This window comes from Dyadobacter sp. UC 10 (genome assembly GCF_008369915.1).
Taxonomy (GTDB): Bacteria; Bacteroidota; Bacteroidia; order Cytophagales; family Spirosomataceae; genus Dyadobacter.
In genome coordinates this window covers 3,008,529-3,123,871 of the sequence record NZ_VSRN01000001.1, presented here as the reverse complement: position 1 = coordinate 3,123,871, position 115,343 = coordinate 3,008,529, and the positions used below count along the sequence as shown (strand labels likewise).

The window sequence follows — 115,343 nt, the reverse complement described above, 5'->3', positions numbered from 1 at the left end:
AAAACGGGAACTACTGGAAAATCGACAATGTGACATTGGGTTATACCCTGCCTCAGAACCTGATAAAAGGTATGAAAAATGCGCGCGTATTTGTTTCGGGACTCAATCTGGCCACGATTACAGGTTACACCGGCATAGATCCCGAAGGTATGACGATGACCGGCTTTTTTCCAGGAAGCGATCAGCGCGATAAATATCCCACAACCCGCACATTCACTGCCGGACTTAGCGTAACATTCTGATCCACAACAAACTTTCAAAAAAATGAAAAACCGAAACGCCAAATATATATTGCTCACGTCGGTACTGAGTGCTGCCTCCCTGTACTCCTGCACGGACCTGAAAGAACAGGTTTATTCCGAGGTACTCGCCAGCAGCTACCAACCGACCGAGAAGGATTTGCCTGCGATCGTAGCCCCCGTTTACTCTTCATTGAGAAGCCTTATGGCAGGCTGGCAAGGCTATTTCGACTTGCAGGAAGAAGCCGCCGACGCCATCATTACGCCCTCCCGCCCAAATGGCTGGGATGATGCTGGTACCTATAAACGAATGCATTACCACACCTGGACGTCGTTGCAGGATCAGCCGGCAAATACCTGGTTCAGCTCATTCAGCAGCATTACGACTGCCAACCGTGTAATTTCTCAGATTGAAAGCGGGGAGATTCCTATTACGACCGGGAAAGAAAATACGATTGCCGAATTGAAAGCGGTGCGCGCGCTGGCCTATTATCTGCTGCTCGATAATCACGGAAATGTGCCTATCGTTACGGATTTTAAAGATATCAGTCTGCCGAAGCAAAGTACGCGCAAAGAAGTATACGACTTCATTATCAAAGAATTGGGCGATGCAATACCCAATCTGAGCGAGAATGCTGCCACTACTTATGGCCAGCTGAACAGATGGGGAGCAAAAGCCTTGCTCGCGAAAATTTACCTCAATGCGGAAGTTTACACCGGTACACCGCAGTGGGCAAAGGCTATCGAGCAGGCTGATGAAGTGATCAAAAGTGGCAAATATGTGCTGGACGCCAATTATTCCGACATATTCACCTGGACGAATTTCAATTCCAAAGAGATCATTTTTGCTATTCCTTACGACGAAATCTATGGAGTTGGTAACATAATCCACATGAAAACGCTCGACCCACTAAGCCGGACAGTTTACCCGATGAATGCCGGTCCGTGGGGTGGAAACTGCGCCGTTCCGCAATTTATCGAGACCTATGACGCTGACGACAGCCGCCTGGCAGATACCTGGATCATGGGCCCGCAGAAAAACGCGTCTACCGGGGCTGTGGTGATCACGTATGGCAAAGCAGTGCCGACAATGGAGAAAACGGCTTCCTCGGACGGGTATCGTATCGGCAAATACAAGATCAAGCCGAATGTGACCAACAGCATGGACAACGACTTTCCTTTTCTACGCTATGCGGATGTGCTGATGATCAAAGCGGAGGCACTTTTACGGACTGGAAAAGCAGAAGAAGCTGCTGCGATCGTGACAGAAGTACGCAAACGCGCATTTAAAAACAACCCGGCGAAGGCGACCGTTACCGGCGCAGATCTGGCGAAGGGCAGCAAATACAATTATGGTTACCAGGCGGTCGATGGGACGATTACCGAGCGCCAGGGTGGCGACGATGTGAAGTTTGGCCGCTTTTTCGACGAGCTTGGGTGGGAGTTTGCTGCGGAGGCACACCGTCGCCAGGATATGATCCGGTTTGGAGTTTTTGGTACGAAAAAATGGTTCAACCACCGTCCACAGGCTGCGCAACGTGCATTGTTTCCGATACCGCAAAGCGAGCTGGACAAAAATACCAACCTGAAACAAAATCCGGGTTACTAATATTTACATTCTGATTAGGTTAGTAGTTTTAATCTTGCTCGAAAACAGTCGATGTTTAAGAGCAAGATTTTTTTCATTTACATAGAAACTTAAATTTGCAAATCGCGCATTACCGGAATGCGACTGCATTAAACACCACAAGCCATGTTCTCCAAAGAAACCTACATTCAAAGACGCACACAACTGAAAACGAAAGTCGGAGGCGGGTTGGTCCTGTTCCTCGGCAATGAAGATTCGGGCATGAACTACCGGGATAATGTATACCCATTTCGGCAGGACAGCTCTTTTCTTTACTATTTCGGCCTGGATATTCCTTCCATTCACGCGGTGATTGACATTGATAATGACCAGGAAATCGTATTCGGCAATGAGCTGACCATCGATGATATTGTGTGGACCGGCCCGAAAGAGCCGCTGGTTGACAAAGCTGCGAAAGTGGGCGTGTCTCAGGTAATGCCGCTCGCTGCTATCGATGGTTTTTTAAAAAATGTTTTGGGCAGAAAACAGCAGGTACATTTCCTGCCTCCCTACCGGGCTGAACATACTTTAAAATTGCAGGAATGGTTGCAGGTATCGCCAGCTGAGGCTTCGCAAAAAGCTTCTGTGACGCTGATTAAAGCGATTGTTTCCATGCGCAATTATAAAACTGCGGAGGAAATCGCTGAAATGGAAAAAGCGGTGAATACCTCGGTGGATATGCACCTCGATTTTATGCGCAATACGCGTCCTGGTATGACGGAAAAAGAAGTGGCCGGAAAACTGCAAAGTATTGCGATAGGTGCCGGTGGCGACATTTCTTATCCAATTATCCTGACGGTAAATGGAGAAATCCTGCACACCCACACCCGCGACCTGGTGATGCGCGAAGGACAGATGGGCTTATGCGACGCGGGTGCCGAAACTGCCATGCGCTACTGCGGAGATCTGACACGGACTATCCCGATGGGAAAACAGTTTTCGCCGCTGCAAAAGGATATGTACCAGATCGTGCTGAATGCACAAAATGCGGCTATCGAAGCTTGCAAGCCTGGCATTTTGTTTAAAGATGTGCACAAACTCGCCGCGACTAAATTGCTGGAAGGGCTCAAATCATTGGGCGTTGTCAAGGGCGATCCCGAAGAAGCGGTTGCAAATGATGTGCACACCCTATTCTTCCAATGTGGCCTCGGCCACATGATCGGGCTGGACGTACACGATATGGAAAATCTTGGCGAGCAATATGTCGGTTATACCGAAGACCTGGTGAAAGGAACCACATTCGGCTGGAAATCCCTCCGCCTCGGCCGCGCGCTGGAACCTGGATTTGTAGTAACCGTTGAACCCGGCCTGTACCTGATCCCTACACTGATAGACCGCTGGAAAGCAGAGAATAAACTGGCTGATTTTGTAGACTACAGTAAGCTGGAAATGCTGCGCGATTTTACAGGAATTCGTATTGAGGATAATGTTTTGATAACAGAACGGGGTAATAGGATTTTAGGGAAGCATTTGCCGAAGGAAGTGACGGAAGTGGAGGCGCTGCGGTGATTTGGCGTAATGCAAACAATGCCGGGTTTGTGTATCTTTTTCAGGTTTGAGTACGACAGATCTAACATTCACCACTTCAATTCGGTGTCCTCGCATTCAGTATCATCAGTTTGAAAAACGTAAAAGGCGTCGGAGTCATTTTCTGTGAATAGCTCCGACGCAATCGCTTGTTTAGACGTTATCCGTAGTAATATCTTTCTTCCCGATAAAGTAATAAACCGGAATGCCGAGCAGTACAATGATTAATCCAGGCCAGGTATATTCAGGTTTATAGATGATCAGTAACACGCAGAATGCAACACCCATAATGATGTAAATAATAGGCAGAAAGGGATAACCGAATGCTTTATACGGACGAGGCACATCAGGCATTTTCTTTCTTAATATAAAAATCCCGATGATGGTCAGCATATAAAATACCACGACCACAAAAGAAATCATATCCAGGAGGTTGCCGTATTTTCCACTCAGACTCCACAAACAGGCGATCACACATTGGATCCACAGCCCAAATTCAGGTACGGAGTTCTTATTCAGCGTTCCTACTTTCTTGAAAAACATACCGTCTTTGGCCATCGAATAATACACCCGCGCACCGGACATGATTAGCCCGTTGTTACAACCAAAGGTCGAAATCATGATCATCACCGCGATAATGATCGTTCCGGCATTTCCGAAAATCACATTGGAAGCCGTAACAGCTACGCGGTCTTTATCCGAAGAAGCAATTTCCTGCAGGGACAAAACACCCGTATACATCACATTGGTGAGCACATAAATGACCGTGACGATGATAGTACCTAATGCCAGACTGAGCCCGATATTTCGCTGCGGATTCTTTATCTCCCCCGCTATAAAAGTTACATTATTCCACGAATCACTGCTGAAAATAGAACCTACCATTGAGGCGGCAATTGCGCCGAAAGCGGCTATGGTGGTATAAGATTCGATACTTCCGTCGATATTCAGTTTGTGCAGGTCCCACATCGTCGCTGAATCCCAGTTTGCTGCCCAAATCTCCGGTTTCATAAAAAGCAAGCCGAAAACGATCAGGCCTAGCAGGCTTAATAATTTCGTCAATGTAAATGTAGTCTGGATGATTTTACCGCCATTTACACCACGTGTATTAATAAACGTCAGTAAAACAATGAGCACCAGGGACAGTAACTGCGCCGGTGAAATCTTGATAAAACCCAGATCTATCGCCACCAGATCTTCGCTGAACATCGGCAGCAGGTAAGCCGTGAATTTGGCAAACGCCACTGCAACTGCTGCAATCGTGGCAGTTTGGATGACCGTAAAAAAGCTCCATCCGTACAGAAAGCCGATTAATGAATTATATGCTTCTTTTAAATAAACATATTGCCCACCCGCCTTGGGAAACATGGCGCTCAGCTCGCCGTAGCTTAATGCGGCAGTCAATGTCATGAAGCCCGTAATCAGCCACACAAACATCAGCCATCCCACACTGCCGGTATTCCTGGTAATATCTGCACTCACAATAAAAATACCCGACCCGATCATGCTCCCTGCGACCAGCATTGTCGCGTCCATGAGTCCTAGTGAAGGTTTGAATGATTTTTTTTCCTCAGCAGATTCGACAGTGCTTTTCAAAGACATAAGGTTTAGGTTTTGCGGGCTTTTTTGAAGAATGTAAGCTACGATATTATTTGAAACTATAAAACTTCCACTGGGTTTTGAAGTCCCGCTTGATCGGCTGGTTAGTCAGCGTTGCCCTGACCATTTCGATCGGCATATTATTCTCCTTCATAATGGCATCGTGAAACTGCTGATAGGTCATTTTACCACTTTCGACGAGTTCATTTTTAAGACTCAGAATCTGCAAACCACCGATCAGATACGCGACCTGGTACAGCGGGCTGTAATTTCCCTGAAAAGAGCGGCGTACTTCGCCCTCGGCATTGGCCCGCTCGTGGCCTACCCTGTCAACCAGAAAATCAATACATTCCTGCGGCGTCCATTTGCCTAAATGATAGTTTAATGAGAAAGTTATCCGTGCGCAGCGGTGCATGCGCCAGAAAAGCATACCGATCCGCTCTTCGGGGGTTTTGGCAAAGCCTTTGTCATAAAGCAGCAACTCCCAATAAAGCGCCCAGCCTTCGGTCCAGAATGGGGTACCAAACTCGCGGCGGTAAGGCTTGTACCGGCTGCGCATATAATGCTGCAAATGGTGGCCGGGAACCAGCTCGTGGTGAACCGTGGCACGGGAGAAATAGGGATTGTTCCCTCTCATACTCATCAGCTTATCCTCCTGGTTCATGGTATTGGTAGGATAGGAAATGATAATATCCCTGCCTCCCAAAAAGAACGGATTGATCAGCTGGCGCTCGGGTGACATCATTTGCATTCCCCAGGTTTCGTCGGCAATTTCGGGGTATTCGTAAAGCTTATTTCTGGTGATAAATTCCTTCGCGTCGTTGTAAAGCTTCATGATCAGGGCAGGCTGTTCGCCTTCCGGCACAAAGCTGTTTTTCACTTTTTCCTGCGCCTTTTTCCAGTCATTTCCGAAACCCATTTCCTGTGAAGCTTTAAGCAGCTCCTTGTCGCACCAGGCGAATTCCTTATTGGCAAGCTCAATCAGTTCGTCCGGTGTATAACTGATCATTTCCACCCGTAATTGCCGGATCAGCTCGTCCCGACCGATCGGTACACCTTTGATCCCGCTTTTGTCTTCTTTTTGAGTGGTGTTAAGTTTGCCTTTCCCTTTTAAAACCTTCGCATAGGCATTAAGGGCGCTGTCGAGAGACTGATAAGGTTTGGGCACCCACCAGGTAAACATCGGATCGTAACCGTTATAAAATTCATACACACCTTTCAAACGTTCATCCAAACCTTTTAAAGCTTCTTCCGCGCGGTTTGCAAGCGGCATATCTATCTCTTCCAGCTTTTTGACAGACTCGGAAGATGCCTTTAATTCATTTAAAACATCATTCAAATCCGCTGCCACCTGCTGCCCTTTCAAAGTATTCCCTCTCCGTCGCTGCTTTTCCAGTGCGTAAATTTTTTCGGCGAAAGGAATGTATTTGGAGATCGAGTTATATTCTTTCTCTTCCTGCTCCAAACCCAGCAAATGGTCGTCGATATTTCTTTTCAGCAAGGTATAGTCGACTTTACCGTAAATGCTCATTGCATCAAAATCCATCTTAGCTAACTGCTCAAGATAATCTCTATCGACTTCTTTCAATCTTTTCCGCTGTTCCGGAGAGTTCAGCACATAAGAAGGAGCTGCGAAACCGCGTCCCCGCACCAGCATAGGTGAATAGAAAGAACGAACTGCCTGGATATCCTCGTTGTATCGCATGACCAGCCCGGCTGTTTCGCTGGTTTGCTCGTAGAGGTTGTATTTGGAATTTTGGCTTTGTGCGTGCGATCGTGCAGCTATCAGCAGAAACAGGAAGACACAAAGTCGCGAGAGGAAACGCTGCTGCATAGAATTGATATGTTTTAAGAGTTTAGTATTGAGTTCGGTTCCGCCACTGATCCGCCATCGTTGGTGTTGTCACCAACGAATGCACCAAAGCTACCGGCCCGGCTTCTCGCCTGATGTCGGCGACAACACCGACATGGGCAGTCACCAGCATCGGCGATCACCAGCATCGGCAATCAGTTCCGCCATCGTTGGTGTTGTCACCAACGAATGCACCAAAGCTACCGGCCTGGCTTCTCGCCTGATGTCGGTGACAACACCGACATGGGCAGTCACCAACATTGGCGATCACCAACATCGGCAATCAGTTCCGCCATCGTTGGTGTTGTCACCAACGAATGCACCAAAGCTACCGGCCTGGCTTCTCGCCTGATGTCGGTGACAACACCGACATGGGCAGTCACCAACATTGGCGATCACCAACATCGGCAATCAGTTCCGCCATCGTTGGTGTTGTCACCAACGAATGCACCAAAGCTACCGGCCTGGCTTCTCGCCTGATGTCGGTGACAACACCGACATGGGCAATCAGTTATATCTCTCCGGATCGTACAAAACGGTATTCAAAGAGGTAGCATTTCGATTCGCCAGCTCGGCTACAACCTTCCCGGTTGCCGGACCAAGACTGATCCCCATCATTCCGTGACCACCCGCTACGATCAGGTTTTTAAGCTTTTTGCTATATCCAAGGTAAGGCAAACCGTCGGGCGAGCACGGGCGGAAACCATACCAGATGTTTTCCCTGGGCGGAATAGCCACATTCAATTCCGGGTAATATTGCGGGATCGCGTTCACAATTCCTTCTACCCGGTTCATATTAATCTTGTCGTTGACTGCTGCAAGTTCCATCGTTCCTCCGAAGCGAACCTGTCCGTTCATCGGCGTCACCGCCACGCGGGCCTCTATCAGCAATGCAGGATGCACGATCGGATGGATTGTATTAGGCTGCATGAATGAATACCCCTTCCCCGGCATCACCGGAATCGAGAGTCCGGCCAGCTTCGCGAGCTGCGGCAGCCAGGTACCGCCCGTCATCACAACAATATCCGATTCGTATTTACCCTGCAAAGTATTGACGGCTTTCACTTCACCGTTTGCAATCTCATAACCAGTCACCTCTGCATTTGAGACAACCCTCGCCCCTTTTTCCCTGATATTCTTCAAAAGCTGGTTAAACAGCGCAGTCGGGTACAGATGTGCGTCGCAATGGTAATGTACCGCCCCGGCCACATCCAGTTTTAACCCAGGCTCAATGGCTTGTACCTGCTCTCTGGAGAGCATTTCCACGTCAAGCTCCAGCTTCTGCGCATCTTTCCCTACATGGATTTCCTCTTCTCCTGCTTTTTCGGATTTATAAAGCATGAGAATACCCTTTTTTTCAAGACCAAAATTCAGCCCTTCTTCTGCGGCAATATCCTCATACAATTGCTTACTGAGTAAATGGTAGTCCCTCAAAAAGGGCGCGGCACGTTCTACATTGGCGGGCGTCGCGGCTTTCATGAATTTCAGTCCCCATGAAATCAGCGAAAAATCGAGAGAAGGTTTTACATAAAACGGGCTGCGGCTATCGAACATCCACTTGATTCCTTTCGCCACCATTCCGGGTGCTGCCAGCGGGATAAAGTGGCTCGGAACGATCATACCTGCATTGCCGTGAGAACAATTATCGCTCAGATCGCCCTTATCCAGCAACGTCACTTCCCACCCGCTTTTCAGCAGATAATAAGCCGAAGCCAATCCCATAATGCCACCGCCAATGATCAACGCGGTTCCTTTGCTATTTGTCATTTGCTATTAGCTGTTAGCGATTAGCTTTTAGCTTTGGTTTATGAATTAATAGACTTGTTTAAAATGAATCCAACAGCCTAACAGCCAATAGCCAAAGGCTAAAAGCTAAAAGCTTCATCAAATAACCTGAAACCCATACGCGTACGGGTCTTCTTCGTCATCGATGAAAATATTGTTGTAACCTGTCACTACGGCCCAGCCTTCGATTCCCGGGATGATAGCTGGTTTGTCGCCTATTGTCACTTCGTCCTCAACGGTTCCGATGAATTTAGAGCCGATGATGCTTTCGTGAATGAATTTATCTCCTTTTTTGAGCTTTCCTTTGGCGTGCCACTGGGCCATCCTGGCGGAGGTACCTGTGCCGCATGGAGAACGGTCGATTGCTTTGTCTCCATAAAATACCGCATTTCTGGCAGTAGATGTTGAGTCAATTACTGCACCAGACCAAAGTATGTGGCTCAGGCCGTTGATGTGCTCGCTTTCAGGATGAACAAATTTGTATTGTTCATTCAGGCGCTTGCGCAGTACGCGTGACCAGCTGATCAGTTGATCGGCAGTATAGTTTTCAAGTCCGCTGAAATTTTCCTGTGGATCGACGATCGCATAAAAGTTGCCTCCGTAAGAAACATCCACAGTCAATGTACCCAGATCCGGGCACTCAACCGTCAGGTTTTCAGCTGCCAAAAAAGATTTAATATTAACCAGCTTGACAGAAGTTACCCTTTTGCCCTCTTGCTTATATTCGACCAAAACCAGCCCCGCAGGCGTTTCCAGGCGTAGCTTCCCTGGTACTTTCGGGGTTACCAAACCTTCCTGGATCGCGATAGTAACGGTACCGATCGTCCCGTGTCCGCACATCGGCAGACAGCCACTGGTTTCAATATATAACACACCAATATCATTCGCTGGATCAACAGGCGGGTACAGAATGCTCCCGCTCATCATATCGTGGCCACGCGGTTCGAACATCAGTCCCTTTCGGATCCAGTCAAATTCTTGCAGGAAATGAAGCCTGCGCTCCATCATGCTATTACCTTCCAGCAAAGGACCTCCCCCAGCCACCACCCGAACCGGGTTTCCACAAGTGTGGGCATCGATACAAAAAAAAGTTTTACGCATTTTTTGGCTGTTAGCTTTTAGCCGTTAGCTATTGGCTATTCGTAATTATGTTTTGTCTTGAAAATCGGCGATTGACAACTAAGAAACCTTCCTCCATCCACCCAAAAGCCAAAGGATAAAAGCAAAAAGCTAACAGCTAACAGCTAATAGCTAATAGCAAAAAGCCAATAGCTAATACCCAACAGCCCCATTACCCACCTCATTATCCACCGTTCTCCAAATCCCCAGCGGATTGGCATTCTGCAGTTCTTCCGGCAAAAATTCGTCGGGCCAGTTCTGGAAACTGAGTGGGCGGGTGAAGCGTTTGATTGCGTCGGGGCCTACTGAGGTGTATTGCGCGTTGCTCGAAGATGGGAAGGGGCCGCCATGGTGCATTGATTTGCAAACTTCCACGCCAGTAGGGAAATTATTGAAAATGATCCTTCCGCATTTGTTCTGTATCAATGCAACCAGCTCTGCATTTGCTGCCAGGTCGTCGCCAGTTGCCAGCAATGTAGCAGTCAGCTGGCCGTGCAGTTTTTCGGTTACTGCAAACACTTCGTTCGCATCTTTACATTTCACAATCAACGCAAACGGACCGAAAACTTCGGTCTGAAGATCGTCGTTGATCAGAAAATCTACGCCTGAAACAGTGGCTACCGTGGCAGCGCCCTGTCCCTCCGCAGCCTCTGTCGTCGCGGCAGACAATACCTGTACGCCAGCCAATCCGATTACCTTCTCGCGATTGCTTGTATAGCCTTTCGCGATACCCGCATTCAGCATGGGTGCAGGCAATGCTTTTAATATATCTTCATTTAAACTCTCGGTAAACTGATCAAGTCCTGCTCCCTGCTCCGCGATCACTAAGCCGGGATTGGTACAAAACTGTCCCACGCCTAATGTCAGGGAGCCTGCGTATTGTTTGGCCAGTTCCGCTGCGGCAGTCTGCAATTTCCCCGAGAACAGAAAAACCGGATTAATACTGCCCATTTCAGCAAAAACAGGAATAGGCTCGGGACGTTTGTTGGCGATTTCCACCAAAGCCAATCCACCCCGGTTTGAACCCGTAAAACCGACCGCCTTGATCACAGGATGACTGATCAGCGCCTGCGCCTCCTCGTTGGTTTCACAAAAGACATGCGAGAAAGTACCTGCTGGAAATCCGCTCTTCTCCACACCACGACTGATCGCGTCGGCCATGATCTGGGACGTTTTGGGATGTCCCGGGTGTGCCTTTACGACAACCGGGCAACCTGCTGCGATCGCACTGGCGGTATCTCCGCCGGCAGTCGAAAATGCAAAAGGAAAATTACTCGCGCCGAAAACGGCTACCGGGCCCAATGCAACATTGGTTTTACGAATATCCGGTTTTGGCGGTGTCCTGTCGGGATTGGCTGTATCGATACTCGCATCCAGGCTGTAACCCTTTTCCACTGCATCGGCATAGCTTCTCCACTGAAAAATGGTTCGTCCCTTTTCGCCGGTAAGCCGGGCTTCGGGCAGGTTGGATTCTGCGCGGGCAGTTTCTATCAGTTCCGGTCCGAGGGCTTCGATCTCATTGGCAATGGTACGCATCAGTGCAACCCGTTTTGAAACAGGATAAGTATTGATGGTTACAAATGCGTTCTGCACGTTTTGCAGCAGGGTATCCAGTTCTCCTTTTGAAATGTTCATTGTCAATATCGGTCAAGATGATTTGGCTGTAAATCCGGTTTCAGCTTTTACGCAACTGAAACATCGGCAGTCAAATTTAGGTAATCCGGCAATACGGGCTGCGTTTCGATCGCTTTATCGATAATCGCGAGTACCCTTTCTCTTTCGGCACCTTTCAATACCAACCGCGGAGCGCGCACATATTCTGAACCGATTCCCGCCCTTTCTGCAGCGAGTTTGATATTCTGAACCAGCTTTGGATGAATATCGAGTTCCAGAAGCGGCAGGTACCAGCGGTAGATCGCCAGCGCTTCCTTATAATTTCCGGCCTTTACCAGATTAAAAATCGCAACAGTTTCTTTTGGGAAAGCATCAACCAATCCGCCCACAACCCCGTCAGCACCAAGCATGACCTCTTCCATGATCAGCGTATCGACACCACAGAAAATGCGGAAACGGTCGCCAAATCGGTTGAACAAACGGGTAACATTGCTGACATCTCTGGTCGATTCCTTGATCGCAACGATATTGGGCACTTTGGCAAGTTCTTCGAACATTTCAAGCGTTACCTCGATCTTGTAATCCACGGGATTGTTGTAAACCATCATCGGCAGGCTGGTACTTTGTGCGATCGTGGTGAAGTAAGCCACAGTCTCATCATCGTCGGCTTTGTAACGCATCGGAGGCAGTACCATTAATCCGTCCGCACCCGCTGATTCCGCTTCTTTGGCAAAGCTAACTGCTTCTGCGGTCGACTGTTCTGCAATACACAAAACGATCGGCATTCCCTCAGGAGCCACTTTTTTAGCATATTTTACCAGTTCCATTTTTTCAGCTCTGGTCAGCGTGCTGGCTTCTCCCAGCGAACCCGACACGATGGCACCTGTAATGCCCGCTTCTATCTGAACTTCGAGATTTTTACCAAAAAGGTCAAAATCAATGGTGTCATCTGCTTTGAAAGGAGTTACCAGCGCAGGGAAAATGCCATACCAGGATTCTTTGTTCATATCTTTAACAAGGTTGAAATTCGAACGATTAATTTATTCAAAGGTACAGGAACAGCATGACTAGACTTTGGCATCTTTTAGTAAATTATTTACCGATTTTAACCTAGATGAAATAAGACCGCCCGCTTTTCCTGCAAATGCTATCAACGCACGCAGCAAACGTTATCGCAGGATCACACAGTAATCCTTTGGATAAATGAAACAGGTATCCAGGCGGGATTTTCTTGTACTGATAAACACCGGTCCGGCAAAAACAGATTTTAATAGCTATTTTTGGCACAGAATCCAGGTATACGTTGTTGACCTGATGTACTATTTCTATATTCCTTCTAACCCGAAGACTTAACATTACTATTTACTATGTCATCTTTTGAAAACAAGAACCCAATCCGCGTACTCGTTGTCGGTTGCGGAAATATGGGCGCCTCGCATGCATTTGCTTATCAGCTGCTGGACGGATTCGAGATCTGCGGTATAGTTTCGACCGGAAAAAGCAAAGAAGTATTGAATGAAAAGCTGGGCGGCGGTTACAGCCTTTTCAGCGATTACGAAGCGGCACTTGCGGAAACAAAACCCGATGCCGTTTGTATCTCGACCTACCCGGATACCCACGAGGATTTTGCGATCAAAGCACTCCATGCCGGAGCGCACGTATTTATCGAAAAACCACTTGCAGATAGCGTTGACGGTGCAAAGCGGGTTGTGGAAGCAGCCAAAGCTGCCGGTAAAAAAGTAGTAGTAGGTTACATTCTCCGCGTACACCCGTCATGGGAACGGTTTGTGACCGAGGCTCAGAACCTGGGCAAGCCACTGGTGATGCGCATGAACCTGAACCAGCAAAGCCACGGCTATATGTGGGGCGTACACCGCAACCTGATGAAAAGCCTGAGCCCGATCGTGGATTGCGGCGTACATTATATTGATGTAATGTGCCAGATGACACGCTCCACCCCGCTACGCGTGAATGCGATTGGCGCGAGAATGACGGAAGATATTCCGGCTGGAAACTACAATTACGGTCAGCTTCAGATCTGGTTTGAAGATGGTTCCGTGGGCTGGTATGAAGCTGGCTGGGGACCGATGATCAGCGAAACTGCATTTTTCGTAAAAGATGTGATTGGCCCAAAGGGTTCGGCTTCTATTGTGGCCAAGGATGCAGGAGGAAGCGGAAAGTCGTCTTCTGTGGAGGCGCATACCAAAACAGAATCGATCCGCATTCACCATGCAGAGCTGAACGATAAGGATGAATTCGCAAAAGAAGATACCTGGATTAACCTGGAAGACGAGCCTGATCACCAGGAGCTCTGCAACCGCGAGCAACGCTATTTCCTGAAAGCTATTACGGAAGATTTGGATCTGACTGATCATCTGGAAGACGCTGTAAGAAGCTTGCAAATCGCATTTGCATGCGATGAATCGGTACGGACAGGACGCACGGTAGACCTGGTATAATCACTTTCGGCTAAGCGCAGTCAAGGAAAATCCGAGCACTTTCATGAAGACCGGATTACATTTAAAAGGCCACTTCGCTCATGTAGCGAAGTGGCCTTTTTCTGCTTATCGGTCACATAAATGACTGAAAGAAAGCATATTGGCGCAATCAGCAGACTAGAATTATGCAAACGTTTGCACAAATATTTATGTTTTAAAAGCCTCTTTTCTAGGAAGTTTATTCTGAAATATTATAATATTGCAACGCATTTTTAAGACTTTATAAAAATACCCTTCTGGCACCACAAACTCTCGGAACGACTAAGCGGAAGATTTTTAGTATCCCATCGTTCACCATCCTCAGTAAATACAAGTACGGTACCGCGTAACATCAATGGTCCAGGCGCGGCAGTCAATTAATCAGAACAGATTTAAAGTTAATGGCTTTATAAACCTTTCCTCAAAAAATATAACAAAATGAATATTACATATGACTATTATTTCAACATTATCTTCTGTTAACCTAACCAGCCCTGTATGATTAAAGCTGAATGCAAACTACTAGCACTTACTTATGACGAACGTTTAACTAACCTTTAAATGAAAAATACCGATACAAACCAATGGATGCTCCGTATGCGGGGCTTTCGAAATTCATTAGTACTCCTGCCCGCGCTTTCATGTTCTGTGGCAGCCTTTGCAGGAGTAGCTGCTGACGCCGGGGCGTCTACGATGATCAGAATTGATAAAACCATCAAAGGAAAGATAACCGATAAAGAAAATGGCGAAGGTCTTCCAGGTGTGAACGTAGTGGTAAAAGGTACCAGCACGGGTACCACAACCGACGGAACCGGAAACTTCACCCTTCAGGTGCCTGATAATGGCGGTACGCTGGTCTTCAGCTTTGTAGGATATGTTGGTCAGGAAGTCGAGATAGGCAACCGCACAACCATCGACCTGGCGATGGAATCAGATTCAAAAGCTTTGAGCGAGGTAGTCGTGATCGGGTACGGTACCGCCAAGAAGTCTGATTTGACGGGCTCTGTGGGTTCCGTTAAAGAAGAGCAGCTGAAAGAAAGACCTGCTCCTTCATTGAACCAGGCTTTACAGGGGAAGATCTCCGGTGTACAGGTGAATGTTAACTCGGGTCGCCCAGGTGGTCGTTCCAATGTCCGTATCCGGGGTTTCAGCTCTATTAACTCTTCCAACAACCCATTATATGTGGTGGATGGAGTAATGCTGCCGCAAGGTAACCAGAATCAGCAAAGCCAGGCGATCGACTTCATTAACCCGAATGACATCGTATCTGTTGAGGTTCTTAAGGATGCATCTTCTACCGCGATTTATGGAGCGAGAGGTGCAAACGGGGTTATTATGATCACCACCAGAAAAGGTAAGTCCGGCGAAGGTGTTATCACTTACGGCCTGGATCTGAGTGTGCCTACTAACGGGCCAAAAAGAGCGAAGGTACTGAACGCCAGAGAATACATGGCGGTTGAAGACCTGTCCTACAAAAACATGGAGAAGTTTGACCCGGCAGGTTGGGCGGCAGGAAAATACAAAACGCACAATCCGAAAGTACGCCGTGCACAGCTGCACGCGGCTCACCCGGACATTTTCCAAATGAGCGCGGATAGTATTTTTACCCCTAATTATGATACTGACTGGTTCGAGGAAGCGACACAACACCGTGTTTCTCAAAACCACCAGCTTGGTTTCAGCGGCGGTAACAATAAAACTACCTACTCCCTGTCGCTTAACTACCGCGACGACCAGGGCCTTATCAAAACTTCTTACCTGAAACGTTATGCAACCCGTTTCAGCATTGATGACCAGGTTAAAAAATGGTTACGTATCGGTGGTACTTTGAGCTACAACAACCAGGCCGAAAACCTTGTCGATATCAACGATGCAGTTCCCCGCCAGATGGTAGAGGATTTTCCTTTCCTTCCTGTGAAATATCCTGACGGAACCTATGCCAACAACCGTGACTATCCCGGTGCAGAAGGCGCTTTTAGCTCAGTACACCGTTTATACGGACGTAAATTCAACCTCAATACCCAGACTACGCTCGGTAGCCTTTATGGAAACGTGACTCTGGCAAAAGGCCTTGAATTCCGCTCTGTACTCGGTATTAATATCATTGGGCAGGAAGTGAACCAGTCTCAAACCCGCTCATTGACTCCCAACGAGCTTGGAACAGCCAGAAAAGAAACAAGAAAAGAGACTTTCTGGTCGTGGGAAAATTTGCTTACTTATAACAAAACGTTTGGAATACATTCCCTTAACGTACTTGCCGGTATTTCATGGCAGGAAACTAACGTCGCAACTACAGGCGTAGGAGCGCAAAATTTCTCGACTGACTACTTTGGCTTTGATAACATCGGGGCAGGTTCTACACTACCATCGAACAGCCCTTACGTTTCAGGTGCGCAACGTTTTGCATTTAACTCTTATTTCGGTCGTGTGAATTATACCTTGCTGGAAAAATATCTTTTCACAGTAACAGGTCGTGCTGATGGTTCTTCCAAGTTCGGGGATAACCACAAATTCGCATTCTTCCCCTCGGCTGCATTTGCATGGAAAGTATCTGACGAAGAATTCCTGAAAGGCAATACATTGATTTCCAGTCTGAAACTGCGTACTAGCTATGGTCTGACAGGTAACTCTGAAATTCCTCCATACTCCTCGCTGCCATTGCTGAGATCCAACTATGCCACTGTTTACAGCGACACACGTATCAGCGGAACGGGTATCAACAGGTTGGCTAACAAAGATTTGAGATGGGAAAAAACCGCGCAAACTGACGCTGGTCTGGAAATCAGCTTCCTGAAAGGAAGAATCTCGTTTGAAGCTGACTACTACTACCGCAAAACAACCGATATGCTTCTGGATGCACCCGTTCCACGTACAAGTGGTTACGCTACGATCAGAAAGAACATCGGCTCGATGGAGAACAAAGGATTTGAGTTTGCTTTGAATACAGTGAACATTGAGAACGCAAACTTCTCATGGAACACCAACTTCAATATCTCTTTCAACAGAAACAAAGTATTGTCGCTGGCAACACCATCGGATATTTTCGGAGTGGGCGGTCCTTCTATTACCAACCAAACCAGCATTATCCGTATCGGAGAGCCTGTGGGCGCATTCTGGGGACTCAAACGCCTTGGAACATGGAGCGAAGCTGAAAGAGATGAGGCTGCGAAATTCACCAGCTACCGTGCAAACCTGAAAATGCTTCCTGGCGACGTGAAGTACCTGGACGTGAATGGTGACAATGCGATCACCGACGCAGACCGTATGATCATCGGGAACGGTAGCCCAAAAGGCTGGGGAACACTTTCGAACTCGGTTCGTTTCGGAAACTTCGATATGACGCTGGACCTGCAATTCTCGTACGGGAACGACCTGATGGACATGAACCTGCACGCCAGCGAAGACCGTCAATCGCTTGCTAACAGTTATGCAACTGTATTGGACGCATGGACGCCGGAAAATCAGAATACAATGGTGGCCCAGATCCGTGATACCAAAGCAGGTTATGTTACAAACGTAGATACCCGCTGGATCTTCGACGGTTCATTCCTGCGTGGCCGCAACCTGTTGTTCGGTTACAACTTCCCGTCTGAAATCGCCAGCAAGATGAAGATGAGCAGACTGAGAGTATACGTTTCGGCTCAGAACTTCTTCCTGCTAAGCAAATACCCGCATGGTGACCCTGAGCAGACACCTATCCGCGGAGGCGATGCCGACAACGTATTTTCGCAAGGTATGATCTGGCACAGCTATCCTCGGCCAACCACTTACATGGGCGGTATACAGGTATCATTCTAACAACCGGATTATTGGTATTATAAAAAATGACATTCAGTATGAAACTATATAATCAAACCATTTCCAAGCTTTTGCTCTGTGGGGCAATTCTCCTGGGCCCGACCAGCTGCTCCGACTTTCTCGACGAGCAGGACCCATCAAACCTTCAACCGGATGTATTCTATACACTTCCCGATCACGCGGAAGCTGCGGTTGCTGCTACTTATGCAGAAATGCGTTTCTACGGTGAAAGCGCGGGTATTTTCTCGGCTAACTGGCAGATGCTGGAAGCAGTTACAGGAACGGCTACTACCGAAACAGGCCAGAATTCAGATTTGAACAACTTGTACTCGCTGATTTACGATGGTAATACAGGTCACATCGCCAACTTCTGGAACGGGCTTTTCCGCGTAATCGCAAATGCCAACCTGGCTATCGACAAGATCCCCGGCATTACTTTTCCTGCTGCCAACGAAGCGCAGAAAACAAAGCTGATCGGAGAAGCCAGATTCCTTCGCGCCTGGGCTTACTTTTATGTGGTAAGACTTTGGGGCGATGCACCGCTGATCACCAAGGCGCAAACGGTTGAGTCGGAAGATTTCTTCCCTTCGAGAGCACCTCAGGAGGAGATCTACAACCTGATCGTGGAAGACCTCACAGCTGCTGAAGCGGCCGGCTTTGCTGATTTCAATACAAGCGGACGGGCTTCTAAAATGGCGGTTAAGTCGCTTTTGTCGAAAGTGTACCTTACTATGGCGGGCTTCCCGTTGAGCAAAGGCGCTTCTCACTACAAGCTGGCTGCGGACAAGGCCCTTGAAGTGATCAACTTCTCGAAAGCAAACCCTTCTACCCTGAACCTGTTTCCTACTTACAGGGAATTGCATCAGGAAAATTTAAAAAACAGGGTTGAGCACATTTTTCAGATCCAGTACAACACAGTAGTTGCCGGTTTCCCGTTGAACGATTTCTTCCCGAACTTCAAAGCCGTAACCTATGCTGGCCCAAGCGGAACCGGAAGTACCGTACCTACGCGTTCGTTCTACGATTCTTACGAAACAGGCGACCTTCGCACAAAAGACCAGGAAGGATGGTTTTATACGACCTACTTTACCAATGGAACAGGTGCGAAATTTGACCTTGGACAACCTTATGTTTTCAAATACTTCAACATTGCAGCACTGGGTGGCCCGGGTATTACACCAACAAGGCTTAATAACCTGAATGTAAACCTGATCCGTTACGCAGAAGTATTGCTAACCTACGCAGAAGCACAAAATGAACTAAGCGGCCCGAATTTGGAAGCTTACGAAGCTTACAAACGTATCCGCGACCGTGCACAGCTGAAAACGCCTGCTATGGGAACATTCACAAAAGCTTCTTTCAAAGAAGCAGTTTGGCGTGAGCGCTGGTATGAATTCGCTTACGAGGGAATTACCTGGTTTGATATGGTACGTCTGCGCAAAGTGTTCAACGAAGAAACTAAGGGTTTTGATAACTTCGTAGGTCACCGTAACCTGAATGTAAGTGGTGGTGCTCCTTTGTTGGAAAAGCACTTGTTATTCCCTATACCCATTCAGGAAATGAGAAATAGCCCTAACCTGAAACCTCAGAATCCGGGTTACAATTAAGATTTGGGTTTTTGAAATCAGGAGCCGGCCCATGTATGGGCCGGCTCTTTTTGTTTTAGTTATATTGGCAGGATCAATTTTAAACTAAGTCTGAACGTTATACGGATTTGGGCAAGAAGATCATTGTATGAAAAATTGGAAGTTTACGGTCTGGCTTTTTCTTTTCCTCGCATTTCATGCTTCTCATGCCCAATTGCGCATTTTTTCGCCAGTCAACAACCAGGTAATGCAGCGCGACCCGGCTGGCTTCGCGCATATTCCGGTTACTGCCTATACTTATTTTCCATATGCCAATATCAAAGCAATACTGACTCCCACGGAAGGGAATATCTACCCTGGCAATGAAATTAACATATCGCAGGACCAGGTTGCTCAGGGATTCCTACATTTTAATTTTCAGGCTGAAAGCGGCTGGTACCAGCTCAAACTGATCGGTGAGACAGAGGCAGGGCTCGTCGATTCCACTATTGTCCCTCGGATTGGTGTGGGTGAAGTTTTTATGGTAGCCGGGAACTCCAACGCAATGGGCCTGCCCGGTCTGGGCGCAAAGGATGCCTCTCAAAATGTGATCTCTTTTAACCGAATCAACAAAGTTCTCAATACCGAAAATATCACGGTCGCTCCCGATCAGCCCACACCCGCTCCTGCATTCGACGTACTTCTAAAAGATAACTTTGTATTTCCCACTGGCGAAACTTCATGGTACTGGGGAGAATTGGGTGACATGCTCGCGACCAGGTGGAATTGCCCGGTCCTGTTTTTCAATGCAGCCTGGGCGGCCGCAAATTCTGAAAATTACCGCGATGCGGCGACGGGAAAAGATGCCTATAATCTGTATGTAGGTAAATTCTGGCCAAACCGCCAGCCTTACAGCAACATCGTCAATACACTTAAATACCTGACCGCTTTAACCGGTGTCAGGGCTGTACTCTGGTCGCATGGAGAGAATGATGCGCAGCTGGGTTTTACTGAAACTAACTATTTTAATCATATCCAAACCCTGATCAGGAATAGCCGGATTGACGCCGGATATAATGTTCCCTGGGTTTTGGCGCGGAATTCGGTCAGTAATCTCCTTCCAAATCCCTATTTACCAGTGCTCAATGCACAAAACAGATTGACTGAAATTGTAAGCTTTAACGTATTTAAAGGCCCCTATCTGGATACTGTTCAAATTCCCCGGCCTTTTTCCGGGCACTTTGAAAGTTTGCCCGGAGGTATAGCCGGACTAACCCACGCCGCCGAAGCCTGGAACCGCAGTCTGGCCGATTCGCTGGTGCAACAGCTTGCCCCGGTACTTCCGAAATATAGCATTCATACCGGCGTCGTTCCTTCGATCGCATTTCCCGGCGCTGCGTTCACTGTGGCATATGCGTTTGACGAAAATGTTGCTCCAAACCAAACTATACAGGCCGAACTGCTGGACAATGCCGGAAATTTTATAGATACCTTGGTAAAAGATAACAGCAACCCGGCTGCGGTTAAGCTGCCAGTCAATCTCCAAAACGGCTATTATCGCATCAGATTGACAGGAACCGGCCCTACTCTGCCAGGAAGTGTTTCCGATTCCTTTTATGTAGATAAGAGTTATCAGAAGGTCGATTTTGTAAATAAACTCTCAGTCCGGCCTGTCGGTAGTGAGCTATACATTTCCTGGCTGCTGGCACCCGATCCGCAGCTCGGCAAGCTCGTTTTACAAAAAACCACTGACGGCATACATTACAGTGATTTGCAGACCTACGAAGCTGCCTCTAACCAGTCGCAGGTTTTCGGATACCGGGACATTGATCAGAGTTCCGAAGCCAATTTTTATCGGTTAAAAATGCTTCATCAAAATGGGACAGAAGCATTTTCGCGCGTGGTAACTTATTTTCGAAACGGCGGCCCGCCCGATTTTACTGTGTTTCCAAATCCAGTGAGCGGCCGTGAGTTTTATCTGAAAACGGATGAAAATGCCGGGACTTACAGCTTGTTCGACCTGGCAGGCAAGGAGCATCCAATTCATTCGTCGGACAGGGAAGTGATTGGTTTGATAACCGTTAAACCAGTATATAAACTTCCAGCCGGCATCTACATTTTGAAGGTCACTTCCGCAAATGGGATAGATTCCCGCAGGGTTTTAGTGAAATAAAAAAAGGCAGGAACTATATCCCTGCCTTCCTCTTATTCATACATGAATTTTGCCCTATTCAAACAGGTTTCCTAGTCCGCCTATGACAGAGCCGCTTTCTTTTCTTGCGTTTGGTCCTGCAGTGGATAGCCTTTGAATCAGCTTCGAAATCGGCATGGACTGGATCCAGCAGCGGCCGGTTCCTCTCAAAGTAGCCAGAAACATTCCTTCACCGCCAAATACCATCGATTTTAACCCGCCCGAACGCTGTATATCAAAGCTCAGTGACTGCTCAAATGCCACTACGCAGCCCGTATCTACACGCAAGGTTTCATTGTTCAGTTGACGCTCCATTACCACGCCCCCCGCGTGAACGAATGCCATTCCGTCTCCTTTTACTTTTTGCAGTATAAAACCCTCCCCTCCAAACAGGCCAGATCCGAAACGCTGGTTGAAGTGGATTTTCATACTTGTACCCATGGCTGCGCAAAGAAACCCGTCTTTTTGCACGATCAGCTCATTCCCGTAGATCTTGGAAAGGTCGATTGGCATGACGGTGCCTGGATACGGCGCAGCAAAAGCTACTTTTTTCTTCCCTACCCCGCGGTTGGTAAAGTGCGTCATAAACAGTGATTCGCCAGTCAGCAAACGGGTTCCGGCCTGGAATATCTTGCCCATAATGCTCTGATTAGCTTCTGAACCGTCGCCCATTTTGGTTTCGAACTGAATACCGTCTTCCATAAAAAGCATCGCGCCTGCTTCCGCAATCACGGTTTCATTCGGGTCCAGCTCGATTTCAACGACCTGGATATCATCGCCGATGATTTTGTAGTCAATTTCGTGTGAGATCATTTTTCGTAAAGGTTATCTGGTAAATTTCAGTCAAATAGTAAAATCCCTTTCTCCCTCCTCCCTTCATCCCTACTCCTCCTCTTCTTCCTCCTCTTCGGACGTTTTCTTTTTGGATTTGCGTGTTTTCCTTCCGGGAATATCTTCGCGGTCACGCAGTTTTTTGTCATCCACATTTTTGTTCAGGAACTCATTGATCTTGTCCATGTCAAAGCTGGTGGTGATCTCTCCGAAGGAATTGATCTGAATATCAAAACCGTCCAGGTCTTTGTGTACCCGCGGTTTTTCAGAAACCGGTTTGGAAGGGTCGCTTTGTTTCTTTTTAGCCATTTTGTTTAAAAAGTAACAGATACTCGCGTAATCTGGATTTCAATTTTTACGAAAATAATACCTATCAACACACTATCTATACAAATTGATTGTACGGCGATATAACTTCTATGCCAGCCTGATTTGCGCTGACAAGCGGTTCAAAGCATCGTCGAGGCGTTTTATCACTTCATTTTTTCCCAAAATTTCCATGATGATCATCAGGTCGGGGCCGGCTCCTGCGCCGGTCACTGCGAGGCGCAATGCCTGCATTACCTTACCCATTTTAATTCCCATAGATTCCATGGTCGCCGCAATCACTTCTTTGATTTCGTGGGCAGTGAAATCACCGGGATATTCAGCCAATGCAGTTTTCAATCCTGAAATTGCATTAACTGCTTCCTCATTCCATTTTTTCAAAACAACTTCCGGATCGTAGGCCTCGGGTGCTATGAACAGGAACAGGGATTCACTAACAATCTCTTTCACGAAATGCACGCGGTCTTTCAGCAAAAGCACAATTTGCGAAAGCTGGCTATCTGTCACTGCCAGGCCTTTTGCCAGATATAATGCTCTCAGCTCTGAGATAATGACATCGTCACTTTGTTGTTTCAAATATTGCTGGTTAAACCAGTTCGCTTTCTGAATATCGAACCTGGCTCCCGCCTTGTGCACCCTTTCCAGGCTAAATGACCGGATCAGTTCTTCCATACTGAATATTTCCTGTTCCGTACCCGCATTCCAGCCCAGTAATGCGAGGAAATTTGCAGTTGCGTCGGGCAGATAACCTTCTTCACGGAAACCCTTTGCTTTGTCACCGGTATTCGGGTCCGTCCATTCCAAAGGAAATATCGGGAAGCCGCCCAGGTCGGCGTCGCGTTTTGAAAGCTTTCCGTTTCCGTCGGGTTTGAGTAGGAGCGGCAAATGCGCAAACTGGGGCATCGTGCTTTCCCAACCTAAATATCTGTATAAAAGAACGTGCAACGGAGCTGAAGGAAGCCACTCTTCGCCGCGGATCACGTGGGTAATTCCCATTAAATGATCATCGACGATATTGGCCAAATGGTAAGTCGGCATTCCGTCCGACTTCAACAAAACCTTATCGTCGATCTGCGAAGAATGCACGACCACCCAGCCGCGCACGAGGTCATTGAACCGAATCTCTTCTTTCGGGCTGATCTTCATCCGGATCACATAAGGATCACCGCTTTCGATGCGCGCTTTTGTTTCACCTACTGTCAAAGTGAGTGAATTCGTCATTTCCATGCGGGTAATCGCATTGTATTGCGCCGCGGCTACTTTCGCTGCTTCGAGCCGCTTTCGCATTTCGTCGAGCTGCTCGGGGGTATCGAATGCATAGTAGGCTTTCCCTTCCAGTACCAGCCTTTCAGCATATTCGCGGTATATTTCTTTCCTTTCTGATTGTTTATACGGCGCATGCGGGCCGCCCTGCTGCGGGCCTTCATCTATTTCGATACCCAGCCAGGAAAGTGCCTCCAATATATAGTCCTCGGCTCCTGGCACAAAGCGGTTCTGATCGGTATCTTCAATACGGAGCAACATCTGCCCTCCCTGCTGCCTGGCAAAGAGATAATTATACAAGGCAGTACGGACTCCGCCTGCATGCAGCGGTCCAGTCGGGCTGGGGGCAAATCTTACTCGAACGGGTTGGTTGTTCATTTATTTTTTAACTTGTAATGTATTAAAAAGGGGGTAATGTTTGGTCATTGGTTGTCATTGGGTCATTAGTTGTCTCGTCTGCACAATAAGTGTCTACTAATGACTAACAATGTCTATAAGTGACCATCAATGACTGCAAAGACCCCTTACCCCTCCACCGCAACTACCGAGATCTCAACATTCACATCTTTCGGCAGCCGGGCTACCTGTACGGTTTCGCGGGCGGGTGGTTCTTTGGTGAAAAAACTGCCGTAGATTTCATTCACAGCTGCAAAATCATTCATATCCTTTAGAAATATGCTCGCCTTCACCACATTTTGAAAACCCAGTTTCGCCGCGCCGAGAATATGTCCGATATTTTGCATCACCACGCCCGTTTCTGCCTTAATATCCCCGGACTTAGCCAGTTCAGCGGCGATCTGTCCGGAAACGTAAAGTGTACCATTTATCTTGACTGCCTGACTGTATGGACCAATCGGAGCCGGGGCTTTATCTGAGAATATAATTTCTTTGGGCATAAGTAATAAAGAGTTAATCTTCCAAAATTACCAAATATTGCCAAGTGGCAGCGTTAATCCACCTGAAAAAGCGCTTTGAGCTCGGTTGCGTCCCCAGGCTTCAGTCTGCCTGCCAGTACCAACCGGAGCTGGCGCCGGCGAAGTGCGCTCAGGAACAGCTCTTTCTCCTCGTCCGTTTCCGGTTCCAGGGGAGGTACTTCGATAGGCCGGCCATTTTGGTCCACGGCTACGAACGTATAAAAAGCACGGTTGGTACTTACCCGCTCTCCCGCTGGAATATCCTCCGCCCACACTTCGAGAAACACCTCCATTGAAGAGTTGAATGCACGGGTAACTTTTGCGCGCATTGTCACGATATTGCCCAGGCGAATCGGTTCGGTGAAAGAGACGTTATCGACAGACGCGGTCACTACAATGCGGTTTGAATGCTTTTGAGCTGAAATCGCTGCGCAGATATCCATCCAGTGCAGCAGCCGCCCGCCCATGAGGTTATTTAATGTATTGGTATCATTGGGGAGGACCATTTCGGTCATCGTCACTTCCGATTGGTGCGGTTGCTTAGGTTTCAACATTTCGTTTTGGGTAAATCTAAAATTTAGGACAGCGCGTTTTCTTCCTTTCCCGCGCCTGCATGCGGTTTCCGATCAAATAGCTTGCCTTTACCTGCAGGAACAGATAACTATCCTTACTTTCTGCGCTTCCCCGGCTGAATCCCGGCTGACGGGCCGGTTCCCCTATTTCCGGGGCGCGGTCGGAGAGGCGTCTCGCAAGATCGCCCGGCAGCTGGTCGGGATTCGGGTAAACGGTGCTTACATCGTCCAGGTAATCTGAATTCATAAAATTATTGCAAAGCTCGACGCCCAGGCTCAACTTTTCCGAGGTTTTGAATGAAACGCCAATTCCTGCGGTAAAAACAAGCGGAAGCCGGTTGTATTTGACACCTTCCGTAGTGAGTGGGGCAAGGCTTTGCCACCCTCCGTCAATTTCTGCTTTAGGGTTCAAAAGCGTGAAACCAATACCTCCGATCAGGTATGGGTTTACAGGCGCATGGCGATTGAATGAAAACAGATCGGCTTTGATACCCAGGTTGATATCCGGGTTGAATGTTTTGAATGACAGGTTGTTTTGAAAATTTTTGGAATACTGCTGATCAGCGGAAACCTGGTAAAACCTCAATTCTCCCCTGGCGCTTATATGCTCTGTAAGCCTGTACAATGCCCCTATCGAAACCGACGGGCCCAACCCCAGGTGCTTCATATTGATCCCGTCGGAAAGGTCGCCCATGTAATAGGCTACTCCCGCTCCTGCCGTAATACTTAGAACGCCGAAAGGATCTACATGCCGGCCGCCGAATTTCGATCGGCCTTGTGCCTGGCTATTCTGGACGCCCAAGAGTAACAGAAGTAAAAAAAGTATTAGTTTCCTATGCATACGAACAAACTTACTGACACCTCAGTTAATTCTTGACAAGTTAAGAAACAGGTTTCTTACGAAAAATAAATTTGATCTGTTATCGAAGGAGCTGGCTCGATTTAGCAATACCGTAAACGTTAAATTACCAAGATCGTCCAGACAGTAATAAAACACCATTTTTCTCATGATGAATATTTTGTTTTGTCGAAGTAAATTTTTAATCATCTACTATTCAAATGAATTCATTGTTATGAGAAAAACAATTTCATTATTATCCGTATCTCTGGCGTCTATGTGCTTCGTCTCCGCAGTTGTTATGACTGGTTGCTCGAAGGAGAATCAAATTGAGCCGATTGAGGGAAGAGGCCAGTCGAAAACTGGTGAAAATCTGACGGACAATCCAAATTTGCGAATTGACCCGCCCATTTTCGACCCAATTATTGGTCAGCCTGGAATCGGTAGCAAGCCCGACAAATGGCTTGCAGTTGCCCCCGGTAACTCCATCTATGCTGTCTCTACTCTGAAACATTTGGGCGGTGACGCTTCGAAAGCTTGGGTCAAAGCTCTGCCTGAACCAGCGTCCGGAGCAAATGCAATTCTAACAACTAGCACAGGAATGGGACAAAACTCAAGTGTAATAAGCAGCCACTGTACGAGTATCATTAAAAATTTGGTAGCCGGCAAGAAATACATGATCACTTTTAAAGTTTCCACAACAAGTACCAATTTGTGGTTTGGCAATTCCAGCCCGTATGCAACAGCCGCAAAAATTATTTTAGGATTCGCAAAAAATGACGGCACGGGATTTGGTGATCCTAATGGCTATTACGACATCGAGAAAACTGTTGATTTAACGGGTAAACAGGCAGAATGGGTTACGGTAACAATGACATTCACTGCCACCAAATATGATACTCGTTTTACCTTTCAAAATGCGACTCCGACAACTCAAAGAACTTTCACAAACCTTCACGTCGGTCTAGGAGCAATTAAGCAAATTGATGATCTCCTCATTCCGCAGTAATAGTTTAGTTATTCAAAGAAAAAAAGGGTCGGCACTTACCGACCCTTTTTCTTGTCCGAAGTAAATCTAATCCCCCCGCTTCACCGAGCTCGCACCCGAAGTGCTGGAATGAATATCTTTCGCGCCGCCGGAATAGCGAAACGAACCTAACAATAAACGGTTTTCAATTTACGCTTTACGCTGACTTCTTTTGATCGCGAATAAATTTTTCGCTTATCTATTATTCACAATTTACAAAATCGTTTTTTATGAAAAACAGTAAGTCATGGCTGTCAACTACGCTTGTTTCTGCCTGCTTTGCGTCGGCATTGGTATTGAGTAGTTGCTCAAAAGAACAAAGTGTTGAACCTGTAACTGAGAAGGTGCAATCGCCGGTTGGCGAACCTACGTTGAGGGTTGATCCTCCCAAGTATTCTCCCACCAATGGGCAACCAGGCATTGGAGCCAATATAGGGCAATGGTGGACAGGTATAAAGCCTGGTAATTCTATTTTTGCAGTGTCCACAACCAACCATCTGGGCGGCGACCCTTCGAAAAGTTGGATCACGCCATTACCAGCACCCGCGCCCGGAGTGACCACGTTTTTAACCACTAGTACCGGATTAGGTGAATATTCCCAGGGAGTAAGCAGCTATTACTCAGGTATGATTTCAAATTTAATAGATGGGAAAAAGTACAAAATCACCTTCAAAGTTGCATCGAGTAGCGTGGATGTTCCGGTTATTAATGGTGCCCAGTTTGCTAAATCTGCAAAAATCATTCTTGAAATGACAAAAAATGATTGCCAAGGATTCAGCGACTATGACGGCTTCTACAAAATTGAAAAAGTTGTCGACTTAACGAATAAACCAGGACAATGGGTGACTGAGACCATTACGTTCACCGCCACCAAGCACCCTACATACTTTGTATTCCGCAACAACACTCCCACGACTGCAAAAACTTTCGTCAATCTCCATATCGGAGCGGGAGCGGTTCAGATTGATAATCCCCAAGTTCAGCAGTTATAATACATAATAACAGACAAAAAGCCGGTTTGACCGGCTTTTTGCATTTCATGGTGAATTGTAAATCTACTCCCCCCGCTTCACCGAACTCGCACCCGAGGTACTGGAATGAATATCCTTAGCACCTCCCGAATAACGCACACTACTAGCGCCCGAGGCCTCTGCATGTACAGCATTGCTTGCGTAAACTGCCGCACTGCTCGCACCGGATGCATCTATATTTACTTCCTTAGTTTGAAAATCTCTGCCTTTGAATGACGATGCGCCTGAAACTTCTCCGTCCAGAACATCACAGCTTCCGTTCAAAACGAGGGAAGATGCACCGGACAATTCCATAGTCACTTTCGTCGCCTTCAAATCCATATTCACTTTTGAAGCGCCGCTCACTTCTATTTCCATGGTTTTAACCCCGGAAAAGCCCGCAACATTGGCGGCACATGCTCCTGAAAAATCAACCCCCTGCAAATTGGGCATGGTGATGCTCACATTGACCGTCTTGCGGTTTTTGTTCCAACCGTTGCCTTTATAGCCCAGTTTCAGCTCTCCGCCCGAAACGTGTGCCTCCATGTCGTTAAGATCCTCGCTGCGGCCGGTTGCAGTTACATTAAACCCGCTGCCCTGCTTCACTTCTACCTTGAATGCGCTGCCCATGGCGAGCCTATTGAAATTTGAAACAGCGAATTTTTTAGATTCCTGTGCATGGGCAACTGACATGGCCGTCAGCAAAATCGCCGCGATATGGAAAACAAATACCTTTTTCATAAATCCAGATTTTATGGTTTTTCGAAAGATGCATAGTGATTAATGAAAGTTGCACCTGTGTTGTTTACTCCTGAACATTAATCTTGCTGGCGCCGCTCGCATGCCTGTCGAGATTAGGGATCCGCCCTAATTCCACTTTGGAAGCTCCCGAAGCGTCCACATCCGCATTTTGAATAGACATTTCCGTAGCTGCAATCTTGCAGGCACCGCTGGCATCGAGTGATGCCGATTTGGCTGATCCTCTTAAAGTGATCTTTGAAGCGCCGCTGACCCCTAAGGTTAACTGCTCGGTTTCTACATTCAGCTCCGATTTTGACGCCCCCGAAATATCTACTTCCAGCTTAGGTAAGCCTTTAAAACCCGAAATTAGAGTCTTATTGGCGCCCGACAGGCTCACGCCTTCAATAGTCGGCATTGTAATTACCAACCCGATCCGCTTCCAGTCATTATTAAAGAGCTTAAACTCAGCGGAGCGCTTTACTCTCAAGGTGTTACCTTCCACAAAAATTTTCAGGTCATCAATATCTTCCTGACCCTGCGCATCGGCAGTCACATTAAACTCTGCTCCCTGCCGCACAACGATCGAATAGGCACCGCCAATATCGATTCTATTAAAATCACTGACCGGGAATTGCTTGATATAAGTACCTCTTTCTCCCAGATCGAGATCGCTGTTGTAGTCATTTTCAAAGGAATAATTTGAATTGTCGTTATCCTCCTCACTTTTAATGTATCTGGCAGGAATATTGGTACAAACCAATCCAGAATCACGGTGCATTACCCAAAGCAGATTATCCCATTTCACATCCTGATTGCCCAGATCATACTGCTTCATCATTTGAGTGGTCGATTCCCACTCATTTAAGGAATAGTAAAAATCACGCGTCATGATAAAGGGTTTATTATAAGGCAGGTTAAGTGTCAGGTCAATGCGCTGGTCGCGGAAACGACCATTATTTGCCAGGGTCGGCCCTTCTCTGAATAGAAAGACAGAATCTTTGATATCCACATTGTAAGTCAGCATTTCAGCATTGCGCTGCGCATCCTCGCGCGTTCTGCCACGTGCATGCAACGTTTTGACGATTTCAATACTGTCAGCCGCATTTAGTCCTGCGAGTCTCACATCCACATCCACATTTTCCTCATCATGGGTGTAATTGTAATCGAGCGTCAGCGTACCGGCGGGTACTGAGTAAAATGCTGACTGTACCACTTCCCCGCGTTTCGCAAAATTTCGTTGGTATGACACGCCACCGATCGTACTGCCGATCACGCCGACGATCCAAAGTCCTAACATAGTCAGCCAAACCGTTCCGCTCACGATTCTCTTGTTTGAAATCAGCGTCAGCCCCAGTATTAGAAATGTAACCAGTGGAATGGCGGCGACCAATATCCCCGAGAGTATCAGGATTTCAGGCAGTTCCTGAAAAATAAGAAAAGGGATTGGCAGGTCGTCAAACGGGGCGGCCGTAGTCAGACCCAGCGCCACGCCTCCTCCTATGATCAATGTCAGCAAGCCGATGACCGACATTCCGATCAGGAATGCTCCGATCATGATCCTGAGAATCGGGCCAAGGCCTTTTAATAAGTTCCCCAGCGCCGTGATCAGCAAGGCAATAGCACGAAAAGGGAAAAGCAACAATTTTGTCAGGATATGCTCCTCACCTGTTTTTTCGTCCAGGTTTAGCCCCTGCTTGATATTCGACTCGATATTGGAGAGGGTAATGGGTTCTCCCTGCATTTCCATTTTCTCAGTCAATGTATTCGCTACCGGGGCAATAACCCACAGTACAATATAAATGACCACGCCGGTTCCAAACAGCAAAATAGAAAGCACCCATAGAAATCTTACCACGCCCAGGTCTACCCCGAAATAGGAAGCCACTCCGGCTGCCACGCCGCCTACGACCTTTCTGTCCGGATCACGAAAAAATTTCTTGATTTTAGCATCTTCTTCCAGCGTCGATGAGCCTGGAAACGCAACCCACATTGCAATATAAACCAGAACCATAAAGCCGGAAAGTGGCCCCAGCTCGTCTTCCATATTGAGATTCATCATCCCCGAGCCGGCTGGTAAACCTACTACGGCGAACAGGAATGCAAGTCTTACCCAAATAGGGTCAACCGTAAAGTAATGTCCCAGGCCGGCTGCAACTCCACCCAGGAGCTTCCGGCGAAGATCGCGGTAAAGCTTGCGCGGGCCGGATGGCTTAACGGGTTCGGTTTTAGGAGGAGTATGGGAAGCGGGTTCCTGTTTGGGATTCGCATTTTGCGCGGCGGTTTCCAGCGGATCAGCCAGGATATCCTCAGCTTGCTCGATCGCCTCAAAATCAGCAACAGTTCCCATTGCTGCGATCAGCTCTTCTACATCTGTAAGCGAGATAACCTGCTTATTTTCTGCTTTTTGCTTATTAATAAACCTTTCCGCTATACGGCCCTCTATATCTGAGACGATTTCTTTACTGTCCGCAAACGAGGCGAAGTATTTCTGGATCGAAGCCAGGTAGGCTTTCAGTTTTTCGTACCCGTCTTCCTCGATATGGAAAATGATACCGCCTATATTTATGCTGATTGTCTTTTTCATGATTGGAATAATCGAATGTCTCTAAATGATCAGTTAGGGTCAGGAAGATTGCCGGGATCCGCTTTGCTCAGATCCTCAGTTCGCTGAATCACGGTTTTTACCGAGTCGGCCAATTCAAACCAGGTGGCTTGCATCGCTTCCAGAAATACCTTCCCCTCATCCGTCAAAACATAGTATTTCCTTGGAGGTCCCGAAGACGACTCCACCCATTTATAATCCAGCCAGCCTGAATTTTTCAATCGGGTCAAAAGAGGGTATAGTGTGCCTTCAACCACCATGATGTGAGCAGACGTGAGTTCATCCAGCATATCCGACGCGTATACTTCGCCCCGGGATATGATGTGCAGAATGCAGAATTCCAGTATCCCCTTCCGCATCTGCACTTGGGCATTTTCAATATTCATGTGGTTTCATGTGTTAATTTAAATGAATAAGTTCATGGCTAATAGATAGAATTTCTGTTTCTAACAATACAAAGGTATACACAGGTACTTTGCGATGCAAGGTACCATGTTAAAAAGATCGCGGTGATGTGAGGAATGGTTGTTTTATTTGATGACCGGTAAAATGATGATGATTATGATAGAACAGTCCAATTTAACACGAGCAAATTCGGTGCTACCCCGTCTCTGCATCATTGCCGCGATGAGTGAAAATCGGGTGATAGGAAACCATAACCACCTACCCTGGCATTTACCCGACGAGTGGGAAAACTTTAAAAGGATCACTGCCGGAAAACCATTTATGATGGGAAGAACAAGCTTTGAAGCACCTGACGCATTGCATTCTGACTATCGGAACGTGGTACTAACGTCGCGCGCCGGCAACCCGGAGCCGCAGCGAACAGAGTTTGCCAAAGATATTCCCGCCGCACTGGCGTTACTTTCTGACGAGACGGACGTATTTATACTCGGAGGAGCTGCTGTTTTTGAACAGATGCTCCCGCTTGTTCAAAAGCTCTATCTCACGATCGTTCACGCTGAGCTGGAAGGAGATGCTTATTTTCCGATACTTAACCAAAATGACTGGGAACTCGTTGAATCCGAATATCATGGGACCGACGACGACCATGCATATTCATTTTCGATGAATGTTTACGTGCGGAAAATGGCTGACTGACAGCTCGTTTCCGTATTTCTATGTATAAAGCCACACACATTATTCTGCTGGTATTTTTTTGTCAACCCCCGCTGCATGCCCAGCGGCTATTTGGCAATGAATGGATCAACACGCAACAGCATTACTTCAAGATCCCGATTGTCAAAACCGGATTTTACCAGGTTACGGCTCAAGACTTGTCCGACATAGGAATCCCGGTGCCGGACATTCCAGCCAATGCTTTCCAGATTTTCAGGGATGGCAAAGAGATAGCAATTGAAATTTCAGATTCAGGATTTGTCCCGTTGAATGCAGACGGTTTTCTCCGTTTTTACGGAGAAAAAAATGACGGCAGGCGTGATACGTCACTTTACGTGATGCGGCAAGCGATGCCGCACAGCTATTACAGTCTGTTTTCGGACACAACATTTTATTTCCTTACCTGGCGAAGCGACGGAGGGTCAGGCAAGCGAATTGCACAAGCTGGCGGGGTGCATACAGGTGAAACGCTTTTGTGTCATCGCGAAGAAACACTGCAACTATATACATCTCATTATTTACCCGGCCGGTTTTATCCCGATGGAAGCGGGTTTGAAGACGGCTCTGCATTGTCGGATTATGATACCGGCGAAGGCTGGACCGGGCCGGAGATCAAAGAGAAAACCATTTACGAAATGCCAATGCATGATCTGGCAGATATTCCGGATCAGGAAATAGAAATCGAGATCATGCTCGCCGGATGGACAGCCGGCGCCCATTCATTTGATATATCTATTGAGAAAGATGGTGCCCTACCCAGAAAAATTGCGAATGATCATTTTAATGACTACGGTACCTGGATAGCCACTTTTTTATTAAAAAAAGGAGATCTAAGTGAAAATGGCACATGCAGGATTGCTATTGTTCCAGTAACAGGCAGCCATATCTCAGTTTCCTATTTAAAGCTGAGTTATTTACAGGAAAGCAAATTTGCACCGGAAGAAGACCAGAAGCTATTTCATTTTAAGAACTCACAGCAGACCTGGAAATGCGTTTACGCGCCAAACACTACCTTTTACGACTGCACAAATCCTGATCTGATCAGGAAGCTGATAAGACAAAATAAACTGATATACATAAATGGTGCCCGGCGCGTGATCGGAGTGAGAGAATATTTGCCGGTGGCCAGTATTCGGCCAGCACACTTTCAGGAAATAAATGCATCAAATGCAGATTACCTGATTATTACGCACCCTCTGTTACGTGTTTTGGCAAATGGGACAGACCCAGTAGAAGCCTACGCCAGCTACCGCGCTTCACCACAGGGTGGCGGCTACAAGCCTTTAATTATTAACATAAACACTGTATTTGACCAGTTCAATTTTGGTCAGCGCGGTCCGCAGGGCACTAAAAATCTGATCGCCTGGCTTCGTTCAAGTGGGGCCTTGAAATTTGTTTTACTGATTGGAAAATCCATTGATCCGCAAAAAGCACGAAAGATCCGCAATCCTTCACAAACTGACCTGATCCCAAATGCAGGCTGGCCCGGCTCTGATGTGGCACTTGTCACCGACCCCACACGAGATATTTTATATCCGGTGGTTCCTGTTGGTCGCATTGGCGCCATTACCCCGCAGCAGGTCCTGGATTATCTGACGAAGGTTAAATCACTTGAAGCGCAGCCTTATTCTGCGGAATGGAGAAAGAATATCCTGCACCTGAGTGGCGGCAGGTCCAGGCAGGAGCTGTCTGTTTTCAAAAGTTATGTTCAGGGTTTTGAACAAAAACTAAACGGTTCTATCCTCGGCGCGCGTATTGAAACGGTTTCAAAAGAATCCGACGATCCAGTGGAACACATTCCACTTTACCGGCAAATAAACCGTGGAGCAGCTCTGGTTACGCTATTCGGGCATTCAGCGCCTGATATCACCGATATTGACATCGGTTATGCCAGCAATGAGAAAAACAATTATAACAATCACCCCAATTATCCGGCGGTTATTATCAACGGTTGTGCAGCGGGCAGCATTTTTTATTCAGACAAAACCCTCAGCAGCGACTGGATATTCTCGCCGAAAAATGGTGCTGTACTTTTTCTTGCGCACACATTCAATGGCGTGTCAACCGCATTGAAAAGGTACACGGACATTTTTTACGAAGTTCTTGCTGATCCGCGATTTACGAGTCAGCCGTTCGGCACCATTCAGCAGGAGGCGATCAAGCGGAATATGCAGCGTAAACCGGACATCTATGATAGTACCACAGTTCAGCAAATGACCTTGCATGGCGACCCCGCGATACGCATTTTCCCGGCCCAGCTGCCCGATTATTCATTTGATTCGACCTATTTGAGATTGTCACTTCCGGCAAAGTCCGGTGATCAGGTTATTTTCAAGGTTATTGTTAAAAATAATGGGCGGAATTTGAAACAGACCCCCAAGCTGACTTTCCGAAGATGGGATACTGATAAATTGGTTTACAGGCAGGTAATTGAATGCAAGGCGGTGGCTGTTGCGGATACTATCCAATTTCAAATTCCAGGAAATCCCGCCTTCATGAGTACTGAATCTTTTGAATTTGTTCTGGATGAAGAGAATCTGATTCCGGAAGAAAATGACGCTGATAATCGCATCGTTTACAAGTACTGGAGAATGCGCAATGACCCAGCCGGCTCCGACATAGTCCCGCCGTTACTGACTGTGCATATCGGCGGGCGCCAGTTAACAGACGGTGAGCAAATTAACCGCAATGCATTGCTGCAAATCCGGCTTTTTGATGCAGATGCAGAGAAAATACGAACAGATACTTCGGGCATTTTTATTTGGCTACAACCGCTTTGTCAGGGCTGTCCGGAGAAACGACTCTATCTAGAATCTGCCAAATTTAATAGTGAAGACTTAACTCATTTTTATCTTGAAACGCACTTGCCACAAAGCTTGCCGGCAGGAAAATATCTGCTCACAGCACGCGCGCGGGACGCGGAAGGCAATTATGCGCCTGATTATCAAATCCACTTTTCACTTGGCCATGAACCCGGTATTCACTTTTTCAAAGTATATCCAAACCCCTCTTCCGACACATTTCATTTTAACTTTAAAGTAAATGGAATCAATGTCTCCGGCCTTGTCAACATTTCTATTTATGATATTACCGGAAAAATAGTGAGGTCATTCCACGTAAAGCCGCATATTGGCAATAATGAACTGCTTTGGAAACCAGTAAACCAGCCTGCCGGAATCTATATTTACAGAATTTCTGCTTCGGAAGCAGCAATCCCGGTTTCAATTGAAGGAGCCACGATTGATAACGGGCGATTATTATGGTTTCCTTAAAGATTTCTTTCGACAAAAACTTCTTATTTTTGTCCTTTACATAAATGATTCATTGTCTTGAAAGAATACGGTAGTAACGTACAAAAGCTTGCCGACCACATCGTTAAGATGGAGGATAAGGCGAAACGCAACCTTTACGCGCACATCCTGATCGAACTAATGCGGCAGATACACCCGAACATGCGGGACAATCAGGATTACACCAACAAGTTGTGGGACGATCTGTACATTATCTCCGGCTTCGAACTTGACGTTGACAGCCCTTTCCCCCCGCCTTCCAAAGAAGCGCTCGGCAAAAAACCATTGAAAGTCGGCTACAACCAGCAAAATCTGACCTACCGTCATTACGGCAAGAATATTGAGCTGTTGCTTGAAAAAGCCATTCAAACAGAAAATAAAGAAGACAAGCTCGCATTCGTTTCCTACATCTTCAGGCTGATGCGCTCGTTTTTTAATGCCTGGAATAAAGATAACCCGGAAGACAATGTATTGCTTGGCCAGCTGGAACAACTGAGTAAAGGTGCGCTGAAAGAAGAAATTGACTACATCCGCCAGAATGGCCCGGTCGATGCTGCTCCGAAAGACCGCAATAACAATAGTGGTGGCCAGGAAAGGAACCGTGGTAACCACCAGGGGGGAAGCTTCAAAGCACAAGCCAACCACAATTCTGAGCGGCAGGGGGGGAATAACCAGGGTAACCCCAACCGGAACAGGCCAAACAAATTCTCTGGCCGCAACGGTAACAACCGCAATAACCGCAAGAAATCCGGGATTTAATTTCCGGATCGTAAAATATTCTGCAACCGCACATACCAATCATGGCTTCATTTAAAATAACCGGAGACAAACGTCTCAAGGGAGAGATCGTACCCCAGGGCGCCAAAAACGAAGCGCTTCAGATAATTTGCGCCGTACTTCTGACCAAAGAACCTGTTACCATTCATAATATCCCCAATATCAGGGACGTCAATCAGCTCATCAATCTGCTGGGCGACCTCGGAGTAAGATGTACCAGATTAAGCGAAAGCTCTGTCCGGTTTGAGGCAAGTGAAATTAACCTTGACTACCTCGAATCAGATTCGTTCCGTCAGAAAGCCGCTGCACTTCGTGGTTCGGTGATGCTGCTGGGCCCTATGCTTGCCCGTTTCCGAAAGGGCCGCATTCCCCGCCCCGGTGGAGATAAAATCGGCCGCAGAAGATTGGATACCCACTTTTTGGGTTTTGAAAAATTGGGAGCACAGTTCAGCTACGACGAAGAAGATGGTGGATTTTATAAAGTAGACGCCGCCAATCTCAAAGGCGCTTACATGCTTTTGGATGAAGCTTCGGTAACCGGCACAGCCAATGTTTTAATGGCAGCGGTGATGGCCGAAGGTACTACAACAATTTACAACGCCGCCTGCGAACCCTACCTGCAGCAGCTTTGTAAAATGCTGAACAGGATGGGCGCTAAAATCTCAGGCATTGCCTCGAACTTGCTGGTCGTAGAAGGTGTGAGCGAACTGAGGGGAACGGAACACACGATGCTGCCGGACATGATCGAGATCGGCAGCTTTATCGGTCTGGCTGCCATGACGAAATCGGAAATCACGATCAAAAATTGCCAAATACCTCAATTGGGCATTATTCCTGACGTTTTTCAGCGGCTGGGAATTCAAATGGAATTTCGCGGAGACGATATTTTTATTCCTGCACAGGAAAATTACCGTATTGAAAACTACCTTGACGGCTCTACGCTATCCGTCGCTGATGCGCCCTGGCCAGGTTTCACGCCAGATTTGCTAAGCATTATCCTGGTAACTGCCACACAGGCGCAGGGAACTGTACTTGTTCACCAGAAAATGTTCGAAAGCCGGCTGTTTTTTGTGGATAAACTGATTGAGATGGGCGCGCAGATCATTCTTTGTGATCCGCACAGGGCAACTGTAATCGGTCATAACCGCGAAACGCAACTCAGAGGAATCCGCATGACTTCACCGGACATTCGGGCTGGAGTAGCATTGCTGATCGCTGCTATGTCAGCAAAAGGGGTAAGTATTATCGATAATATAGAGCAGATAGACCGTGGGTATCAGAACATTGATACAAGGTTGAATGCGATTGGGGCGGAGATTGTGCGGTTGTAGGTATTTGGCTGTTTAGCTGTTAGCCATTAGGTTTTAGGTTTTAGCTAACAGCCAATACCTTTGAATAATGACTAGAAAGCCGAAAAATAGTTAAGAAACAAAAGAGGTTGCCATTTACTGGTAACCTCTTTTGTTTTGTTATTTAAATGATGAAAATCAATGACGCTCGGGCACTTCAATCGAAGTAGGTTTTATGTAGTGACAACAATAGTCTTTCTCATTATTCTATTTTCACTATTGAACGCTTGGGCAAGAGAAGAAGGTACTTTGGGAGATAGTGTCTTTTTCAATTCAGTAGCAGACATGTTCTTGATATTGCGCTATCCGGCTTTTCTACTTATAGATTATTTGAGCAGTTATAAGAGCGGCGCTGATCTGGCCTCTGTGCTATTCTTTCCTAGTTTGCTAATCAATGCTATTTTATACGGCTTTTTCCTGGAACTCGCTATAGCTCGCCTGGCATCAATGTTAAGCTAAAAACTACATACGAATTAAAATTTCCCTCCCCAATCCAATTCATGGCTACCAGGATTTTCCGTCATTATAGATTTATCGTTATCACGGTTATCATTTTCCTGATAACTCTCTTCGCACTTTATCAGACTTTGATAAATGATGGACGAACTGAGCACAATCTTCAATTTGCCAATTTACTCAACACAGTTTATTTCGTCCTGCGCTTTCCTTCCCACCCAGTTCTAGGATATGTTTCCAGCTTCATTGATGAAAAGACGGTCAGTTGGTTGTCAGAAGTGTTATTCTTGCCTGGCCTTATTTTCAATTCTATTTTTTACGGATTTTTAATAGAGTACGTCACTAGTAAAATTTCTTCCTCTTTGAAAGCTAAAACCTAATGGCTGTTAGCTAATAGCGACCAGCTAACAGCTACCTACCTCTTCCCATAACTACACTTCCCATTATCCGCTTTCACATAATAGGATTTGTAATTGGTAGCTTTCGGGTCCATGCAACCTATTAATTCAAGTACTTCTACTTTTCTGAACTCGACGGGGTGGCTTTCGCTTTGCAGCGATATTGAACCGTGATCAAGCAATTTCCCTGCTATCATCAGCGACGGATCGTTTCCGCTTACATTTCCTCCTCCAAGCTGCGGTTTGTTGTATTCCAATACCTTCTCACCATTAACGAAATGCTGAATCAGAGAATCGCCCAAAACAAGTACTTCGGCTTTCACCCACTGATCTCCATTGTAAGTTTTTGAAGTAGAATTAACGCAATGCTTCGTAATCAGCTTCCCGTCCATTACTACATTGGTTCCAGGCGTACACAGGTTACAGGTAGTGCGGACCTTGTCATTTCCACCCAACAACTGAACTTCAATTGAAGCCGGAAAATCCTGGTCTTTGCCCATTGTTGCAGCTGGTTGGCCGTGTACCATAATGCCACTGTTCCGCCAGGCCCAGCCCTCTCCTTTCGGCGCCTGCTCGCCTACAAAACGGTATTCAACTGCAATGCGGTAATATGAAAAATCGCCCTTATAGAAAATGTGCCCGTACTTTTGTTTGAAATCATCATATTGATCATACCTGACGATCATTTTTCCATCCTCTACCCGGAATGTATTTTTGTAGTTATCATTCAGCTCATAACCACGGATCTTGATATCCCATCCGTCCAGGTTTTTGCCGTTAAAAAGCTGCTTCCATTCCTGTTTGTCCGCAGGCTTCTGAGCGGACGCTGCAAGGCAGAGCAGGCTGAAAAGGATAGTCAATTGTAGTTTCATGCTGGGTATAAAGGTTATATTTGATGCTTTGGCCGGATTTTTTAATGTATTGTTCCGGCAACATTATGGGGTAAATATAGTTACTTCATATTTATTCGTACGCTGCCCAACCGATTACATTTTCAAGATTTCATGAGCCTGCCAAAAAAAGAGAAAATAGCGATATTCTGGCTGCGCCGCGATCTGCGGCTCGATGACAATGCAGGGCTTTACTATGCATTGAAGTCAGGTTATCCTGTTGTCCCGCTCTTTATTTTTGATAAAAATATCCTCGACGACCTCGAAAATAAGGAAGATCCGCGTGTGACCTTTATCTTTCAGGAGATTGAGAATATTAGAAAAGACCTAAGATTAAGGGATGCCGATTTACTGGTACATTACGGATTTCCTTTGAAAATCTGGAAACAGCTGAGCGATGAATACAATATTGCGGAAGTATATACCAATACCGATTACGAACCCTACGCCACCGAGCGCGACCGGGAAGTTTACAATATTTTAAAAAAGAAAGATACCGTCTTTAAAATCTGCAAGGATCAGGTAATTTTTGAGAAAAAAGAAATTCTCTCAGGTCAAAATTCACCCTACACTGTATTTACACCGTACAGCCGGGCGTGGAAAGAAAAAAGCAACGACTTTTTTCTTTCTTCTTATCCTTCCAGAAAGTACTTAAAAAACCTTCTGAAATGGTACGGCCCCACTATTCCTTCTTTAAAGGAAATGGGTTTTGAGTATTCACATTATGATTTCCCTTCAGCAAAAGTCAGCGAGGAGCTTTTGGGAAATTATGCCGAAGCGCGGGACTTTCCGGCTAAGGAAGCGACCAGCAGAATAGGCATCCATCTTCGTTTTGGCACGGTAAGTATCCGCCAACTAGCGCGCAAGGCTAAGGAACACAGCAATGTTTTTTTGAATGAGCTTATCTGGCGCGACTTTTACCAGCAGATCCTGGCGAACTTTCCCGAAGTTGGAAACGGAAAGGCATTTCGCAGCGCTTATGATCACATCAAATGGCGTTACGATAAAGATGATTTTAAGACCTGGTGCGAAGGAAAAACAGGCTATCCGTTGGTGGATGCAGGTATGCGGCAGCTTAATGCGATCGGCTTTATGCATAACCGGGTGAGAATGGTCACCGCCAGCTTTTTATCCAAACACCTGCTGATAGACTGGCGACTGGGTGAAGCTTATTTTGCAGAAAAATTGCTGGACTACGACCTCGCTGCAAATAACGGAGGCTGGCAATGGGCAGCCGGTTCAGGCACGGACGCCGCACCCTATTTCCGGATTTTCAATCCAACTGCCCAGGCTGAAAGATTTGACCCGAAAGGTGAATATATCAAAAAATGGGTTCCTGAATTCGGGACAGCCGAATACCCGGAACCTATGGTTGACCACAAATTCGCTCGGGAACGCTGCCTGAAAGCTTATAAAGAAGCGCTGGACCAAGCAAATTAACATCTACTTTCCGCCCGCAACCACAATGATCATATCTTCCGGCTTCAAATACAAATTCGCCATTTGCTGAATTTCCTCGCTGGTAACAGCCTGGATCCGATCGATATAATGATTGAAAAAATCGGCAGGTAACCCATCCAAAAGCAGAACTTTCTGACGGTCGGCGACTTCGAATGCGGTATTGAGTGAACCGGCAAATTCGCCCGCCATGAAATTCTTCACCGTAGTAAGCTCTTCTTCCCCCACACGCTCGGTTTGAAGCTTATTGATCTCTTTCTTTATTTCTTCAATTGTCAATTCAGTAAATTCTTTCTTTACATCGGTACCGATCATAAAATAGCCGGCATTACGTAAAGTAGCAACGTGCGACGAAATCCCGTAAGTCAGCCCTTTTTCCTCACGAATATTCTTCATCAACCTCGAACCAAAATACCCTCCCAAGATCTCATTGGCTACCAGCATTTTAAAGTAATCTTCATGATGGCGGTTAAATAAAACCCTTCCCATCCTGATTGACGACTGCACACTATCAGCCTTTTCGATCACAGCCTCCTGCCCCTGATAGGACGATTTGATCAGGAATGCCGGCTTCGCCTGATGCGCTCCTATCTGACTTTTGCCGAATGTCCGATTTACAAGGTTAACGTCCGCTCCTGATATCTGGCCTGCCAGAACCACGGTAAACCTACCATGTTTTATAAATTGATTATAATGTTCCAGGATTGCATCCCGCGACAGTCCTTCAATATGCGCTTCGTCCTGGCTCTGTCCGTAAGGATGATCCGTGCCGAAAAGACGTGCCCTGAACTCCGTTGTGGCAAGGTATGCATTCTTCTCTTTGTTGACTTTAAGGTTTTGGAGCGTAATGTTCCTCAACTCGCTCAGCTCCTTTTCAGGAATTGCGGCCTGTTGAATAAGCTGGCTCACCAGTGGCAATACCTCCGTCAAAAACCTGGAAAGACAATAAACGACGATTCCTATACGATCCGGCGTATGCATCATCTCGGTAAAAGCCCCAAGCCGGTCAAATGCTTCACTTATCTCTGCCGAGCCGAGCCTGCTCGTACCTTCAGAAAGCATTTTTATAGCGAAATAAGACGCTCCGATTTCTTTTTCATACCAATTCCCGGCTTCAAAAATGCATTCAATGCGGATTACAGGCTGATCGCCAATGTTGATCACATGGAGCAGAATACCGTTATCGAGCGTATGTGTCTGAGCATCTGGCAAGTTGATAGAACTGATAACCTTGAAATCTGGGGCGATGGAGCGGTCGAGTAGCATTGCAGCGGGATAAATAAAAAACGAATGACGTTGCAATAACGCCATTCGCTCCGAAAAAATTAAATATAATAATAGCTGGTTAGTTCTCAGTGTCGTTTACGTCAAGCCTCTCTGCTTTATTGAGGCTCATTGAAAGCGTAATGCGGAGTGTATTAGCCAGCGGGCTGGTTTGAGCAACCGGGAAAAGATAAGCAAAGTCGACTGCATATCTGTCCATAAAACGAATACCTGCACCGGCTGTAAAGAATCTGTTTCCGTTTTTGAATTTGTTTTCCCCGTGATAACCAGCTCTCAGGGCGAAGATATTGTTGTACCAGTATTCAGCTCCGGCTGATATTGCCACTTCCTGCATTTCTTCCTTGAATCCGTCCGGTGCATCGGAGAATGATCCAAAAACACCTTTTAATAGTGGCCTCGCATTGTAGTTTGTACCATCCGGTGTCGGTACCATTAATTTGTAAGCGTCAACAATGAAATTGAATTTGTTCCTGCCATCGCCAGAGTACGACAAACCGGCACCGACGCGCAGGTTAGTGGGAATAAAGTTTTCAGTATCTGTCCCTGAGCCATAATTGATTTTACCTCCCAGGTTGGAAAGCACCGCGCCCAACGACCAGGTCAGTTCGCTTCCGGTATCTTCATTTTTAAGCTCTTTGCGGTAGTAAGCACTGATATCGCCAGCTGCAACACGAGCAGGGCTCAATGATATGTTCTTAATTACAGCATCGCCGGCAAGGTTTGACGATATATATTTCAAAGTCAAACCCATTGAGAAGTTTTTGCCTAACTGACGCGAATATGTTCCGTTGATCGCCAGCTCCCTTGAATTGAAATAACCCATCTGCGTACCTACCGCATCCCGGAGATCCAGCTCTCCATTGTTGAAATAGTTAACCGAGAATGCCACTGCCTGGTTGTCTCCCAACTTTTTATAAGCTGACAAGTAGCCCAGCCACATATCACTCACCAAATCTCTGAGCCAGGGCGTGTACGAAGCAGATATCCCGAAATCCTTGGTGTTATAAGGAAGTTTGGCGGCATTCCAGTAAGTCGCGTTAGCGTCCGGACTTGATGCCACTCCGGCTTCTCCCATCGCGGCGCTTCTTGCGTCAGGTGCAAATGTTAAAAAAGTAAGTGGTGAAGCGGGAATCCTTACTGAGTCTTGTTGAGCGGAGACTGTGCTCAGTGTGAGAATAGATAAAAGGGAAAAAGTACCAAAAAAAAGTTTCATAGAAATTGGATTTGCGATAGGAAGTGCTTTGTATCAGCTTCTTTTAAAGGGTCAAAAATACAATGAAAGATAGTTATTACTAAAAAAAGTACTAAGTTTTATTATATTATCGGGAGCGTATCAACCTGCCCGACTTTTGGTCGAAGGTACTATCTTTTAGTGATCGTATCAACAACTGATAAACAAGTGGGATATTCAAGGGAATCCTGCTGCCCAACTGCCTGGGATCAAGCGATTGTGAAATAGTCGCCTCGCTATTATAATATTGCCATTTAAAAGTTCCCAAACGCTGCCCGTTACTCAACAGAATATTTAAAATTAACTCTACGTCTTCATTTGCACGACTATGGTTAAGTTCAAATGACAGATCCGATTGAAAAGGATTAGGAAATAATTTCAGGGCATTGAGTTTGATACCCCGGGGTTCAACCACTTGAAATCCGAACGATATTTCCGAAAAGTTAGTATATGTGTCCCATACTTTTAGGCGAACATTATAGCTACCGGCAGGTAAATTATCCAACGGAAAACGGATTGTCCCTGATTGGTAATCGTCGAGATCGGCTGTGAAGTAATCATTGAGTATTATCGTCAACGTGTCATTGATCGTTAGCGTCATATCATGCCCAATCCCCGCTCTTGACAAGTTAATGCCGCTTTCATCGCCCACCCGGGCATAAAATACCGAGGATGTACTGACATTGTCACCATCTTTGAATGCGTCATTGTTAATATATCCTACCACTTTTGGAGGCGTTTTATCCGCAAATACGGAAGCACTGCCTCCCACGATCACCGGCAGCTGCCCGGAGGCATCGGCAGCACTGTCGGCACTGATCGCGTAAATACTTGCCCTTCCAATACCATATCTGTAATCTATGTCTTTGGGCACCACAAACTGACAAATGAAGCTCCCCTCTTTAACCGTTACGTCCCCGTCAAACAACCTGCTGCGAAATTCAGAATATTTTTCACTATTACCTTCACTTCCAAGCGTTTCGAACGACACAGGCTTGTCGTAAATAATGACCCTGGCTTTTCCCTGAAAATTCTTGTCCACCTCATTATTTCCTTTGTCGAAAATCTGACCTGTTAATGTAACCTTTTGTAAAGCGCGTAGCGTGTCTGCAACCGGAGACCATCGAATGCCTTTCTGTCCGGCCGCCAGCCTCATGGAAGGATCGCCCAGCAAAGTAAAGTTGCGGTTCAAGCTCCCGACAAGTGCTCTGTTTTTAGTTTCTTTAAAAAAATCACCCATTCGTCTTCCGGGATTCTTCTGAATAAGTGCTTCATAAAATGCTTTGCTCAGAGTGAAGTTGGTACTCGAAAAGACAGGCCTCGTGGTACTGATCGCGCCAATTGCAGCGCCTTTTGGGCTAAGTACCATTGTTTCTGCACCAGACACAGCCCCCGGATCGTCATATCTTCCGAAATCGCAGGTAGCAGTAAAAAGTAAAGGCAAATTATTCATCCCCCTGGCGCTGAGCATATCGGTCAGCGTCAGCACCTGTTCCTCTGCCCAGCCGCCCACGCCTCCGTGCCCGGTGTAATTGATTATCAACGTGCCCTCATCAATTCCCTTCCTGATCCTTGCATTCACGGCGGGTGATTTCTGCCCTGCATCGGTTGTTAATTGCGGATATTCATCTATAAAAATACGTTCCGGAAACAGGTCATTCTGAACGAGGCCGGCCAGTTGGTCGGCGTGCCGCTGGTGAATATTCCCGTCGCCATCGTCCGCTATAAATTGCACCCGATTTTTCCAGTTGCCATTCGTACGAAGCGTTTCATATCGGATCAGTTTGTCGACTACTGTTTTCGCCTCGCCAATCGTTTTAACAGGCAGCCGACCGACTCCGATATTCAGTATATGGTCGCCTGCCGCCGACTCCTCCCACTCGCCTTCATCAGCTTCCATAAAACCAAAATAGTCGTCTGAGGAGTAAGTATAGACCGGATTTAGCGACTCCCGGCTTTCGTAAACGGGTATCCAGTTATCCAGCTGAGCGGCAGATTGATTTTTTAAAAGATTTTTATAATCATAAGTAGCATCGCCAAATAGCAGCAGGTATTTAAGTTTCCCCGGCGTTTTTTGATACAAATGCCTGACATAGTTTCGGATTGCAGTAACGTCCGGCTTCCCTCCTGCATATTCATTATATATCTGCCGGGAAGTGACCACTGCGGTTTTCAAACCATTTTTATTGGCCCGCAAGGCGGCCAAGCGCTCTGCCTCCGACTGCCAGGTCGCGGATGTGACTACTAGCAGATCGGGCGTGTCGAGGGAGATTATATCCTGATTTGCTATTTGCTGCCAGCCTGAAGGCTCGATCGCCTGCTCAGGTCTGAAGCTGATATATTTTGCCAATTTTCTCCGTACTTCCCGATTGAACAAAAAATCACCGGAAGTTCCCTGATTGGAGATGGATAAAGGCGCTTCACTATTGCTGATATCCCAGAGTATGCTACCGGCTGGTGAGCCAGCAAATCGATAAGTAGCGATGCCGGCAGCTTGTGAAGCAAAATGGTAGATCTGCTGCCTGTCAAAAAAACGTAACTCGCGCTTGACCTGCAATGCCAGAAAATTCAGATAGCCAGGTGCAGCGCTTTGCCCGTTTTTGTCATGGATAACACCTAGCCTGAAAATTCTAGTTGGCGTCGCCGAAGCGTTAAAAATATGAGTAAAGTCAGACCTTAATGCTTTTACATCGTAAGTTCCGGCACCGACCGTACCGATCGAAGTTTCGCCCAGATTTTCAGCATTCAGTTGCCAGCTAAAACGGGTTCGGACCTGAGCAGCTCCTATCGCCGAGCCTGTGAATATCATACGCGATCCGGGAACTACACTGGAAATCTCAGCCTCTATATTAAGCGCTGTATTTCCTATATATTCGCCCCACCAATCGCGGCCTGATTTGAGCAGATTGCTGAGTTCCTGCTCGTGGTACCAATAATCATCGAACTGGCTGATGACGTTTCCAGAAGCCGAAGCCTGATCAGCATTCTTTATCCTGAGCCCTGCTTTTTGACCGAAAGTGAGGTAATAGTAGCTTGTGTCGGAATAGTAATTCAGCTGATGGTACAGTTTTGAACTGGCTGAGTCGTAGAGAACAACGTGAGGTGACTCCGCATAAAAGTAAATCGCATCGCCAGCATCAAATTTACCATCCTGCTCTCCCTGCACTAAAATGGCGCTCTCAACAAGCCTGCCGCTGTTTTGATCCGCATTTGATTGGGGCAACATCTCGCCACCGGTACCAAAAATCCGAAGCAGAGAGGGATTTACCTGAGCAGTTTCCACGCCCATTTGACGCAAAAGTGCGTGGTCTATTTTGCAGACACCGGTTTGCGTAACAGCAATTTTAAACCAGGTACCTTCTGACAAAATTGATTGGGCGGAGAGAAAAGAAAACGAAGCGCCCAGGTAAAAAAAGACAGGGAGAATCAAACACCTCAAAATGTCAGCACGCTTCCACCAATGCATGGGCTGGTATTGTATAAAGGCGCTGAGACGCCTTATCTGTACAAAGTATCCGCGTTCTTCTCAAAATTCCGCGGGTAAAAGTCCTGTTTTGAAACACGAAATTTGATCCTTCATGCAACTGAGCAAGCAAAACCCTTCCGATATTCGCTGCCTGATCGTCATATTTTCTGAGCGCATTGAACAGCAACTGATCTCCTCCCGTCGAAGCTGTAGGATTTTTTGAATAACGAACTAAGTGTACGAGAATGTCTTTCGGAAAAACACTTTCGGTCAGGACAGGCTGTAAAAGAACACCAAACTCATGCTTCCACTCCTGTCCGTGCGGAGCAACGCGTTTTTTGAGCCTTCCTTTATATTTATAATGAACCACACAATGCGCTACCTCGTGCAGGTAAGTGATGAGGAAACTGTAAGGATTCAGATTGGCGTTGACGGTAATTTTTGGGATTAATCCCGGTTTTACGGTGAAATCTCCCAACCTGGTACGGCGTGGGCGGGACAATAGGAAAACGAACTTGTGATTGCTAAAAAGCCAGTCGCAATATTCACTGGCGGCAGAAGGAACATGCAAGCGGAAAGAGGTACTTTTCATCCCTTAAATAAAAAAAGAAAAGCCCTATTTTCATAGGGCTTTTCAAAATTTCGACTTGTACGTCTGATTACTTGATTGAATCAGCAGCTGCTGTATCAGAAGCCATTGTATCAACCGCAGTAGTATCTACCATCGGAGTTTCAACAGTTACAGCAGTAGTGTCAGCAGATTCGTCAGCTGGCTTGCTAGTACAAGAAGCGAAAGCTACCATCCCGGCAACAAACGCAAATGCAAAGAATTTTTTCATTTCTTGGGTGTAATTAAGGTTCGATGCAAAGGTAATACGATTAAACTGGATATTCCTAAATTTTGACATTGTATTTTTCCAAGAACTTAAAAATTCCTTAGAAAAAACTTAAATCACTTATTTAAATCCAATAAATTCAATCATACATCAAACACTTTCCAGCTTACGGTTATAACTATCGACACATTGTGCGATTTCAGGAAGGAGTTCGGGGTTCTGCTCTATCCCGTTTCCAACGACTATCACGTCAGCACCTGCGCCCAGGGCAATATCCGCCATTTCGAAGGAATTGATTCCGCCGCCGACGATAATCGGCGTATCCACTGCCGCACGGACAGCTGCTATAATTTCACAGGGAACGGGAAACTGCGCACCACTTCCTGCATCAAGGAACATGTGCTTTAAGCCCAGGTATTCGCCGGCCAGTGCAGTACAAGCAACTATGCCAGCCTTATCACGGGGCAGTGGCGTGGTACCGCTTATGTAAGAAACTGTGGTAAGCCTGCCACTTTCAACCAGCATATATCCAGTCGGCAATACTTCAATGCCGCTTCGTTTCAACAAGGGCGCTGCGATTACATGCTGCCCGATCAACAAGTCTGCGTTACGACCTGAAATTAATGATAGTAGTAAAATTGCATCCGCAGACGGGTCAATGTGTAAGCTGCTGCCGGGAAAAAGAATGGCAGGAATATCTGTATGCTCGTGAATTGCGGAGATGAGCTTATCAATGGCGTAGTTGGTAATCAGACTTCCGCCAACGAAAAAGAAGTCAACACCGTGACCTGCCGCATATTCGAGGAATTTCGGAAAAGTAGAAAGATTAACTTTATCTGGGTCTAAGAGAACAGCAAACGATTTCCTTTTCTCTATTTTACGCATCGAAAGGAGGTCTGCGATTTGATGATTCGCTGTTTTCATTCAGTTTTTCGTTCGTCTTCAATGATATGCTTCAGCTTCTGGCGAGCCCAGGCCACAGCCAGTGTCCAGGCCAGACTTTGAACTGCCTGCCCAACCTGCGACTGTCTCTTTTCCTTCTTCAACCTTTCCTCACTTATCAGGTGCAACTGGTTTTCCTGGACGTCTTCATTCCTATTTTTTGCGGCCTCCTTTTCCCGATCTTTTTTCGATTTGGGCAGGAAAGCATTCATCACGACAAAAGTAGTGGCTACTACACCGCCAATTACCAGAGCCTTTTTCCCATATTCAGTGGCGTCGGTTTTCAGTTCGCTCCACTGGTTTTCCAGTTTGTCACGATAAATATCAGCATCCAGTAACAGGTCCTGCTTGTCCTTATCCGTGTCAGATGAAAATGGCTTGGTAATCTTGACCGAAGAATCTATTGGAGTACTCATTTCATTTCTGTTTAATGGTGCCCTAAGGATTCAATAGAACCCAAAAATAGCAAATCGGGCTAATTTATTTCTTAAAATAGACCTGGAAACCTTTATTCCTCCTTATCCTTTAAAAAGCGGACGATAATCGAACGTATCATGCGGATAAAGTTTTCTTTCCATACTATCCAGATAATCAACTTGATAACAAATACTCCAAGCAGGATCAGGTACCCCAGATAGTCACTGTCCAGCCACTTGTTCAGGAAAGTCCCTATTAAAATTACAACTAATATCAGCACTGTCAGGGCAATGCATAACACCAGAGCCCCATAAATTGCCATCACAACGGCGCGCTCGATCTTGTCCCTCGTCTCAATCTTAAATAAGTCGATCCTGGTCTCGAAATATTTAAAAAGCGTGTCTTTAATTTCCTCTATTTGGCTAAGCATAATCAGGTAGTTATCAAATCATGTGTATCCATTTTCGACCCTATTTGCAGGCCTTATACTTAACACTAGTCCAAAAACATACCAAGAATAGCTGAAACAACAGAAACGACCAGGCCGAAGAAAAGGGCAGAAAAGAAGTTACTCACGTAAAATCCATCTACCATAAAGCTGGCCAGGTAAATAATGAAAACATTAACGACAAAATAGAACAGTCCGAGCGTCAAAATCGTAATGGGGAGTGCGAGTATCTGCAGGACCGGCTTAAGAAATGTATTGAGGATCCCCAGAACGATCGCTACAACGATAGCGGTCGTAAAACTTTCAACAGAAACACCTGGAATTAAATGGGCACCTACCAGCACTGCCAAAGTACTGATTACAAGTCGTAGGAGTAATTTCATACCATATGCATTTATTGGTGACGGCTACGAAGTACGTCAATTACCTCATCTAAGTCAATGTTTTTTTCTTCCAAAAGGACCAAAAGGTGGAACAGCAAATCGGACACTTCGTTCTTGAAAAGCTCGGTATCATTATCCTTTGCCTCGATCACAACTTCAACCGCTTCCTCCCCTACCTTTTGCGCTATTTTATTAATTCCTCTCTTGAAAAGGCTACTGGTATAGGACTCCTCGGTAGGATTTAATTTTCTTTCCCTGATCACTTTCTTTTGAAGATAGTTGAGAAAAAACGCCTCCCCGATTCGGGCATCCTGACTATTTTTTTCCCCAAAACAGGTATCCGCACCTGTGTGACAAGTCGGCCCCGCCGGAGTAGCTTTGATCAACAGCGTATCTCCGTCACAGTCGGCGATAATCTCGTTTATAAAAAGAAAATTTCCGGAGGTTTCGCCCTTCGTCCACAACCGCTGCTTGCTCCTGCTGAAAAACGTAACTGTGCCTTCCAGTCTGGTCTTTTCCAGTGCTTCCGCATTCATATAACCGAGCATCAGCACTTTGTCGGTATGAAAATCCTGGATAATTACCGGTACCAGCCCATCGGCCGATTTTTCAAAATCAATCGTAGAAAAGTTATCGCTCATTTCGTCCTGGTTATCTGGTTAATCTGATTGGAAGCTGCTTGCTGTTTAAATAGTCTTTCAGATCGGGTATATCAATTTCCCGAAAATGAAAAATGCTTGCCGCCAGCCCCGCATCAGCCTTTCCTATTGTAAAAACATCGTAAAAATGCCCCATATTTCCTGCACCGCCCGAGGCGATCACCGGGATATTGGCATTACCTGAGACCGTAGCCGTGAGCTCCAGTGCGAAACCGTTCTTTGTACCGTCGGTGTCCATCGAGGTCAGCAACAATTCACCGGCCCCTCGCTCTTCCACTTCCTTTGCCCACGGGATCGTCCGGAGTTCGGTAGCTTTGCGGCCTCCGTGCGTGTGAACGATATGCTCCTTTCCGTTTTCAGTGTCTATATAACGCGTATCGATCGCGACTACAATGCATTGACTGCCAAATTCAAGAGAAAGTTCGTTGATCAGGTCAGGATTGCGGACAGCGGCTGAATTAATAGATACTTTATCAGCTCCTGCATGCAGTAGTGCGGAAACGTCGGCAATCGAGGAAATCCCGCCTCCGACAGTAAAAGGGATGTTGATCGTCTGCGCTACCCTCTTCACGAGCTCAATAAATGTCGAGCGGCCGTCGATCGTGGCCGTAATATCGAGGTAAACAAGTTCATCAGCACCCTGTGCCGCATACAATGCGCCCAGCTCCACGGCATCACCCGCATCCCGCAGATTCACAAAATTGACCCCTTTTACAGTTCGCCCGTCTTTGACGTCCAGGCAGGGGATTATTCTTTTTGTTAGCATAATTTCAGGCTGAAAAACGCATAAGTTCAGGTAGGCTGATCCTGTTTTCATAAATCGCCTTCCCGATAATTACTCCGTAGATATTCATTTCGGCCAATTTCTCCACGTCTTCAATCCCACTGATACCTCCGCTGGCAATAATGTTAAGATCGGGGCATTTGTCCTGTAGATTTTTATAAAGGTCAAATGAAGGTCCCTGTAACAAACCGTCTTTCGCTACGTCGGTGCTGATCGTATATTTCACTCCTTTTTCCACATATTCTTCCACAAAATCATACACCCAGATCGCAGTGCCTTCCTCCCAGCCGCTCACAGCGATCTTTTCATTTTTTGCGTCAGCGCCCAATATGATCTTATCCCCGCCGTAGGTTTGCAGCCAATGATGAAATAGCTCAGGGTTTTTCACGGCAATACTGCCCCCGGTCACCTGCTTCGCGCCGCTTTCAAAAACGACCCGCAAATCATCGTCCGATTGAACGCCGCCGCCAAAATCAATATGCAGCGAAGTTTTGGAAGCAATACTTTCCAATAATTTCCAGTTGACGACCTTTTTGGCCTTTGCCCCGTCCAGATCTACCAAATGCAACCGTTTCAGTCCTGCATCCTCAAATTGCATTGCAACTTCCAGCGGATTCTCATTATATATTTTTTTTTGCCCGTAATCGCCTTGTGTAAGGCGTACACACTTTCCTTCAATCAGATCAATAGCCGGTATTATTTCGATCATTTATGGTCAGGTATTTAGGATTTTAAATTCAAAAAATTCTCGATAATCTGCTGCCCCGCATCGCCGCTGATCTCACAGTGGAATTGTGCTGCATAAAAATTATCCCGGTGCAGCATCGCACTAAACGGAAACGCATAATCGCACGTAGCGACGGTATATTCACAAACTGGCGCCGCGTAACTGTGTACGAAATACATAAACGCACTTTCGGGAATAGCCTCAGTAAGCGGGGTTTTATAGTCAAATATATTATTCCATCCCATGTGCGGCACTTTCATGCCGGAATCGGTCGGAAATATTTTTACATCTACATCGAATATCCCCATGCATTCCGTATCGTTTTCTTCCGAATACCTGCACATCAGCTGCATTCCCACGCATGTACCGAACACTGGTTGTTTTAACACGGGGATTACTTTGTCCAGACCGGTTTTCCGCAGGTAGCTCATCGTTGTGCTCGCCTCACCCACGCCGGGAAAAATGACTTTATCAGCAGATGTAATTTCGGCTACGTCATCCGTGTAAATATACCCCGCGCCCAGTCTGTCGAGCGCGTACATGACCGACTGCACATTACCTGCATTATACTTGATGATTACAGTTTTCATCCAGTTTCGATATTGAGAAAAGAACAAAAAAAGCCCGATTAAAAAACCGGGCTTCTGGGGATACTATGTATTCAACCTTATTACAACACTACTTGCAAAAACATATCACCCAAGACGACCGAAAGCCTCACGGCTATGATGAAAATGATGATATGTTTCAGCGATTATCATGGGACAAATGTAAGCAAAAAATGTAAACACCGGCAGCCGTCAAGTAAAAATTGCATTAAAATTTGCTTAGAGATTTCAGTACCTTGCGGTTGCAAAATGGCTTTTTACCATCATGGAACTATTTTTTTCACGACTATTTTTTTTCCTGATCACATTGGCTACCTCTCAATCCATGGCGCAGTCGGACGATCTGGCCCAAAAGCTTTTCAAAGCACACCCTACGTTCAAAGATGCTGCATTGACACAGCGGCGCTTCAAGCAAAAAGACATTCTTCCATTGATTTCCAGGAGACAGGGAAATCCAATGTATACCATCGAAAAAGTGGGAGAATCGTTCGAAGGGCGCACTATCCAAATGTTGAAAATTGGTACCGGCAAGAAAAAAGTACTGCTCTGGACACAAATGCACGGCGACGAACCGACCGCTACCATGGCCAGCTTTGATATGTTTAATTTCCTGGAAGGAAAAAACGACGGCTTTGATAGTTTCCGCAAAGAGCTGCTCGAAAAAACGACCCTGTATTTCGTCCCAATGCTCAATCCCGACGGCGCAGAACGCTACCAGCGCCGGACCATGCAGGGTATTGACATGAACCGCGACGCCGCAGCCAGACAAACCCCGGAGGCGATGATATTAAAAGGATTGGTAGACAGACTGAAACCGGATTACGGATTCAATCTGCACGATCAGAGCCCGAGGTATTCGGCCGGCCGCAGCCCGAAAGTGGCTACCATTTCATTTTTGGCCACCTCATATGATTACGAATTGTCTATTAATGACGTGCGTCAGCGTTCGATGCAGCTGATCGTGGGAATGAACAGGATCCTGCAAAACTACATTCCCGGACAGGTAGCCAGGTATTCCGACGATCATGAGCCGCGCGGCTTTGGAGATAATGTTCAGAAATGGGGGACAACTTTGGTATTGATCGAATCGGGGGGATATGTAGGCGATCCTGAAAAACAATATATCCGTCAGCTCAATTTTATGGCGATATTGTCTGCGCTAGGTAAGATTGCTGACAACTCTTTGACCAAAGAAAACCGGGAAGATTATTATAAAATACCTGAAAACGGCCGCTGGGTTTACGATTTAGTAGTGAGGAATGCAACAGTAAGGCAGTCAGGTAAATCATTTACCGCCGATCTGGGCATTAACCGGAACGAGGTAAGCTATTCCAACGCGACCAAGTTTTTTTATTATAGTAAAATAGAAGATTTCGGCGACCTGCACCCGCAATACGGAAGCCAGGAGCTCGACGCGAAAGGGTATACGATCGAAAAAGGAAAAGTTTACCCGACGGCTTACAAGAATGTGAGCGAGATCAGTAAACTGAATGCATTGGACCTGCTGCGCCAGGGTTATACTTACGTGCGGCTTGCAGCTGACTCGAATACACGCGCACTCGGGCTTTATTTTACCACGACCCCGTTACATATATTAAGAAGCGGCCAGGCCGCTCCGTCGGGTACGCCGGGGCTTGGCAATACAGCCACTTTTATCCTGAAAAAAGATGGTAAGATTAAATATGCCGTGATCAACGGTTTTGTACACGATCTCGACAATTTTAGCGCCGAAAAGGGACAAGGAATTGTTGAATAGTAAACGGCGGTTTTACATAACAAAAAAGACCGGAGACATACGTTTCCGGCCTTTTTAAATTCTGACACCAATTATATAAGAACTATTATTTCTTCAAAGAGTAATCTGTGTTCTGAGGATCGAAGTTAGCCCATCCCTCAGTCCAGTCAGTTGTGCTGAACGCACCAGCATAAGCAGTTGCATCAAATCCGGCTGGCAAAGTTGCTCCGCCGGTCAACAAAGGAGAACCTGCTTGTGGCAATAATGCTGGCTTTGCAGTGATTGAATTAAATCCGGCTGGCAACAGAAGGCTTGCAACAGCCGCAACGCTGTTCTTGGCACCTGCAGTGAACTGAGCAGCAGTAGGACCTTCCACTGCGCCATTTGATTGTGTTCCTGACAAAGCCACATGAACACCTTCCAGTTTCAGTAAGCCACTTGTGTAGTTTGTCAGGGTACTTGCATCATGAATACGAACACCTGAACGAGGCCATGCACCAGTAAACACGCTGTTATAGATAGAAATAGCAGAGTTACGACGAATCCTTGCGCCAGAAGCAAATTTACCATTCGGTTCTCCGTCAGCCATAGCTACTGTGATGTTTGCGAATTTCCCGGCAGTTTGGGGAGTTGCGGTCGTTCCATCTGAATCGTTATCTGATTCGAATGCATTTGAATCACCGGCCTGGTCAGCAACGCCCGGATCGCGAAGAACCAAACCATATTGTACCAATCCGCTAAATCCGTTATCCGTATCGAAATCGTCATCAAGACCACGGTAAGCGATCAGGTGTTTTGCATTTACAGTTCCACCAAACCACTCGAAAGAATCGTCACCGCCGAATGAGCATTGAACGTACTCGATTTTGGTTCCTGAACCAACACCGCCCATGGTAAGGCTATTGATTTCCTGGTTAGACTGATAAGCGATCCCGGCAAATTCAATACGAACATATTTCAGCTCACCGGAATTGTCGGCAACCTCTGTTCCACCGAATTCAGTTTTGTCTTCACCTTCAACTACGGCCGGAGTCTTGTTCACCGGTGCTTTTCCAAGGATTACCAATCCTCCCCAGTCACCAGCTTTCCTTGAACCTGCTGCTTCGTTGGATGTAAAAACGATCGGCTGCGTTGCCGTCCCAACCGCCATGATCTTAGCACCTCTTTTGATAAAAAGTGCTCCTTTTGAATCCTTATCACCTTTGATGATTGTTCCAGGTTGGATTGTCAGCGTTGCGCCGTCTTCAACATATACAAAACCTGTGATCAGATATTGCTTGTCCGCTGTCCAGGTTGTGTTAGTTGCAATACTACCCTTTACAGTTACCATTTCGGACGGAACTACAATTTCCTCTTCTGGTTCCGGATCGTCCTTACAGGCAGAAAATCCTGTCAACAACAATCCAAGCATCAGGATGTTAAATAGACTACTTAACTTTTTCATAAAACGATTTGTTTGATTTACTTTTTAATTAGTTGCTATGGTGATTAGAATTTATACGAAATACCAACCGTTGTGTAGGATCCGCGGCGGAAGGATTGGTAAGACTCATCGATGTCAGTAATCTCGCCGTCCAGGTTGCTATCCTGCATTAACCTGAATTTTTGATTGAGGATGTCCTGAATACCTGCCTTAAGTTCCAGGTGAGGACCCAGCGCTTTGATAATATTGAGGTCAAGCACGTTGCGGGGAAGCTCGTAAACGGTAGGCTGCACTTCTTTATCGCCTACAAGGAATATCCTCTTCCCAACGACATTATATAGCAAGTTTACCTGCCAGCCTCTGTTTACATCATTATAATAAAGACCTGTATTGATCAGGTAAGGCGATTGTCCCTGCAACTGGCGATTTTCTTCTTGCCCTGCGAAGCCTGTCAGTACATCACTTTTGATCACAGACGCATTCAGTACAAGCGTCAGGTTATCCACCAATGAAGAAGAAGTCAGGTTTTTCAATGATTTTCTTACTTCGACTTCCCCTCCTACTGCATAGGCTTCTTTGGCATTGTCAACCGAGAAAGTAACGTTTGATCCCGAATATCTGACCCTGGTTTCAATCGGGTTTTTAAAATGTTTATAAAAACCTGCAACAGATATAACTTCTCCCTCACTTGGATAAAATTCATATCGAAGGTCCAGATTTTGTATGGTCGGCGTTTTCAAATTTGGGTTACCTACACGAGAGACGTCGAATGTGAAGTCGTAGTAATTAAATGGCGCCAGCTCTCTAAATTCAGGCCTGTTGAGAGACATAGTGTAAGCCAGACGCAATAATGATTTTTCCGTAAAATTGTAGGCAAGGTTGGCTGATGGTAAAAACCGTAAGATCGGATTATTTACATCCACACGGTCGCCAAGTCCACGATATTGACTTTGCAGCTGCTGGCGGTTATGCTCTGCCCGCACACCGAATGAACCATTGAATTTTGTCGTGAAAGGAATATAGGACCCGATATACGCTGCCAGAAGCGTATTTTGAGCATTATATTTATCATCGGTATTGGTTCTTTCTCCATAGTGAAGCCTGCCAGCAGCAATGTTCTCAGCACTGAATAATTGCTCAGCCGGCAATCTCATAATCTCAGCAGGTACCCCGCCCGGATTGTTGACATTAAACCAGCGCGCCGCAAACTTTCTGTCCTTATATTCTCCAAACAAACCGGCGCGCAGTTTGATCTGCATATTTTCCTCTCCCTCATATCCGCTGCGTTCAATACGATGCTCACCGTCCACACGGAAAGAAGATGCAAGTTCTTTAAGAGACGAATAGAAACGCGCACCACGTGTCAAACTCGCGTTGCTTCCTGGCACTACTTCTACCGTGAAAGGATCATTTGTACCTATATTACGACTCGTTACAAATCGTCTGAAATCGGGCTCGTCACGGTTCGTATAACCAAATGCACCGGTCCATTTCAAGGTGGTCGCTTCCGACATTTCGTGCGTACCGCTCAGCTGCCCTGTATAAATGCTTTTTGATTCATAACGGAAAGCATAGTTCTGCACATCGCGTTCGTTATCGCGGCTGAACCCCTGACGGAAAGTTGTTTCCTTGCTGCTCAGCTGGTTGAAAAGATTCCGGAATTCGATTTTATGTTGCGGATTAAAAATCAATGCCCAGTTTGACATCACACCCAACCGCGTATTTTGCCCGTAAAACTGATCATTGTAGCTGGTTTCAATTTGCGATTCCTGTGTGTTTGTATCAAATGCCAGATAACGGAATTGGTTCGTAGGCGTAACCTGGTTTGCATTCGTATAACTGATGTTATTGAATGTTGTCAGACGCATACTTCCCAGATCCATGCTGTTATTATAACCCAGCGACAACCGTATATCCGGCGCTACGGTTTTGGTATACGTATCTACAAACTTCGGCAGGTTACGGAATGCATTGAATGTTGCTTCCGATGGCTGGCTGGCATTAGTTTGTCTGAGAGTTGGGAATGAAGAAGGAAGCTTCCGATCTCCTGCGCCAAAACCGGTCCAGTCCAGTGATGAACCCCTGTAATCCAGCACACTGCTGAAAGTGGTACCGGCCCTGAAACCTGGTGAAATAGCTACTGTAAAACCATTTGCATCAGGGATGGTTTTGGTGTAAATTTTAATGACCCCGCCGGCAAATTCTCCCGGAAGCTCTGGCGCTCCCGATTTATAGATCAGCATTCTGTCGATCGCCGAGCTCGGGATCAGATCAAACGAGAAGGATTTAACGTCCACCTCCGTCGAAGGTGTGATCGCATCATTCAGCATTACGGTATTGTAACGCTCATTTAAGCCACGAATAATAACGAACCGGTCGTCCTGAATAGACACTCCTGGCACGCGGCGGATCACCTGCGAAGCATCTCTGTCCTGTGACCGCTGGATTTGCTGCGCAGAAATACCAACAGCAATCTGCTCCGCTTTTTTGATCTCAGTGATCACCGAAACGTCTGTAAAAGTCTGGCGCTGGCCAACGATTTTCACTTCTGTCAGGTTGGCAACGTCTTCTTCTAGTGTAGAGTTGATTAAAACTGTCTGATTTGGATAAACCGTAACTTCGATTTCCTTGGCTTTGTAAGAAACGTAGGTTACTACCACAGTTTGCTTTCCGGTTGGAATGCCTGGCAATTCGAATTTACCTTCGATGTCGGATGAAGCGCCGACTGGCGGGGTGCTGCCTTTAAGTACTACACTTGCGCCGATTACCGGTTCTTTGGATTGAGCGTCAACGATCGTCCCTTTGATGGAACCCGTTTGTGCAAAGGCCGCGGAGGCCGTGATAAAGAGGAGGATGAATGTTAAAAGTCTTGATGTCATGTTGTGTCAGAATAATTTTCTGGCACAAAACTAGGTCGGCTACATTACTCCCAGATTTCTGTAATGTTATCTAATTGTTAAGTACAAAAAAACGTAACTCAGTGATTATGATCATCATATTTGGTGCAAGGACTGTATCATCGTCAAAATACAAGCTTAAACTACCCGATTCAGAATGATAAATTGGTTTCGTGGTCTGAATGCAATATATTCGAATTCATTTACTTTGTCCTGACAATTACTTTGTCGGGATTTTCAATTTAATCTCAGCTAATGTCCGAGTTTCAGGCGTACCTACAGTTAGGTTTTGAACACATCACAGATTCCAACGGCTATGACCACATTTTATTTATCATGGCGCTTTGTACCATATACACACTGATCGACTGGAAAAAGGTAATAGTCCTGGTGACTGCATTCACCATCGGGCATTCCATTACACTCGCGCTCGCTACGCTCGGACTTGTCACTATTGATCCCGCCTGGATTGAACTGCTGATCCCCATCACGATCGTTATTACAGGCTGCCTTAATTTCTTTTATAAAATACCAAAAGGTTCTTACCCAAAAAAAGACGACACGACCATGTTCAGGTATGGGCTGGCGCTTTTCTTCGGTCTGATCCACGGGCTGGGGTTTTCGAACTACCTGCGGGCACTGCTTGGCAAGGAAGCCGGAATATTCAATCCTTTGCTGGGCTTTAATGTCGGCCTGGAACTTGGTCAGCTTATTATCGTATTTGTGATCCTGTCCATTGCTTTTTTCCTTATCGAAATTTTAAGGGTACAAAGATTAAGCTGGATCCATGTTCTGTCCGGGATTATTGTCGGAATGGCGTTTTCGCTAATTTTAAACAATGAACTCTTTCAAAATCTGACCGGCGGCTCCGCCGTATAGCATCAATTATATTACACAATGAACAATCCACTATGAAAAACCTGCTGCTCCCGTTCCTGCTATTGCTGGTGTCGGTCACATCCTTCGCCCAGCAGCTGCCCGCTTCCGCTACTTATCAGTACAACGACCGTTTCGAACAGCTTGGCCCGGTGCTTCCTACGCCCAATTCCACGCGTGCAGCTTCCGGTGCGCCTGGCCGGGAATACTGGCAACAACGCGCCGATTACGATATTAAAGCCGAGCTCGACGACGACAAGCGCCGCATTATCGGCTCGGAAACGATCACTTTTTTCAATAACTCTCCCGATGAGCTGAAATACCTCTGGATGCAGCTGGATCAGAACCTTTTTAAAAAAGACGGAATAGGTGCAATGTCCCGGACCGGCGCTATCAGTGACAAAGGAATGACTACCGCACAGCTTGCCAGTTTGAACAATGGCAGAGGCTCATCCCTCGACCCGAATGTAGAATACGGCTATAATATCACCGCCGTAAAAGACAAAGCCGGCAAAGCACTTCCTTACAAAATCAATGGTACAATGATGCGCATTGATTTGCCGGTAGCGATGAAGCCAGGCACCAGCATTGTTTTTGGGGTGGAATGGAATTACAATATCACTGAATATTATGGCCGCAGCGGCTATGAATTTTTCCCCAAGGACGGCAACGCAAATTACTTTATCGCGCACTGGTTCCCTCGCCTGGCACCTTACGATGATGTAAATGGCTGGAACCACAAGCAGTTTTTAGGCCAGGGGGAGTTTGCATTGATTTTCGGGAATTACAAAGTGGCTATTACCGTTCCCGCCGATCACGTGGTAGCAGCCAGCGGTGAATGCCAGAATTATGCGCAGGTGCTTACAGCGACTCAAAAACAACGCTTAAAGAAGGCAGAAACGTCAAAAACGCCGGTTTTGATCGTAACGCAGGCAGAAGCTGAAAAAGCAGAAAAGCGCGAAAACAAAAACCCGGCTAAGAAAACTTGGATCTACAAAGCAGATAATGTCCGCGACTTTGCTTTTGCCAGCAGCCGGAAATTCATCTGGGATGCGATGCAGACTGATGTTTACAAAAGCGGTCGCAAGATCTGGTGTATGTCCATTTATCCAAAGGAAGGTAACCCCCTCTGGGAGCAATATTCAACCCGTGCAGTGGCGCATACTTTAAAATCATACGGCGACCGCACTTTTGAATACCCGTATCCGGTCGCAATTTCTTGTCACGGCATAGCTGGCGGCGGAATGGAATATCCGATGATCAGTTTCAATGGTGGCCGGCCGGAGGAAGATGGAACTTACAGTGAGGCTGTGAAATACGGCATGATCGGTGTAATCATTCACGAAGTTGGCCACAACTTTTTCCCGATGATCGTCAATTCCGACGAGCGTCAGTGGGCGTGGATGGACGAAGGTTTGAATACATTCTGCCAATACCTGGCTGAAAAGGAATGGGACTACAACTTTCCGACCCGCCGCGGCGAGCCTAACCAGATCACGGAATATATGTCTTCGGACAAATCGGTCCTGACGCCGATCATGGCTTCCGCTGAGAATGTAATCGGTCTGGGACCCAATGCATATGCAAAACCTGCGACTGCATTGAATATCCTGCGCGAAACCGTCATGGGGCGCGAGCTTTTTGACCATGCATTTAAGGAATACGCAAACCGCTGGCGCTTCAAAAGCCCCACTCCTGCCGACTTCTTCCGTACCATGGAAGACGCTTCCGGCGTAGACCTTGACTGGTTTTGGAAAGGCTGGTTTTATGGAACAGAGGCAGTAGACCAGGACCTGGTGACTGTGGACTGGTTTAGCATTAACACGCAAAACCCGGATATTGAGAAAGAAATTGCAAGAAAGGAATTTGCCAGAAAGCAGAACACCATGAGCAAGATCCAGGATGCAAAAACGAAAGGCGAAACAGTAGTGGCTCAGGATTCTACTATGGCTGATTTTTATAACCGCTATGACCCATTCAAAGTAACCGATGCGGATAAGCAAAAATACGAGCAATACCTGGCCTCACTTTCGGAAACAGAGCGGGAACTGATCCAGCAGAATACTAATTTTTATACGCTATCTGTGAAAAACAAGGGCGGACTTCCAATGCCTGTGATCGTCAAAATGGGTTTTGAAGACGGTACCGATTCCGTGGCGGTATTCCCGGCCGAGATCTGGCGTTTCAATGACCAGCAGATTAATAAGGTAATTTCCACCAGGAAAAAAGTGGTACAATGGACCCTGGATCCTTACCAGCAGATTGCCGACATTGATACAGAGAACAATTCGTTTCCTCGCGTAGCAAAACCAACACGCTTCCAGATCTTCAAACAGCAAACCCAAAAACCTGCAAACCCGATGCAAATGCAGGGAACAGGCGCCGGAAAAGTCAGCACTGATCCGAAAAATTAAAGAGAAGTGTAATATCACAAATCCGCTCCGGCTTCCGGCCAGAGCGGATTTTTTTATGCAATTTCAAAATAGAATCTATGTAATTTCAAAGTTCGATTTATGTAATTTCAAAATAAAACCTATGTAATTTCAAAATAGAAGTTATGCAATTTCAAAATTCAGCTATCTTTGTAGCTGGTATTTTCGTTGATATGAACTTCGTAGACAGGCACATAGAAAAAGTAATTCTGGAACAAAGCAGCAAGTTTCCGGTAATTGCTGTAACCGGCCCAAGGCAGTCGGGAAAGACAACGCTTTTGAAGACACTTTTTAAAGGTTACGCCTATATTTCGCTGGAAGATCCGAACAATCGCGCGTTTGCCGACAATGATCCGGTCGCATTCCTGAAACTTTACTCCGATAAAGTGATACTGGATGAAGTGCAACGCGTTCCCTCACTTTTTTCTTATATCCAGACCATCGTGGATAATTCAGGTAAAATGGGGCAGTTCATACTTTCAGGATCCCAGAATTTTCAGCTTTTAAACAACATAACGCAAAGCCTGGCTGGCCGCGTGGCGCTGTTTAAATTGTTGCCTTTTGACTTTGACGAAATGAAATCAGGAAATCTGCTGGCAGATCATGTAGCGGACGTCTGCATGAACGGTTTCTATCCTGCTATCTATGATCGTTCGATCAAACTGACCATATTTTACTCCAATTACATTCAGACGTATGTAGAAAGGGACGTTACCGAGTTAACCAATATCAGAGATACACGTCAGTTCCGCACATTTGTGAGCTTGTGTGCAGGGCGGGTTGGACAGCTAATGAACCTAAACTCTCTTGCCAACGAATGCGGCATTTCTCAGCCCACTGCCAAATCCTGGCTATCGATTCTTGAAAGCAGTTATATCATTTTTCAACTGCGGCCTTACTATCAAAATTTCAACAAAAGGGTTGTAAAAACGCCAAAGCTTTACTTTTACGATACCGGGCTATTGTGCCACATTCTTGGAATAAGGGATGCGGATACTTTTCATAATAATCCGTTAAAAGGAAATATTTTTGAAAACCTGATTATTGCTGAATATCAAAAGAAGAACGCTCACCAATATATCCATAACGAATATTGGTTCTGGCGCGATTCCAACGGACATGAGATTGATCTTTTAAATCAAAATGGAAATGCATTTGATATTTTTGAAATAAAATCGACCCAAACTATCCTGACGGAGCATTTTAAAGGGATGGATTTTTTTGATGAAGTAAGCGGAGGAAAAGTGGGCACGAAAACGCTGGTCTACGGCGGAAATGAAGACCAGAAAAGGACTAATTACTCAGTTCTCGGCTGGCGGAATATTTGAAACAAAAAACCTCTAAACAATGAAAATCGTAATTCTCGACGGATATACACTAAACCCAGGCGACCTGGACTGGGCTCCCGTTCAACAATTAGGAGACATAGAAATCTATGACAGGTCAAAGCCGGACGAAATCGTGCAGCGCGCTGCCGGGGCGGATGCGGTTCTTGTAAATAAAGTTGTATTGTCGAAAGCTATTCTCGACCAGCTTCCCGGACTGAAATACATTGGCGTCACAGCGACCGGTTTTAACAATATTGATACTGCCGCGGCAAAAAGCAATGGAATAATCGTCACAAATGTGAGGGCTTACAGCTCAGCTTCGGTTGCGCAACAAACTTTTGCATTGCTCCTTTCTCTCATGAATCGTGCCGAAATGCACAGCCAGAGTGTGTTTGCAGGAGAATGGGCTGCCTCGGCCGATTTTTGCTATTGGAAATCGCCACTAACCGAACTTGCAGGCAAAACAATGGGTCTGATCGGATTGGGCGATATTGGTTCCCAGGTTGCGCAAATAGCACTTGCATTCGGAATGAAAGTGATCGCCTACCGCAAACATCCCAAACCGGTAGAGGGTATTGAAATGGTAGGTTTGGACGAAATTTTTCTGAGAAGTGATGTGGTAAGCCTGCATTGTCCGCTGACCGAGGAAACGAAAGAGGTTATCAACAAAACCAATCTAGCAAAAATGAAGCCGAATGCAGTTGTTTTAAACACCGGTCGAGGCCCGCTGATTCAGGAATCTGACTTAGCAGAAGCTTTAAGAAATGGGGTCATCGCCGGCGCAGGATTGGACGTACTTTCGGCAGAACCCCCCAGAGCTGACAATCCGCTTTTAGCTGCGCCTAATTGCGTAATCACGCCGCACGTAGCCTGGGCGACTTTCGAAGCGCGGAAACGGCTAATGCAGCTAGCGGCGGAAAATCTGGAAGCTTTTATAAAAGGAAACCCTGTTAATGAGGTTTCCTGATGTCATTTTTTCTTTTTCTTCTTCTTTTTGCCCCAGTTATTCTTCATCGCCTTGTAAGACTTTTTAGTAACAGTCTTTTTGCTTTTAGGTCTGGTAGTACCCTTCTTTTTCCGGGCATTGATATTATTAAAAAGCGAGTTTTTAACCCCTAGCTTATTCTTTTTCGGACTTGCTTTTTTCTTTTTGGTGTCAGTCTTTTTCTTTGCCTTTGCCATGCTGATGAAGTTTTGGAAGCACGCATCAATTTTCATGCCGGGCATATTTGTATGTAAATCAATAGATTTAATCAGGCTCTCAGCTGCCCCCGGCCATTCTTAGAAAACAGTTGCACGTTTGCACAAAAACCTGCCGGGGCCACTTTTTGTACAATCTGGTTTTCAGGTTAATTTTACCGTTTCACTCTGATCCAAGCTCTGCGTTTTGAATAATCGACTGGCCATTATATTATCAGTACTGTTTCATCCACTGATCCTTACTACCTACCTTTTTGCATTGCTTTGCCTGTGGTTTCCCGATTTGATCGGATTGAGCGCCTTCGAGTGGCCTGCATTAATAAGTCTGCTAACCCTTTTATTCCTGAACACATTTGTCGCTCCGGCAGTAGTGACCTATTATTTTATGAAGATGGGCGTTATCACCAACCTATACGTTGATGACGTGTCCGAGAGGAGGCTTCCTTACCTGGTAACTGCCTTGATATATGGACTTGCCACGTATCTTTTCGGCTGGCAGCTGCAGCCCGTGGGACAAATGGCACCGCAAATATCTTTCATTCTGGCCAGTGTGACCATCTCTCTGGTGATCATTACCTGCATAAGTTTCTTTTGGAAAATTAGTGCACATGCTACGGGGATCGGCGGAGTTGTGGCAATACTCGCCGGGCTACTTATGCGATCCGAGGACTACAACTTACTCAATCCATTACTAATCAGCATTTTAATCGCTGGTTTAATATTAAGTGCTCGCCTGCAATTGAATGCACACAGCCCTGCCCAAATTCTGGTCGGTTTCCTTTGTGGCGTTTTAGTGAGTAGCATGACGGTGTATTTTTACTTCTGAAATCAAAAGGCTTTTTTAACCGCGCATTCCTATGTACGAACACATTCTTTTTAGCAAGACAAACGGAATAGCAAAGATCAGTCTCAATCGCCCGGAAGTGTACCACGCTTTAAGCGCCGGCTTAATGCTGGAAATCGCCGCAGCAATTAATGAAGTAGCGAACGATGAGCATATCAGGGTTTTAATCATAACCGGCGAAGGCGAAAAAGCTTTCTGCTCCGGCGCAGACCTGAAACAAACCCTCGAAGGCGGCGAAAGCGCTGAGCATATGCTCAAAACTTACTACGAGCCCATGATCCGCGGCATTCGCGAGCTTCCCAAACCGGTGATATGCCGGTTAAATGGCCTGGCTGTGGGTGCAGGATGTTCGCTTGCGTTGGCTTGTGATATAATAATCGCCCGTGAAGACGCTTACCTAAGCTTGCTTTTTGTGCAAATAGGACTAATGCCCGATGCCGGGGCTACCTACTTTTTGCCGCGACTGATCGGAATGGCGAGAACGTTCGAACTCGCATCAACCGGCCGAAAAATCTACGCAAAAGAAGCAGAGCAGATAGGACTGATCAACAAGGCTGTCCGCCCCGAAGAATTGGATACCGAAATCAATAAACTGGCTTCTTACTATCAATCTGCACCCACGCTGGCAATAGGTACGATGAAAAAGGTTTTAAACGAATCGTCGCATTCCGATCTGGCCAGAATGCAGGAACTGGAACGGGTAAATCAGCAAATATTGTTTGAAAGCAGCGATTCACACGAAGGAATTTCAGCTTTTTTAGAAAAAAGAAAGCCTGATTTTCAGGGGAAATAGGTTTTGAAACAAATTTTCGCAATTCAGCATTTGTTAAAAACAGTCAGTTTCCTATCTTTGCAGTCCCGTTCGGGAATTGGTTGCGTAGCTCAATTGGATAGAGCACCTGACTACGGATCAGGAGGTTTGGGGTTCGAATCCCTACGTGACCACAAAAGTAAAAAAAGACCTAGCAAATTCTGCTAGGTCTTTTTTGTTTTCGCGGGGGAGCCTGACTACGGATCAGGAGGTTTGGGCCGGGCCGCCGGGCGGTTCGAATCCCTACGTGACCACAAAAACAAAAAGACTTAGCAAATTCTGCTAGGTCTTTTTTTGTTTCCGCGGGGCGCCTGACTACGGATCAGGAGGTTTGGGCCGGGCCGCCGGGCGGTTCGAATCCCTACGTGACCACAAAAGCAAAAAAGACCTAGCAAATTCTGCTAGGTCTTTTTTTGTTTCCGCGGGGCGCCTGACTACGGATCGGGAGGTTTGGGCCGGGCCGCCGGGCGGTTCGAATCCCTACGTGACCACAAAAGCAAAAAAAGACTTAGCAAATTCTGCTAGGTCTTTTTTGTTTCCGCGGGGCGCCTGACTACGGATCAGGAGGTTTGGGCCGGGCCGCCGGGCGGTTCGAATCCCTACGTGACCACAAAAGCAAAAAAGACTTAGCAAATTCTGCTAGGTCTTTTTTTGTTTCCGCGGGGCGCCTGACTACGGATCAGGAGGTTTGGGCCGGGCCGCCGGGCGGTTCGAAGCCCTACGAGACCACAAAAGCAAAAAAAAGACTTAGCAAATTCTGCTAGGTCTTTTTTGTTTCCGCGAGGCGCCTGACTACGGATCAGGAGGTTTGGGCCCAAGCCGATATCATCACTATTCAATGCAGAAGACATTTACGCTTTCATCAACAATCTTTATCTCGACGAAGAAAACGGCTGAACTGAAGCGTTGGTGAAAAATGCACATAATTGGGAAAAGTGTCTGAAATTGTATTAAAAAAACCCGCGAACTAAAAGATCAACGGAATCTATATCAACGACGCTGCGCTCAATCACCTTACGCTGCAATGTGCCGGGAGGCAAAGGGTTCATTATCGTAGTAAAAGAAAATAAATGACAGACTCATCCAGAATTGTTGAAATGAAAAAAAATATCCTTACTACTGTGGCATTTATAATTGCCATGTGTCACTTCGCAGGTGTGAAAGCACAGCGAATCGATATAGGCAACCAGCCTGTTTACGACAAGCAAACATCGCGCAGTAAAACCGACTGGCTTATCACTGGCAATGCACAGAAGTCGGCGGTTTACAAAACGCAGGAAGGTCACATGGTTTTGAGTAATGGGCTGATTTCGAGAACGTTCACTTTGAACCCAAATGGTGCGACGATCGGACTGGACAACCTGATCACCAATGAAGCGCTGGTGAGAGCAGTTTCACCGGAAGCTGTAGTATGGGTGAATGGGCATGAGATCAATGTGGGCGGACTTACCGGCCAGCCGATCGGGAATTACCTGCTGCCCGAGTGGGTTCCCGGTATGAAAGCCGATCCATACAGTCTGAAATTGACCTCTTACACCTCCTCCCCGATCAAAGAACGTTTCGAATGGAACCGCCGTACTGAATGGTCGTCGCAGCAACTGCCCTGGCCGCCCAAAGGAATAGAAGTAGCATTTACGTACAAAGCCGACGAGGACGTGATCAGGAATTTTAAAAACCTGAACGGGCAGGATTCGAAAAGGGAAGTTTTACTGAAAGATGATTTTATCAAATTATCGCCGGACTGGAACATTGTTACTTCCCATACTTTGGCCAATGCATTTAATAATGAAGGTAAGGCCGGAGAAATCCTTGCGCCGGCCAATGCGGTGGTTTTTGGAGAACGGGCGCTGCCGGAACAAACCAAAGTGATCATTTGCAAACTTAATTCAGGAACGGACGAAAGCAGCGGGTACGGTCCGGGGGTTGCATTGCAGTTTGAGGGTGACAAATCTTCTAAATTCCATCTGTCGCCGGCTAACAGGCGTTTCCGTGTATATCACGATGGTAAAAGCCAGGATTTTGAAGGTTTTGATACCGGCAAATCCTATTTTCTGAAAGTACTGCTGGCAGAAAAAAAGATGATCTGCTCGGTTTCAGAGGATGGTAAAACTTATCAGATACTCACTGAATTGCCCACCAGCAGCTTTCCGACGCATATCCGGTTAGGAAAAACTGATCCGCGCGGGGGTAAAGTGAAAGGCAATGGTGACGAAGGTGTGGTGGGAAGAGGCAAAATAGAACAGTTGCTTTTACTGGGTGAAAATAAAGGATCGGATACCGATTTCGATTTCCTCAAAAACCTGAAAGTGACGGTACACTATGAATTATATGACGGACTGCCCATGATCAGCAAATGGGTCAGTGTGGAAAATGAAGGTAAAACAGAATTCATCGTCAACAATATCAAAAGCGAGCACCTGGCCGTGACCGAGGCGGAAAGTGCCGTGGAACACAAACAGCGATGGGAAATGCCACCCATATTTGCGGAAAGCGATTTTGCATTTGGCTCCATGTCGCCCAATGCAGCACAAAATGCCTGTGTGGAATGGAAGGTGGATTCGACTTACACGACGCAGGTGAATTACCTGTTACAAACGCCCTCGCTGCTGGTATGTATGCCAAAAACAGGTATGGGCCAGGAAGTTGCCGCCGGCGCTTCTTTTGATAGCATGCGGCTCTGGGAGCTGATCTATGATAGCTACGACCGGGAGCGGAGGGGCCTGAGTGAAAGGAAAATGTACCGTACCATATCGCCCTGGGTTACCGAAAATCCGGTTATCATGCATGTGAGTAGTGCGAAAGATCAGCCGGTGAAAGCGGCGATCGATCAATGTGCCGAAGTAGGTTTCGAAATGGTGATCATGACATTCGGCAGCGGGTTTGATATCGAGAATACCTCGCCTGAAAACTTGCAGCGCATGAAGGATTTGAAGGATTATGCCAAATCCAAAGGTATCGCCCTCGGTGGCTATTCGCTGCTGGCGAGCCGGGCTATTGATAAAGAAAATGATGTGGTAATGCCGGCCGGGAAAAAACCTGCATTCGGGAATTCTCCCTGTCTGGAAAGTGAATGGGGGAAGGATTATTTTAAAAAACTATACAACTTTTACGAAACAACCGGGCATGACCTGCTGGAACATGATGGTTCCTACCCCGGCGACGTGTGTGCCTCCACCATGCACCCCGGCCACCGCGGGCTGGAAGATTCGCGCTGGAAACAGTTCGGCGAAATTCAGAAGTTTTACCGCTGGTGCAGAAGCAAAGGCATTTATCTGAATGTTCCCGATTGGTATTTTTTGAACGGGAGTACCAAAGTGGCTATGGGTTACCGGGAAACCAACTGGTCGTTGCCGCGCGAATTGCAGGAAATCATAGAGCGTCAGAATATTTATGACGGTACCTGGGAGAAAACGCCGTCGATGGGCTGGATGTTTGTTCCATTGGTACAATACCACGGCGGGGGCGCAGCGGCAACCATAGAACCGCTCAAAGAGCATCTGCCGCATTACGAACAACGACTGGCCAATTTGTTTGGCGCAGGCGTGCAGGCGTGTTATCGCGGCCCGCAATTATATGATGCCCCTCAGACCAAAGCAGTGGTGAAAAAGTGGGTGGGTTTTTACAAAAAACACCGAACGATACTCGACTCAGATATTATCCACATCCGCAGGCCCGACGGCAGGGATTACGACGCTATCATGCACGTGGATCCGCTTGGAAAAGAGAAGGGTTTGCTGATGGTATATAACCCGCTCGACCAGCCTATCACCAGGGAAATTAATGTCGACCTTTATTATACAGGACTGAAAAAGCAGGTGAGTATTTCGGAAAATGGCGGGGCGGCCAGGAAAATGGCATTGAACGGCACCAAAATGACTTTAAAAGTGTCGATCCCGGCCAAGAGCCAGAAATGGTTTTTGCTGACACCTTAGTGCCGTTTGAATTTTGCCCATAATCTTATTCTTAATATGCAATTTCGAACTCTTAGAACCCCTATTTTAAGTATTTTAACTCTAATCATCGCCCCGCATTGCTATGCCCAGCATGATTTCAGTACCGACTATTTTAAAATCCATATCAACAATAAGGGATGGATTACGAGTATGACGAATGTAAACCTTGCACTGGTGCGAATAGGAAACCTTACGATGTACTCAAAGGGATTTGGGTTATCCGAAAAAGGGTTGAAATTTCTTCCAGAGATGTCGAAGGAAGCCTGCAGTTCATCGCTTAATCACCTTCAAATCCTTAAAATAGCCGATCGTACCAATGTCAACCCATAGCCCGATTGCTCCACGAGTCGTTTTTCCTTTCATTTTATCAACCACAAATGTCGAATACTTGGCATCGTTGATGAACATATAGGCTTTGGAGCCGGTGATTTCAATGCGCATTTTGATCCATTCGTTGACATTGACCGGCGCAGTCGTTTCGTATCTCCCTTCTGCTTCCTTTCGCAGTTTATCGAACTTGTAGTCAGGAAAAGCGTAGTACTGGACTGTCCTGTTCCTTGCCAGCTGATTATCTGATCGCCCCACCCTGGGCCGAAGGTAAATAGACTCAAATGCTGAGTCATTTTCATTGATCCGAAAAGCAACCCCGATAAAACCCTGGGCAGATTCAAAGGGTGACGGATCTTGAATGCGGCTCAGCATCATTACTTCGATCGTCCCATTTTCAAAATCAAGGTCCGTTAGTTTTGCATACGTCGGTTCATCGACAGTGGCACCCAGGTTTTTCGCATCAAAAGGCAAGGCTTTCAGGTCCCGCTCGATTTTCAAAACGTTATTCCCATCCAGTTTGGTGACCGAGCCTGTAACGTTTTTGAGTTCAAATGTTTGATTTTGAAACCTTAATGTTTGTGCAAAAGCCGCAACCCCTATTAGGTTGAACAGCATAATGAATGAAGCGTTTTTCATATTTTCTTTTAAGTCAAAACAACAATTTTTCCGGCTCCCTGGTTACTTTCCATAAATTCATGGGCTTCCACAATTTGCTCTAAATGAAATGTTTTGCTGATGGGAAGCATGATTTCACCAGCTTCGACAGAATTGATAAACTCCTGAAAATCCCGTGCAGGACTCGTAATTTGTCCACTATCATAAATCGTGAGGCGAACAGTTGCCGGTATAAATTCCATTGGTGCAAAATCGGGTATCGACCAGCTTTCTGAAAGCATGCCGGTCATACAACCTGTTCCACCGGGCCTGAGACATTCCAATGAATCTTTCAACGTCGATGTCCCGACCAGTTCCAGTGCTTTGTCAATTCCGGCGGGAAATATTTCGTGAACTTTTACCTTCAAATGTCCATCGTCAATCAGTACATGCGACGCGCCATTATCCAATAAGGTTTGTGCTTTCGATGGATTTCGCGTGGTGGCCACTACGGTCAGCCCGGCCCTCTTTGCCAACTGAATGGCGAGCATGCCTACCGATGAAGTTCCGCCTCTTACAAGTAGCGTTTCGCCTTTCCGGATATCCAGGGCCAGATGCAAAGAGCCGTGCGCAGTTTGGAACATTTCCGGAATCGCTCCCAAGACTTGCCATAAAAGATTACTGGTGAATGGTCTCAGCAAATGCTTGGGTAAAACAGTAAACTCGGCATAGCTTCCATCAAAGTCGCGTCCCATTCCGCCCATCAATGCGAGCACCTGCTGCCCTTTTCTGAGTTCCCCGGAAGGATCAGATTCAACTTTACCAACACATTCAATTCCCAGGATACGGGGAAATTTCACATCGGGCGAAAGTCCTTTGCACGTCATTAACTCTGACCGGTTCAACCCAAATGCTTTTATTTTGACTAAAACTTCCCCTTCCTGCGGTATCGGCACAGGAAGGCCCTCCAAGATCAATTGGCTTGCAGAACCTGGCTGGTAAATGACGGCTGCCTTCATAATTAATTAACAGAAAAATTGAACTGCTTTTCAGTTTGCAAAGATCCGCCTGCTGCACGGTTCAGGCCAATAAGATAGATTAAGAAATACCTTTAAGGTAGGTTAAGGCTTGGATTGCTTCGAGGAGATTTCCTTTCGGACTTTACTTAAAAACTCCGGCGTTATGCCCAGATAGGAAGCTATTTGGGTATTGGGCAGCCTCTGGGCCAGGGCGGGATACTGTTCCAGAAATGCAATATATCTCTCCTGGGCGGTGGAGCTGAAATTTTGCAGAACCCGGTTTTGAAGCTCTACGTAATTGCTTTCGACAATTACCTTAAAAATCCGGTCGAGTTTGGGAATATTGGTATATAAAAAGTAGAGATCGTCCTTCTCGATCTGAGCGATCACACCAGGCTCGATGGCTTCGATAAAGAGCTTGCTGGGTTTTCCTGAATGCAGGCTTCCGATGTCAGCGATCCACCGTGCTGCCGGAAGGTTAGTGTCTGCCGCAAACTGAAGGTTATGCTCCGTCCCTTTCGCATCGACAGCAAACATCTTCAAACAACCGCTTACTACAAACGAATAATGTTTGCACTGAAAGCCTTCTTGTAAAATCGCTTGCCGGCGCCTGATATTACGGATCGTTACCCGCGCAGCCAAAAGATGCTTTTCACGATCGTCGAAAGCCAGGTAGCTTTCAAAATGGTCGACCAATGCTTGCAGGCTTAATGTATCAGGGCTATTCAATGTGTCTTGATTTGTCCAGTTTGCGACGCAAATATAGATAAATCAAGTTCGAGACAGTACTAACAAGTATCGCCCTGATTGACCACGGTCAAGGCTATTTTTATAGAATCTGATGGTAGTTCCCGGACAACTTAATCGCCAACGCATGTAGGTTACCCGGAGACCAGGCTGGGTAAATAACCAGAGGCTGAGATTTATCGGGCGGGTTCGATATTTTAAATATTGCATTCCAAGCTCGTAAGGAGCCAGATTGATCCTATATTTGCGCCAAAATTCATAATATTTAATTAAAACAAAGATTGCAAAATGGGACCGCTGCAAATCAAAGAAATATTACAGGCTACTCCTGAAAACCAACCCATTACGCTTAAAGGCTGGGTTCGGACCAAAAGAGAAAGCAAAAACGCGATATTCATTGCTTTAAATGACGGTTCAACAATCCATAATATTCAGGCAGTTGCAGAGCCAGGCCAATTTTCCGACGAGCTAATGCAGAGCGTTACTACCGGTTCCTGCCTTAAAATTGACGGACAACTGGTCGAATCACAAGGTTCAGGACAGGTTGTTGAAGTTAAAGTGAACGCCATTGAGGTTTACGGTACTGCCGATCCGGAAGTTTATCCGCTTCAACCAAAAAAGCATTCACTCGAATTCCTACGTGAAATCGCGCATTTACGCCCGCGTACCAATACTTTCAGTGCGATTTTACGTATCCGCCACGCATTGGCTTTTGCGGTACATCAGTATTTCAATGACAAAGGCTTTTTCTATCTGCACACCCCCGTAATCACGGCTTCCGACGCAGAAGGAGCCGGTGAAATGTTCCGTGTTACGACATTGGACCTCAATAAACTGCCAAGAACCGAGGAAGGTGCGATTAATTTTAAAGAAGACTTCTTCGGAAGAGAAACTAACCTGACAGTATCGGGCCAGCTGGAAGGCGAGCTGGGTGCGATGGCGCTTTCTAAAATATATACCTTCGGCCCGACCTTCCGTGCCGAGAACTCCAATACCACGCGTCACCTGGCCGAATTCTGGATGATCGAGCCTGAAATGGCCTTTTTCGAGCTGGAAGACAATATGGACCTGGCGGAAGATTTTGTAAAAAAGGTGATCACATATGCGCTCATCAATTGCAAAGACGACCTGAATTTCCTGCAAAACAGGCTGGCTGACGAAGAAAAAAGCAAGCCACAGAATGAACGGTCGCTGCCGCTGCTTGAAAAACTAAGCTTTGTGGTTGATAATCCTTTCGAGCGTCTGACTTATACGGAGGCGATCGATATTCTTTTGAAATCCAAGCCGCATAAAGAGAAGAAATTCCAATACCAGGTTGGCTGGGGAATCGACCTTTCCAGCGAGCATGAACGATATCTGGTGGAAAAGCATTTCAAAAAACCCGTGATCCTGACCAACTATCCAAGAGAGATCAAATCGTTTTACATGAAGCTTGACGAGGATGGGAAAACAGTCCGCGCGATGGATGTACTTTTCCCGGGCATCGGTGAAATCATTGGCGGAAGTCAGCGGGAAGAAAATTACGAAAAGCTCCTCGGCCGCGTGAATGAAGTAGGTATTGACCCGCAAAACCTGTGGTGGTACCTCGAAACCCGCCAATTCGGAACCGCGCCGCATTCCGGTTTTGGGTTAGGTTTTGAGCGCCTCGTCCAGTTCGTCACCGGGATGGGTAACATCCGCGATGTGATCCCATTCCCGCGATACCCGAAAAGCGCAGAATTTTAATACAGCAAATCCCGGCCAGCCGCCGGGATTTTTTGCTTAATAGCGTTCTGAAAAAACAACCAGCCAGCTACCGTTACCTTTCCAGCGCTTTACCGTCTAAGTAAAGTAAATAGTGTAAATCTCACTTAATCATACACGCACATGGAAAGTTTGCTGCGGATCCTTTGGGTCGGTTTTCCTCTTGTCTTTTTTAGTTTAAAATGTATTGCGCAGCCTTTTCAGGTCAAGTGGACCATGGATTATACCCAGGCCGGAGTGTCGAGCGATGCTAATTTTACTCCCGCGAAAGCTGTTCTGGCGGGCGGCGCTAATGATTTTACATTGCCTACGGTTTACAGTGCTGGCGGATCGATCGTAGCCGGATATATTATTCGTCCGTGGCCACTCGTATCTTCCAAAAGCAGGTATATGGAATTTACATTCACGGCCAATTCATTTAAATACAACATTTCATCAATCTCATTCCGGTTACGAAGATCACCTAGCGGGCCTAACAAAGTTCAACTGCGTTCTTCGCTTGACGGTTTTGCCTCCGACCTTACTGCGATTACTATCACTAACTCCGACGTATTCAATTCTTTTAGTGTCCCTGTACATATTTCTAATCTTTCAGATAATACATTCTCAATCCGCATTTACGCACACAATGCCACCAAAATCCAGGGTGTTTTATGGTTTGATGAAATTGTCATCAACGGACTGGTACTGCCAATTGTCCTTCCACTGGAACTGACTCAATTTAAAGCGGAGTCTGCTGAGAAGGCTATTACGCTCTTTTGGGAAACGGCATGGGAAAAGAGTACCGACGAATTTCTGATTGAACGAAGTTCTGACCTCGTGAATTTCGAGCGCATAGGATCCGTTGCTGCCGCCGGAGAAACCAGTGCCCGTAAAAATTATCATTTCACGGACAATTTGCCGATATCAGGTGCCAGCTACTACCGCCTGCGGCTTGTTGATCAGGACGGGTCGTTCTCATTTTCAAAAACAATTGATGTTCACACAAGCAAAACCGGGGATGACCTGGTTGTTCAACCCAATCCCGCTTCTCCCGAAAAAATTATAATCTCAGGAAAAGACATATCACCGGACGACCTTTGCCTTACTTCCGCTGCGGGTTTGCAGATCAGTTTTAAATGTGTAAAAAATGGCCCCAACTCCGTGATTTTGTTGCCCGTGCGCCTGCTATCCCCCGGATTATACGTTCTTACCTATCCAAAAAATATTGGGAAAGAACATGTTAAAATACTAGTTCCCTAAAAGATTCTATGCTTAATTTGTGTATATTAAGCATAAAAGATGGCGAATAGCCATTGTGATATTATCTACGTTCTGAAAATTTAAAGGCTACAAGCCTATGTTGAGAAAAGTGCAGCCGAAAGTGTGGTATACAGCTCTTGCTGTGTTGGTGATTCTGGCCGTTTCCTGGGGTTTGGTTAGGAAAAACAAGTCAGAAACGGAGGAAGTGGCTGTACGGGCTAAGACCATATCCGGTCTCGATCCTGTAGCCATCAAAACTCCGAGTGCAGAAACAGCGGCTAAAATTTCCAAGATTGAGGACATTTTCAGGCGTAAGAAACGGGCGGGCTTCAATGGGAATGTACTGATCGTACAGAAGGGAGAAGTACTTTACCAGAATTCTTTCGGATTTGCGCGCATTAAGGAGAAAGATACGCTGACAAGTCTGTCGCGTTTCCAACTCGCCTCGCTCTCCAAGCCCTTCACCGCGATAGCCGTCCTGAAACTGATCCAGGAAGGACGTGTAAGCCTGGACGATTCCGTTCAACGCTTTTTCCCGGAATTCCCCTACCATGGAGTTAAGGTGGATATGCTTCTGAGTCACAGAAGCGGGCTGCCGAATTACATTTACTCATTCACAGACAGCATTCGCCACGGTAAAAAATATCCTGATAACCTGGATATTATGGATTGGTATGCAAAAGTTACCCCCACCCCGACGCCATATAACCGGCCCGGAAGGTCATTCAACTACTGCAACACCAATTACTGCGTGCTTGCCGCGATTGTCGAAAAGGTTACAGGCGATACATTTGGAAAATACCTGAATGATCAGATTTTCGCTCCGCTGGGAATGCTTAACACATTTCTGGTGACCGACACGTCTTCGGCGGCAGTGAAATACAGAACTGTCGGGCACCAGTTTGGCCGCAGGCTCGAAAAGGATTATTACGACGATGTTGTGGGCGATAAGGGCCTCTATTCAACAACAGGCGATATTTACCGCTTTTACAACGGATTAACCAAAGGTCTGCTTCTGGACAAAAAGTTACTTGATGAAGCCTTCAAGCCCCGCAGTTTCGAACATGCAGGCATACGCAATTATGGCTACGGATTCAGGATGCATGTCAATAAAGACAACTCTACGCGCTTTATTTATCATGGAGGCTGGTGGAAAGGTTACAACACCATGTTATGGGTATCCCCGGACGATGAAGCGGTAATTATTGTATTGGGTAACTCCTACAACCGTTCAACTTACGATTTGAAAGAATTGCTGGAAGTAATCCACGGTTCCGCCAAAATGGAGGATATCGAGAAAGACATCTAGCATTGTTTGAATTCGGCCACGAATTCAGGATATTTGCCGAAATCAAACGAATTCCAGCCTTATGCCCGATTCTGCGTATTTTTTACCGGCCTGCCTGCTGCTGGGAATACCGTTTCTGACATTCTTTTTTTTATGGCTCGGAGGTAAAAGTTTGAATGGAATTGCTGGCTATGCAGGCACAGCCGCTACAATCGCCGGACTTTTTATCAGCCTTTGGTACGCCGATCCAGCCGCTTTACACATTGTCAAATTCAACTGGCTCGTCATTGGTGACAAAGCAATAGAATTATCCTTCCGCTTTGACACACTTACCTGCATCATGCTTGCTATTGTGCATTTTGTGGCAGCGCTGGTCCAGCTGTACTCCGTTTCTTACATGCACGGCGACAGGAACCTGCATCGGTACTTTGCCTTTCTTCAATTGTTTTTGTTCTCGATGATCGGAATAGTGCTGGCGGGCAGCTTGCTGGTCATGTACATATTCTGGGAGCTTGTCGGTCTTTCTTCTTATCTGCTGATCGGTTTTTGGTATTTCAAAAAAAGGACCGTCTGGGCTGCGCAAAAGGCTTTTGTACTAAACAGGATTGGCGACGCAGCATTTTTGACGGGTATTCTCCTGCTATTCTACTATACCGGTTCTACAGACTTTGAAGTGATTCCGGGTAAACTTTGGGAGCTCTCTCCCGGACTCGTAACAGCGATCGGCCTTTGTCTTTTTGGAGGTTGCATGGGCAAATCAGCCCAATTCCCATTGTCAGGCTGGCTACCAGATGCCATGGAAGGACCTACTCCCGTATCTGCATTGATCCACGCCGCCACCATGGTTGCGGCAGGCATTTTTCTCCTGGCCAGGATCTCGTTCATGCTGACCTTCGAGGCAAGACTAATAATTCTTGCAATAGGGACCATTACCATGCTGACCGGCTCGGTGAAAGCCATCAATGAGTGGGATATTAAAAAAGTACTTGCTTACAGTACGATGTCCCAACTTGGCCTGATGGTTGTGGCTGTGGGATTTGGAAGCTGGCAAACCGCCATGTTCCACCTTGCTACCCATGCTTTTTTTAAAGCCGGATTATTCCTCTCAGCCGGCTCAGTCATTCACGCAGTAACGCCGTCGGAAGATGATACTGCATTTGACCCGCAAAATATGCGGACTATGGGCGGCCTGAAAAAAAGCCTTCCTATTACATTTCTCTGCTTTTCTATCTGCGCAGCGGCACTGGCAGGATTGCCTTTCTTTTCAGGTTTTTTGTCCAAAGACGCAATCATTACCGAGGGATTTATATGGGCCAAAGAAAATGGCCCGCTGGCCTATATTTTCCCGCTTATCGTCATTTTCTCCGCCGGCTTGACTGCCTATTACATGACGCGCCAGGTTTGGCTGGTATTTTTTGGGCAGAAAAGATATGTCGAAACCACATCGGTACATCCGCACGAATCGCCGGTGGTCATGTGGCTGCCGATGGCATTGCTTGCCGTTTTATCCGTATTTGTCTGGTTTTCATTTAACCCATTTAATGCTGGCGGATGGTTTTTACATTTCCTTGGCCCGGCAGAATCTGAACATTTGGTTTGGGTTCCCATTCTCGCAACAGGCACGACGTTGTTATTCATATACCTCGCTTACCGAGAGATCAATAGCCAGAATCCATTTCGCATTCAACCAGCAGCGGCGAAGGCAGGCGCTTTTGAAAAATTAAATGTCAGCTGGCTTCGGGATTACTCGCAGGAGCGCTACTTCATCATACCATTCGCAGCAGTAACGGGGTATCTTAAAAAATTTGAAAAGGGTGCAATAGACTCTTTTATTGAACTGATAGGAAAAGGCAGCGTAGTTGTAGCGCACGTGATCAGCTGGATCGATCGGAATGTAGTCGACGGTGGTGTGAACCTGACTGTTTTTTCAATCCGCTCGGCCGGGAATGCCGCCCGAAGCTTGCAAAACGGAAAAATCCAGTCATATTACCTGGTGACGGTAATGGGCGTATTTTTATTAGTCCTCTGGCTTTTTTTCACCTGATCCGGACAAGGGCCATTTTAAAATAACATTTGATGATTGACCATATACTTTCCTTACTCATAGCAATTCCGATGCTCGGCGCGGCTGCCGTGGCTGTCTGGCCCTCTCAGCATTCCGGGCATTTCAGGATGGTTGCACTCGTCACCCTCATCATCGAAGCGTTACTGTCCGTCCTTCTATTTCTCAATTTTGAAAACAGCAACGCGGCACATCAGCTCGCAGAAACCGTTGACTGGATCACATTACCGATTGGTTCTCTCGGCATTGTTTCCATTGATTACGCCCTTGCAGTCGACGGGATCAGCTTTCCATTGGTTTTGCTGGCAGTGATCGTGCTGCTAGCCGGCGTGGTAAGTTCGTGGGAAATTTCGCAAAAAACACGTGCTTATTTTTCCCTGTACCTGTTACTTTCCGGCAGCGTAGTAGGTTGTTTCCTGGCGCAGGATTTCTTCCTTTTCTACCTGTTCTTCGAATTCATGCTTCTGCCGATGTATTTCCTGATAGGACTTTGGGGCGGCCCGAGAAGGGAGTATGCTGCATTGAAATTCTTTATTTACACATTTTTTGGCTCCCTGCTGATCCTCATCGTGATGATCGGGCTTTATTTGTCGGTTATTGATCCGCTTGAAACGGCCCGGGTTGTAGGCATTATGGGGATGGAGGATGCGATTCATCCCGACCTGATCCCGCAAATTCAGCAGTGGCTTATAGATGGAAAAATCGCTCCGGAGCAGATCGTCCACACATTCCGGTTCCAGTACCTGGCCGATCCGGGCAATTACCTGCCGGGTTCGCTGCTGCATCTGGCTTCGCAATATTTCATCGGGGATATTCCGCTGCGCCTGCTGGCATTCTGGTTCCTGTTTATTGGTTTTGCGGTAAAATTGCCGGTTGTGCCGGTGCATACCTGGCTGCCCGACGCCCACGTAGAGGCTCCCACGCCTATTTCAGTTGTCCTGGCCGGTATTCTGCTCAAAATCGGGGGCTACGGTTTTATCCGGATCGTTGATGGATTTTTTCCGCTGGAAGCGCAGTACAGCGCAATTCCGCTTGCTATTCTGGGGATGATATCGATCGTCTACGGTGGGTTCAATGCACTTGGACAAACTGATTTGAAAAAAATGATCGCCTATTCTTCCGTTTCTCACATGGGATTTGTGCTCCTCGGAATCGCCGCTTTCACTGCCGAGGGTTTAAACGGGGCTATTTATCAAATGGTCAGCCACGGTATCCTTTCGGCAATGCTGTTTTTACTCGCCGGCGTTGTTTACGATCGCACCCACGACCGGAGTATTGACCATTATCGCGGGCTGATCGGGGTAATGCCGCAGTACACGATCATTACCGGAATCGCATTCTTTGCTTCGCTGGGTTTACCCGGGTTTTCGGGTTTTGTAGGCGAACTTTTTACTTTAATGGGTGCATTTCAGTCCGACGCCCTCCCAGCCTGGATACCTGCATTGTCAACCCTTGGTATTGTACTCGCAGCGGCATACTTTCTCTGGACCTACCAGCGTATGTTCTTCGGCTCTTTCTGGTATCGGAACGGCGATGCTTCGGTGCTGACTGACCTGACAGTCCGGGAAAAAACGCTATTGATCCCGCTTGCTTTCCTGGCTGTGCTACTTGGTATCCTACCCGGCATCTTGTTCGATATGACCGGCCCGACGATTGAAGCCTGGCTGAAAGGTTTGAACCGATAAATTACTTCCGAAACAGCTGATCGAGACTGAATCTGCCTTTTTTTGATAAGGCTACCAGTTGCTGCTGCTGTTCGGGCGTGAGTACTTCGATGATCTCATTGCGCTTTTCGTCGGCAAGCATTTTACGGTCACGCCGCTTCGCCCCATCCTTTCGGGCAAGCTTTCTCTCAAACCGCGCATACCTGCGATCGATTTTCCTGAGTTGCTTTTCCTGCCGCTTGCTGAGGTTCAGTTCTGTTGCAAAACGGTCCAAATTCTTTTCAAGCCGCCGGTTATTCAGTTTTGGATTTGCAGCTGGTTCCTCTGTATCAAAACCATCTCTCCTTCCGGCACTTTGGGCACTTACCGAACCCGCTGATCCGGTTAACCATAAAGTCAACGCAAAAAGGTAATACAACGCCACATTTTTCATACGATATCGGGAAAATTAGATATTGATGCATATAACGTGAATAGGCATTGCAGAAATATAAAGCAAGCCCGGGATACAAGCTTGCCCTGATTACAAATTTGGTGTATTGACCAGACTATACCCGATCATGATCAGTTACAGCTCTTAACAACCGGCATACTCCGGCCGGAAAAGCCCATTCAGTGCGGCAATTGTTTTTTCTTCAATCTTTCTGCCGTCTTGCAGTTCAATGTAAGGATTCGGATCGTTTACGTGAATTTCCCTGATAATTCCCTCAGCCCGTTCCAATCCATTGATGTCCAGGATCATTTCCGCTTTTGCTCCACGGTTTTTAATATCTGTCAGCATTTCGATAAAGCTCTCATTTACTGATAATGTCGTGCGTAAGTCCATGTATTTTAGTTGGTTATTTATCTGAAAATCGTTTAAAAGGAACATCAGGTTCTCATTAAAAAAACACCCTCACCTAACAATTAATTCAATGCTGTTGGTCAATAATCGTATCATCGTACCTTTGCGGCTTCAAAAAATGAGAAGATGATTACAGTTGAGAATTTGGCCGTTGAATTTAGCGGATCTGTCCTTTTTAGCGATGTTTCCTTCGTTATTAATCCTACCGATAAAATTGCCCTGATGGGTAAGAATGGAGCGGGGAAATCCACCATGATGAAAATTATTGCGGGTGAACAAAAAGCCAATCGTGGCCATGTTCGCGCGCCCAAAGACGCTGTGATCGCCTATTTGCCCCAACATTTACTCACAGAAGATAATTGCACCGTTTTTGAAGAAGCAGCCAAAGCATTCAAACAGTTTTTTGAAATGCGCGCCGAAATGGAAAAGCTGAATCTCGCGCTCGAAACCCGCACGGATTATGAGAGCGATGAATATATGGCGATCATCGAGCAGGTGACCGAAATAGGTGAAAAATATTACCAGCTGGAAGATGTCAATTATGACGCGGAGGTGGAAAAAGCCTTGAAAGGGTTGGGTTTTAGACCGGAAGATTTTCAGCGGCAAACCAAGGAATTCAGCGGAGGATGGCGCATGCGCATTGAGCTTGCCAAAATACTATTGCAAAAGCCGGACCTCATTTTGCTGGATGAGCCTACCAATCACATTGACATTGAATCGGTGATTTGGCTGGAAGATTTTTTGGTCAATAAATCCAATGCCGTAATGGTCATTTCCCACGACCGCGCCTTCATTGATAACATTACCAACCGCACCATTGAAGTTACTATGGGGCGGATTTTTGACTATAAAGCCAATTATTCACATTACCTGGTGCTGCGAGAAGAGCGCAGGTCACATCAGCTCAAAGCCTACCAGGAACAACAGAAAATGATTGCTGATAACATGCAATTCATCGAACGCTTCCGCGGCACATATTCCAAAACCAACCAGGTTTCCTCCCGCGAACGCATGCTGGAAAAACTCGAAATCATTGAAATTGACGAAATCGATAATTCAGCCCTGAAACTACGCTTTCCACCTTCGCCACGGTCAGGCGACTATCCGGTTACTGTGAAAGATGTTTCAAAATCCTACGGGGACCAGGTTGTGTTCAAAAATGCGAGCATGACCATTTCGAGGGGCGAAAAGGTTTCCTTTGTGGGTCGGAACGGTGAGGGTAAATCGACAATGATCAAGGCGATCATGGGACAGATCGATGTCGAAGGGACCTGCCAGCTGGGGCACAATGTAAAAGTCGGCTATTTTGCCCAAAACCAGGCGTCCTTATTAGACCCTAACCGGACCATTTTCCAGACAGTGGACGAGGTCGCAGAAGGCGATGTAAGGACCCAGATCAAGAATATTCTGGGCGCCTTCATGTTTCAGGGCGAGGATATTGATAAGAAAGTAAGTGTATTATCCGGCGGAGAAAAAACGCGGCTTGCGATGGTGAAGCTCCTCCTGGAACCTGTAAACCTGTTGATTCTCGATGAGCCTACAAACCACCTCGATTTGAAGTCGAAGGATGTTTTAAAAGAAGCACTCAGAAACTTTGATGGTACATTGGTACTAGTCTCTCACGACCGTGATTTTTTACAAGGGTTGTCACAGAAGGTGTTTGAGTTTAAGGATAAACGTGTGATTGAGCATTTCGAGACGATTGATGCGTTTCTGGAGCGGAATAGGATAAAGAGTATTGCCGATTTGCAGCTGGCGCGGTAAAGTTTTAGAGCCAGAGCTTAAAGCTTCTCTGCATGATAGTAATGGTTCTCCCCCTCATCTTCAAACTCTTCAATAACCAAAAGCCCCGACGCAGCCAGTAACTTTTTGTAGTTGTCCGCCCCAAGCGATACCGATTCTATTTCAGTAATGGCATCGTCCCATTTCATGCTTCGGGAAGGAGCGGTAAATAAAAGTCTCCCGCCGGTGGACAGCGCATTTGCCATTTTTTGAATCACAATTTCCTGTGTTTCTACCGGCAGCAGGAACATTAGTCCCCAGGCAATGATGGCATCGAACTGCCGGTTGAAAAACAAAGAATCTTCTGCTGCCTCACAGGCGACTGGACTATTTGGAAAATTTTGCCTGAAGATTTGAACCATCGAAGGCGACGCATCCATCCCATAAACGGTCAAACCTTCATCCACCAATACCTTCGAAATCGGGTCGCCGATGCCACAACCTATATCCAGCACCGTCGCATCCGGAGGCAGCGACCTTGCCCAGTAGCGGACTGATGCCGCGCCGACGCCGTCGACGCCCTTCGACCGACAGCGAATGAATGTCGCCAAGTTATCCTCGTATCCGTTTGATTTGTCCATCTGACGTCTTGATATATTTTTAGGTGCTAATATATTATGGATGAACTAAATCATGCTGGATATCCGTCAAAATGTCGCCTGGGCTCCCTCATCAAAATTTTCTACCTTAGATCACTGCCCTGCTTCAAATAACTGTTTGTCCAAAACCATTTATTCGCATTCTTTATGTTCTTTGATCCGGAAAACCATGTTGTAAAGCTATGCGCGGAGGGAATAACATTTGAAGGTGAGCCTGAAAAGGCTGGTTTATATTATCTAATGGCGTGGGAAGCGGCAACCAATAATGAAGAACGATTCATCGCCGCTCACTACGTTGCCCGGATACAGCCCAGCGCTTTGGAAAAGCTAAAGTGGGATCAAATCGCTTTGACGGAAGCATTGAGCGTGGATAAAGAATATCTTAAGGCCGCATATCCTTCTTTGTATTTGAATCTTGGTAAATGCCATGAAGACTTGTCTAACTTCGAAGCTGCCACTGAACACTATCAACAAGGCTTAACATTTAGTGATTATCTCAAAGATGACGGGTACGGCAAAATGGTAAAAATGAGGCTTGAAAGCGGGCTAAAACGGGTTTCACCGAAAACTTCCACTTAACCAATACGGGAATAAATCAATGAGTAGCCAAATGACGAGTATACAGCTGGAATGGCAAAAATTCAGCCATTTGTTCACACGGGAAGAGGTTCCGGCAAGGACGGTTTTGCTCAAAGAAGGAGACGTAGCCAGGAAAATTTATTTCATAGAAAAAGGTTGCTTTCGGCTTTCTTTCAATAATGATGGTAAGGATATTACTTTTCAATTTTTCTTTGAGAATGAAGGTATTTCGTCTGCTGAGAGTTTCCGGTACGATCAACCAAGCCTCTATTCGATCGAAAGCCTGGAACCATCCATTGTACACACCCTCACCAAAACAGATTATTTTAAGATCATTGAAAACTCATTATTAATCAAGCAAAACATAGAAGAACAGCTTATTCAACGACTTCTATACATTGAAAAACTATTTCTTTCAAGAATAAAAAACAGTCCTGAAGAGCGATATCAGGAATTATTGGAGCAATATCCTCAAATCCTTCAAAGAGTGCCCCAACATTACATCGCTTCCTTTCTCGGCATAACGCCTGTCTCTTTGAGCAGGATCAGAAACCGGCGATAGTATTTATTAACAATTGTTATCGTCTCAAAAATGGGTGGTGACGAATTTTGTTCAACAATAATTTAAAACAACAAAATTCTCAGACCATGCAAAACTTCAAAATTCAAATTTCTGACAGCGATATTAACTACCTCACTCAAAGACTTGCAAATACCCGTTGGCCTAGTTCAATGCTCGATAATAGCTGGGAAAAGGGCGTTCCGTTGACGTATTTAAAGAAAATAGCAGACTATTGGCAAAACAAATTTGACTGGAAAAAACAGGAGGCAATCCTTAATCAGTTTCCGCAGTTTATCTCGGAAATTGATGGTCAAAATATCCATTATTTGCATATTAAATCTCCTAAGTCAAACGCCATGCCGCTGATGCTTGTTCATGGCTGGCCGGGTTCGTTTGCAGATTTTATCAAGGTTATCGAGCCGCTTACCAATCCGCAAGCTGAGGAGCAGATTGCTTTTGATTTGATTATTCCTTCTATCCCGGGTTTTGGTTTTTCAACGCCGGTAAAAGATAAAGGTTGGAATATGATTAGAATAGCAAATGCATTCACAACATTGATGAAGGAACTGGGTTATGAAAAATTTGCCGTTCATGGTGGCGATATGGGTGCTGGCATTGTTGGTATCATGTCGGGCATTGCGGCATATAGTTTGATTGGTACCCATATCAATTCAGATTTTTTTGCTGTTGCCGGGCTTGGCATGTTTCCTTCCGATCATTCATTTTTTACAAATGAGGAAAACGTAAGTTTGGAACGAATGAAACAATATAAGAAAGATGGAACAGCATATTTAGAAATCCAGTCGACAAGACCAAATACCATCGGCTTTGCATTGTCGGATAGTCCAATCGGGCAATTGGCCTGGATACTTGAAAAGTATAAAGAATGGTCAGATGAAGACAAAATCCTACCAGAAGATGCTATTGAGATTGATCAGATTTTAACGAATGTTTCGCTATACTGGTTCAACCAATTAGGCGCGTCCAGTGCGGAGATCCTTGCGGAAAATATGACTATGGCTTTCGATTGGGGCAGTGATAATTCGCAGGAAGCCAATCAATGGAACCCGCCAAAAGTCCGATCGGCGATGGCTTGTTTTGGGAGAAAAGAAGATGAATCTTTATTGAAGAAACTAGCTTCATTCATGGGCGAACCGGATAGATGGACTTTTTATGACAAAGGCTGCCATTTCCCGGCCATGGAAGTACCTGGCTTGCTGGTGAACGATATCAGAGACTTTTTTTCAGGCCTCATAAATAAATGAATAGAAGAGAAATCATACAGCAACGCTTGTTTAATCAAGGTTTGTCAGCTAATCGTTTTGAAAATCCGGATGAAGTTGTAGCTCATTTTGGAGCGGTACAGGCACAAGATTTTTCAATGGCACTTTGGGCTTTGGGTTTACGCATAATAAATCCAGGGCGAAGTGCTATTGAAAATCTGATCAATTCCGGCGAAATTATCCGAACCCATGTTTTGCGACCTACCTGGCATCTGGTACATCAAAAAGATATCCGGTGGATGCTCGAACTTTCGGCACCCCACGTGAAAAGAGCAACGCAGTATGTTGATAAGAAAGAGGGGTTGACAGATGAACTGTTCTTAAAAGCATGGAAGCTAATTGAGCGGAAATTTGGAGAGGTCGACGATCTCACCAAAGAGGATATCATGATTTGCCTGGCGCAGGGAAATACCACGGTTGGTAACCTGCTGGCAGCACAAATTATTATCAGGGCCGAATTGGAAATGCTTTTATGTAACGGGGCGAAAAAAGGAACGTATGCGCTGTTTGAGAAAAGGGTACCCCGAACTGGCCAGATTTCAAGATCTGAGGCAATAACCAAACTTGCGCAGTTATATTTTAAATCACGGGGACCTGCGACTCTAAAAGATTTTGCCTGGTGGAGCGGTTTGAGTATGACTGATTCGAAATTTGGTATTGCTGAATTAGGCAAACAACTTATCCATTTTAAATTGAGTAATTTGGAATATTATCATTTTGAAATGAAAGATAGCATTCCCCAAAAAACTACCTTTGCTTTATTACCGTGCTATGACGAATACACAGTAGGTTATTCAGAAGGAAGAGATATAGCTTTACCGTCGGATTTTGATAACTCAAAAATTGGTAATGGTATTTTCAAACCAATAATTTTATCGCAAAATGAGATTGTCGGGACTTGGAGAAAAAGCAAAGAGAAACCTTTTGTTGAAACTCATACATTTTCAGACAGTACCGAAAGTATGGAATTGAATATCAATAAATATGTGGAAAAAGTTTGCAAATTCTACGGGTAGATTTAGTGTATTAATCGAATTTTCAACAAATTACCTACTTGAAGGCGTAGATTCAAATCAGTACAATTCATAAAATATAAATGAAAACAAATTACATAAAATTTACTTTACTATTGTTTGTATTAGCTTCTTGCTCAAATGGTTTGACGAAAATTCCTTCCGGAAAGAAAATAGATAACAGACTGGTAGGAGTCTGGACAGGATCGGAGCAAGATCAGCAAATAGAAGGCGCTCAAAAAATGTGGGAGATGACAAGGAACAATGATGGTACCTTCTTACTTAATTTTAAAATTATTACCAAAGGCGAATCTGATGAACATACTGAGACGGGAAACTGGTGGGTAAAAAATGGCAAATTTTATGAATTTCATGAAGACTCCGGTGAAACAGATATTTACAAATATGAAGTACTGGACGAAAATCGGATAAAATTTAGGTAATGATATACTTAACTGACCCAAAATAATTGAAAAATATCGTGTTAAATATTTGGTAGTCAGATTATTATATTGTATATTTACTCAACAATCAGATAAAAACATGCCAGCTAAATCTAAGACGCCGAAATTAACATTTACTTCGCTCGACGCTAAATTCCCAAATGAATTGGCTTGCAAAAAGTATTTGGCCGGTCTTCGCTGGAATGGTGAACCTGTTTGTCAACATTGCGGACATAAGAAATCGTACCAATTCTCTAATGGTGACTTCAAATGTGCAAAATGTCGGAAAAAATATACCGTGAGAACAGGTACTATTTTCGAAGATAGTAAAATATTGCTGATCAAATGGTTTAAGGCGTCTTTCGTAATGACCGCTCACAAAAAGGGAATTTCGTCACATCAACTTGCGAAGGATATTGATGTGACTCAAAAAACCGCATGGTTTATATTGCATCGTTTGAAGTTCGCTCTTAAATCTAAGTCCTTTGAAAAGCCACTTGATGGTATAGTTGAAACAGATGAAACTTACTTTGGTGGAGCAGAAAAGAATAAACATGTAGCAAAAAAGACCCAAGGAGCACAAGGACGGTGCACAAAAAGCAAAACTCCTATCTTCGGAATGGTAGAAAGAGGTGGTAAACTTGTTGCAATGACTGTAAAAAACACTTCATCCAAGACACTTCAACCAATCATAAAGGAACACGTTGCGGTTGGTGCTAAACTTATGACTGATGAATGGACTGCGTATGTAGGACTAAGCAAACACTTCTCGCATTCCTTCATACGTCACGGACAAGGTCAGTATGTAAACGGAGAAGTGCACACAAACACTATCGAAGGGTTTTGGTCTTTATTTAAACGTGGAGTAAACGGCATTAACCATTGGGTAAGTGTTAAACACCTAGATCAATATGTAGGAGAGTATGCTTTCCGCTATAACACTCGCAAAGCTAATGATGGACAACGTTTCGAGGTGGTAATGGCTAATTTAGACGGAAGGTTGACTTACAAGGAGCTAATCGCGTGAGGCTGTTTTTAAGATGGATTCTTGCAAGGGAATGTTTTAGTGCCTTACTTTGTAAGAGTAAATAGTGAAAAGAAGGTGCTTATGTAAATAATTGTGTATGGATAAGCGCAATAAGAAGACGGTAGAAGAAGTTAAGACTGAGACAATACAAGAAGTTTCGTTTGCTGAGTTTGAGAGAACAATGAAGAAGATTGTAAAGTCAAAGCCAGAAAATAAATTAAGCAATAAGAAATAGCAAAACGGGTTGCGCCATCTAAGACTGCAACCCGTTCCGGCATTCGTGTTTTATTTACGCTTTATGCATATTTTAAAAACACGCCCCTTGCGGGGAAATACTTTCCGGCCTTTGACGGTAATCCAAGGTCGGTAAATGTACTCAATGCAATCGTCGTCCTTCCTAGGCATAGTGATTGTATTCAGAGTGAAACAGATAGTTGTCCCGAACGTTACGGCGTGGGAACTATCGCCGATTACCTGCCAAAAGTTAGTCTGACCACTAACCTTTGCGATAGTAACGTGGAGATAGAGGGGTTCGAACCCTCGCGGTAGTGAATGACAAGTCCCTGCGCGCACCATGCTATCCCCGAACAAAAAGCACCCACACGAGGTGCTTTTTGTGTTATTGAAACAAACCTAATTTACTACGTGCATCTTCATTGCTTGGTGAACCCGCAGGTTCATCTTCAAGCTCTTCTTGATCTTCAACTATTTCCTCACTATCAACTTCTTTTCTTTCGTGTCCAGGTTTAACTGTTCCATCTTCATTGAACCAGTCGATGATCCCGTAAAGGTTCGCTCCACTATCATCTTTAATCTTTCCAAGTTGTTCAAGTTCTCCTGATAACCTTATAAGACTGTTTGTAATACTCGAATAACTGGTGCCAGGTCTCCAATCGTTGATTAACTTGACTATCTCTCCTGTCGTGAGTAACACACCTTGTTCTTTTATCACGTTAAACACTTGCCCTTGTGTACCTCTTTGTCTTTTTGGTTTTGCGTTCCCACCAGTAGCATCTCCTCTCACCTCCTCTCCCGCGTGTTCTGTATTAGGTACGCTATCATTAACAACACCTTCTTCTATTTGAGTGTTTTCTGGTTGTGATTCTAGAGTCTCTGCATCTACCAGTCTTCTATTATCTACTACATCAACTTCGTTTCGGTTATTCCTTAGATGTATTCTTGGTACATATTCAACTAGCGTATCTTTAACTTCCACACCAATTGTATTTAGAAGATCAATGTAAGTTTTAGCGTCAGCATATGATAGCTGGCATGATACAAATTTGGCAATAACTTCATCCTCAGCAAGTTGTAGTTGATTTACCTCTGACCTATACTTACCTACGGCCATATTATAACTTGCTTCAAAAGACTTTGCTGCCGCTTCTACAAGTTTCTTGTCAAGATTTACAAGTTCCATTTCTTTGAGATTATTGATCACACACAAATGTAATTTCTTTATACAACAAAAACAATAGAGGTAGACACACTATTTTTTTGACAAACAAATTATCCAGTAAAATATATAGTAGCCCCTACACAAAGCCGTTTGAATAGACAAAAATAAAGGCTATCCCGCATGAGATAACCTTTAATATAAGTACTTAGCAAAACAACTATTAGATTAATTTATTTTGGGTCAGTTAAGTATATCATTACCAAAATTTATTTCAAAACAGATCAAAATTGAAATGAATACTGAAAATTATGAATTCATCGACACAAGAAAATAATGACTTAGGGTAGGCTGAAAGCAGCTGACTAAAGGTGCATTTTTTTCCGAAGCCGGTATCTGGCCTTCCTGACCGATTCTTTCGATATTCCAAGCATCCACGCGATTTGAGAGGTGGATACATTCATTTTTTCTAGCGCGTAAAGTCGTTCTTCCGCAACAGTAAGGTCTCCGTAGTTCAACTTAAGCTGGTCCAGCTCTCCGGTGAATGCCTGATTGAAGCGCTTTCTGAAATCATTCCAGTCATCCGGCGTGAGCAGCTTTATGTTGGCCAACTGGTTCATCAAATCGTCGAGTTGCTGGTTTTCCGGATCCGGGAGCTTTCGGAGCTCGTCAATTTGTGAGCGAAATGATTCGACCAGATCACTTTTTTCTTTCAAATGTTGCATATATTCTCCCAATTCAACATTTGCCTGGATCAGTTTTGTCTCCGTTTTTTCCTGTAATGCAAGCTGTATCTTCCGTTCCTTTTCGGCGATCAGGCGGTCCTTCGAATGCTTCAACCTCAGCAGATAATAAAGCAGCGACAGAATGACTGCAAGCAGCCCCACCATCCCAATGATGAATTGTAAGCGCGTACGAATCCTTTCTTTGTCGGCTTTCTGCTCTGAAATATCAGCCAGTTGCTGCTGTATTTTCAAGCGATCCTCAGCCAGCTTTGTCTCTGTTTTGTTGTAAATCAGGTTGGTTTCGTTGCTGAGACGGGTCAGGCTATCGAGGTAATTGTACGCCATGGCCATATTACCCCGGGTTTTGTGATAATCATGAAAAACCCGATAATAATTAAGGTAAAAATGCTTGTCTCGCTGGTGTTTCCACATAGGCTCGCCATTGCCAACCGAAGCATTCAACTGCTCACTGATCTTCAGATAACGTAAAACACTATCCTGTTGTCCAAACTTTTGCCAAATAGACGCGATACCGATTGCGGTATTCCGTGCCATGGTCCGGTGGCGACTTTTGGACTGGTTGTTCAAATATTCCTGCATCATCATATTCAGGGCTTCACGGTAGCGACCCTGTTTCAGATAAACCTTGCCCAGGTTACCTATCGCAATATAAGGCCATGTGGTATTGCCAATGGAAATCGCAATTTCCCGGGTACGCTTAAAGAAATAGATGGTGCTATCGAGTTGGTTGAGATTTTGGTACGCGATTGCAAGCGTATTATAGCGCTGAACATCAAGATTCTCGTTATAAGGCGGAAGGCTGATAGCAATCCGCATGAGCTGTACGACCTTTGAATAATTGTGAAAATAAAGATTATTGATAGCCATGACGTGCAGATACTTACCCATTTCAGGGATTTTATCAAATCCCACTGCTTCAAACAGCTCCAGTGCTTTGGCATGATGGTAAAATGCTTCGCCATACTGTTTCTGGTCGTACCGCTGGCAACCAATATAATAGTGGCAAACAGCCGTATATCTTTGATCATCACTTTTTTCGAAATATGTTCTCGCGGAGTCAAACTCAGCAATAATGTCGTTGGGGGTTAATGCTGACTGAAAACCTCTTTTTGTGATCTGGTAAAATCTGACATGACTTGATAATAGCTGATCATTCCACAGGGTTGCTTTCTGGCTTAGTTTTTCCAAACGATAGCCAACACCTGCTATTGATACTTTTGATTCCCTGAGACTATCTACATAGCGGGAAGTTCTGATGACACGACCGGACGGAAGTGTGCTGGCGAGTTCACGAATTACCGTTTCGAATTCATCGGGTTGTTGAGCGGTAGAGACATTTTGAAAGAAAAGACATAAAAACAAAAGGAGTACTAAAACAAAATATTGATTCATAATCTGGTAACTGCCGCCGGAAATAAACGGTAAATACTGTTGAGTACTTCTACAAATAAAGTCTACAACGCTTCTACTTGCCAGAAGTGCATCTATTTTGTCTCGACGAATGGGGTGAGTGCATATACCTACGATCGGTACGATAAATAGTGTGTGACATATTGTTGACGCATTGTCACAGATGATTCCTCAGCGGATGAGTAGCATGCTCTTTCATAAAATCGCCATTTAGAGCCATTCAGGCAGCATTTTACCTGTGTCCACGCTTTTGTCCATGCCCGTTTTTAGCCATCACCAGAAAAGAGATCTACATTCGAAACCGTAAAATTAGTTGTATCCATCACTCAACGCGGTTGTTTGTTTCCCATCACATTGCTATGAAAAAAAAATCGTCCAAACTGAAATTTTTGATGAAAAGAACATTTACTCAATTACTATTCGCTGTTTTCCTGAGTCTGCTCACATCGCATGTGAGTATCGCTGCAAGACCAAATTTTGCTGAGGAACCGTTTAGCTGTAATGATGGAATTGCCTACCAGACTATCAATTCCACGGCAAATACTACATCAGGACTTCACGGGTTTGATGTTACCACAGGCGTTAAAACCCTGATCGCAACTTTACCTTTTCACGTGAATGGTTTAATATACAATTCTGTGGATAATATGTTATGGGCTTTTCAAACGGGTACTAATAACATTGTAAGGATCGATAAAACAGGAGGGACTACATCGTATCCGATACAAAATCTGCCATCAGGACTGAACCCGAACGTGGGTGCTGAGCTACCTGGTGGCTATTTGCTTTTGTATAGTATCAACACCTCCGATTATTATGTTGTTGATGTTAACCCCAGTCGTGCGACTTACTTGCAACTGGTAGATCCAACTGCGGGATTTGTGGTTAAAACAGGTCCGGACTACGGGACAGCGATGAGTAGTTCGCTCACCGTATCTGATTTAGCCTTTGTATCAAAAGATCAACTTTGTTACGGTATTACACGAGATTCTCAAATTGCAACACTTGATCCTTTCACTGGTAATGTGGTGATTGGGGCCGCAGTTAATGGATTGCCGTCATCTGGTAACTATGGGGCCATATTTAGTGATGTGTCGGGGAAAATATACGTATTTCACAACGGTATGGGATCCTTTTCAATGGTGGATCCTGCAACCAACGTTGCTTCTCTGATTTCAACAAGTGATCCATCAGGTAATAATGACGGAGCAAGTTGTGCCAATACAACGCTGGTCGATCTTCCGTTTACTTGTAACGACGGAATCGCATACCAGACCATCAATTCTATTCCGACCAGTACGTCAGCACTTCACGGCTTCGACGTTGCTACTGGGGCTAAGACCCTGATCGCAACCTTGCCGTATATACTGAATGGTTTGATTTACAGTTCTGTGGACAATATGTTATGGGCTTTCAGAACGGGAACCAATAACGTTGTAAGGATCGACAGAGAAGGTGGATCAATATCATATCCCATTGTCGGCTTGCCGTCAGGACTTAATGTGGGTGCTGAGCTGCCCACTGGCTATATGCTTTTGTATAATAATAACGGTACTCATTACTATGTCGTAGATGTCGATGCCAGTCGTCCGACGTATCTGCAAATGGTGGATCCAACGGCGGGGTTTGCGCTTCAAACGGGTCCGGTTTATGGAACAGCGATCAGTACTCCGCTTTCGATCTCGGATATAGCTTTTGTATCCAAAGATCAACTTTGTTACGGAATTACGACGAGTGGCCAGATTGCCACGCTAGATCCTTTTACCGGGAATGCGGTAGTAGGAGCCACAGTCAGCGGGTTGTCGGGATCGGATAGTTATGGTGCCGTATTTAGTGATGTTTCAGGCAGAATATATGCGTTCCAGAATAGTACAGGCTCTTTTTATCTCGTGCATCCTTCCACCAACTCTGCTTCTCTGATTTCAACGAGTGCTGCGTCAGGTAATAATGATGGTGCAAGTTGCGCTGCTACAAGTCTGGCAGATCTTCCATTTACCTGTGAAGACGGTATTACCTACCAGGTTGCAGGCGGCAGTTCGAACTCTTCACTTTATGCATTTGATGTAGTAACAGGCACTCGTACGTTAATTGCGACATTGCCATATCCTGTAAATGGATTGATATACAATTCAGTGGATAATATGCTGTGGGGCTACATGAATGGCACCAATAGTATTGTCAGGATCGACCGGGAAGGAGGAGTATCTGCACACACAATCGCGAACCTACCGAGTGGGTTTAACATTGGTACGGAGCTTCCCAATGGCTATATGATGCTGTCTACCACTAACAATGCTAATTATTATGTTGTAGATCTTGATCCAAGTCGTGCGACATATCTTCAATTGGTTGATCCGACGGCCGGGTTTGCACTCAAAACAGGTCCGGATTATGGTACTGCAGTAAGCGCCCCGCTTAATATCTCGGATATCGCTTTTGTGTCCAGCACGCAGCTAAGTTATGGTATCACGACGGATGCCAGGTTAGCTTCGCTGAATCCTTTCACCGGTAGTGTCGTGGTTTCAGAAACATCCATAACCGGCTTGCCAGGTGGAAGTTACGGAGCAGTAGTTAGCGATGTTACAGGACGTTTGTATTCCTTCCAAAATAGTACCGGCGCGCATTACAGGATAAATATTGCGACGAACTCGGCCACTTTAATCTCAACGAGTACGCCATCAGGTAATAATGACGGAGCAAGTTGCGCTAGTACGCTTATGGAAAATCTTCCATTCACCTGCAATGACGGCACAACATACCAGGTTGCCGCTGCTGGTGGTAACCCCTCCTCGCTCTACGCATTTAATGTGTCCAGTGGAGATCGCACGCTAATCGCGCCAATGCCGTTTACATTGAATGGTTTGGTTTACAATTCAGCTGATGATATGCTGTGGGCGTACGTCAATACTAATAACTCAAACAGAATTGTGCGGATCGACCGCGACGGAGGTGTAGTTACACATACAATAGCGAATTTACCGAGTGGGTTTAACATTGGTGTTGAGCTTCCTAATGGCTATATGATGCTCACTTCCAGCACGAATGCTTATTATTATGTTGTAGATATTGATGCAACCCGTTCTACCTATCTTCAACTAGTGGATCCCACGGCTGGTTTTGTACTTAAAACGGGCCCCGATTATGGTACCGCAGTGAGTACTCCGCTAAATGTCTCGGATATTGCTTTTGTGTCAAGTGAGCAGCTGTGTTATGGTATTACGCTTGATGCCAGGCTAGCTTCGCTGAATCCCTTTACCGGTAATGTGGTGGTTTCGGAAACACCAATAAATGGATTACCAAATGCAGGCTACGGAGCTGTTGTTACCGATGCCAGCGGAAATTTATATGCTTTCAACAATACCACCGGAGGTTTTTATAAGATAGATGTAGCAGGTAATACAGCTAATCTAATCAACACGTTTACTCCTTCCGGCAGCAATGACGGCGCCAATTGCTCGACAGTGACACTGTGCGATGTTCCATATGCACCGGTCGTATCGCAAAACACTGTCTTATTGATATGCCCTGTCGTCACTGCGGATCTGACTGCGCTTGTAACGAGCACTACCCCACCGGAAAGCACGCTGGCTTTTTACACCAGTGCAACACCTTCCGATGCATCACTGGTGAGTGATCCTACCAAGGCAACTGAAGGAACTTACTATGCAGTTTATAGCAATGCGGGATGTGCATTAAGCACGAAGATCACAGTAACAGGCTGCTCATTGCCTGTAACGCTGATTTCATTCACATTAACAAAGGAAGAGTCCGGATCACGTGGTACTGCACTTTTAAACTGGTCAACGACGGAAGAAACCAATAGCGAATCATTCCAGATCGAACGCAGCGAGGACGGGAAATCATGGAAACAGATTGGTACATTACCTGCTCATGGTGAAAGCAGTGTTTTGAAAAATTATGAGTTTATAGATTCTGCCCCGCTAAAAGGAGGCAATTATTATAGATTGAAAATGGTTGACAGGGACGGCACTTTCGCTTACAGCAGGATCCAGTTTGGTGAGTTTGCAAAAGCAAATGATCCCATTTACCCTAACCCAGCCAGCCAGAACCTTTTCTTTACAAACTATAAAGAGATCAAGGGTGTGGCAATTTATAATTCGATAGGGGTGAAAGTCCTGAATGTCCAAACAATTTCATCCGCAGGACTGAATGTTAGTAATCTTTCCCAGGGAATATATGTCGCTGTACTCACACTGATTGACGGTTCTACCCAAGCACAGAAGGTAGTCATTGTCAGGTAACGCAGATGATCCGGGTGGCAGTTGTACTGTTGCCTGGATCATTCCCATATGTTTTTTACCCTCAAAAGCCTGCAACGAATTCCCAGTGGCTATGCGACTTCTCTTTTTACTTACCCTCCTTCTGTTTTCCAAACACAACGCGCACGCCATTATCCGGTATGTAAAACCGGGTGGCTCGGGCACTCAGACCGGCGCCAGCTGGGCCAATGCATCTGCTGATCTGCAACTGATGATCAATGAGTCTTCGGACACAGAGGTTGACGAGATATACGTTGCAGAAGGAACGTATATTCCTAACCGGCCGGCAACCGACCTGAGTACGATAAATCCGACGAACAGAAACAATGCATTCACCTTCACGAAAAACGTCCGGGTGTTTGGCGGCTTTCCGGCGACGGGTGATCCGGCATTTTCGGATCGGGCACCGGGCACCTATAAAACCATTTTAAGTGGAAATATAGGAGATGCGGGAAACAGGAATGACAATGCCTACCATGTAGTAATCACTGCGGGAACGAACATTACGCAGGCATTTGTCATGGATGGTTTTACAATTTCCGATGGGGTCTTGCATTTTAGTACTCCTGGTTTCTATTTAAATGACAGCTATATCTTTGGGCCGAATGGTGCAGGCTGGCATAATAACAGGGCCAGTCCTACATTTCGGAATATTATAATTACCAATAATACGGCTCAAAGTGGCAGTTTTGGTTATGGACTTGGGTTTTATAATGATTTCGGAAACCCTGCATTGCTCAACGTTGTGATTAGCAATAACGGAGGAAGTTCAAGTGTTGGCGGGGGCGGCTATACCAGATCCGGGCATCCTGTACTTACGAATGTTGTGGTGCATGGCAATGTTGCCAATTCAGGCAGCGCGTGGTATAATCAAAATAGCAATACTACTTTCAACAATGTCACCATTGCCGGAAATTCCGCAACTGATCAGGGAGCGATCTATGTTTACGGCGGGAACCTGACATTCAACAATAGCATTGTTGCGTACAATGAAGCTGTGAGAAAGCCAGGTATATACACCAACAATGTGTTTCCATCAACACTGAACATCAATTACAGCCTGGTCCAGGGAGAGGCGGGCGGTAGTGTCGATAATCTGGACGGGACGGTTGATCCGAAATTTGTAAATCCCGTATCAGCAGGCGCTGTCCCAACTGCTTCGGGTGACTATAGACTGAAAGCGACAAGTCCGTGTATCAATATAGGTAATGACGCATTGTTACCTTCCGGGGTATCCACGGATCTGGATGGCCGGCAGCGCATTACGGCCGGTGGGGTGGATATGGGAGCCTACGAATATGACGCCACATTACCGGTCAACATCACACGATTCGCTGCCCAGGTTTCAGGATGTAATGCGCGGTTGACATGGAAAGCTGAACAAGAAGAAAAAATGAGTCACTATGAAATCGAAACCTCTGTGAACGGCCGTGAATTCAGTTTTTCTGGCAGGGTCCTTTCTTTAAATGAACCGGGACGTATTTATCATTTTGACCTGATGCAACAGAAAGGCACGCAATATTACCGGCTCAAAGCGGTAGAAGCGGAGGGTACATTTGATTATTCACGTATTCTTGCTGTCTCAGTCAAATGTGCTGAAACTCCGTCTATCACGCTATTTCCAAATCCGGCAGCCAGCGAGCTAAACATTAAGGGAGGCTCGGAAGGGCAATACATCCGGCTCGTAGACGTGAGCGGAGCGAGCTCTTTGAAACAAGAAATTTCTGGGAGTGAAATGAAAATAGATGTCGGGCACTATCCCCCAGGGATCTACAATGCCATGATCTTCTCTAAATCCGGGAATCCGTTGGTAACATTAAAGTTTGCCATACAATAGGGAACAGATAGCTTTGACACGCTCTTTTAGTTACCCATTCAGCGCCGGCTGACGCAATCTCAGGCAGATTTTCCGTATATCGTCTGTTGTCACGGCTCTCGGGGATCATCCGAATCGCTCAAAAATCTCCACGATCTGGTTCTCCATCACCCGGGTATTCTGATTGATCAAGCTGAAAAGTCAGCTATTTTGATCTGAAAGTACTTTGTAAGGGCTCGAAAAAATGGGGGAAGAAGCCCAGAGATTGGAGGACTGTTGGCGACAGTCCTTTTTTCATTTCGTCGACAGTTCACGACTTTCTGTCGACGGTCAGAACAAAAAGATCATTTCCCGGATTATCATCTCAAAATGATTCATTCATCACAAGTACAACATGCCGGGCAAGACGATCATAAGCAGCGACTGGTACGCTGATCAGCAACTCATTATCACACAAATCAGTGGTGACGTAGCAAAACAGGATGTGTTAAATTGGGAGCAAACGCTAAATGCTGCCCTGGACCGAGTGGCAGATTCGGGCGTTTTCAAGATCTTCATAAACCTAAATGGTTTTAATGCAGTGGACCTGGATGTGCACAGATATTTTCGCAGTATTATCCCGCTCACGCTTGCACGTTACGGCTGGACAGTCGGCTACGTGGCAATGTTTCCCGAGGATGCCGAAAAGATGGTCATCACCAGGAACAGGAATATCCAATGCATCGCAGCGGCACATTGCCACCAGGATTCAACAAAAATGGAGAAATATGAATCATTGTACAGCAGTGACATTGAGCACTTTTTTACCGACGCCGCAGTAGCAGAGTCGTGGATACGGGTGGCCAAAAGTATTTACTGAGCCACAAAAAAGCCCTGATATTCAAAACCTTTTATAAATATAGCTAAAGCAAGCTAGCGTCGTCCCAGGAAGTACTCGATGGGTACTGGCTACGTGTATGGGCATAGAAATGTTATAGCATTTCGGGCAGGAGTAAGTGTAACGATACGAAATGCGGTTTTTCTCGTTGCAGATCAAAAAAAGTGAACGTCAAATCTCATCGAAAGCCCTTTCTACTTCTTTCGTTTTGGCTTCCTGAGCTTCCTAAAGTGCTATGGCGTATACCCGCCATTCTTAATGAGAGGCAACAAAGAATTGAAAAATCTATCAAGTTTGACAGCAGATCAGGATCTTTGATGTCGCATTTCCGACAACCAATTCTATCAGCAAACGCATGCAGCATTACGAGAAAATAGCAACAACCATCCTGTCAGCCGCCATTCAGCGCGGTGCCGAGAAAAGTACCTGTCCTTCTGAAATTGCACGTATGCTATTTCCAAACGACTGGCGCAAGCATATGAAAGATGTACGCGAAGTAGCAATCGATTTGCATAACAAAGGCATCGTAGTAATAACACTAAAGGGATTGCCTGTTGATATTAAGCACATTAAGGGGCCAGTCCGCATTAAGATTACCTAGAAACCTGTCCTCCCTACTCTAAATAATTTTTCAGGGGGCGGTAGCCATGCGGAGGGAGACGGGTCTCGAACTTTGCCTTTAATCAGCTCGTAATCAAGGTTTTGTCTCCTTTATTTGAGGTAAACTACACGAAAGACTCACTATTTTTTATACATATAGTACAACAGTATATTTGTTATGTATAATTCTTTTAGCGAAAATTGAGGTATTCAAGTGTCATTTTCGCTGGTTTTTTAGTGAGTTTTCAGTTGGTTTTTAGGTGTTCAAAGTTTGGAAAATGCCTGTGGTTTTTGTCGGTGGTAACTGCGATTTTGCTGGGGTAAAAATACGAATTTTTGTAAAAGTTTGTAGTTCTGTTGCAGTTAAGAAAGCGTGATACAAAATCAAACTTTCGGCAGTAATTGACATTTGTTGCCGAAAGTTTGCCAAGTGACTTCTCTTTGCATTGAAGAAATCTATTTATGGAGAACGTGCTAAAAGGTGTTCTTAACAGCAAACATCACCGAATGAATCTTTGCTTTCCCATAGAACCTTATTATTTCTTCTTTCTCATCCTGATCCCCGCGTTCAAAGACTCTTTCAATAACAGCCTTTGATTGTTTCTCCCAATCAATGCGGCTAATGTCAGTATCCCAGAACAAAGACTTTCTCAATATCGTCAAATTAGGAGTCTGGTTTGCTTGTTTCTCCTTCTCCTTCTTGATGTCATAGTACGCTTGGAGAATTACAAATGTGCCCTCGTCAAGATCTAACCGCTTTTCAATTCTAAGTGCCAGTGCTGTGCTCAGGCTGCGTCTTCCTTTGATAATAGCATTAAAGCTCTGGGGATGTTCTGCAATAGATATGGCAAAAGGACGCTGCTTGATTGATCGCTTTTTGAGCTCCCGCTCAAGAATGATCCCCGGATGAATGCCTTTATACTTTTCAAACTGCTTTTCCATGTATCTAATATAAACATTTTTGCTTACATTTTAATGTAGCGATTTGACCATGCATTGTGTGTCAGTCGACGACTTTCGTTTTCATCAAATCCGAACTAATATCTACCACTCTCACTTCCTTTGCAAATAACCATAGCACCTGATTGACCTGTCAAGTCGAAGTGTTTTCTTGCCTTGTTCCAAGTCCAGGTCTGTTTTAATTAAAGTACTATGAGGCTTTACTTTATCATTTTGTTAAGCTGAATGCTGAGTTGTCAAATTTTCAAGTATTCCTAACAACTTGTACCGGGTCGTTAATTGTTTCTCTAATATGAGTGTTTCTACCACAAATCGACTAGCGTGGATTTCCTTAGTACCACAACTAGGATTCACAGCATTGTTAATAGGTTTGTATTACATTCTAGGAATTACGCATTCCTTCTTTTTTGGAATTATGACCTACCTCGCCGGGTCCAGTTTGATCCAATTTTTTACCATAAAGCATCTTCGACAAGCGTTAAGGGATATCAAAGCAGGTGATTTTGATGCCGCGATTTTAGGATTTCAGTCTAGCTACGATATCCTAAGTAAGTATCCCTTGATAGATAAGTATAGATACTTGATTCTCCTGAGCTCGTCAAAAATCTCTTACAGGGAAATGGCATTGAATAATATCGCCTTTTGTTACTCTCAAATCGGAGAAGAAGAAAAGGCCATTGTTCTGTACAATCGAATGCTGGCAGAATACCCGGGCAGTACCCTGGCGAAAACTGCATTAGATAGTATTAACGCAATTCGAAAGGATAGCTGAAATTTTTGCAGTGATTGTGATGCCTCAATTTTCCCATCAATTGCTTATAGTTGTTCTGATATTTTAGATCAATTTTCAACTCAGGGCAATCGCTTACCTCTCACGAAGTGAAAAGTGATGGGGTTTACCCCTTGGCTGCAAATCCATGAGGCGGTTTAAGGAGCGGCGATAGCCGGGGGCGCCTAGCCGCGGTAAATAGCCTATTGATTTGAAGTCGTCACTTGTTGCTTTATACCTTTCGTTACGCTGAGTTGCAAAAGGGGCTATTATCTTTACTTGCTACTGTTTAAGCTTCCAGAAAGCCACGGTTTCAGCACTTTCGTAACCTGCGGCATCACGACCCAAGTAAGCAGCCCAACCATACATCCGGCCACAATCAAAGTTCTCAATGCAGGATGGAGCCCCTGAATGAACGGGCCAAGAACATAAGTCAGGAACAGGCTGGTAGGATATACTCCGCAAAGTGTTGCCACGGCCATTTTCCACCTTGGGGGAGGAACAGGTGAGCGGAACCAGGCTTCCAGCCCGGTAAGCTCCCGATAGACTGGCTCTTCGGTCAATGTCGATGCAAAGGCTTCCCAGTCTTTGAAAAGCTTTGAATTATAAAAAGCATCGCACTCGGCCTGGTTGGCGAAAGTCCTCAATATTCCTATTTCGCGGCTCTCGCTGCCCGGTAAAGCAGTCATCATCGCCGCACCATGAACGCCGCCATGCATAAAAGAATCTCCCAAAAAATGTCGCAACGCTTCTTTGAATTCTTCCTCTTTTCCAGGAAGTACTTTACGGGTAATAGCTACGTGAATGGGCATAGGAGTTGTTTATCAATTTGTTATGCGGTTAATAGTGAGTCTTTTTCTTAAAGTAAGTAACTATACAAAACTAAACCTGAAATCACAATGATGAAACAACACATCTTTACCGTAGTTGCTACCTTGTTTTTTACACAAGTAGGAATTGCCCAATCTACCGGGACCTTCACTGACTCGCGAGATGGTCAAACGTATAAAACAATCAGCTTTAAAGAAGTTTCGACGGGGAAAACCGTCACCTGGATGGCACAAAACCTGAACTATAAAGTTGAAGGTAGCTATGCTTATGATGACAATGAGATTAATAGAAAAGAGCTGGGCTTGCTTTACACCTGGGAGGCGGCGAAAAAAGCCAGCCTCGGCGGTTGGCATTTAGCGACGGATAGCGAATGGGCTATGCTTGTGAATCATTTTGGCGGAAAGGACAATGCCGGTGAAGCGTTAAAAAGCATTAAAGGCTGGAATGAAGACGGTAATGGTACCAATAGCAGTGGGTTCGACGCGCCTGCAGGAGGTCAGCGGAAACCTGATGGTAGCTATTTTGCCCAAGGTGTTCTCGGTATCTTTTGGACGTCCTTACCTAGTACAGATAGTAACGCCTGGGCATGGAACTTTCATTATGGTGGACCTCCCAGTAGCAATAAAAAAAATTTAAAAAAAGCTTTCCGTTGGGATGGCCCAGTTTCTGGCGGACTTTCAGTTCGTCTGGTTCGGGATTAAGTTATTTGCATATCTCTCATATCCCTACTTGGCATTGGAGTCTTTCGAATTTATTTTTCTAAGCCTTTGAGCATCATGCTTATATTCCCAATCACCATTGCCGCGTCGTCTCGATGTACAAAATGTCCACTGTTGCTTAAATAAATCAGTGCGCCACCTTTACTGGAAGAATGAATAAAGCGTCTCCATCTTAGCATATTCGAACTATTCTTTACTTCAAAGAACCGCTCATGATCATAATCCTTACTCCGGCGTTCCATTGAAACTTCAAGTTTTCCTCCGACAAAAAACAGGATGGGCACCTGTGGAATGGGTAAGCTACTAAGCTCAGCGAAGTCGGTTTTTCGCAAATCAGTTAAAACTTGTCCCTCGCTCCATACGGCGTAGCGCGACGAATCTACTTTCGAAGGAGTGTATAATCGCTTAGTAAGCATTTCGTCAATTCGCTTTTCAGAAACACCAATTGCCCTGAAAATCTGATTCCAGTCCGCCTTTGTTTCTGTAAAATCTGCGGGATCAACAAACACGAGCCCCGCAATATCATCGGGATAATATCCTGCGAAAGCCCGCGTGTATACACCACCCATGGAATGACCGACCAATATATACGGCGGTTCAACTTTCAGTTCCTGCAAAAGTGATTTGAGGTTCGCTGCTATCTTCTGAGGAGTAGGCAGCTGGAAAACCTTTTCTGATTTATCCACGCCTTGCCTGTCATAAAGAAAAATAGGAGCGCCATTAGCAAGCGAATCCGTTATGGTATCCCAATTTCCTAGCCCCATACCCATACCATTTTCAAAAACCAAGACCGGCTGAGCCAGCTTTCTTTGCTCCAAGCTTCTCGTAAGAACGTGATAATTAACGCCGTTTACACTTACCATTTTTTCCTGAGAGAAAGCGGAGAGCGTGGATGCCAGTAGAGTTAGAATGGTTAGGATTTTTATCGACATATGGTGAGTATTGAAGAATGACTAACATAACTAATATTTGGGTAACTAATTCCTTTCTACAACTTTATCTAAATACCATTACTAAACCCGCCCCATGCAGCAAGGCCTTTACGAGAATTTAATTACTAAGCTTATCGATTCAAAGATAAGCTCCCTCGATAAACAACAATTCTTTGTAAAGGAAACACCTGTCGAAAAGAGCGAGGTCGCTCGCGTGCTTAGTCAGCATGTAAGTCGCCTTTTGAACTACGGTCTCAGCTTGATATCAGGAGATGATAGTATTGATCGTCAAATTACAGTATCAAATAAGATTATAAGCGTTCTTCGAACGGAGCTTGAGTACGCTGATTTTGACGAGGATTTAATCTCCCTAAATGGAAAAATCCTGAATGCTGTATTCGCGAAAATGGATGCGCCTTTCTCCGATTTTGAAAAACATATCAAGGAAATAACACCATTTACAGGTTTAGCACAAAGCGAGTTATTCACGGGTTCCAATGTCGGGCTTTCGCTCGAAAGTGAGTTGAAAAAAGAAATACTGTCTTCTGATAAGATATACTTCCTTGTTTCCTTCATTAAATGGTCGGGTATTAGAATCTTCCAGAAGGAACTTGAAGAATTTACCCGTTGCGGTAATTCCCTTAAAATCATCACGACCTCCTACATGGGCGCGACCGACTTGAAAGCAGTGGAGTTTTTAGCCGGATTGCCCAATTGTGAAGTGAAGGTCTCATACAATACTGAAAACGAGCGGCTACACGCCAAATCGTATTTGTTTTTCCGAGATACCGGCTTCAATACCGGCTACATTGGCTCATCCAATATTTCAAGGAGCGCGCTAACCAGCGGACTGGAGTGGAACTTGAAAGTAACGACTCAGGAAGTTGGTCACATCATAGATAAATTCGCGAAGACTTTTGAAACGTATTGGCAAGACGGAGAATTCGAATATTTTAGGTCAGGGGAACATTCGGAGAAACTAAAAATTGCCCTCGGGAGAGAGAAGAATAAAGGCCAGGTCGAAGGGACTTCTTTCTTTGATATAAAGCCTTTACCGTTCCAGGAAGAAATTTTAGAAAAGCTTTTAGCAGAAAGGGAAATTCATAATAGATATAGAAACTTGATTGTCGCTGCGACCGGTACAGGCAAAACGGTAGTCTCGGCATTTGATTTCAAAAACTTTCTGAAAACCCAACCAAACGCAAGATTGCTTTTCGTCGCACACAGAAAGGAAATATTGATGCAGGCAAGGGCAACTTTTGCAGGCATTCTGCGCGACAACAACTTTGGCGACCTCTGGGTTGACGGCATCGAGCCAGACAACTACGATGTTGTGTTTGCGTCCGTGATGACTCTTGCAAATCGCATTGAGGAGCTACCGCTTTCGGAAAGCTATTATGACTTCATTATCGTTGATGAAGTGCACCACATTGCCGCTAATAGCTACCGTCCAATTCTAAATAAATTTAAGCCGAAGGTGCTTCTTGGCTTAACCGCGACTCCCGAGCGTACCGACGGGGCTGATATTCTGGCGGATTTTTGTGATACAATTGCAGCGGAAATCAGATTGCCTGAGGCAATGAACAGGAAACTGCTTTGTCCATTTCAATATTTTGGAATTAGCGACAGTACAGATTTATCTAATGCAACCTGGCAGAATGGACGCTATCTTCCAAGCGAGCTGACGAGAATTTACACCCATAATGATATTCGGGTGGGAGAAATAATTAATCATTGCAGAAACTATCTCACAGACTATGAGGATGTCAGGGCACTGAGTTTTTGTGTAACTCGGGAACACGCCATTTACATGGCAGAAAAGTTTACATTGGCGGGCTTAAAAGCGGATTACCTTATTAGCGGAGGTGACCGCGAAGAATTGAGATCCACTATTAAATCTAAATTGTTGCGAAAGGATATCAATTACCTCTTCGTGGTTGATATTTTCAATGAAGGTGTCGATATCCCAGAAATTGACACAGTGCTGTTTTTACGGCCTACCGAAAGCTTGACCGTGTTTCTTCAACAACTTGGTAGGGGTTTGCGACTGTCAGAAGGTAAGGAGTGCTTGACTGTTCTTGACTTTGTCGGCAATGCCCGGCCAGAATACGATTTTGAAGGTAAATTCAGAGCGCTCATAGGTAAAACCAATACTTCCACGCTGGAAGAGCTCGAACGTGATTTCCCACATTTGCCATTGGGATGCTCCATTGTTTTGGAAAAGAAGGCAAAGGAAATCATTCTAAAAAACATAAGGTCGGCGACCCAGCTCAATACCAATCAGCTCGTTACCAAGATTGCCAATTTCCGGCATCAAACCACAATGCCTTTATCGCTAAAAAACTTTGTCGCTTTCCATAACATTCCGCTGCAAGCGATTTACAAGCGAGCGACTTGGAGCAAACTCTGTCAGTTGGCGAATCGGTTGGACGATCTCTTGCCAATCAATGAGGAGGAGACGAAGCGCACGATCCTAAAAAAATGGCTTTGCTGTAATTCATTCAGCTATTTGTCATTCATTCTAAGGATGGCGAAGCAGAAGTTTCAGGTAGATGTAGATGCGTTGCCCGGTCATGAAAAGTTAATGCTAACCATGCTTCACTATGACTTTTGGCAAAGCCCAGGCGGAGCAGAAGACCTATCGGCAAGTATTGCAAAAATTGGAAGAAATGAACAGCTGGTGAGTGAAATGGTCGAGCTGCTCGAACTGGTGATTGACAGAATTGCGCACATCGAAATGGACGCTGCTCTGCCGTTCGTTCAACCGCTCAAAGTTCATAGCCGATATTCGAGGGAACAGATCTTGGCTGCTTTCGAAGAAAGCACATTTGAAAGGAAATCCAGCAATCGGGAAGGGGTCGTAAACCTGGAAGCGAAGAATGCCGAGCTGCTGCTAATAACGCTGGAAAAGACCGAAGCAAATTACTCTCCGACCACATTGTATAACGATTACGCAGTCAGTGAAAAGATATTTCACTGGCAGTCTCAGAACACCGCCAGGCCTGAAACTGGCAAGGGGCTTTCATATTTGAAGCAAAAGCAAACAGGGAAATCGATTCTTCTTTTTGTGCGGGAGAAGAACAATGATGAATTCAATAATACGATTGCCTATGTCTTCCTGGGCCTGGCGGATTATATCGACCATTATGGAGCGAAGCCGATGAGTATCAATTGGGCATTGCGCGAGTCAGCTCCGCATTATATCTGGAAGGATATGGCGAAGATGGCAGTTGGGTGAGCATTCTTAGAAAGCCTATCATTTAACAATCGCCATGCGGTGCGTAATTCTCCAATCCGTCAAATTACTATCACGAGCATTTTATCGTCAATATTTTGCGCCCTTTACTTACCATCCAGGCAGCTTTAAAACTGTTTGCCAATAAGTGCGCAATATCACCACATCAGTTTAGGTGCAAAAAACATTTGCTAATCCTATTTTGCTCAGCGCTACGGAAACAAAAAATGCAACCAACGCTGGCGTCACCTCTGGGTGAATAAAAAAATGTTTATTGCCAATACTCCGCTTGGTCGCAGAAGCCTTTATGGCTGAAACAAGCAGAAAAGCTTTTGCCATGTGATATAAGTAGATAAGCTTAGCACACCTGCAATAAAAATCAATATCGTTATAATCCATAAAACGGAATAATGAATGACCCGCTTATCCAGAAATTTCATGTCATCGTTGAATTCGCTATCGTCTCTTAGAATATTTTTGATGTCGGCAGGATCTAAAAGATCTTCATGACGAAGTTTCATTTGTTGATACTTCTCACGAAGTCTGCCACCTTCTTGAAAAAATATATAAAGGGAAAATCCAAAGTAGGTCACAGACAACGCGATGAAACAAAAGAAAATAATTGTTGCATCTTTATTAAATACCTTATCATATTTAGCTGACCCAACCACTTTCAGAATAAATACCGATACAAAGAAAGAGAAGAAAGTTAGGTTACTTTTATAATAGTTATTAAGGTATTTCTCTGCAAGCTCACTGGTTTTCTGAGAAATTGCGTTAAGTTGATCGAAGATTTTATTTCGAGCATCTACGTATTTCGAGATGTTTTGCTGTAAATAAATCTTAAAGCCTGATGTCATCGAGAGATATACCGACTCATTAACTGCGACATCTTCCTTGCCGATGTAAAGTGAAAGTACATTACGTGCCAAGCCAAGCTTGTCCGTTACTTGACTTTTTTCAGCATATATCCATTTATATACATCCTGGTAAACTTTCAGTGAGGTGGTGGTAAGTTTATCAAGATCTATCTGGTATTCATGAGTTTTATAGCCAGTTAGCTTCAAATAAAGTGAATTTTCCTTCAATGAAGCTATATCGAAAATTCCAGTTAGACAGAATAATAGGCACAACTTATCCATCGTCTCTGAAAATGAATTTGGCTGTGCAGGTGGGCTTATTAGCGCGAAGTAATTTGCCGTAAATGGATAACTTTCAAAATTTTCGAAATGGCAATTAGATCGAATCTTATTTAAGTCAATATTGGAATTTTGCGGTAGACTGATATCTTCATGAGGTGTGAAACAAATATTTTCAGCATACATAGCTTCAAGCCCCTTGTCCATTATATGAAAGCGAAGTTGTTGCTTTTCTCTTAAAGGCTGTGCAAGCAAATCGAGTAATTTGATAAATGGTGTCGAAGACCAAAAATGGTCAAAGCTAATGAGGTCATAGACCCGTACAACACCCAGAGATGTATCTTTATTGATAGCTAGTTCAAGTAAGACTTTTTCATCCTCTAAAACATTTTTCTCTTGCACAATCTTTTCAATGAACTCGTCCAAATTTAATTGCTGAGATACTATTGAGATTGTTTCCTCAAAAACTTTAATAGTTAGTCGAAAGGGATCCTTAATCACCGCAGTTAAGGCGTTGAGATTATTTAGTGTAATTGTATCAAGAGAAGTTTGGTACGAATACAGTAAGTTTGAATACTTCTCGACCCGCTGTGGTGTATTAAGCGGTGGAAAAACTTGGGTGATGTGCTCAAACAGGGTCATCATGATTTCTGTGGTACAAATTTGGCGAATGCCTCATCAGTGGCTTTGATTTTGACCCACTTAGTGCCCTCAGAATCAGTTTCGGCTCTAATCGAGTCACCGAGATTGGAAACAAAGTCTTGAAGAACAAGTTCGATATTCGTGTTAAGCTGTATCTTATGAACGGCGCGTTTTTTTACTTCACTTTTTTCAATACTAAATCTAGGGTCGAATTTCCATTTGCTTGGTAGTTCCCGTATTTCTTGTTTGTACCGAGTCAGCCTTTGCTCGAGAAAAGTTTCGTCAATGGGTGTATAGTTATTTAGAGTATTTTCCAGGAAATCATCAATTTCAAATTCCGGTTTGGAACGGAAATACCGTATTGCACTATTTCTAATGACTGTATGATCTGCTGGAAATTCTGTTTTTATCTTTGCAAAAACCTTTTTATCCAACATATCCATACTCGTCTTGGTATTAGAGGCGTCAGTATATTTTTCTTCAAGTTCTAGAAATTTGTCCCACCAATATCTAGACATTTTTGCGTTTGTATCGTAAACGTATAAATCTATTGGTTCTCCTTTTGCATCAAAATGGACAAGAAATGCTTTGAAAATTCTTTTTTTCCAAGGAAGTCCCATGTGTATTTTAAAATCCAAGGCATCTAGAAATTCGTTGTGGTCAGCTTTACTGATAACTACTGTTTTGCCTTCACAACCTAAAACCGCTTGGAATAGGCTACCTTTTTGAATTTCGACATCGAGATGACTAATTGCCTTTTGGGCTTCAATTTCTTCTTTCACTAGACGTTTAGCTACAATATCTGCACCTTCATCATACTTTCCAGAAAGCAAATGGGCCAATGCGGTCCTTATTTCTGTTGTGTCGCTTCTGAAATTAAACTGACGACTATTGTTGCTTCCCGTTATTTCTGAGATCAATCGGTCAACATAAATCGGGAGATCACTACTTTGATTTCCAATTTCAATTTTTTTCGCACCTGAAACATGATCAACATGGTGAAGTGACGTATAAGTAATATTCATCTGTATAGAGGTTTACCTGAAGGTACGTTTTCTAATATTCCTAATATAGTTTGGCTTTTCGTCAAATAAGATATACATAAAGATGTATTCCTTTCAAAGTCATCAAGCATCTCCCAAGATAAAATTTGAATCTGTTAGTATCGCATTGAGCAATTTGTTAACTTGATTCCAGTCATCTCCCGGCGATTTTGCAATTATTAATTCAAAACTTTTTTTTGTATCCGATTGCATCCACATATCAGAAAAGTGACTTTTCAAGTTGTTTGAGTAAATTAATCCTAAGTACACCTCCCAATCCTTCGCTAAAGAAGATATTGTAATTGTGCTAAAAACTAGCTCATTTAAAAGGAGCTCATGATATTCAAGCTTGGCTATCAGCTTATAGCGTGTATGAAAGTTATTGCTTTTATTGAATGCGGAAACAAACAAATTCAATATTGTTGCTTTCGTTTGATTATTTGATCGAGCAGCAATAATAAAAAAAGCATCTTCCACCACCTCCGGATCATTACTATTAATATTCTTAAGTATCAAGTAGATATCAGATCGTTCAGTTGGCCTATTTGTGGCCAGGTCAGATCGAAGTCGCAAAATTTTTCTAGACATGAAAATATTGGATTTGGAATAATAGTCATCTATCTGCTTCAATAATATGGGAAATTTTTTTTCACAGATATACCTGATGTCATCATGAATCCTGAACATAATAACTATTCCCGAATCAAATGAGATCTGGGCAAAATTATCCAACTTCGACAGGTCTTTTTCTTTATCCAATGTTGAAACAATATAGTAAGCCAGTAAAAATTCTATTAGTCGTGAATGTCTGAACCTGAATATTTCCGGTTTATCCGGATCGCGTATCAAAATCATTTCCGATGCTACCGAATGTATTATTTCCTCAGAATATGGTTCGAGTATTGGAAAGTTTGAGCTAATTATAGAATTTATATTTCCAATATTCAATTGATTTATTTTATCAGCTACAACACGAAAAGCTAACAGTGATATTAACCTCATAAAAACATTTGAAGTTAGACCTTGAATGTGTCGTTTATAAATATCCTCCGCCTTCCGGGTAAAATAAAGATCGATCACCTTTCCCTCCCAAATTTCAAATACCTCAATATCGCCCTGATAGTGATTTGTTTCAGAGAAAATTAATAGATTAATCGGAGTGGACAACAGTTGTTTTGCCTCTGATGTTAACTCATTTGTAATTCTGAAATTAAACCATTGACCATATCTGTCAATCGCTTTAGTTGATTCTGTAGCTGTGAAAGATGAGATCCTTTTATTAATGTCATGACGTTTTCGCCCTTCAAATACGGACTCCCAGTCACGCCAATAATCCTCTCTAATGGTAAAAATAATAAGTATAGGAAATATTATCAGATCGAAGCTCCTAGCATAATGATTCAAATCTTCAATACATTTGAATATCGACAAGATTTCTCTTCTCTTTCTCGGAACATCTTGATTAGCCTCGTCTAAGGAATCTACTACGAACACAACGGGCTTATTTAAAGAAATGATTTCTAAGAGGCCAAAGTGCTGGCCCATAGATTGAAAAAAGTTGGCGAATTTTTCGTCTATATCTTGTTCATTTGCTGCGACCCCGGTACCAAGGAAACCTTCCTTTGATTCAGACACATTGATTGATAGAGTCGTTTTTCCAGATCCTGAATAGTCACGTACCAAACAGATTTGCGCGGAAGCATCGCTAGCTTTTTTTATGACTTGTGGCTTTAGATTATGCGCGTAAGATTCAATCTTCGCATCTATTTCGCGTCGCAGGTATAGCGCCTCGTGAGAAGAGGCCTTAAATCTTCTGAGGAAAGTCGATGAATTTCGTTTGCAAAGATCTGAAAGTTTTTTCTGAGTGCGATCCTTGTCATAGAACCATTCAACGACAACATTGATTGGAGGAGGGCTAGTCAGGAACTTAGTTCTCCCAAAGAGATTCATGTAATCAAGGATGTCATATATTGGAAGTTTATAATAATTCAATTCTTCCCAAAATGTACCAGCCAGAATAATTACAAAATGTCCGTCGCGGTTCAGCTGCTCCGCTTGGATGAAGACCTTTTTGCTAACTGGAAATAGTGAACAGAATAAGCCGACGACATTCGCCTTTCTTCGACGAATTTTTAGCTCAAAATCTTCCCAGTCATGAGATCCAGGCGTTATTGGTGCTTTTTTTGCTTTTGATTCTATTAAATAAGCTTGCTCTTTCCATAAAAATATCCCATCCAGTTGTTCAGAAGCAAGTGATGCAGTTACGGGTGGCTTTCGATCCCAAGGTTGAATTTCTCTAATGGCTTGCTCAAATCTATACCCCCGTTCTACGTCATTTTGAACATCTCGTAATTGGAGGATTTCTAAATACAATGCGCTCATTAGTAGAATTTAGGAGAGTTGCTGCAAATATAAATTTCAATTTCACTTTAACAATTTTTTGTATTCATATAACTTGACTTTAATTTACGATTAGTATTTCGGCCCATTGAGGTACTATGTACTTGGCAGCCGAATTGTGATTGCCACCCTAGCGCAATGATTCCAAAAAAAGATTCATCACTGAACAGTAAGTTCAGTGATGAATCTTTAAATTGTCTCTCCGTTGGACAATACTTACTGCCGAACTAAACAACTGGCTTACCTGCGGCTTACTTTTTTCACCTCAATGCAATCGCTTATTCTCACACAAAGCAAAAAGTGACGGGGTTCACCCCCTTGGCTGCAAATCCATCGGCGGTTTAGGGAGCGGCGAGAGCCGCGGTAAATAGCCGCATGGATTTTGCAGTCGTCACTTTTTGCTTTGTACCTTTCGTTGCGCTGTGGTTCAAGTGCAATTCTTCAATAGTCAAAATCCCATTGAAAACCCTTTCTGCTTCTTCCGTTTCGGCTTCTTCAATTGATGCGGCGTGTACTCTCCATCTTTAACGGGAGATAACAAAGAATCAAGAGACCTATCATTCTCCAACGAACTACCATTTCCGGCATGGTACAAATTTCCTGCACTGGCAGCCTGGCCTAAATCCATCCCTATCCTTTGAGACTTTTGCTGATGAAGAGAAAAAGGATCCTCGATGCATCGCTCGGCAATTCCCTTCGCGCTATATTGCTTACCCAATGCACTTCCGTTGAAGACGGATCTCGTACGATGATCGCAATATGTGATCCCGTACAGTAGGCCTTCTTCATTTTTTCGGATTACCGTATCGATCCCGTCTTTTTGAAGAATATTGATAAGTCTGGGCAATGACACGTTTTGTTTGCCATACAAAGTAAAATCTATGCTATTCCTAATCCGCAGCGAATCCTTCATACGGTTTGGATTCATCTCGTTGTACAGAAAACGCACTTTCAGTTTTCTATGTATCGGTTTGAAATGAAAGTCGCTTGCTTTGATGGGCACCCCAATCCGGTTACCATCTTTATCCAGCACGCGGTATAAGATGCCATTGTTCTTTCTGATCCTCGAACCCTCTGAGCCAATGTCCGCTGCAACATTATATTGGTTGAGCACTGCATTCAATTCTCCCATCGTAGTGAACTTGTATTCGTTCAACACCTTGTCGAGCACATTGGCGATAGCCTTCTTGGTTTCTGACTTTCCATACTCCGCTTTGATGCTAACTGGCTTCAAATTAAATTCCTGCGCTTTTCGATCTTGTGCCTTCACCAATCCAAAATCTATCTCAATCTCTTTCCTGGTTTTCTCCGATTGATTTTTGCCCAGGTTGTGCAGTGAGATCCGACTGCCATCTGCTTTGATGTTTGTCGTCACGATATGGACGTGGGGGTGACCGGCATCCCGGTGCTCGTATACGAGGGCGGGTTGTTTCTCAAATCCAATACCTTTTAAATAGGCTTTCGAAATCTCCGCAAGCTGTTCTTTGCTTAGCTTTTCCGACGGATCAAAGTTCAGGGACACGTGAACCGTATTGACCTTCGTCCTTTTGTTCAAAGCCAGCTGGCGCTGAATCCGGTTCAGCTTTTGATCGAAACTCAGTGCATCTGCATCCTTGGGATAATTGATAGCCGAAATGCATTCCGCGAATCCCTGTTCCAGTTTGTTCTCATTGTATTGCAGCACAGCCCGGAGCCGACTGCTGGTGTGGATCACTGCAACCATCGATCTGCCAGTTTATCGGTTTGCGATTTGATCTTATCCAGAACTGAAAACAGGAATGTCTTTTCAGCTTCGTAGCTGGCGATCCAGTTTCTAAATTCTGAAATTTGATTGACTGCATTGAGACGTCTGGTCGCCTGATTGAAGTTGTTGCCAACCCGGTTGAGCTCTTCCCGCAGCTCCGACAATTCGCCAATCATCTGATCTTGCGAACCGTTCCTTTCGATCACAGTCACCGGTCGGTTGAAGATCAAGAGCCGTAAGAATTCACTTAATTTCCGACATGTGGTGCGGCTGCGTTTGGCTTCCAGATTGGCGTATTCTTTGGGTGTCAACCGGAAGATTACAAGCTTTGTCTTGTTCGATTTTTCTTCTTTCATCACGATCCTATCTACACTTTCAAACATTAAAAACTCCTTCACAAACCTGGACCGACTTTGGAGGGGAAGGCCAGATCGGGTGCGCAGC

General features: G+C 45.2%; 89 protein-coding genes and 1 tRNA gene (1 of these 90 only partly in view). 42 read left to right on the top strand and 48 right to left on the bottom strand.

Annotated elements, in window-relative coordinates:
* The 3 genes from FXO21_RS12890 to FXO21_RS12880 all read left to right on the top strand — a co-directional run.
* Window positions 1-242, top strand: partial view of a SusC/RagA family TonB-linked outer membrane protein gene (locus FXO21_RS12890; RefSeq protein ID WP_149640455.1) — the 3' end only. 2,752 nt of this gene lie to the left of the window's left edge; 242 of the gene's 2,994 nt are visible here — the last part of the coding sequence; its start codon lies off the left edge, out of view; the stop codon is at window positions 240-242.
* A 22-nt stretch (window positions 243-264) separates the two neighbouring features.
* Window positions 265-1,848: a RagB/SusD family nutrient uptake outer membrane protein gene (locus FXO21_RS12885; RefSeq protein WP_149640454.1), complete on the top strand. Its 1,584-nt coding sequence runs from the start codon at window positions 265-267 to the stop codon at window positions 1,846-1,848.
* A gap of 144 nt (window positions 1,849-1,992) precedes the next feature.
* Entirely contained in the window at window positions 1,993-3,375 is a 1,383-nt protein-coding gene (locus FXO21_RS12880; protein ID WP_149640453.1) for an aminopeptidase P family protein, read from the top strand.
* A 171-nt stretch (window positions 3,376-3,546) separates the two neighbouring features.
* On the opposite strand, the gene FXO21_RS12875 is transcribed toward FXO21_RS12880, so the two are convergent.
* The 6 genes from FXO21_RS12875 to FXO21_RS12850 all read right to left on the bottom strand — a co-directional run bounded on the left by FXO21_RS12875 (window position 3,547) and on the right by FXO21_RS12850 (window position 12,369).
* A complete protein-coding gene (locus tag FXO21_RS12875) occupies window positions 3,547-4,995 on the bottom strand; it encodes an APC family permease (RefSeq protein WP_225865672.1) in 1,449 nt (482 codons plus the stop codon).
* A gap of 46 nt (window positions 4,996-5,041) precedes the next feature.
* On the bottom strand, window positions 5,042-6,826 hold the full coding sequence (locus FXO21_RS12870) for a DUF885 family protein (RefSeq protein ID WP_149640452.1): 1,785 nt from the start codon (window positions 6,824-6,826) through the stop codon (window positions 5,042-5,044).
* A gap of 525 nt (window positions 6,827-7,351) precedes the next feature.
* Entirely contained in the window at window positions 7,352-8,611 is a 1,260-nt protein-coding gene (locus FXO21_RS12865; RefSeq protein ID WP_149640451.1) for an NAD(P)/FAD-dependent oxidoreductase, read from the bottom strand.
* Window positions 8,612-8,728: 117 nt separating this feature from the next.
* Window positions 8,729-9,730 carry a 4-hydroxyproline epimerase gene (locus FXO21_RS12860; RefSeq protein ID WP_149640450.1) on the bottom strand — a complete coding sequence of 334 codons (1,002 nt, stop codon included), beginning with the start codon at window positions 9,728-9,730 and terminating at the stop codon, window positions 8,729-8,731.
* Between the two features lie 171 nt (window positions 9,731-9,901).
* Window positions 9,902-11,383, bottom strand: a complete 1,482-nt coding sequence (locus FXO21_RS12855; protein ID WP_225865671.1) for an aldehyde dehydrogenase (NADP(+)) — start codon at window positions 11,381-11,383, stop codon at window positions 9,902-9,904.
* A 47-nt stretch (window positions 11,384-11,430) separates the two neighbouring features.
* Window positions 11,431-12,369 (bottom strand): dihydrodipicolinate synthase family protein, encoded by a 939-nt coding sequence (locus tag FXO21_RS12850; RefSeq protein ID WP_149640449.1) that lies wholly within the window; start codon window positions 12,367-12,369, stop codon window positions 11,431-11,433.
* A 360-nt stretch (window positions 12,370-12,729) separates the two neighbouring features.
* Here FXO21_RS12850 and FXO21_RS12845 point away from each other — a divergent pair, with 360 nt between their 5' ends.
* The 4 genes from FXO21_RS12845 to FXO21_RS12830 all read left to right on the top strand — a co-directional run bounded on the left by FXO21_RS12845 (window position 12,730) and on the right by FXO21_RS12830 (window position 21,375).
* The gene (locus tag FXO21_RS12845; protein WP_149640448.1) at window positions 12,730-13,821 is read left to right on the top strand and encodes a Gfo/Idh/MocA family protein; all 1,092 of its coding nucleotides are present in this window, start codon (window positions 12,730-12,732) and stop codon (window positions 13,819-13,821) included.
* 579 nt (window positions 13,822-14,400) lie between these two features.
* Window positions 14,401-17,637 carry a SusC/RagA family TonB-linked outer membrane protein gene (locus FXO21_RS12840; protein ID WP_149640447.1) on the top strand — a complete coding sequence of 1,079 codons (3,237 nt, stop codon included), beginning with the start codon at window positions 14,401-14,403 and terminating at the stop codon, window positions 17,635-17,637.
* Window positions 17,638-17,675: 38 nt separating this feature from the next.
* Entirely contained in the window at window positions 17,676-19,244 is a 1,569-nt protein-coding gene (locus FXO21_RS12835; protein ID WP_225865670.1) for a RagB/SusD family nutrient uptake outer membrane protein, read from the top strand.
* A 127-nt stretch (window positions 19,245-19,371) separates the two neighbouring features.
* Complete coding sequence (locus tag FXO21_RS12830) at window positions 19,372-21,375, top strand: T9SS type A sorting domain-containing protein (protein WP_149640445.1); 2,004 nt, start codon at window positions 19,372-19,374, stop codon at window positions 21,373-21,375.
* 54 nt (window positions 21,376-21,429) lie between these two features.
* Here FXO21_RS12830 and FXO21_RS12825 read toward each other — a convergent pair whose 3' ends face one another.
* The 6 genes from FXO21_RS12825 to FXO21_RS12800 form a co-directional block, all read right to left on the bottom strand.
* A complete protein-coding gene (locus FXO21_RS12825; protein ID WP_149640444.1) occupies window positions 21,430-22,206 on the bottom strand; it encodes a TIGR00266 family protein in 777 nt (258 codons plus the stop codon).
* Between the two features lie 69 nt (window positions 22,207-22,275).
* Window positions 22,276-22,533: a hypothetical protein gene (locus FXO21_RS12820; protein ID WP_149640443.1), complete on the bottom strand. Its 258-nt coding sequence runs from the start codon at window positions 22,531-22,533 to the stop codon at window positions 22,276-22,278.
* A 108-nt stretch (window positions 22,534-22,641) separates the two neighbouring features.
* Window positions 22,642-24,192 carry a glutamate--tRNA ligase gene (gene gltX, locus FXO21_RS12815; protein WP_149640442.1) on the bottom strand — a complete coding sequence of 517 codons (1,551 nt, stop codon included), beginning with the start codon at window positions 24,190-24,192 and terminating at the stop codon, window positions 22,642-22,644.
* 146 nt (window positions 24,193-24,338) lie between these two features.
* Window positions 24,339-24,710, bottom strand: a complete 372-nt coding sequence (locus FXO21_RS12810) for a Rid family detoxifying hydrolase (protein WP_149640441.1) — start codon at window positions 24,708-24,710, stop codon at window positions 24,339-24,341.
* A 53-nt stretch (window positions 24,711-24,763) separates the two neighbouring features.
* Window positions 24,764-25,282, bottom strand: coding sequence for an acyl-CoA thioesterase (locus tag FXO21_RS12805; protein ID WP_149640440.1), 519 nt, complete (start codon window positions 25,280-25,282; stop codon window positions 24,764-24,766).
* A gap of 16 nt (window positions 25,283-25,298) precedes the next feature.
* Window positions 25,299-26,141 carry an outer membrane beta-barrel protein gene (locus FXO21_RS12800; RefSeq protein WP_149640439.1) on the bottom strand — a complete coding sequence of 281 codons (843 nt, stop codon included), beginning with the start codon at window positions 26,139-26,141 and terminating at the stop codon, window positions 25,299-25,301.
* A gap of 166 nt (window positions 26,142-26,307) precedes the next feature.
* On the opposite strand from FXO21_RS12800, the gene FXO21_RS12795 reads away from it, so the two are divergent.
* Window positions 26,308-27,147, top strand: coding sequence for a hypothetical protein (locus FXO21_RS12795; protein ID WP_149640438.1), 840 nt, complete (start codon window positions 26,308-26,310; stop codon window positions 27,145-27,147).
* A gap of 248 nt (window positions 27,148-27,395) precedes the next feature.
* The gene (locus FXO21_RS12790; protein WP_149640437.1) at window positions 27,396-28,157 is read left to right on the top strand and encodes a hypothetical protein; all 762 of its coding nucleotides are present in this window, start codon (window positions 27,396-27,398) and stop codon (window positions 28,155-28,157) included.
* 63 nt (window positions 28,158-28,220) lie between these two features.
* On the opposite strand, the gene FXO21_RS12785 is transcribed toward FXO21_RS12790, so the two are convergent.
* From FXO21_RS12785 to FXO21_RS12775, 3 genes are all read right to left on the bottom strand, one after another.
* Window positions 28,221-28,916, bottom strand: coding sequence for a head GIN domain-containing protein (locus FXO21_RS12785; protein WP_149640436.1), 696 nt, complete (start codon window positions 28,914-28,916; stop codon window positions 28,221-28,223).
* A gap of 64 nt (window positions 28,917-28,980) precedes the next feature.
* The gene (locus FXO21_RS12780) at window positions 28,981-31,500 is read right to left on the bottom strand and encodes a PspC domain-containing protein (RefSeq protein WP_149640435.1); all 2,520 of its coding nucleotides are present in this window, start codon (window positions 31,498-31,500) and stop codon (window positions 28,981-28,983) included.
* A gap of 29 nt (window positions 31,501-31,529) precedes the next feature.
* A complete protein-coding gene (locus FXO21_RS12775; RefSeq protein ID WP_149640434.1) occupies window positions 31,530-31,904 on the bottom strand; it encodes a PadR family transcriptional regulator in 375 nt (124 codons plus the stop codon).
* Between the two features lie 175 nt (window positions 31,905-32,079).
* Between FXO21_RS12775 and FXO21_RS12770 the strand changes: the two genes are divergently transcribed.
* Genes FXO21_RS12770 through murA form a run of 4 tightly spaced genes read left to right on the top strand, consistent with a single transcriptional unit; the run spans window position 32,080 to window position 38,035 of the window.
* Entirely contained in the window at window positions 32,080-32,619 is a 540-nt protein-coding gene (locus tag FXO21_RS12770; RefSeq protein WP_149640433.1) for a dihydrofolate reductase, read from the top strand.
* A gap of 20 nt (window positions 32,620-32,639) precedes the next feature.
* Window positions 32,640-35,909: a putative type IX secretion system sortase PorU2 gene (porU2, locus tag FXO21_RS12765; RefSeq protein ID WP_149640432.1), complete on the top strand. Its 3,270-nt coding sequence runs from the start codon at window positions 32,640-32,642 to the stop codon at window positions 35,907-35,909.
* A gap of 57 nt (window positions 35,910-35,966) precedes the next feature.
* Window positions 35,967-36,686, top strand: coding sequence for a DUF4290 domain-containing protein (locus tag FXO21_RS12760; RefSeq protein WP_149640431.1), 720 nt, complete (start codon window positions 35,967-35,969; stop codon window positions 36,684-36,686).
* 41 nt (window positions 36,687-36,727) lie between these two features.
* The gene (gene murA, locus FXO21_RS12755) at window positions 36,728-38,035 is read left to right on the top strand and encodes a UDP-N-acetylglucosamine 1-carboxyvinyltransferase (protein WP_149640430.1); all 1,308 of its coding nucleotides are present in this window, start codon (window positions 36,728-36,730) and stop codon (window positions 38,033-38,035) included.
* An 889-nt stretch (window positions 38,036-38,924) separates the two neighbouring features.
* Here murA and FXO21_RS12750 read toward each other — a convergent pair.
* The gene (locus FXO21_RS12750; protein WP_149640429.1) at window positions 38,925-39,779 is read right to left on the bottom strand and encodes a 3-keto-disaccharide hydrolase; all 855 of its coding nucleotides are present in this window, start codon (window positions 39,777-39,779) and stop codon (window positions 38,925-38,927) included.
* A 132-nt stretch (window positions 39,780-39,911) separates the two neighbouring features.
* Here FXO21_RS12750 and FXO21_RS12745 point away from each other — a divergent pair, with 132 nt between their 5' ends.
* A complete protein-coding gene (locus FXO21_RS12745) occupies window positions 39,912-41,237 on the top strand; it encodes a cryptochrome/photolyase family protein (RefSeq protein ID WP_149640428.1) in 1,326 nt (441 codons plus the stop codon).
* Window positions 41,238-41,240: 3 nt separating this feature from the next.
* On the opposite strand, the gene FXO21_RS12740 is transcribed toward FXO21_RS12745, so the two are convergent.
* The 13 genes from FXO21_RS12740 to hisH form a co-directional block, all read right to left on the bottom strand.
* Window positions 41,241-42,521: a M16 family metallopeptidase gene (locus FXO21_RS12740; RefSeq protein ID WP_149643482.1), complete on the bottom strand. Its 1,281-nt coding sequence runs from the start codon at window positions 42,519-42,521 to the stop codon at window positions 41,241-41,243.
* Between the two features lie 79 nt (window positions 42,522-42,600).
* Window positions 42,601-43,752, bottom strand: a complete 1,152-nt coding sequence (gene porV, locus FXO21_RS12735) for a type IX secretion system outer membrane channel protein PorV (RefSeq protein ID WP_149640427.1) — start codon at window positions 43,750-43,752, stop codon at window positions 42,601-42,603.
* 106 nt (window positions 43,753-43,858) lie between these two features.
* Window positions 43,859-47,236 (bottom strand): type IX secretion system sortase PorU, encoded by a 3,378-nt coding sequence (gene porU, locus FXO21_RS12730; RefSeq protein ID WP_149640426.1) that lies wholly within the window; start codon window positions 47,234-47,236, stop codon window positions 43,859-43,861.
* Window positions 47,214-47,828, bottom strand: coding sequence for a SprT family zinc-dependent metalloprotease (locus FXO21_RS12725; RefSeq protein ID WP_149640425.1), 615 nt, complete (start codon window positions 47,826-47,828; stop codon window positions 47,214-47,216). Before FXO21_RS12725 ends, porU begins: the two co-directional genes overlap by 23 nt.
* Before the next feature lie 67 nt (window positions 47,829-47,895).
* Window positions 47,896-48,075, bottom strand: coding sequence for a PG1828 family lipoprotein (locus FXO21_RS12720; protein WP_149640424.1), 180 nt, complete (start codon window positions 48,073-48,075; stop codon window positions 47,896-47,898).
* Window positions 48,076-48,222: 147 nt separating this feature from the next.
* On the bottom strand, window positions 48,223-48,996 hold the full coding sequence (locus FXO21_RS12715) for a phosphoglycerol geranylgeranyltransferase (RefSeq protein WP_149640423.1): 774 nt from the start codon (window positions 48,994-48,996) through the stop codon (window positions 48,223-48,225).
* Window positions 48,993-49,430: a hypothetical protein gene (locus FXO21_RS12710; RefSeq protein WP_149640422.1), complete on the bottom strand. Its 438-nt coding sequence runs from the start codon at window positions 49,428-49,430 to the stop codon at window positions 48,993-48,995. The genes FXO21_RS12715 and FXO21_RS12710 overlap by 4 nt, the downstream gene beginning before the upstream one ends.
* 92 nt (window positions 49,431-49,522) lie before the next feature.
* The gene (locus tag FXO21_RS12705; protein ID WP_149640421.1) at window positions 49,523-49,861 is read right to left on the bottom strand and encodes a phage holin family protein; all 339 of its coding nucleotides are present in this window, start codon (window positions 49,859-49,861) and stop codon (window positions 49,523-49,525) included.
* Window positions 49,862-49,926: 65 nt separating this feature from the next.
* Window positions 49,927-50,262 (bottom strand): phage holin family protein, encoded by a 336-nt coding sequence (locus FXO21_RS12700; protein WP_149640420.1) that lies wholly within the window; start codon window positions 50,260-50,262, stop codon window positions 49,927-49,929.
* Between the two features lie 11 nt (window positions 50,263-50,273).
* Window positions 50,274-50,903, bottom strand: coding sequence for a bifunctional phosphoribosyl-AMP cyclohydrolase/phosphoribosyl-ATP diphosphatase HisIE (hisIE, locus tag FXO21_RS12695; protein WP_149640419.1), 630 nt, complete (start codon window positions 50,901-50,903; stop codon window positions 50,274-50,276).
* Between the two features lie 10 nt (window positions 50,904-50,913).
* Complete coding sequence (gene hisF, locus FXO21_RS12690; RefSeq protein ID WP_149640418.1) at window positions 50,914-51,687, bottom strand: imidazole glycerol phosphate synthase subunit HisF; 774 nt, start codon at window positions 51,685-51,687, stop codon at window positions 50,914-50,916.
* Between the two features lie 4 nt (window positions 51,688-51,691).
* Window positions 51,692-52,414 (bottom strand): 1-(5-phosphoribosyl)-5-[(5-phosphoribosylamino)methylideneamino]imidazole-4-carboxamide isomerase, encoded by a 723-nt coding sequence (hisA, locus tag FXO21_RS12685; protein WP_149640417.1) that lies wholly within the window; start codon window positions 52,412-52,414, stop codon window positions 51,692-51,694.
* A gap of 14 nt (window positions 52,415-52,428) precedes the next feature.
* On the bottom strand, window positions 52,429-53,022 hold the full coding sequence (gene hisH / locus FXO21_RS12680; protein ID WP_149640416.1) for an imidazole glycerol phosphate synthase subunit HisH: 594 nt from the start codon (window positions 53,020-53,022) through the stop codon (window positions 52,429-52,431).
* A 283-nt stretch (window positions 53,023-53,305) separates the two neighbouring features.
* Between hisH and FXO21_RS12675 the strand changes: the two genes are divergently transcribed.
* Window positions 53,306-54,796 carry a M14 family zinc carboxypeptidase gene (locus tag FXO21_RS12675; protein WP_149640415.1) on the top strand — a complete coding sequence of 497 codons (1,491 nt, stop codon included), beginning with the start codon at window positions 53,306-53,308 and terminating at the stop codon, window positions 54,794-54,796.
* 85 nt (window positions 54,797-54,881) lie between these two features.
* On the opposite strand, the gene FXO21_RS12670 is transcribed toward FXO21_RS12675, so the two are convergent.
* A complete protein-coding gene (locus FXO21_RS12670; protein ID WP_149640414.1) occupies window positions 54,882-56,219 on the bottom strand; it encodes a T9SS C-terminal target domain-containing protein in 1,338 nt (445 codons plus the stop codon).
* Window positions 56,220-56,263: 44 nt separating this feature from the next.
* The gene (locus tag FXO21_RS12665) at window positions 56,264-59,077 is read right to left on the bottom strand and encodes a TonB-dependent receptor (protein ID WP_149640413.1); all 2,814 of its coding nucleotides are present in this window, start codon (window positions 59,075-59,077) and stop codon (window positions 56,264-56,266) included.
* Window positions 59,078-59,350: 273 nt separating this feature from the next.
* Between FXO21_RS12665 and FXO21_RS12660 the strand changes: the two genes are divergently transcribed.
* The 4 genes from FXO21_RS12660 (at window position 59,351) to FXO21_RS12645 (ending at window position 64,698) form a co-directional block, all read left to right on the top strand.
* On the top strand, window positions 59,351-59,974 hold the full coding sequence (locus FXO21_RS12660) for a HupE/UreJ family protein (protein ID WP_149640412.1): 624 nt from the start codon (window positions 59,351-59,353) through the stop codon (window positions 59,972-59,974).
* A 32-nt stretch (window positions 59,975-60,006) separates the two neighbouring features.
* Window positions 60,007-62,385: a M1 family metallopeptidase gene (locus FXO21_RS12655; RefSeq protein WP_149640411.1), complete on the top strand. Its 2,379-nt coding sequence runs from the start codon at window positions 60,007-60,009 to the stop codon at window positions 62,383-62,385.
* A 143-nt stretch (window positions 62,386-62,528) separates the two neighbouring features.
* Window positions 62,529-63,731 (top strand): ATP-binding protein, encoded by a 1,203-nt coding sequence (locus FXO21_RS12650; RefSeq protein ID WP_225865669.1) that lies wholly within the window; start codon window positions 62,529-62,531, stop codon window positions 63,729-63,731.
* 19 nt (window positions 63,732-63,750) lie between these two features.
* The gene (locus tag FXO21_RS12645) at window positions 63,751-64,698 is read left to right on the top strand and encodes a D-2-hydroxyacid dehydrogenase (protein WP_149640410.1); all 948 of its coding nucleotides are present in this window, start codon (window positions 63,751-63,753) and stop codon (window positions 64,696-64,698) included.
* 2 nt (window positions 64,699-64,700) lie between these two features.
* On the opposite strand, the gene FXO21_RS12640 is transcribed toward FXO21_RS12645, so the two are convergent.
* Window positions 64,701-64,913 (bottom strand): hypothetical protein, encoded by a 213-nt coding sequence (locus tag FXO21_RS12640; RefSeq protein WP_149640409.1) that lies wholly within the window; start codon window positions 64,911-64,913, stop codon window positions 64,701-64,703.
* Between the two features lie 205 nt (window positions 64,914-65,118).
* Between FXO21_RS12640 and FXO21_RS12635 the strand changes: the two genes are divergently transcribed.
* The 4 genes from FXO21_RS12635 (at window position 65,119) to FXO21_RS12620 (ending at window position 70,518) form a co-directional block, all read left to right on the top strand.
* A complete protein-coding gene (locus tag FXO21_RS12635) occupies window positions 65,119-65,757 on the top strand; it encodes a hypothetical protein (RefSeq protein WP_149640408.1) in 639 nt (212 codons plus the stop codon).
* A gap of 31 nt (window positions 65,758-65,788) precedes the next feature.
* On the top strand, window positions 65,789-66,568 hold the full coding sequence (locus tag FXO21_RS12630; RefSeq protein ID WP_149640407.1) for an enoyl-CoA hydratase/isomerase family protein: 780 nt from the start codon (window positions 65,789-65,791) through the stop codon (window positions 66,566-66,568).
* 78 nt (window positions 66,569-66,646) lie between these two features.
* Window positions 66,647-66,720 (top strand) — tRNA-Arg (locus FXO21_RS12625).
* Window positions 66,721-67,683: 963 nt separating this feature from the next.
* Window positions 67,684-70,518: a hypothetical protein gene (locus tag FXO21_RS12620; RefSeq protein WP_149640406.1), complete on the top strand. Its 2,835-nt coding sequence runs from the start codon at window positions 67,684-67,686 to the stop codon at window positions 70,516-70,518.
* Window positions 70,519-70,809: 291 nt separating this feature from the next.
* On the opposite strand, the gene FXO21_RS12615 is transcribed toward FXO21_RS12620, so the two are convergent.
* The 3 genes from FXO21_RS12615 to FXO21_RS12605 form a co-directional block, all read right to left on the bottom strand.
* Window positions 70,810-71,505 carry a hypothetical protein gene (locus FXO21_RS12615; RefSeq protein WP_149640405.1) on the bottom strand — a complete coding sequence of 232 codons (696 nt, stop codon included), beginning with the start codon at window positions 71,503-71,505 and terminating at the stop codon, window positions 70,810-70,812.
* 8 nt (window positions 71,506-71,513) lie between these two features.
* Entirely contained in the window at window positions 71,514-72,482 is a 969-nt protein-coding gene (locus FXO21_RS12610; RefSeq protein ID WP_149640404.1) for a zinc-binding alcohol dehydrogenase family protein, read from the bottom strand.
* Window positions 72,483-72,584: 102 nt separating this feature from the next.
* Window positions 72,585-73,211: a Crp/Fnr family transcriptional regulator gene (locus FXO21_RS12605; protein WP_225865668.1), complete on the bottom strand. Its 627-nt coding sequence runs from the start codon at window positions 73,209-73,211 to the stop codon at window positions 72,585-72,587.
* A 306-nt stretch (window positions 73,212-73,517) separates the two neighbouring features.
* On the opposite strand from FXO21_RS12605, the gene asnS reads away from it, so the two are divergent.
* The 5 genes from asnS (at window position 73,518) to FXO21_RS12580 (ending at window position 81,249) form a co-directional block, all read left to right on the top strand.
* The gene (asnS, locus tag FXO21_RS12600; RefSeq protein WP_149640403.1) at window positions 73,518-74,954 is read left to right on the top strand and encodes an asparagine--tRNA ligase; all 1,437 of its coding nucleotides are present in this window, start codon (window positions 73,518-73,520) and stop codon (window positions 74,952-74,954) included.
* A gap of 141 nt (window positions 74,955-75,095) precedes the next feature.
* A complete protein-coding gene (locus tag FXO21_RS12595; RefSeq protein WP_149640402.1) occupies window positions 75,096-76,214 on the top strand; it encodes a hypothetical protein in 1,119 nt (372 codons plus the stop codon).
* Window positions 76,215-76,311: 97 nt separating this feature from the next.
* A complete protein-coding gene (locus FXO21_RS12590; RefSeq protein ID WP_149640401.1) occupies window positions 76,312-77,523 on the top strand; it encodes a serine hydrolase domain-containing protein in 1,212 nt (403 codons plus the stop codon).
* Window positions 77,524-77,584: 61 nt separating this feature from the next.
* Window positions 77,585-79,546 (top strand): NADH-quinone oxidoreductase subunit L, encoded by a 1,962-nt coding sequence (gene nuoL / locus FXO21_RS12585; protein WP_149640400.1) that lies wholly within the window; start codon window positions 77,585-77,587, stop codon window positions 79,544-79,546.
* 32 nt (window positions 79,547-79,578) lie between these two features.
* A complete protein-coding gene (locus FXO21_RS12580) occupies window positions 79,579-81,249 on the top strand; it encodes a complex I subunit 4 family protein (protein ID WP_149640399.1) in 1,671 nt (556 codons plus the stop codon).
* A gap of 1 nt (window position 81,250) precedes the next feature.
* Here FXO21_RS12580 and FXO21_RS12575 read toward each other — a convergent pair whose 3' ends face one another.
* Together FXO21_RS12575 and FXO21_RS12570 are read right to left on the bottom strand one after the other, a co-directional pair.
* Complete coding sequence (locus FXO21_RS12575) at window positions 81,251-81,661, bottom strand: hypothetical protein (RefSeq protein WP_149640398.1); 411 nt, start codon at window positions 81,659-81,661, stop codon at window positions 81,251-81,253.
* 144 nt (window positions 81,662-81,805) lie between these two features.
* On the bottom strand, window positions 81,806-82,054 hold the full coding sequence (locus FXO21_RS12570) for a hypothetical protein (protein WP_149640397.1): 249 nt from the start codon (window positions 82,052-82,054) through the stop codon (window positions 81,806-81,808).
* Between the two features lie 144 nt (window positions 82,055-82,198).
* Between FXO21_RS12570 and FXO21_RS12565 the strand changes: the two genes are divergently transcribed.
* Window positions 82,199-83,836 carry an ABC-F family ATP-binding cassette domain-containing protein gene (locus FXO21_RS12565; protein ID WP_149640396.1) on the top strand — a complete coding sequence of 546 codons (1,638 nt, stop codon included), beginning with the start codon at window positions 82,199-82,201 and terminating at the stop codon, window positions 83,834-83,836.
* A gap of 17 nt (window positions 83,837-83,853) precedes the next feature.
* Here FXO21_RS12565 and FXO21_RS12560 read toward each other — a convergent pair whose 3' ends face one another.
* Complete coding sequence (locus FXO21_RS12560; RefSeq protein ID WP_149640395.1) at window positions 83,854-84,435, bottom strand: class I SAM-dependent methyltransferase; 582 nt, start codon at window positions 84,433-84,435, stop codon at window positions 83,854-83,856.
* Between the two features lie 165 nt (window positions 84,436-84,600).
* Here FXO21_RS12560 and FXO21_RS12555 point away from each other — a divergent pair, with 165 nt between their 5' ends.
* The 6 genes from FXO21_RS12555 (at window position 84,601) to FXO21_RS12530 (ending at window position 89,360) form a co-directional block, all read left to right on the top strand.
* Window positions 84,601-85,032, top strand: a complete 432-nt coding sequence (locus FXO21_RS12555; protein ID WP_149640394.1) for an rRNA adenine methyltransferase — start codon at window positions 84,601-84,603, stop codon at window positions 85,030-85,032.
* 31 nt (window positions 85,033-85,063) lie between these two features.
* Window positions 85,064-85,594, top strand: a complete 531-nt coding sequence (locus tag FXO21_RS12550; RefSeq protein ID WP_149640393.1) for a Crp/Fnr family transcriptional regulator — start codon at window positions 85,064-85,066, stop codon at window positions 85,592-85,594.
* 86 nt (window positions 85,595-85,680) lie between these two features.
* Window positions 85,681-86,859, top strand: coding sequence for an epoxide hydrolase family protein (locus FXO21_RS12545; protein ID WP_149640392.1), 1,179 nt, complete (start codon window positions 85,681-85,683; stop codon window positions 86,857-86,859).
* Entirely contained in the window at window positions 86,856-87,893 is a 1,038-nt protein-coding gene (locus FXO21_RS12540; RefSeq protein ID WP_149640391.1) for a winged helix DNA-binding domain-containing protein, read from the top strand. Before FXO21_RS12545 ends, FXO21_RS12540 begins: the two co-directional genes overlap by 4 nt.
* 80 nt (window positions 87,894-87,973) lie before the next feature.
* Window positions 87,974-88,333, top strand: a complete 360-nt coding sequence (locus tag FXO21_RS12535; RefSeq protein ID WP_149640390.1) for a lipocalin family protein — start codon at window positions 87,974-87,976, stop codon at window positions 88,331-88,333.
* A gap of 100 nt (window positions 88,334-88,433) precedes the next feature.
* Window positions 88,434-89,360 carry an IS1595 family transposase gene (locus FXO21_RS12530; protein WP_149640389.1) on the top strand — a complete coding sequence of 309 codons (927 nt, stop codon included), beginning with the start codon at window positions 88,434-88,436 and terminating at the stop codon, window positions 89,358-89,360.
* Window positions 89,361-89,979: 619 nt separating this feature from the next.
* On the opposite strand, the gene FXO21_RS12520 is transcribed toward FXO21_RS12530, so the two are convergent.
* Entirely contained in the window at window positions 89,980-90,780 is an 801-nt protein-coding gene (locus tag FXO21_RS12520; protein ID WP_149640387.1) for a hypothetical protein, read from the bottom strand.
* Window positions 90,781-91,121: 341 nt separating this feature from the next.
* Window positions 91,122-92,894, bottom strand: coding sequence for a tetratricopeptide repeat protein (locus FXO21_RS12515; protein WP_149640386.1), 1,773 nt, complete (start codon window positions 92,892-92,894; stop codon window positions 91,122-91,124).
* Between the two features lie 410 nt (window positions 92,895-93,304).
* On the opposite strand from FXO21_RS12515, the gene FXO21_RS12510 reads away from it, so the two are divergent.
* From FXO21_RS12510 to FXO21_RS12495, 4 genes are all read left to right on the top strand, one after another.
* The gene (locus FXO21_RS12510; RefSeq protein WP_192579211.1) at window positions 93,305-97,174 is read left to right on the top strand and encodes a T9SS type A sorting domain-containing protein; all 3,870 of its coding nucleotides are present in this window, start codon (window positions 93,305-93,307) and stop codon (window positions 97,172-97,174) included.
* A gap of 91 nt (window positions 97,175-97,265) precedes the next feature.
* Window positions 97,266-99,029 carry a choice-of-anchor Q domain-containing protein gene (locus FXO21_RS12505; protein WP_149640384.1) on the top strand — a complete coding sequence of 588 codons (1,764 nt, stop codon included), beginning with the start codon at window positions 97,266-97,268 and terminating at the stop codon, window positions 99,027-99,029.
* Window positions 99,030-99,402: 373 nt separating this feature from the next.
* Window positions 99,403-99,867: a hypothetical protein gene (locus FXO21_RS12500; RefSeq protein ID WP_149640383.1), complete on the top strand. Its 465-nt coding sequence runs from the start codon at window positions 99,403-99,405 to the stop codon at window positions 99,865-99,867.
* Window positions 99,868-100,240: 373 nt separating this feature from the next.
* Complete coding sequence (locus FXO21_RS12495) at window positions 100,241-100,486, top strand: DUF3253 domain-containing protein (RefSeq protein WP_149640382.1); 246 nt, start codon at window positions 100,241-100,243, stop codon at window positions 100,484-100,486.
* A 473-nt stretch (window positions 100,487-100,959) separates the two neighbouring features.
* On the opposite strand, the gene FXO21_RS12490 is transcribed toward FXO21_RS12495, so the two are convergent.
* On the bottom strand, window positions 100,960-101,427 hold the full coding sequence (locus tag FXO21_RS12490; protein WP_149640381.1) for a helix-turn-helix transcriptional regulator: 468 nt from the start codon (window positions 101,425-101,427) through the stop codon (window positions 100,960-100,962).
* Between the two features lie 310 nt (window positions 101,428-101,737).
* Between FXO21_RS12490 and FXO21_RS12485 the strand changes: the two genes are divergently transcribed.
* A complete protein-coding gene (locus tag FXO21_RS12485) occupies window positions 101,738-102,217 on the top strand; it encodes a tetratricopeptide repeat protein (protein WP_149640380.1) in 480 nt (159 codons plus the stop codon).
* A 272-nt stretch (window positions 102,218-102,489) separates the two neighbouring features.
* Here FXO21_RS12485 and FXO21_RS12480 read toward each other — a convergent pair whose 3' ends face one another.
* Window positions 102,490-103,026, bottom strand: a complete 537-nt coding sequence (locus FXO21_RS12480) for an antibiotic biosynthesis monooxygenase (protein ID WP_149640379.1) — start codon at window positions 103,024-103,026, stop codon at window positions 102,490-102,492.
* An 87-nt stretch (window positions 103,027-103,113) separates the two neighbouring features.
* On the opposite strand from FXO21_RS12480, the gene FXO21_RS12475 reads away from it, so the two are divergent.
* The gene (locus tag FXO21_RS12475; RefSeq protein ID WP_149640378.1) at window positions 103,114-103,746 is read left to right on the top strand and encodes an FISUMP domain-containing protein; all 633 of its coding nucleotides are present in this window, start codon (window positions 103,114-103,116) and stop codon (window positions 103,744-103,746) included.
* 50 nt (window positions 103,747-103,796) lie between these two features.
* On the opposite strand, the gene FXO21_RS12470 is transcribed toward FXO21_RS12475, so the two are convergent.
* Window positions 103,797-104,696, bottom strand: a complete 900-nt coding sequence (locus FXO21_RS12470) for an alpha/beta fold hydrolase (RefSeq protein ID WP_149640377.1) — start codon at window positions 104,694-104,696, stop codon at window positions 103,797-103,799.
* A 94-nt stretch (window positions 104,697-104,790) separates the two neighbouring features.
* Here FXO21_RS12470 and FXO21_RS12465 point away from each other — a divergent pair, with 94 nt between their 5' ends.
* Window positions 104,791-107,934 carry a DUF3427 domain-containing protein gene (locus FXO21_RS12465; protein WP_149640376.1) on the top strand — a complete coding sequence of 1,048 codons (3,144 nt, stop codon included), beginning with the start codon at window positions 104,791-104,793 and terminating at the stop codon, window positions 107,932-107,934.
* A 302-nt stretch (window positions 107,935-108,236) separates the two neighbouring features.
* Here FXO21_RS12465 and FXO21_RS12460 read toward each other — a convergent pair whose 3' ends face one another.
* From FXO21_RS12460 to FXO21_RS12440, 5 genes are all read right to left on the bottom strand, one after another.
* Window positions 108,237-109,715, bottom strand: a complete 1,479-nt coding sequence (locus FXO21_RS12460) for a hypothetical protein (protein ID WP_149640375.1) — start codon at window positions 109,713-109,715, stop codon at window positions 108,237-108,239.
* Window positions 109,712-110,737 (bottom strand): nucleoid-associated protein, encoded by a 1,026-nt coding sequence (locus FXO21_RS12455; protein WP_149640374.1) that lies wholly within the window; start codon window positions 110,735-110,737, stop codon window positions 109,712-109,714. The genes FXO21_RS12460 and FXO21_RS12455 overlap by 4 nt, the downstream gene beginning before the upstream one ends.
* Window positions 110,738-110,839: 102 nt before the next feature.
* Window positions 110,840-113,137: an NACHT domain-containing protein gene (locus FXO21_RS12450; RefSeq protein WP_149640373.1), complete on the bottom strand. Its 2,298-nt coding sequence runs from the start codon at window positions 113,135-113,137 to the stop codon at window positions 110,840-110,842.
* A gap of 466 nt (window positions 113,138-113,603) precedes the next feature.
* Window positions 113,604-114,878 (bottom strand): relaxase/mobilization nuclease domain-containing protein, encoded by a 1,275-nt coding sequence (locus FXO21_RS12445; protein ID WP_149640372.1) that lies wholly within the window; start codon window positions 114,876-114,878, stop codon window positions 113,604-113,606.
* Window positions 114,866-115,297: a plasmid mobilization protein gene (locus tag FXO21_RS12440; RefSeq protein ID WP_225865667.1), complete on the bottom strand. Its 432-nt coding sequence runs from the start codon at window positions 115,295-115,297 to the stop codon at window positions 114,866-114,868. Before FXO21_RS12440 ends, FXO21_RS12445 begins: the two co-directional genes overlap by 13 nt.
* Window positions 115,298-115,343 lie beyond the last annotated feature (46 nt).

Excerpts from the sequence above, each read along its gene's own strand:
- FXO21_RS12885 (WP_149640454.1), top strand. The coding sequence starts at position 265 with ATGAAAAACCGAAACGCCAAATATATATTGCTCACGTCGGTACTGAGT.
- FXO21_RS12880 (WP_149640453.1), top strand. The coding sequence starts at position 1,993 with ATGTTCTCCAAAGAAACCTACATTCAAAGACGCACACAACTGAAAACG.
- FXO21_RS12875 (WP_225865672.1), bottom strand. The coding sequence starts at position 4,995 with ATGTCTTTGAAAAGCACTGTCGAATCTGCTGAGGAAAAAAAATCATTC.
- FXO21_RS12870 (WP_149640452.1), bottom strand. The coding sequence starts at position 6,826 with ATGCAGCAGCGTTTCCTCTCGCGACTTTGTGTCTTCCTGTTTCTGCTG.
- FXO21_RS12865 (WP_149640451.1), bottom strand. The coding sequence starts at position 8,611 with ATGACAAATAGCAAAGGAACCGCGTTGATCATTGGCGGTGGCATTATG.
- FXO21_RS12860 (WP_149640450.1), bottom strand. The coding sequence starts at position 9,730 with ATGCGTAAAACTTTTTTTTGTATCGATGCCCACACTTGTGGAAACCCG.
- FXO21_RS12855 (WP_225865671.1), bottom strand. The coding sequence starts at position 11,383 with ATGAACATTTCAAAAGGAGAACTGGATACCCTGCTGCAAAACGTGCAG.
- FXO21_RS12850 (WP_149640449.1), bottom strand. The coding sequence starts at position 12,369 with ATGAACAAAGAATCCTGGTATGGCATTTTCCCTGCGCTGGTAACTCCT.
- FXO21_RS12845 (WP_149640448.1), top strand. The coding sequence starts at position 12,730 with ATGTCATCTTTTGAAAACAAGAACCCAATCCGCGTACTCGTTGTCGGT.
- FXO21_RS12840 (WP_149640447.1), top strand. The coding sequence starts at position 14,401 with ATGAAAAATACCGATACAAACCAATGGATGCTCCGTATGCGGGGCTTT.
- FXO21_RS12835 (WP_225865670.1), top strand. The coding sequence starts at position 17,676 with ATGAAACTATATAATCAAACCATTTCCAAGCTTTTGCTCTGTGGGGCA.
- FXO21_RS12830 (WP_149640445.1), top strand. The coding sequence starts at position 19,372 with ATGAAAAATTGGAAGTTTACGGTCTGGCTTTTTCTTTTCCTCGCATTT.
- FXO21_RS12825 (WP_149640444.1), bottom strand. The coding sequence starts at position 22,206 with ATGATCTCACACGAAATTGACTACAAAATCATCGGCGATGATATCCAG.
- FXO21_RS12820 (WP_149640443.1), bottom strand. The coding sequence starts at position 22,533 with ATGGCTAAAAAGAAACAAAGCGACCCTTCCAAACCGGTTTCTGAAAAA.
- gltX (WP_149640442.1), bottom strand. The coding sequence starts at position 24,192 with ATGAACAACCAACCCGTTCGAGTAAGATTTGCCCCCAGCCCGACTGGA.
- FXO21_RS12810 (WP_149640441.1), bottom strand. The coding sequence starts at position 24,710 with ATGCCCAAAGAAATTATATTCTCAGATAAAGCCCCGGCTCCGATTGGT.
- FXO21_RS12805 (WP_149640440.1), bottom strand. The coding sequence starts at position 25,282 with ATGTTGAAACCTAAGCAACCGCACCAATCGGAAGTGACGATGACCGAA.
- FXO21_RS12800 (WP_149640439.1), bottom strand. The coding sequence starts at position 26,141 with ATGCATAGGAAACTAATACTTTTTTTACTTCTGTTACTCTTGGGCGTC.
- FXO21_RS12795 (WP_149640438.1), top strand. The coding sequence starts at position 26,308 with ATGATGAATATTTTGTTTTGTCGAAGTAAATTTTTAATCATCTACTAT.
- FXO21_RS12790 (WP_149640437.1), top strand. The coding sequence starts at position 27,396 with ATGAAAAACAGTAAGTCATGGCTGTCAACTACGCTTGTTTCTGCCTGC.
- FXO21_RS12785 (WP_149640436.1), bottom strand. The coding sequence starts at position 28,916 with ATGAAAAAGGTATTTGTTTTCCATATCGCGGCGATTTTGCTGACGGCC.
- FXO21_RS12780 (WP_149640435.1), bottom strand. The coding sequence starts at position 31,500 with ATGAAAAAGACAATCAGCATAAATATAGGCGGTATCATTTTCCATATC.
- FXO21_RS12775 (WP_149640434.1), bottom strand. The coding sequence starts at position 31,904 with ATGAATATTGAAAATGCCCAAGTGCAGATGCGGAAGGGGATACTGGAA.
- FXO21_RS12770 (WP_149640433.1), top strand. The coding sequence starts at position 32,080 with ATGATAGAACAGTCCAATTTAACACGAGCAAATTCGGTGCTACCCCGT.
- porU2 (WP_149640432.1), top strand. The coding sequence starts at position 32,640 with ATGTATAAAGCCACACACATTATTCTGCTGGTATTTTTTTGTCAACCC.
- murA (WP_149640430.1), top strand. The coding sequence starts at position 36,728 with ATGGCTTCATTTAAAATAACCGGAGACAAACGTCTCAAGGGAGAGATC.
- FXO21_RS12750 (WP_149640429.1), bottom strand. The coding sequence starts at position 39,779 with ATGAAACTACAATTGACTATCCTTTTCAGCCTGCTCTGCCTTGCAGCG.
- FXO21_RS12745 (WP_149640428.1), top strand. The coding sequence starts at position 39,912 with ATGAGCCTGCCAAAAAAAGAGAAAATAGCGATATTCTGGCTGCGCCGC.
- FXO21_RS12740 (WP_149643482.1), bottom strand. The coding sequence starts at position 42,521 with ATGCTACTCGACCGCTCCATCGCCCCAGATTTCAAGGTTATCAGTTCT.
- porV (WP_149640427.1), bottom strand. The coding sequence starts at position 43,752 with ATGAAACTTTTTTTTGGTACTTTTTCCCTTTTATCTATTCTCACACTG.
- porU (WP_149640426.1), bottom strand. The coding sequence starts at position 47,236 with ATGCATTGGTGGAAGCGTGCTGACATTTTGAGGTGTTTGATTCTCCCT.
- FXO21_RS12725 (WP_149640425.1), bottom strand. The coding sequence starts at position 47,828 with ATGAAAAGTACCTCTTTCCGCTTGCATGTTCCTTCTGCCGCCAGTGAA.
- FXO21_RS12720 (WP_149640424.1), bottom strand. The coding sequence starts at position 48,075 with ATGAAAAAATTCTTTGCATTTGCGTTTGTTGCCGGGATGGTAGCTTTC.
- FXO21_RS12715 (WP_149640423.1), bottom strand. The coding sequence starts at position 48,996 with ATGAAAACAGCGAATCATCAAATCGCAGACCTCCTTTCGATGCGTAAA.
- FXO21_RS12710 (WP_149640422.1), bottom strand. The coding sequence starts at position 49,430 with ATGAGTACTCCAATAGATTCTTCGGTCAAGATTACCAAGCCATTTTCA.
- FXO21_RS12705 (WP_149640421.1), bottom strand. The coding sequence starts at position 49,861 with ATGCTTAGCCAAATAGAGGAAATTAAAGACACGCTTTTTAAATATTTC.
- FXO21_RS12700 (WP_149640420.1), bottom strand. The coding sequence starts at position 50,262 with ATGAAATTACTCCTACGACTTGTAATCAGTACTTTGGCAGTGCTGGTA.
- hisIE (WP_149640419.1), bottom strand. The coding sequence starts at position 50,903 with ATGAGCGATAACTTTTCTACGATTGATTTTGAAAAATCGGCCGATGGG.
- hisF (WP_149640418.1), bottom strand. The coding sequence starts at position 51,687 with ATGCTAACAAAAAGAATAATCCCCTGCCTGGACGTCAAAGACGGGCGA.
- hisA (WP_149640417.1), bottom strand. The coding sequence starts at position 52,414 with ATGATCGAAATAATACCGGCTATTGATCTGATTGAAGGAAAGTGTGTA.
- hisH (WP_149640416.1), bottom strand. The coding sequence starts at position 53,022 with ATGAAAACTGTAATCATCAAGTATAATGCAGGTAATGTGCAGTCGGTC.
- FXO21_RS12675 (WP_149640415.1), top strand. The coding sequence starts at position 53,306 with ATGGAACTATTTTTTTCACGACTATTTTTTTTCCTGATCACATTGGCT.
- FXO21_RS12670 (WP_149640414.1), bottom strand. The coding sequence starts at position 56,219 with ATGAAAAAGTTAAGTAGTCTATTTAACATCCTGATGCTTGGATTGTTG.
- FXO21_RS12665 (WP_149640413.1), bottom strand. The coding sequence starts at position 59,077 with ATGACATCAAGACTTTTAACATTCATCCTCCTCTTTATCACGGCCTCC.
- FXO21_RS12660 (WP_149640412.1), top strand. The coding sequence starts at position 59,351 with ATGTCCGAGTTTCAGGCGTACCTACAGTTAGGTTTTGAACACATCACA.
- FXO21_RS12655 (WP_149640411.1), top strand. The coding sequence starts at position 60,007 with ATGAAAAACCTGCTGCTCCCGTTCCTGCTATTGCTGGTGTCGGTCACA.
- FXO21_RS12650 (WP_225865669.1), top strand. The coding sequence starts at position 62,529 with ATGCAATTTCAAAATTCAGCTATCTTTGTAGCTGGTATTTTCGTTGAT.
- FXO21_RS12645 (WP_149640410.1), top strand. The coding sequence starts at position 63,751 with ATGAAAATCGTAATTCTCGACGGATATACACTAAACCCAGGCGACCTG.
- FXO21_RS12640 (WP_149640409.1), bottom strand. The coding sequence starts at position 64,913 with ATGGCAAAGGCAAAGAAAAAGACTGACACCAAAAAGAAAAAAGCAAGT.
- FXO21_RS12630 (WP_149640407.1), top strand. The coding sequence starts at position 65,789 with ATGTACGAACACATTCTTTTTAGCAAGACAAACGGAATAGCAAAGATC.
- FXO21_RS12620 (WP_149640406.1), top strand. The coding sequence starts at position 67,684 with ATGAAAAAAAATATCCTTACTACTGTGGCATTTATAATTGCCATGTGT.
- FXO21_RS12615 (WP_149640405.1), bottom strand. The coding sequence starts at position 71,505 with ATGAAAAACGCTTCATTCATTATGCTGTTCAACCTAATAGGGGTTGCG.
- FXO21_RS12610 (WP_149640404.1), bottom strand. The coding sequence starts at position 72,482 with ATGAAGGCAGCCGTCATTTACCAGCCAGGTTCTGCAAGCCAATTGATC.
- asnS (WP_149640403.1), top strand. The coding sequence starts at position 73,518 with ATGGGACCGCTGCAAATCAAAGAAATATTACAGGCTACTCCTGAAAAC.
- FXO21_RS12595 (WP_149640402.1), top strand. The coding sequence starts at position 75,096 with ATGGAAAGTTTGCTGCGGATCCTTTGGGTCGGTTTTCCTCTTGTCTTT.
- FXO21_RS12590 (WP_149640401.1), top strand. The coding sequence starts at position 76,312 with ATGTTGAGAAAAGTGCAGCCGAAAGTGTGGTATACAGCTCTTGCTGTG.
- nuoL (WP_149640400.1), top strand. The coding sequence starts at position 77,585 with ATGCCCGATTCTGCGTATTTTTTACCGGCCTGCCTGCTGCTGGGAATA.
- FXO21_RS12580 (WP_149640399.1), top strand. The coding sequence starts at position 79,579 with ATGATTGACCATATACTTTCCTTACTCATAGCAATTCCGATGCTCGGC.
- FXO21_RS12575 (WP_149640398.1), bottom strand. The coding sequence starts at position 81,661 with ATGAAAAATGTGGCGTTGTATTACCTTTTTGCGTTGACTTTATGGTTA.
- FXO21_RS12570 (WP_149640397.1), bottom strand. The coding sequence starts at position 82,054 with ATGGACTTACGCACGACATTATCAGTAAATGAGAGCTTTATCGAAATG.
- FXO21_RS12565 (WP_149640396.1), top strand. The coding sequence starts at position 82,199 with ATGATTACAGTTGAGAATTTGGCCGTTGAATTTAGCGGATCTGTCCTT.
- FXO21_RS12560 (WP_149640395.1), bottom strand. The coding sequence starts at position 84,435 with ATGGACAAATCAAACGGATACGAGGATAACTTGGCGACATTCATTCGC.
- FXO21_RS12555 (WP_149640394.1), top strand. The coding sequence starts at position 84,601 with ATGTTCTTTGATCCGGAAAACCATGTTGTAAAGCTATGCGCGGAGGGA.
- FXO21_RS12550 (WP_149640393.1), top strand. The coding sequence starts at position 85,064 with ATGACGAGTATACAGCTGGAATGGCAAAAATTCAGCCATTTGTTCACA.
- FXO21_RS12545 (WP_149640392.1), top strand. The coding sequence starts at position 85,681 with ATGCAAAACTTCAAAATTCAAATTTCTGACAGCGATATTAACTACCTC.
- FXO21_RS12540 (WP_149640391.1), top strand. The coding sequence starts at position 86,856 with ATGAATAGAAGAGAAATCATACAGCAACGCTTGTTTAATCAAGGTTTG.
- FXO21_RS12535 (WP_149640390.1), top strand. The coding sequence starts at position 87,974 with ATGAAAACAAATTACATAAAATTTACTTTACTATTGTTTGTATTAGCT.
- FXO21_RS12530 (WP_149640389.1), top strand. The coding sequence starts at position 88,434 with ATGCCAGCTAAATCTAAGACGCCGAAATTAACATTTACTTCGCTCGAC.
- FXO21_RS12520 (WP_149640387.1), bottom strand. The coding sequence starts at position 90,780 with ATGGAACTTGTAAATCTTGACAAGAAACTTGTAGAAGCGGCAGCAAAG.
- FXO21_RS12515 (WP_149640386.1), bottom strand. The coding sequence starts at position 92,894 with ATGAATCAATATTTTGTTTTAGTACTCCTTTTGTTTTTATGTCTTTTC.
- FXO21_RS12510 (WP_192579211.1), top strand. The coding sequence starts at position 93,305 with ATGAAAAGAACATTTACTCAATTACTATTCGCTGTTTTCCTGAGTCTG.
- FXO21_RS12505 (WP_149640384.1), top strand. The coding sequence starts at position 97,266 with ATGCGACTTCTCTTTTTACTTACCCTCCTTCTGTTTTCCAAACACAAC.
- FXO21_RS12500 (WP_149640383.1), top strand. The coding sequence starts at position 99,403 with ATGCCGGGCAAGACGATCATAAGCAGCGACTGGTACGCTGATCAGCAA.
- FXO21_RS12495 (WP_149640382.1), top strand. The coding sequence starts at position 100,241 with ATGCAGCATTACGAGAAAATAGCAACAACCATCCTGTCAGCCGCCATT.
- FXO21_RS12490 (WP_149640381.1), bottom strand. The coding sequence starts at position 101,427 with ATGGAAAAGCAGTTTGAAAAGTATAAAGGCATTCATCCGGGGATCATT.
- FXO21_RS12485 (WP_149640380.1), top strand. The coding sequence starts at position 101,738 with ATGAGTGTTTCTACCACAAATCGACTAGCGTGGATTTCCTTAGTACCA.
- FXO21_RS12480 (WP_149640379.1), bottom strand. The coding sequence starts at position 103,026 with ATGCCCATTCACGTAGCTATTACCCGTAAAGTACTTCCTGGAAAAGAG.
- FXO21_RS12475 (WP_149640378.1), top strand. The coding sequence starts at position 103,114 with ATGATGAAACAACACATCTTTACCGTAGTTGCTACCTTGTTTTTTACA.
- FXO21_RS12470 (WP_149640377.1), bottom strand. The coding sequence starts at position 104,696 with ATGTCGATAAAAATCCTAACCATTCTAACTCTACTGGCATCCACGCTC.
- FXO21_RS12465 (WP_149640376.1), top strand. The coding sequence starts at position 104,791 with ATGCAGCAAGGCCTTTACGAGAATTTAATTACTAAGCTTATCGATTCA.
- FXO21_RS12460 (WP_149640375.1), bottom strand. The coding sequence starts at position 109,715 with ATGATGACCCTGTTTGAGCACATCACCCAAGTTTTTCCACCGCTTAAT.
- FXO21_RS12455 (WP_149640374.1), bottom strand. The coding sequence starts at position 110,737 with ATGAATATTACTTATACGTCACTTCACCATGTTGATCATGTTTCAGGT.
- FXO21_RS12450 (WP_149640373.1), bottom strand. The coding sequence starts at position 113,137 with ATGAGCGCATTGTATTTAGAAATCCTCCAATTACGAGATGTTCAAAAT.
- FXO21_RS12445 (WP_149640372.1), bottom strand. The coding sequence starts at position 114,878 with ATGGTTGCAGTGATCCACACCAGCAGTCGGCTCCGGGCTGTGCTGCAA.